This window comes from Duganella sp. Dugasp56 (genome assembly GCF_047304105.1).
Lineage (GTDB): Bacteria > Pseudomonadota > Gammaproteobacteria > Burkholderiales > Burkholderiaceae_D > Rugamonas > Rugamonas hordei.
On record NZ_JBGLYQ010000014.1, the window covers coordinates 1 to 114,168 of the forward strand.

The 114,168-nt window shown below is 62.9% G+C and carries 100 protein-coding genes, 1 tRNA gene and 2 pseudogenes (1 of these 103 only partly in view); 43 read left to right on the forward strand and 60 right to left on the reverse strand.

Annotated features, from left to right (window positions below; translation table 11 throughout):
• Window positions 1–63 precede the first annotated feature (63 nt).
• From ACCD07_RS11610 to ACCD07_RS11630, 5 genes are all read right to left on the reverse strand, one after another.
• Window positions 64–951, reverse strand: coding sequence for a ParB/RepB/Spo0J family partition protein (locus ACCD07_RS11610; protein ID WP_176653211.1), 888 nt, complete (start codon window positions 949–951; stop codon window positions 64–66).
• A gap of 9 nt (window positions 952–960) precedes the next feature.
• The gene (locus tag ACCD07_RS11615; RefSeq protein WP_176653212.1) at window positions 961–1,731 is read right to left on the reverse strand and encodes a ParA family protein; all 771 of its coding nucleotides are present in this window, start codon (window positions 1,729–1,731) and stop codon (window positions 961–963) included.
• Window positions 1,732–1,844: 113 nt separating this feature from the next.
• On the reverse strand, window positions 1,845–2,495 hold the full coding sequence (gene rsmG, locus ACCD07_RS11620) for a 16S rRNA (guanine(527)-N(7))-methyltransferase RsmG (protein ID WP_413447428.1): 651 nt from the start codon (window positions 2,493–2,495) through the stop codon (window positions 1,845–1,847).
• A complete protein-coding gene (mnmG, locus tag ACCD07_RS11625) occupies window positions 2,492–4,426 on the reverse strand; it encodes a tRNA uridine-5-carboxymethylaminomethyl(34) synthesis enzyme MnmG (RefSeq protein WP_176653214.1) in 1,935 nt (644 codons plus the stop codon). The genes rsmG and mnmG overlap by 4 nt, the downstream gene beginning before the upstream one ends.
• A 167-nt stretch (window positions 4,427–4,593) precedes the next feature.
• Entirely contained in the window at window positions 4,594–5,358 is a 765-nt protein-coding gene (locus tag ACCD07_RS11630; RefSeq protein ID WP_353402017.1) for a sulfite exporter TauE/SafE family protein, read from the reverse strand.
• A gap of 125 nt (window positions 5,359–5,483) precedes the next feature.
• Here ACCD07_RS11630 and ACCD07_RS11635 point away from each other — a divergent pair, with 125 nt between their 5' ends.
• Window positions 5,484–6,650 (forward strand): iron-containing alcohol dehydrogenase, encoded by a 1,167-nt coding sequence (locus ACCD07_RS11635; protein ID WP_176653215.1) that lies wholly within the window; start codon window positions 5,484–5,486, stop codon window positions 6,648–6,650.
• A 3-nt stretch (window positions 6,651–6,653) separates the two neighbouring features.
• On the opposite strand, the gene ACCD07_RS11640 is transcribed toward ACCD07_RS11635, so the two are convergent.
• From ACCD07_RS11640 to ACCD07_RS11675, 8 genes are all read right to left on the reverse strand, one after another.
• Window positions 6,654–8,717: a 3-hydroxybutyrate oligomer hydrolase family protein gene (locus ACCD07_RS11640; RefSeq protein WP_413447429.1), complete on the reverse strand. Its 2,064-nt coding sequence runs from the start codon at window positions 8,715–8,717 to the stop codon at window positions 6,654–6,656.
• 120 nt (window positions 8,718–8,837) lie between these two features.
• On the reverse strand, window positions 8,838–9,815 hold the full coding sequence (locus tag ACCD07_RS11645) for a branched-chain amino acid ABC transporter permease (protein ID WP_176653217.1): 978 nt from the start codon (window positions 9,813–9,815) through the stop codon (window positions 8,838–8,840).
• A 10-nt stretch (window positions 9,816–9,825) separates the two neighbouring features.
• Window positions 9,826–10,710: a branched-chain amino acid ABC transporter permease gene (locus ACCD07_RS11650; RefSeq protein WP_176653218.1), complete on the reverse strand. Its 885-nt coding sequence runs from the start codon at window positions 10,708–10,710 to the stop codon at window positions 9,826–9,828.
• A gap of 101 nt (window positions 10,711–10,811) precedes the next feature.
• A complete protein-coding gene (locus ACCD07_RS11655) occupies window positions 10,812–12,020 on the reverse strand; it encodes an ABC transporter substrate-binding protein (RefSeq protein ID WP_176653219.1) in 1,209 nt (402 codons plus the stop codon).
• 53 nt (window positions 12,021–12,073) lie between these two features.
• Window positions 12,074–12,781, reverse strand: coding sequence for an ABC transporter ATP-binding protein (locus ACCD07_RS11660; RefSeq protein WP_176653220.1), 708 nt, complete (start codon window positions 12,779–12,781; stop codon window positions 12,074–12,076).
• On the reverse strand, window positions 12,781–13,551 hold the full coding sequence (locus ACCD07_RS11665; protein ID WP_176653221.1) for an ABC transporter ATP-binding protein: 771 nt from the start codon (window positions 13,549–13,551) through the stop codon (window positions 12,781–12,783). Before ACCD07_RS11665 ends, ACCD07_RS11660 begins: the two co-directional genes overlap by 1 nt.
• Before the next feature lie 123 nt (window positions 13,552–13,674).
• On the reverse strand, window positions 13,675–15,303 hold the full coding sequence (locus ACCD07_RS11670) for a GMC family oxidoreductase (protein ID WP_413447430.1): 1,629 nt from the start codon (window positions 15,301–15,303) through the stop codon (window positions 13,675–13,677).
• Between the two features lie 28 nt (window positions 15,304–15,331).
• Entirely contained in the window at window positions 15,332–16,369 is a 1,038-nt protein-coding gene (locus ACCD07_RS11675; RefSeq protein WP_353401810.1) for an NAD(P)H-dependent flavin oxidoreductase, read from the reverse strand.
• A gap of 358 nt (window positions 16,370–16,727) precedes the next feature.
• Between ACCD07_RS11675 and ACCD07_RS11680 the strand changes: the two genes are divergently transcribed.
• Both ACCD07_RS11680 and ACCD07_RS11685 read left to right on the forward strand, forming a co-directional pair.
• Entirely contained in the window at window positions 16,728–19,520 is a 2,793-nt protein-coding gene (locus ACCD07_RS11680) for an EAL domain-containing protein (protein ID WP_353401809.1), read from the forward strand.
• Between the two features lie 331 nt (window positions 19,521–19,851).
• Complete coding sequence (locus ACCD07_RS11685; protein ID WP_176653224.1) at window positions 19,852–20,538, forward strand: 5'-methylthioadenosine/adenosylhomocysteine nucleosidase; 687 nt, start codon at window positions 19,852–19,854, stop codon at window positions 20,536–20,538.
• A gap of 56 nt (window positions 20,539–20,594) precedes the next feature.
• Here the strand turns inward: ACCD07_RS11685 and putA are convergent, their stop codons facing one another.
• Window positions 20,595–24,248 carry a trifunctional transcriptional regulator/proline dehydrogenase/L-glutamate gamma-semialdehyde dehydrogenase gene (putA, locus tag ACCD07_RS11690; RefSeq protein ID WP_413447431.1) on the reverse strand — a complete coding sequence of 1,218 codons (3,654 nt, stop codon included), beginning with the start codon at window positions 24,246–24,248 and terminating at the stop codon, window positions 20,595–20,597.
• A gap of 211 nt (window positions 24,249–24,459) precedes the next feature.
• Between putA and ACCD07_RS11695 the strand changes: the two genes are divergently transcribed.
• Window positions 24,460–24,915, forward strand: coding sequence for an Lrp/AsnC ligand binding domain-containing protein (locus ACCD07_RS11695; protein WP_008443393.1), 456 nt, complete (start codon window positions 24,460–24,462; stop codon window positions 24,913–24,915).
• Window positions 24,916–24,971: 56 nt separating this feature from the next.
• Complete coding sequence (locus ACCD07_RS11700; protein WP_413447432.1) at window positions 24,972–26,537, forward strand: methyl-accepting chemotaxis protein; 1,566 nt, start codon at window positions 24,972–24,974, stop codon at window positions 26,535–26,537.
• A 13-nt stretch (window positions 26,538–26,550) separates the two neighbouring features.
• Here ACCD07_RS11700 and ACCD07_RS11705 read toward each other — a convergent pair whose 3' ends face one another.
• Window positions 26,551–27,519 carry a LysR family transcriptional regulator gene (locus tag ACCD07_RS11705; RefSeq protein WP_176653227.1) on the reverse strand — a complete coding sequence of 323 codons (969 nt, stop codon included), beginning with the start codon at window positions 27,517–27,519 and terminating at the stop codon, window positions 26,551–26,553.
• A gap of 170 nt (window positions 27,520–27,689) precedes the next feature.
• On the opposite strand from ACCD07_RS11705, the gene ACCD07_RS11710 reads away from it, so the two are divergent.
• A complete protein-coding gene (locus ACCD07_RS11710; protein WP_353401802.1) occupies window positions 27,690–27,971 on the forward strand; it encodes a hypothetical protein in 282 nt (93 codons plus the stop codon).
• Between the two features lie 45 nt (window positions 27,972–28,016).
• Here the strand turns inward: ACCD07_RS11710 and ACCD07_RS11715 are convergent, their stop codons facing one another.
• From ACCD07_RS11715 to ACCD07_RS11735, 5 genes are all read right to left on the reverse strand, one after another.
• Entirely contained in the window at window positions 28,017–28,610 is a 594-nt protein-coding gene (locus ACCD07_RS11715) for a chalcone isomerase family protein (RefSeq protein ID WP_176653229.1), read from the reverse strand.
• Between the two features lie 101 nt (window positions 28,611–28,711).
• On the reverse strand, window positions 28,712–28,966 hold the full coding sequence (locus ACCD07_RS11720; RefSeq protein WP_176653230.1) for a YfhL family 4Fe-4S dicluster ferredoxin: 255 nt from the start codon (window positions 28,964–28,966) through the stop codon (window positions 28,712–28,714).
• 12 nt (window positions 28,967–28,978) lie between these two features.
• Entirely contained in the window at window positions 28,979–29,470 is a 492-nt protein-coding gene (gene coaD / locus ACCD07_RS11725) for a pantetheine-phosphate adenylyltransferase (protein ID WP_176653231.1), read from the reverse strand.
• A gap of 97 nt (window positions 29,471–29,567) precedes the next feature.
• Window positions 29,568–30,224: a 16S rRNA (guanine(966)-N(2))-methyltransferase RsmD gene (gene rsmD, locus ACCD07_RS11730; protein WP_176653232.1), complete on the reverse strand. Its 657-nt coding sequence runs from the start codon at window positions 30,222–30,224 to the stop codon at window positions 29,568–29,570.
• A gap of 53 nt (window positions 30,225–30,277) precedes the next feature.
• Window positions 30,278–31,174 (reverse strand): DUF6279 family lipoprotein, encoded by an 897-nt coding sequence (locus tag ACCD07_RS11735; RefSeq protein ID WP_413447433.1) that lies wholly within the window; start codon window positions 31,172–31,174, stop codon window positions 30,278–30,280.
• 26 nt (window positions 31,175–31,200) lie between these two features.
• On the opposite strand from ACCD07_RS11735, the gene glmU reads away from it, so the two are divergent.
• Window positions 31,201–32,577 carry a bifunctional UDP-N-acetylglucosamine diphosphorylase/glucosamine-1-phosphate N-acetyltransferase GlmU gene (glmU, locus tag ACCD07_RS11740; RefSeq protein WP_413447434.1) on the forward strand — a complete coding sequence of 459 codons (1,377 nt, stop codon included), beginning with the start codon at window positions 31,201–31,203 and terminating at the stop codon, window positions 32,575–32,577.
• Window positions 32,578–32,937: 360 nt separating this feature from the next.
• Here glmU and ACCD07_RS11745 read toward each other — a convergent pair whose 3' ends face one another.
• Window positions 32,938–33,390, reverse strand: coding sequence for an Lrp/AsnC family transcriptional regulator (locus ACCD07_RS11745; RefSeq protein WP_176653235.1), 453 nt, complete (start codon window positions 33,388–33,390; stop codon window positions 32,938–32,940).
• A gap of 139 nt (window positions 33,391–33,529) precedes the next feature.
• Between ACCD07_RS11745 and glmS the strand changes: the two genes are divergently transcribed.
• From glmS to ACCD07_RS11795, 10 genes and pseudogenes are all read left to right on the forward strand, one after another.
• On the forward strand, window positions 33,530–35,359 hold the full coding sequence (gene glmS, locus ACCD07_RS11750; protein ID WP_413447435.1) for a glutamine--fructose-6-phosphate transaminase (isomerizing): 1,830 nt from the start codon (window positions 33,530–33,532) through the stop codon (window positions 35,357–35,359).
• 502 nt (window positions 35,360–35,861) lie between these two features.
• Entirely contained in the window at window positions 35,862–36,548 is a 687-nt protein-coding gene (locus ACCD07_RS11755; RefSeq protein ID WP_176653237.1) for an IS66 family transposase, read from the forward strand.
• Window positions 36,549–36,555: 7 nt separating this feature from the next.
• Window positions 36,556–37,030: pseudogene (locus ACCD07_RS11760) on the forward strand (transposase); the annotation flags it as partial.
• 38 nt (window positions 37,031–37,068) lie between these two features.
• The gene (locus ACCD07_RS11765; protein ID WP_176653238.1) at window positions 37,069–37,431 is read left to right on the forward strand and encodes a hypothetical protein; all 363 of its coding nucleotides are present in this window, start codon (window positions 37,069–37,071) and stop codon (window positions 37,429–37,431) included.
• A 565-nt stretch (window positions 37,432–37,996) separates the two neighbouring features.
• Window positions 37,997–40,330, forward strand: coding sequence for a beta-L-arabinofuranosidase domain-containing protein (locus ACCD07_RS11770; protein WP_176653239.1), 2,334 nt, complete (start codon window positions 37,997–37,999; stop codon window positions 40,328–40,330).
• A gap of 49 nt (window positions 40,331–40,379) precedes the next feature.
• Window positions 40,380–40,793 carry an EamA family transporter gene (locus tag ACCD07_RS11775; RefSeq protein ID WP_413447436.1) on the forward strand — a complete coding sequence of 138 codons (414 nt, stop codon included), beginning with the start codon at window positions 40,380–40,382 and terminating at the stop codon, window positions 40,791–40,793.
• A gap of 840 nt (window positions 40,794–41,633) precedes the next feature.
• Window positions 41,634–42,515 carry a TnsA endonuclease N-terminal domain-containing protein gene (locus tag ACCD07_RS11780; RefSeq protein WP_176653240.1) on the forward strand — a complete coding sequence of 294 codons (882 nt, stop codon included), beginning with the start codon at window positions 41,634–41,636 and terminating at the stop codon, window positions 42,513–42,515.
• Window positions 42,472–44,652 carry a DDE-type integrase/transposase/recombinase gene (locus ACCD07_RS11785; protein ID WP_176653241.1) on the forward strand — a complete coding sequence of 727 codons (2,181 nt, stop codon included), beginning with the start codon at window positions 42,472–42,474 and terminating at the stop codon, window positions 44,650–44,652. Before ACCD07_RS11780 ends, ACCD07_RS11785 begins: the two co-directional genes overlap by 44 nt.
• 25 nt (window positions 44,653–44,677) lie before the next feature.
• Window positions 44,678–46,201 carry an ATP-binding protein gene (locus ACCD07_RS11790; protein WP_353401790.1) on the forward strand — a complete coding sequence of 508 codons (1,524 nt, stop codon included), beginning with the start codon at window positions 44,678–44,680 and terminating at the stop codon, window positions 46,199–46,201.
• Window positions 46,170–47,972, forward strand: a complete 1,803-nt coding sequence (locus ACCD07_RS11795; protein ID WP_176653242.1) for a TnsD family Tn7-like transposition protein — start codon at window positions 46,170–46,172, stop codon at window positions 47,970–47,972. Before ACCD07_RS11790 ends, ACCD07_RS11795 begins: the two co-directional genes overlap by 32 nt.
• Here the strand turns inward: ACCD07_RS11795 and ACCD07_RS11800 are convergent.
• From ACCD07_RS11800 to ACCD07_RS11835, 8 genes are all read right to left on the reverse strand, one after another.
• Window positions 47,969–49,834: a TnsD family Tn7-like transposition protein gene (locus tag ACCD07_RS11800; protein WP_176653243.1), complete on the reverse strand. Its 1,866-nt coding sequence runs from the start codon at window positions 49,832–49,834 to the stop codon at window positions 47,969–47,971. The genes ACCD07_RS11795 and ACCD07_RS11800 overlap by 4 nt on opposite strands.
• 498 nt (window positions 49,835–50,332) lie before the next feature.
• Window positions 50,333–51,376, reverse strand: coding sequence for a hypothetical protein (locus tag ACCD07_RS11805; RefSeq protein WP_176653244.1), 1,044 nt, complete (start codon window positions 51,374–51,376; stop codon window positions 50,333–50,335).
• Between the two features lie 145 nt (window positions 51,377–51,521).
• Window positions 51,522–53,021 carry a Fic family protein gene (locus ACCD07_RS11810; RefSeq protein ID WP_413447437.1) on the reverse strand — a complete coding sequence of 500 codons (1,500 nt, stop codon included), beginning with the start codon at window positions 53,019–53,021 and terminating at the stop codon, window positions 51,522–51,524.
• 233 nt (window positions 53,022–53,254) lie between these two features.
• Window positions 53,255–54,304, reverse strand: a complete 1,050-nt coding sequence (locus ACCD07_RS11815; RefSeq protein ID WP_413447485.1) for a S41 family peptidase — start codon at window positions 54,302–54,304, stop codon at window positions 53,255–53,257.
• Between the two features lie 60 nt (window positions 54,305–54,364).
• Window positions 54,365–55,117: a LytR/AlgR family response regulator transcription factor gene (locus ACCD07_RS11820; protein ID WP_413447438.1), complete on the reverse strand. Its 753-nt coding sequence runs from the start codon at window positions 55,115–55,117 to the stop codon at window positions 54,365–54,367.
• Window positions 55,114–56,148 carry a sensor histidine kinase gene (locus tag ACCD07_RS11825; RefSeq protein ID WP_413447439.1) on the reverse strand — a complete coding sequence of 345 codons (1,035 nt, stop codon included), beginning with the start codon at window positions 56,146–56,148 and terminating at the stop codon, window positions 55,114–55,116. Before ACCD07_RS11825 ends, ACCD07_RS11820 begins: the two co-directional genes overlap by 4 nt.
• Before the next feature lie 38 nt (window positions 56,149–56,186).
• Window positions 56,187–56,681, reverse strand: coding sequence for a hypothetical protein (locus ACCD07_RS11830; protein ID WP_176653248.1), 495 nt, complete (start codon window positions 56,679–56,681; stop codon window positions 56,187–56,189).
• A gap of 142 nt (window positions 56,682–56,823) precedes the next feature.
• The gene (locus ACCD07_RS11835; RefSeq protein WP_353401778.1) at window positions 56,824–57,768 is read right to left on the reverse strand and encodes an AraC family transcriptional regulator; all 945 of its coding nucleotides are present in this window, start codon (window positions 57,766–57,768) and stop codon (window positions 56,824–56,826) included.
• 62 nt (window positions 57,769–57,830) lie between these two features.
• Between ACCD07_RS11835 and ACCD07_RS11840 the strand changes: the two genes are divergently transcribed.
• Both ACCD07_RS11840 and ACCD07_RS11845 read left to right on the forward strand, forming a co-directional pair.
• Window positions 57,831–58,856 carry an SDR family oxidoreductase gene (locus ACCD07_RS11840; RefSeq protein ID WP_413447440.1) on the forward strand — a complete coding sequence of 342 codons (1,026 nt, stop codon included), beginning with the start codon at window positions 57,831–57,833 and terminating at the stop codon, window positions 58,854–58,856.
• Window positions 58,857–58,939: 83 nt separating this feature from the next.
• Window positions 58,940–59,347 (forward strand): YybH family protein, encoded by a 408-nt coding sequence (locus ACCD07_RS11845; RefSeq protein ID WP_413447441.1) that lies wholly within the window; start codon window positions 58,940–58,942, stop codon window positions 59,345–59,347.
• Window positions 59,348–59,354: 7 nt separating this feature from the next.
• On the opposite strand, the gene ACCD07_RS11850 is transcribed toward ACCD07_RS11845, so the two are convergent.
• Window positions 59,355–59,735 carry a hypothetical protein gene (locus tag ACCD07_RS11850; protein ID WP_176653254.1) on the reverse strand — a complete coding sequence of 127 codons (381 nt, stop codon included), beginning with the start codon at window positions 59,733–59,735 and terminating at the stop codon, window positions 59,355–59,357.
• 114 nt (window positions 59,736–59,849) lie between these two features.
• Here ACCD07_RS11850 and ACCD07_RS11855 point away from each other — a divergent pair, with 114 nt between their 5' ends.
• Window positions 59,850–60,491, forward strand: coding sequence for a TMEM175 family protein (locus tag ACCD07_RS11855; RefSeq protein ID WP_176653255.1), 642 nt, complete (start codon window positions 59,850–59,852; stop codon window positions 60,489–60,491).
• A 1-nt stretch (window position 60,492) separates the two neighbouring features.
• Here ACCD07_RS11855 and ACCD07_RS11860 read toward each other — a convergent pair whose 3' ends face one another.
• From ACCD07_RS11860 to ACCD07_RS11870, 3 genes are all read right to left on the reverse strand, one after another.
• Window positions 60,493–61,173 (reverse strand): Fe2+-dependent dioxygenase, encoded by a 681-nt coding sequence (locus tag ACCD07_RS11860; protein ID WP_413447442.1) that lies wholly within the window; start codon window positions 61,171–61,173, stop codon window positions 60,493–60,495.
• 72 nt (window positions 61,174–61,245) lie between these two features.
• On the reverse strand, window positions 61,246–63,564 hold the full coding sequence (locus ACCD07_RS11865; protein WP_413447443.1) for a catecholate siderophore receptor Fiu: 2,319 nt from the start codon (window positions 63,562–63,564) through the stop codon (window positions 61,246–61,248).
• Between the two features lie 180 nt (window positions 63,565–63,744).
• Window positions 63,745–67,212 carry a response regulator gene (locus tag ACCD07_RS11870; protein WP_413447444.1) on the reverse strand — a complete coding sequence of 1,156 codons (3,468 nt, stop codon included), beginning with the start codon at window positions 67,210–67,212 and terminating at the stop codon, window positions 63,745–63,747.
• A gap of 174 nt (window positions 67,213–67,386) precedes the next feature.
• On the opposite strand from ACCD07_RS11870, the gene ACCD07_RS11875 reads away from it, so the two are divergent.
• Window positions 67,387–67,608 (forward strand): DUF2892 domain-containing protein, encoded by a 222-nt coding sequence (locus tag ACCD07_RS11875; protein ID WP_413447445.1) that lies wholly within the window; start codon window positions 67,387–67,389, stop codon window positions 67,606–67,608.
• 7 nt (window positions 67,609–67,615) lie between these two features.
• A complete protein-coding gene (locus tag ACCD07_RS11880; protein ID WP_413447446.1) occupies window positions 67,616–68,134 on the forward strand; it encodes an RNA polymerase sigma factor in 519 nt (172 codons plus the stop codon).
• Window positions 68,135–68,157: 23 nt separating this feature from the next.
• Here ACCD07_RS11880 and ACCD07_RS11885 read toward each other — a convergent pair whose 3' ends face one another.
• The 13 genes from ACCD07_RS11885 to ACCD07_RS11945 all read right to left on the reverse strand — a co-directional run bounded on the left by ACCD07_RS11885 (window position 68,158) and on the right by ACCD07_RS11945 (window position 82,993).
• On the reverse strand, window positions 68,158–68,676 hold the full coding sequence (locus ACCD07_RS11885; protein WP_176653261.1) for a FixH family protein: 519 nt from the start codon (window positions 68,674–68,676) through the stop codon (window positions 68,158–68,160).
• A gap of 10 nt (window positions 68,677–68,686) precedes the next feature.
• On the reverse strand, window positions 68,687–70,072 hold the full coding sequence (gene ccoG / locus ACCD07_RS11890) for a cytochrome c oxidase accessory protein CcoG (RefSeq protein WP_413447447.1): 1,386 nt from the start codon (window positions 70,070–70,072) through the stop codon (window positions 68,687–68,689).
• A gap of 12 nt (window positions 70,073–70,084) precedes the next feature.
• On the reverse strand, window positions 70,085–71,032 hold the full coding sequence (gene ccoP / locus ACCD07_RS11895; protein ID WP_176653263.1) for a cytochrome-c oxidase, cbb3-type subunit III: 948 nt from the start codon (window positions 71,030–71,032) through the stop codon (window positions 70,085–70,087).
• Complete coding sequence (locus tag ACCD07_RS11900) at window positions 71,025–71,201, reverse strand: cbb3-type cytochrome oxidase subunit 3 (protein ID WP_176653264.1); 177 nt, start codon at window positions 71,199–71,201, stop codon at window positions 71,025–71,027. The genes ccoP and ACCD07_RS11900 overlap by 8 nt, the downstream gene beginning before the upstream one ends.
• 1 nt (window position 71,202) lies before the next feature.
• Window positions 71,203–71,823, reverse strand: coding sequence for a cytochrome-c oxidase, cbb3-type subunit II (gene ccoO, locus ACCD07_RS11905; RefSeq protein WP_413447448.1), 621 nt, complete (start codon window positions 71,821–71,823; stop codon window positions 71,203–71,205).
• Window positions 71,824–71,837: 14 nt separating this feature from the next.
• Complete coding sequence (gene ccoN, locus ACCD07_RS11910; RefSeq protein ID WP_353401753.1) at window positions 71,838–73,265, reverse strand: cytochrome-c oxidase, cbb3-type subunit I; 1,428 nt, start codon at window positions 73,263–73,265, stop codon at window positions 71,838–71,840.
• 97 nt (window positions 73,266–73,362) lie between these two features.
• On the reverse strand, window positions 73,363–73,518 hold the full coding sequence (gene ccoS / locus ACCD07_RS11915) for a cbb3-type cytochrome oxidase assembly protein CcoS (RefSeq protein ID WP_176653267.1): 156 nt from the start codon (window positions 73,516–73,518) through the stop codon (window positions 73,363–73,365).
• Entirely contained in the window at window positions 73,518–75,983 is a 2,466-nt protein-coding gene (locus ACCD07_RS11920; RefSeq protein ID WP_413447449.1) for a heavy metal translocating P-type ATPase, read from the reverse strand. Before ACCD07_RS11920 ends, ccoS begins: the two co-directional genes overlap by 1 nt.
• A complete protein-coding gene (locus tag ACCD07_RS11925; RefSeq protein WP_413447450.1) occupies window positions 75,962–76,717 on the reverse strand; it encodes a sulfite exporter TauE/SafE family protein in 756 nt (251 codons plus the stop codon). The genes ACCD07_RS11920 and ACCD07_RS11925 overlap by 22 nt, the downstream gene beginning before the upstream one ends.
• A 7-nt stretch (window positions 76,718–76,724) precedes the next feature.
• Window positions 76,725–78,140 carry an oxygen-independent coproporphyrinogen III oxidase gene (gene hemN / locus ACCD07_RS11930; protein WP_413447451.1) on the reverse strand — a complete coding sequence of 472 codons (1,416 nt, stop codon included), beginning with the start codon at window positions 78,138–78,140 and terminating at the stop codon, window positions 76,725–76,727.
• Window positions 78,137–79,765 carry a methyl-accepting chemotaxis protein gene (locus tag ACCD07_RS11935; RefSeq protein ID WP_353401745.1) on the reverse strand — a complete coding sequence of 543 codons (1,629 nt, stop codon included), beginning with the start codon at window positions 79,763–79,765 and terminating at the stop codon, window positions 78,137–78,139. The genes hemN and ACCD07_RS11935 overlap by 4 nt, the downstream gene beginning before the upstream one ends.
• A gap of 119 nt (window positions 79,766–79,884) precedes the next feature.
• Entirely contained in the window at window positions 79,885–81,981 is a 2,097-nt protein-coding gene (locus ACCD07_RS11940; RefSeq protein ID WP_353401744.1) for an EAL domain-containing protein, read from the reverse strand.
• A gap of 76 nt (window positions 81,982–82,057) precedes the next feature.
• Window positions 82,058–82,993, reverse strand: a complete 936-nt coding sequence (locus ACCD07_RS11945) for a DUF808 domain-containing protein (protein ID WP_413447452.1) — start codon at window positions 82,991–82,993, stop codon at window positions 82,058–82,060.
• 160 nt (window positions 82,994–83,153) lie between these two features.
• On the opposite strand from ACCD07_RS11945, the gene ACCD07_RS11950 reads away from it, so the two are divergent.
• Window positions 83,154–83,795 carry a LysE family transporter gene (locus tag ACCD07_RS11950; RefSeq protein WP_176653274.1) on the forward strand — a complete coding sequence of 214 codons (642 nt, stop codon included), beginning with the start codon at window positions 83,154–83,156 and terminating at the stop codon, window positions 83,793–83,795.
• 93 nt (window positions 83,796–83,888) lie between these two features.
• Window positions 83,889–85,853 (forward strand): DUF6600 domain-containing protein, encoded by a 1,965-nt coding sequence (locus ACCD07_RS11955; protein WP_413447453.1) that lies wholly within the window; start codon window positions 83,889–83,891, stop codon window positions 85,851–85,853.
• A 258-nt stretch (window positions 85,854–86,111) separates the two neighbouring features.
• Here ACCD07_RS11955 and ACCD07_RS11960 read toward each other — a convergent pair whose 3' ends face one another.
• Window positions 86,112–86,597 (reverse strand): phage regulatory CII family protein, encoded by a 486-nt coding sequence (locus ACCD07_RS11960; RefSeq protein WP_413447454.1) that lies wholly within the window; start codon window positions 86,595–86,597, stop codon window positions 86,112–86,114.
• 86 nt (window positions 86,598–86,683) lie between these two features.
• Here ACCD07_RS11960 and ACCD07_RS11965 point away from each other — a divergent pair, with 86 nt between their 5' ends.
• The 4 genes from ACCD07_RS11965 (at window position 86,684) to ACCD07_RS11980 (ending at window position 89,457) form a co-directional block, all read left to right on the forward strand.
• On the forward strand, window positions 86,684–87,460 hold the full coding sequence (locus ACCD07_RS11965) for a hypothetical protein (protein WP_413447455.1): 777 nt from the start codon (window positions 86,684–86,686) through the stop codon (window positions 87,458–87,460).
• A gap of 1 nt (window position 87,461) precedes the next feature.
• On the forward strand, window positions 87,462–88,247 hold the full coding sequence (locus ACCD07_RS11970; RefSeq protein ID WP_176653278.1) for a DUF2491 family protein: 786 nt from the start codon (window positions 87,462–87,464) through the stop codon (window positions 88,245–88,247).
• 31 nt (window positions 88,248–88,278) lie between these two features.
• Window positions 88,279–89,091 (forward strand): hypothetical protein, encoded by an 813-nt coding sequence (locus ACCD07_RS11975; RefSeq protein WP_353401735.1) that lies wholly within the window; start codon window positions 88,279–88,281, stop codon window positions 89,089–89,091.
• 90 nt (window positions 89,092–89,181) lie between these two features.
• Window positions 89,182–89,457 (forward strand): DUF493 family protein, encoded by a 276-nt coding sequence (locus tag ACCD07_RS11980; RefSeq protein ID WP_176653280.1) that lies wholly within the window; start codon window positions 89,182–89,184, stop codon window positions 89,455–89,457.
• A 1-nt stretch (window position 89,458) separates the two neighbouring features.
• Here ACCD07_RS11980 and gcvA read toward each other — a convergent pair whose 3' ends face one another.
• Window positions 89,459–90,358, reverse strand: a complete 900-nt coding sequence (gcvA, locus tag ACCD07_RS11985; RefSeq protein WP_413447456.1) for a transcriptional regulator GcvA — start codon at window positions 90,356–90,358, stop codon at window positions 89,459–89,461.
• Between the two features lie 122 nt (window positions 90,359–90,480).
• Between gcvA and yfcF the strand changes: the two genes are divergently transcribed.
• The 6 genes from yfcF (at window position 90,481) to ACCD07_RS12015 (ending at window position 94,317) form a co-directional block, all read left to right on the forward strand.
• On the forward strand, window positions 90,481–91,110 hold the full coding sequence (yfcF, locus tag ACCD07_RS11990) for a glutathione transferase (protein ID WP_353401732.1): 630 nt from the start codon (window positions 90,481–90,483) through the stop codon (window positions 91,108–91,110).
• 14 nt (window positions 91,111–91,124) lie between these two features.
• On the forward strand, window positions 91,125–91,835 hold the full coding sequence (gene lipB, locus ACCD07_RS11995; protein WP_413447457.1) for a lipoyl(octanoyl) transferase LipB: 711 nt from the start codon (window positions 91,125–91,127) through the stop codon (window positions 91,833–91,835).
• Window positions 91,836–91,866: 31 nt separating this feature from the next.
• The gene (gene lipA, locus ACCD07_RS12000) at window positions 91,867–92,856 is read left to right on the forward strand and encodes a lipoyl synthase (RefSeq protein ID WP_176653284.1); all 990 of its coding nucleotides are present in this window, start codon (window positions 91,867–91,869) and stop codon (window positions 92,854–92,856) included.
• Window positions 92,857–93,028: 172 nt separating this feature from the next.
• Window positions 93,029–93,265, forward strand: coding sequence for a type II toxin-antitoxin system Phd/YefM family antitoxin (locus tag ACCD07_RS12005; RefSeq protein ID WP_176653285.1), 237 nt, complete (start codon window positions 93,029–93,031; stop codon window positions 93,263–93,265).
• On the forward strand, window positions 93,265–93,507 hold the full coding sequence (locus ACCD07_RS12010; protein ID WP_413447458.1) for a type II toxin-antitoxin system VapC family toxin: 243 nt from the start codon (window positions 93,265–93,267) through the stop codon (window positions 93,505–93,507). The genes ACCD07_RS12005 and ACCD07_RS12010 overlap by 1 nt, the downstream gene beginning before the upstream one ends.
• 147 nt (window positions 93,508–93,654) lie before the next feature.
• The gene (locus ACCD07_RS12015; protein ID WP_176653287.1) at window positions 93,655–94,317 is read left to right on the forward strand and encodes a uracil-DNA glycosylase; all 663 of its coding nucleotides are present in this window, start codon (window positions 93,655–93,657) and stop codon (window positions 94,315–94,317) included.
• Here ACCD07_RS12015 and ACCD07_RS12020 read toward each other — a convergent pair whose 3' ends face one another.
• The 4 genes from ACCD07_RS12020 to ACCD07_RS12035 are packed head-to-tail and all read right to left on the reverse strand — an operon-like array spanning window position 94,318 to window position 98,427.
• Window positions 94,318–95,439: a HupE/UreJ family protein gene (locus ACCD07_RS12020; protein ID WP_413447459.1), complete on the reverse strand. Its 1,122-nt coding sequence runs from the start codon at window positions 95,437–95,439 to the stop codon at window positions 94,318–94,320.
• Window positions 95,436–96,605 carry a hypothetical protein gene (locus tag ACCD07_RS12025; RefSeq protein ID WP_413447460.1) on the reverse strand — a complete coding sequence of 390 codons (1,170 nt, stop codon included), beginning with the start codon at window positions 96,603–96,605 and terminating at the stop codon, window positions 95,436–95,438. The genes ACCD07_RS12020 and ACCD07_RS12025 overlap by 4 nt, the downstream gene beginning before the upstream one ends.
• A 59-nt stretch (window positions 96,606–96,664) precedes the next feature.
• Window positions 96,665–96,901, reverse strand: coding sequence for a hypothetical protein (locus ACCD07_RS12030; RefSeq protein ID WP_176653290.1), 237 nt, complete (start codon window positions 96,899–96,901; stop codon window positions 96,665–96,667).
• Entirely contained in the window at window positions 96,898–98,427 is a 1,530-nt protein-coding gene (locus tag ACCD07_RS12035; protein ID WP_176653291.1) for a DUF4331 domain-containing protein, read from the reverse strand. Before ACCD07_RS12035 ends, ACCD07_RS12030 begins: the two co-directional genes overlap by 4 nt.
• 156 nt (window positions 98,428–98,583) lie before the next feature.
• Between ACCD07_RS12035 and ACCD07_RS12040 the strand changes: the two genes are divergently transcribed.
• From ACCD07_RS12040 to ACCD07_RS12060, 5 genes and pseudogenes are all read left to right on the forward strand, one after another.
• Complete coding sequence (locus ACCD07_RS12040) at window positions 98,584–99,171, forward strand: sigma-70 family RNA polymerase sigma factor (protein ID WP_413447461.1); 588 nt, start codon at window positions 98,584–98,586, stop codon at window positions 99,169–99,171.
• Window positions 99,168–99,872: an anti-sigma factor domain-containing protein gene (locus ACCD07_RS12045; RefSeq protein ID WP_413447462.1), complete on the forward strand. Its 705-nt coding sequence runs from the start codon at window positions 99,168–99,170 to the stop codon at window positions 99,870–99,872. The genes ACCD07_RS12040 and ACCD07_RS12045 overlap by 4 nt, the downstream gene beginning before the upstream one ends.
• A 58-nt stretch (window positions 99,873–99,930) precedes the next feature.
• A complete protein-coding gene (locus tag ACCD07_RS12050; RefSeq protein ID WP_413447463.1) occupies window positions 99,931–100,353 on the forward strand; it encodes a PaaI family thioesterase in 423 nt (140 codons plus the stop codon).
• A gap of 164 nt (window positions 100,354–100,517) precedes the next feature.
• Window positions 100,518–100,772, forward strand: a pseudogene (locus tag ACCD07_RS12055) (group I truncated hemoglobin); the annotation flags it as partial.
• Window positions 100,773–100,817: 45 nt separating this feature from the next.
• Window positions 100,818–101,675: a DUF3034 family protein gene (locus ACCD07_RS12060; protein ID WP_413447486.1), complete on the forward strand. Its 858-nt coding sequence runs from the start codon at window positions 100,818–100,820 to the stop codon at window positions 101,673–101,675.
• Window positions 101,676–101,781: 106 nt separating this feature from the next.
• Here ACCD07_RS12060 and ACCD07_RS12065 read toward each other — a convergent pair whose 3' ends face one another.
• The 5 genes from ACCD07_RS12065 to ACCD07_RS12085 are packed head-to-tail and all read right to left on the reverse strand — an operon-like array spanning window position 101,782 to window position 105,399.
• Entirely contained in the window at window positions 101,782–102,300 is a 519-nt protein-coding gene (locus tag ACCD07_RS12065) for a peroxiredoxin family protein (RefSeq protein ID WP_176653295.1), read from the reverse strand.
• A gap of 52 nt (window positions 102,301–102,352) precedes the next feature.
• The gene (locus ACCD07_RS12070) at window positions 102,353–103,000 is read right to left on the reverse strand and encodes a BON domain-containing protein (protein ID WP_413447464.1); all 648 of its coding nucleotides are present in this window, start codon (window positions 102,998–103,000) and stop codon (window positions 102,353–102,355) included.
• Window positions 102,993–103,589, reverse strand: a complete 597-nt coding sequence (locus tag ACCD07_RS12075; protein ID WP_413447465.1) for a phosphoheptose isomerase — start codon at window positions 103,587–103,589, stop codon at window positions 102,993–102,995. The genes ACCD07_RS12070 and ACCD07_RS12075 overlap by 8 nt, the downstream gene beginning before the upstream one ends.
• Before the next feature lie 57 nt (window positions 103,590–103,646).
• The gene (locus ACCD07_RS12080; RefSeq protein ID WP_413447466.1) at window positions 103,647–103,997 is read right to left on the reverse strand and encodes a YraN family protein; all 351 of its coding nucleotides are present in this window, start codon (window positions 103,995–103,997) and stop codon (window positions 103,647–103,649) included.
• A gap of 7 nt (window positions 103,998–104,004) precedes the next feature.
• The gene (locus ACCD07_RS12085; protein WP_413447467.1) at window positions 104,005–105,399 is read right to left on the reverse strand and encodes a penicillin-binding protein activator; all 1,395 of its coding nucleotides are present in this window, start codon (window positions 105,397–105,399) and stop codon (window positions 104,005–104,007) included.
• A gap of 10 nt (window positions 105,400–105,409) precedes the next feature.
• On the opposite strand from ACCD07_RS12085, the gene rsmI reads away from it, so the two are divergent.
• The gene (gene rsmI / locus ACCD07_RS12090; protein ID WP_413447468.1) at window positions 105,410–106,318 is read left to right on the forward strand and encodes a 16S rRNA (cytidine(1402)-2'-O)-methyltransferase; all 909 of its coding nucleotides are present in this window, start codon (window positions 105,410–105,412) and stop codon (window positions 106,316–106,318) included.
• Here rsmI and ACCD07_RS12095 read toward each other — a convergent pair whose 3' ends face one another.
• On the reverse strand, window positions 106,319–106,951 hold the full coding sequence (locus ACCD07_RS12095) for a hypothetical protein (protein ID WP_176653301.1): 633 nt from the start codon (window positions 106,949–106,951) through the stop codon (window positions 106,319–106,321).
• Window positions 106,952–107,073: 122 nt separating this feature from the next.
• Between ACCD07_RS12095 and ACCD07_RS12100 the strand changes: the two genes are divergently transcribed.
• The 3 genes from ACCD07_RS12100 (at window position 107,074) to ACCD07_RS12110 (ending at window position 112,691) form a co-directional block, all read left to right on the forward strand.
• Window positions 107,074–107,150: transfer RNA gene (locus ACCD07_RS12100), tRNA-Pro, on the forward strand.
• Between the two features lie 411 nt (window positions 107,151–107,561).
• Entirely contained in the window at window positions 107,562–110,336 is a 2,775-nt protein-coding gene (locus tag ACCD07_RS12105; RefSeq protein WP_353401709.1) for a TonB-dependent receptor, read from the forward strand.
• Window positions 110,337–112,691 (forward strand): beta-galactosidase, encoded by a 2,355-nt coding sequence (locus tag ACCD07_RS12110; RefSeq protein ID WP_413447469.1) that lies wholly within the window; start codon window positions 110,337–110,339, stop codon window positions 112,689–112,691.
• A gap of 12 nt (window positions 112,692–112,703) precedes the next feature.
• On the opposite strand, the gene ACCD07_RS12115 is transcribed toward ACCD07_RS12110, so the two are convergent.
• Both ACCD07_RS12115 and ACCD07_RS12120 read right to left on the reverse strand, forming a co-directional pair.
• Entirely contained in the window at window positions 112,704–113,615 is a 912-nt protein-coding gene (locus ACCD07_RS12115; protein ID WP_176653306.1) for a hydroxymethylglutaryl-CoA lyase, read from the reverse strand.
• Between the two features lies 1 nt (window position 113,616).
• A protein-coding gene (locus ACCD07_RS12120) for a 2-hydroxyacid dehydrogenase (RefSeq protein WP_176653307.1) crosses the window boundary here: on the reverse strand, window positions 113,617–114,168 show its 3' portion. 381 nt of this gene lie beyond the right edge of the window; only the last 552 of its 933 coding nucleotides appear in the window; the start codon falls outside the window, past its right edge; it ends in the stop codon at window positions 113,617–113,619.

The following is a 114,168-nucleotide window of genomic DNA, read 5'->3' on the forward strand; positions in this document are numbered from 1 at the left end:
GAGCTCTGCCGTAGCGGCTGCTACGGCAGAGCTCGTGTCCGAATGTCGGATCTGACCCCGGGTTTAGGCGCGCAGGCGGGCCAGTACGCCGTCGAGGATGTCGAGGTCGGCGAAGTCGATGATCATCTGGCCGCGACCTTTGGCGCCCATCTTGAACACCACCGGCGTGGCCAAGGTGTCGGACAGCTCTTCTTCCAGGCGAACGATGTCGCCGGACTTTTCTTTTTGACGTGCTTCGGCCGGCGGAGCCTTTTGCTCTTCCAGCGTCCGCGCGACCAGCTTTTCGGTTTCGCGCACCGATAACCGTTTGGCGACAACCATGTTGGCCAGGTTGATCTGCGTCGCCGCATCCACCGACAACAGCGCGCGGGCGTGTCCCATGTCGATATCGCCGGCCATCAGCATCGTTTGTACCGGATTGGCCAGGTTCATCAGGCGCAGCAGGTTCGACACCGCGCTGCGCGAACGGCCGACCGCGGTCGCCGCCTGTTCGTGCGTGAAACTGAAATCGGTGATCAGGCGATGAATGCCCTGCGCCTCTTCCAGCGGATTCAGATCCTCGCGCTGCATGTTCTCGATCAGCGCCATCGCGGCGGCGGCCTGGTCGTCGACGTCGCGCACCAAAACAGGCAGCACTTCCAGGCCGGCGATTTGCGCGGCGCGGAAACGGCGTTCGCCGGCGATGATCTCGTACTTGATCTCGCCGGTCAGCTTGTCGGTGCCGACCGGGCGCACCAGGATAGGCTGCATGATGCCCTGGGTCTTGATCGACGCGGCCAGCTCCTGCAGGCCGCCTTCGTCCATGCGCGTGCGCGGCTGGTATTTACCGGCCTGCATCTGCGTGACCGGCAGTTCGGACGGCGTGTTCGCGTCCGGGGTGGTGATGTCGCCGTCGCCGCCGAGCAGCGCTTCCAGGCCGCGACCCAGGCCTTTGAGTTTTTTGGTTGCCATGTGATTGCCTTACATTTTCTTGATGCGCTTGACCATCTCGGCGCCGAAGGCGATATACGCCTGCGCACCCTTGGAGGCCGGATCGAAGGTGACGCCCGGCAGGCCGTACGACGGCGCTTCGGCCAGACGCACGTTGCGCGGGATGATGGTTTTGAAAACCTTGTCGCCGAAGTGCTGCTCCAGCTGGGCCGACACCTGCTGCGACAAGGTCATGCGCGGATCGAACATCACGCGCAGCAGGCCGATGATCTTCAGGTCGGGATTCAGATTGGCGTGCACCTTCTTGATCGTGTTGACCAGGTCGGACAGCCCTTCCAGCGCGTAGTACTCGCACTGCATAGGGATGATGACGCCGTGCGCGGCGCACAGGCCGTTCAAGGTCAGCATCGACAGCGCGGGCGGGCAGTCGATCAGGATGAAGTCGTACTCCTTGTCGACCAGGGCCAGCGCATCCTTCAGGCGGCGCTCGCGGTTGTCCAGCGAGACCATCTCGACTTCGGCGCCTGCCAGCTCGCGGTTGGAAGGCAGCACGTCGAACTGGCCCGGCTCCGACCGCTGGCGCGCTGTGGCCACGTCTGATTCGCCCAGCATCACCTCATAAGTCGATGCCGGCAGCCCTGCCTTGTTGATGCCTGCACCCATCGTGGCGTTGCCTTGCGGGTCCAGGTCGACCAGCAATACGCGCTGGTCCAGCTTTGCCAATCCGGCGGCCAGGTTGACCGTTGTGGTAGTCTTACCTACGCCACCCTTTTGATTCGCTACGCAAAAAATTTTCGCCATGTATTTCTTTTTATGTTCGTACTGCTAATTGTATATACTATTAAAACGATATAAACGATTTATATTGTTTATACAGAATAAACTGTATAAACCATTTATATCGTATAAATCATTTACCTAGTTTCGGCCTGGATGAAAACCAGGTGGCGCTCCGCGTCCAGCCCCGGCACTTCCAAAGGCTCCAGTTTCTGCACTTTCCATGGCTCTGGCAGTCGCTCCCGCTCCTCTGCCGGCGCCGTCCCTTTCAGGGCTATAAATCGCCCGCCCTCTTGCAGCAGGTGCCCCGACCAGTTGACGAAGTCGGAAAGGTCCGCAAAAGCCCGCGAGGTGATGACGTCGAATTTCGTCTTCACTTCCAGCTGCTCCACGCGCTTGGTGTATACCGTCACGTTGGACAGGCCCAGCTCCGCCTTTACCTGATTCAAAAACGCGGTCTTCTTGTGCACCGTGTCGATCATCGACACTTTCATGTCCGGACGGCTGATCGCCAGCACCATGCCCGGCAGTCCGCCCCCTGCTCCCACGTCCAGCACGTTGGCGGCGCCGGCGAAGGCAGGTACCGCCGCCAGCGAATCCAGCACGTGCAAGGTCACCATCTGCATCGGATCGCGCACCGACGTCAGGTTGTACACCGAATTCCACTTGTTCAGCAGCGCCAGGTAGTCCAGCAGTTTTTCCACCTGGTCGTCGCCAAGGTCCAGCTTCAGACTATTGATGCCTTGTTTTAAAACATCCGCGAGTACTGCACGGTCAAACACCTTCATTGAACAGCCTCATCTTTTTCAGCATTCACAAATCCACCGAAGCCTGCCTTCTTCAGGTGCACCAGCAGCAGCGAGATCGCCGCCGGCGTCACGCCCGAAATGCGCGATGCCTGGCCCAGCGTTTCCGGACGCTGCGCATGCAGTTTCTGCCGCACTTCCACCGACAACGCGGTGATGTCCAGGTAGCTGAAACCTTCCGGCAATTTCAGGTTTTCGTAGTGCTCGTGGCGCTCGACTTCCTTGGTCTGGCGGTCGATATAGCCCGAATACTTCAGTTGAATTTCCACCTGTTCGCGCACCGCTTCGTCGCTCACGCCGGGACCGGCCAGCTCGCGGCCGTCGATGCCGGACAAGCTCATCAGCTTGTCGTAGTCCACGCCGGGACGCGCCAGCAGATTCGCCAGCGAGTACTCGCGCTCGATCGCCTGGCCGATGACGCGCTCGGATTCGGCCGCTTCCAGGATGCGTGGATTGACCCACGTCGAGCGCAGACGCTCCAGTTCCATCGCCACGGCTTCGCGTTTTTTCTCGAACGCTTCCCACTGCGCATCGCCGACGCAGCCCAGCTTGCGGCCGATTTCGGTCAGGCGCATGTCGGCATTGTCTTCACGCAGACTCAGGCGATATTCGGCGCGGCTGGTGAACATGCGGTACGGTTCCAGCACGCCTTGCGTGACCAGGTCGTCGACCAGCACGCCGAGGTAGGCCTCGGAACGGGCCGGCGTCCAGGCTTCGCGGCCCTGGGTTTGCAGCGCGGCGTTGATACCCGCCAGCATGCCCTGCGCCGCCGCTTCCTCGTAGCCGGTGGTGCCGTTGATCTGGCCGGCGAAGTACAGGCCGGCAACGGCCTTGGTTTCCAGCGATGCCTTGAGGCCGCGCGGGTCGAAATAATCGTATTCGATGGCATAGCCGGGACGCAGGATGTGGGCGTTTTCCATGCCCTTCATCGAGCGCACCAGTTCGATCTGCACGTCGAATGGCAGGCTGGTCGAGATGCCGTTTGGATAGAATTCGTTGGTGGTCAGGCCTTCCGGTTCCAGGAAAATCTGGTGCGATTCCTTGGCCGAGAAGCGGTGGATCTTGTCTTCGATCGACGGGCAATAGCGCGGGCCGACGCCTTCGATGACGCCGGTGTACATCGGGCTGCGGTCCAGACCGGCGCGAATGATGTCGTGGGTCTTGTTGTTGGTATGCGTAACCCAGCACGGCATCTGCCGCGGATGCATGGCGGCATTGCCCATCACCGAGAACACCGGCACCGGATCGAGGTCGCCCGGCTGCTCTGTCATCAGCGAAAAATCGATGCTGCGGCCGTCGATGCGCGGCGGCGTGCCGGTCTTCAGGCGGCCTTGCGGCAGCTTCAATTCCTTCAGCCGGGCCGACAGCGAGATCGCCGGCGGATCGCCGGCGCGGCCGGCCGAGTAGTTCTGCAGGCCGACATGGATCTTACCGTCGAGGAAAGTGCCGGCGGTCAGCACCACGGCTGGCGCCAGAAACTTCAGGCCGATCTGGGTGACGGCGCCGACCACGCGGTCGCCCTCCACCATCAGATCGTCGACGGCCTGCTGGAACAGCCACAGGTTGGGCTGGTTTTCCAGGCGCGAACGGATGGCTTGCTTGTACAGGATGCGGTCGGCCTGGGCGCGGGTTGCGCGCACGGCAGGGCCTTTGGAGGAATTCAAGATGCGGAACTGGATGCCCGATTCATCGGTGGCGATCGCCATGGCGCCGCCCATGGCATCGACTTCCTTGACCAGATGGCCTTTGCCGATACCGCCGATGGATGGGTTGCACGACATCTGGCCCAGCGTCTCAATGTTATGCGTGAGCAGCAGAGTCTTCTGCCCCATGCGGGCGGAAGCGAGGGCCGCCTCGGTACCGGCGTGACCACCGCCGACAACGATGACGTCGAAATTAGTTGGAAATAACATGATGGATTTGGTTAAAGCGAAGGGATCAAGGTCAGATTATAGAGTCTTTTTGCTGCTGCGACTTTTTTGAGCAAAAAAATAGTGCCCGATTGTTCCACGTGAAACATTGAAAAAGGGCGCCTGTCGTTCCCAACAGGCGCCCTCTTTTGGTTCCACGTGAAACAATATCACCAACGCAACCATGCATCGTAGCCAGATTTCACGATCAATATCGTGACCACGATCAGGAACAGCTGGCGCACGAAACCGCTGCCGTGCTTCATCGCCAGGCGCGAGCCGATGATGGAACCGCCGATCTGGCACACCGCCATGAACGCGCCCAGCTCCCACAACAAATGGCCGCTGTAGCCGAACCAGACCAGCGCGGCGAAATTACACGCGACGTTGACGATCTTGGCTACCGCCGAGGCGGCGAGGAAATCGAAGCCGAAGACGCGGACAAACAGGAACACCAGGAAGCTGCCCGTGCCGGGGCCGAAGAAGCCGTCGTAGAATCCGATGCCGGCGCCGATCAGCAGCGCCAGCGTCTGTTCCTTGCGGCCGGTGTGCAGCGGAGCGTGAACATTGCCGAAGTCCTTCTTGGCAAAGGTATAGATGGCAACCGCCAACAGGACGATCGGCAACAGCATCCGCATGAATTCGCCCGATACCCTGGTTACCGTGTAGGCGCCGAGGAAGGAGAAAATCAAGGCGGTGAACGCGGCAGGCGCGGCAACCGTCCAGGCGATGGCGACGCGACGCGCGTAGTTGACCGCGGCCACGCCGGTGCCGAATATGCCGGCCAGCTTGCTGGTGCCGATCAGCGTGGCCGGCGCCATGTTGGGAAACACGGCGAACATCGCCGGCAGCTGTATCAATCCCCCACCCCCGACGACCGAGTCCACCAGACCCGCGCCGAACGCAGCCACTCCCAACACCAGATAGTCGACCATCACGAACATTCCTCAAGCATGCAAAGGCTATATTGTACGGAAGAAAGCCAAGCCGCTCTCCATGCATGTCCGTCATGCTTACTGTAAGATTTCACGTGAAACTCCAACTCCAGGAAGCCGCCGCCATGAATGATTTTCCAGCGTTTGCATTCAGCACTGTCGCCCATGTCGTGTCCGAGCTCGGCGCCGCCGGCAGGCTTGGCGAGCACATCACCCAGCGCTTTCCGGACGCCAAACGCGCCCTGCTCGTCACCGATCCCGGCTTCCTGAAGACAGGCCTGGTGGACGTTCCGGCCGCCAGCCTGCGGGCCGCCGGACTGCAGGTGGAGGTCTATTCCAACGTCGTCGCCGACCCGCCGGAACAGGTGGTGCTGGACGCAGTCGCCGCCGCGCGCAAGCATCGGACCGACATCGTCATCGGCATCGGCGGCGGCAGTTCGATGGATGTCGCCAAGCTGATCGCCGTGCTGGCCGGCAGCGACCAGCCGCTCGGCGCGATCTACGGCATCGGCAATGTGAAGGGCGCTCGCTTGCCGCTGGTGCAGATTCCAACCACCGCCGGCACCGGTTCCGAGGTCACCAACATCGCCATCGTGACGACCGGCGCCACCACAAAGATGGGCGTCGTCGCGCCGCAACTCTATGCGGACCTGGCGTTGCTGGACGCGGAACTGACGCTCGGCCTGCCGCCTTTGGTCACCGCCGCGACCGGCATCGACGCGATGGTGCACGCCATCGAGGCCTACACCAGCCGCCATAAAAAGAACCCGCTGTCCGACCTGCTGGCGCGCAAGGCGCTGGGCCTGCTGTCCGCCAACCTGATCCGCGCCTGCGAAAATGGCCGCGACCTGGCGGCGCGGCAGGCGATGCTGCTCGGCGCCATGCTGGCGGGACAGGCGTTCTCCAACGCGCCGGTGGCGGCGGTGCATGCGCTGGCGTATCCAATAGGCGGCATATTCCACGTGCCGCACGGCTTGTCGAATTCGCTGGTGCTGCCGCACGTGCTGCGTTTCAACGCGCCGGAAGCGGCTGGCTTGTATGCGGAACTAGCTGAGATCGTGGTGCCGGAAGCGAGCGGCAGCGTCGAGGCGAGGGCGGAAGCGCTGGTTGTTGCGATGCAGCAAATTGCCATCATCTCGGGGATCGAGCGGACCTTGCAGCAGGTGGGGATCAGGGAAACGGACCTGGACCGGCTGGCGGATGACGCCATGCTCCAGACCCGTTTGTTGGGGAACAACCCCCGCACCGTCACGCGCGACGATGCGAGGGCGATCTACGCCGCAGCGTTGTAGACCCTAGTTCGGCACGTCGACCGTGGTGCCGCTGACGGTGATGGTGTTGCCGGTCACCGGTGCGGCGGCGATCGGCGGCACGTTGGCCACGGTGATCAGCGACGTGTTATCGAAACGCGGCACCGTCCGCACCACCTGCGACGGCGGCAGCGCCACCGCCGAACTGCGCAGGTTGGCCATCATCGCATCCAGCGCCCGGAACAGGTACACGTGCAAAGGCACGATATTCGCGGGCAGCGCGTTGGTGAACGAATCGAAGTGATTGGCGTTGGTCACCTCGATGTAGCGCAGCTTGCTGGTGCCGCCCTCCGCCGACGCATTCAGGCCCAGATACGCGCGCGAGGCAAAGTTCACCGGGATCAGCGTATCGCTGCGGCCCTGCACGATGATGGCCGGCTTGCCATGCAGATTGCCGGTCGCCGCCACCTCGGCCATGCCCGCTTTCACGCGCGCGCTTTGCGCCGCCAGCGTCGCGCTCAGCGGCCCGCCGGTGACCGCATCGACACCCGTCGCCAGCGAGCGCAGGCACAGGAAGCCGTCCAGCGACTGGTCCGCCAGGCTGCTGCTCGGCGACACGCCGAAGTTATAAGCCTTGGCGCCGCCCACGGAATTCTCGTACACCACACTGCCGACGATGCCGTTCTGCGTGGCGAAGCTGCTCGCTTTTTGAGCAGCCGTGAAGGCCAGCGGCGTGCCTGTGGCGTCGGTCGGCGCGAACGAGAATCCGCACACCTTGTCCGTCACCGAGAACTTGCCGTAGGCGTTGGCGTACGTCACCGCCACCAGGATGTTGGTGCCGGCGTGCGCGGCCTGCAGGATGTCCGAATCCGCCAGCCAGCCGTAAGCCTTCAGGCGCGCCTTGGCGTCGTTCTGCTGCGACAGCAGGTCGGTGCCGGTCAGCAGGCCCTTGGCCACCAGCGCCGTGCAACGCCCCGGAGCGGCCGCTGTGGACGCGATGCAAGGCTGGTACAGCGCGGCATAGGTCGAGTAGTCGAACAGCGCCTTGCCCTGCCCCGTCACGCTGGCGCCGCCCTGGCGCACCGAGTAGCCGGTGGCGGTCTTGGGCTGGACTTGCGGCTCGGTGGCCGCCACGCCGCTGATAAGGCCCTTGGTGTCCTGTTCCGCGGCCAGCAGCGCCGAGCCCGCACCGTTGGAGATGCTGGAAGCGATCGTGATCGTGTTTTTCGGCGTCAGGCGGACGATGTGGCTCTTGTTATCCTTGGCCAGCACGCCGTACTTTTCGTTCAGCACGTAGAAGGCAAACTCCACCGCCTGCAGCGTGAACTTGCCCCAGTCCTTTTCCGGATTCTGCTGCGAGTGCGCGTGCTTGAAGGCGATGCGCGCCGGCGACGACGAGGCGAACGCGGCGCGGTCGGCGTCGCTCAGCGCCGGCGTGAAGATGGAATTCTTGGCCGCCGACGCGCGCGTGGCGCGCACGCCGTTCTGCAGGTTCACGCTGTCGTCGTCGAAGGCGTAGAGGCCGGTGCCGCTGCCCTTGTCGGCGTAGGCGACCGCGCAGTTGTTCTTCAAGCCCCATTCGCCGGCGCTGCCGATGGCGCCGTAGATGCCGCGCGACCCGCTCGAGGTGCCGGTGACGATGCATGGATTATTCACGTCGAACGTCGCCGGCACCTGCACCATCAAGGTCACGTTCTGGTTGCCGGTACCGTCGTCGGAATACGCCACGTACTCGGAGCCGGCGACCATGCCCTGCCCCGATCCGACATTGCCCTTGGCATCCACATTCGGGCCGTACAGCGTGCCGTAGCCGCTGTTGGCGGAGATGTCGAGCACGGCGCGGTAGTTGGCGTAGATCGCATTGCGCCGCAGCTCCGCCGGCGTCGGATTCACCGGATCCGCGTAGGTGGGCGCGGCCGCGGCAGCCAGGCCGGTGGCGCCCAGGCCGGCGGTCAGCAAATCGTCGCTGGTGCCGTCGTAGGTCTTGCTGGTGATCGTGCCCAGGTAGCTGGGCAACTGGTTCAGATCTTCAGCCGTATCGTGCTCGTTCGAACCGCAAGCGGTCAGCGCAACGCCGGCTAGCGCCAACGCAAGTTTTTTAATATGCATGTCATCCTCTATTCAATAAAAGTTACGGACGGACCACTCCCACTCCGGCCGGCGGCCAGATAAAAATTTACTACCGATGAGAAAAAAGCGCCGGACAGAACGTCCGGCGCGTGCGCTACATCATGCGGGCTTCTTGACGGCGCCGAAGCGCGCGACAATTTCGCCGATAATCCCGCGCCGGAACAACAGCACGCAGACAATGAAGATAAAACCGATCACCATGTTGACCGCTTCGCCGATGGTGTTGAACCATTCGATGCCGGTGTGCGACACCATGAAAATGCCGAAGTCGCCCAGCTTGTTTTCCAGCGCGATGATGATGATGGCGCCCAGCATCGGACCGGCCAGCGTGCCCATGCCGCCGACCAGGGTCATCAGGATCACCAGGCCGGACATGCTCCAGTGCACGTCGGTCAGCGTTTCAAAACCCTGCACCAGCATGTTGGAAGCGCCGGCCAGGCCGGACAGCGCGGCCGACAGCACGAAGGCCAGCAGCTTGTACTTGTCGACGTCGTAGCCCAGCGAGATCGCGCGCGGCTCGTTTTCCTTGATCGCCTTCAGCACCTGGCCGAACGGCGAATGCACGGTACGCACGATCAGCATAAAGGCCAGCACCGCGACACCCAGCACGAAGAAGTACAGCGCGGTATCGTTGGACAGGTCGAGCATGCCCAGCAGTTTTCCACGTGGAACACCCTGCAGGCCGTCTTCGCCGCCGGTGAACTCGCCGGCGCGCAGCGCGCCGAAGTAGACCATCTGCGCCAGCGCCAGCGTGATCATCGAGAAGTAGATGCCCTGGCGGCGGATCGCCAGCGCGCCCATCACCAGCCCGATCAGCGCACCGGCCGCAACGCCGGCCAGCATGCCCAGCTCGAGCGGCCAGCCCCACACCTTCATCGCATTGCCGGCCACGTAGCCGGCGGCGCCGAAGAAGGCGGCATGGCCGAACGACAGCAGGCCGGTAAAGCCGATCAGCAGGTTGAACGAGCAGGCAAACAGCGCGAACACCAGCAGCTTGGCCAGGAAGATCGGATAGCCGACAAACGGCGCCGCCAGCGCGATCGCGAAGGCGATCAGGTAACCCAGTTTCTTATTCATCTGTGCCCTCTTATTTTTCTTTGCCGAACAAGCCGGCTGGACGGATCAGCAACACGATGACCATCACCAGGAATACCACGGTCGACGAAAACTCCGGGTAGAACACCTTGGTCAGGCCCTCGATGATGCCCAGGCCGAGACCGGTCAGGATGGAACCCATGATCGACCCCATGCCACCGATCACCACAACGGCGAATACGACGATAATCAGGTTCTGGCCCATCAGGGGCTGCACCTGGATCACCGGGGCCGCCAGCACCCCTGCAAAGCCCGCCAAAGCGACGCCGAAGCCGTAGGTCAGCGTGACCATCAGCGGCACGTTGATGCCGAAGGCTTCGACCAGCTTGGGATTCTCGGTGCCGGCGCGCAGGTAGGCGCCCAGCTTGGTCTTCTCGATGACGAACCAGGTCGACAGGCACACCGCCAGCGAGGCCACCACCACCCACGCACGGTAGTTCGGCAGCACCATGAAGCCGAGGTCGGTCGCCCCGGCCAGCGCCTCCGGCACCTGGAACGGCTGGCCGGACACGCCGTAGAACGAGCGGAACACGCCTTCGACCAGCAAGGTGATGCCGAAGGTCAACAGCAGGCCATACAGATGATCCAGCTTGTAGAGCCAGCGCAGCATGGTTTTTTCAATGATGATGCCGAACACGCCGACGATCAGCGGCGCCAGCACCAGCATCACCCAATAGTTGAGGCCGAAGTAGGCCATCCCCATCCAGGCGACAAACGCGCCCATCATGTACAGGGCGCCGTGCGAGAAGTTAATCACATTCAGCAGGCCGAAGATCACGGCCAGGCCGAGCGACAGCATGGCATAGAAGGAGCCGTTGACCAGCCCCAGCAGCAGCTGGCTCATCATCGCGGGCAGGGGAACGCCGAAAATTTCCATGAGATCACAATATAAAGATCGCCTCCCCGGACGGGGCGGCGCGGAGCCAGAAAAAGGCCGCGCGCAGCGTGGAAGCGCGCGCAGCCTGTGTACAACTCAGCTTATTTCCACAGGGCGCATTTGGTTTCCGCCTTGGTGGCGTACGCCTGGTCGCCGGGAATGGTGGCCACGACCTTGTAGTAATCCCATGGATATTTCGATTCCGACGGCTTCTTCACTTCCATCAGGTACATATCGTGCACCATGCGGCCGTCCGGGCGGATCACGCCGTTCTTGGCGAACATGTCGTTGATCTTGTTCGCCTTCAGGTAGGCCATGACCTTGTCGGTGTCGTCGCTGCCGACGGCCTTGACCGCCTTCAGGTAGTTGCTGGCGGCGGAGTAGTCGGCCGCTTGCAGCATCGACGGTTCCTTCTTCATTTTCTCGAAGTAGCGCTTCGACCAGGCGCGGGTTTCCGCGTTCTGGTCCCAGTACCAGCCGTCGGTCAGGTACATGCCCTGGGTCAGGTTCAGGCCCAGCGAGTGCACGTCGTTGATGAAGATCAGCAGGCCGGCCAGCTTCATCTTCTTGGTGATGCCGAACTCGTTGGCGGCTTTGATCGAGTTGATCGCGTCGCCGCCGGCGTTGGCCAGGCCCAGGATCTGCGCGCCCGACGATTGCGCCTGCAGCAGGAAGGACGAGAAGTCCGACGCCGACAGCGGGTGCTTGACCGAGCCCAGCACCTTGCCGCCCTGCGCCTTGACCACGTCCGCGGTGTCTTTTTCCAGCGACTGACCGAAGGCGTAGTCGGCGGTCAGGAAGTACCAGCTCTTGCCGCCCTGCTTGACGATGGCGCCGCCGGTGCCGCGCGCCAGCGCGATGGTGTCGTAGGCGTAGTGAATCGTGTACGGCGTGCATTCCTCGTTGGTCAGGCGGGCCGAGCCGGCGCCGATCGAGATGAACACTTTTTTCTTCTCGGCCGCGACCTTGGCCATGGCCAGGTTGGCGCCGGAGTTGGTGCCGCCGATCAGCAGGTCGACGCCCTGCTGGTCGAACCATTCGCGTGCCTTGGAGGCGGCGATGTCGGCCTTGTTTTGGTGGTCCGCGGAGATGAACTCGACCTTCTTGCCGGCGATGACCACGCCGGCGTCGGCGATCGCCATCTTGACCGCTTCGGCCCCGCCGGCGCCGTCGATGTCGGTGTACAGACCGGACATGTCGGTGATCAGGCCGATCTTGATGGTGTCGCCGGAAACCTGGGCTTGGGCAGCAAAAGACAGGCCGAATGCGCATACGGCGGTTGCTGCGATGGTGATGGCTTTAAGTTTCATTTCGTCTCCGTTGGTTCAAGAAGTAGTGTTATTGCTTATTTTTTTCCACTTGCTTACACGCCCAGAAGCTCGGTCAACACCGGCATCTTGGCGCTCAGTTCTGATGCAACAAAGGTCTCAACGATTTGACCGTGTTCCATCACATAAAACCGGTCCGCCAGCGGGGCGGCAAACCGGAAATTCTGTTCCACCATGACGATGGTGTATCCCTTGGATTTCAGCGTGGTGATCATCCGCGCCAGGCCTTGCACGATGACCGGCGCCAGGCCTTCCGAAATTTCATCGAGCAACAGCAGGCGCGCGCCGGTGCGCAGGATGCGCGCCACCGCCAGCATCTGCTGTTCGCCGCCGGACAGGCGCGTGCCCTGGCTGTGCTTGCGCTCTTCCAGGTTAGGGAACATCGCGTAGATTTCCTCGACCGACATGCCCTTCTCGCCGGTGGACAACTGCGGCGGCAACAGCAGGTTTTCCTCGGTCGACAGCGACGAGAAGATGCCGCGCTCCTCCGGGCAATAGCCGATGCCGAGGTGGGCGATTTTATGCGTCGGCAAACCGATCGATTCCGCGCCGTTGACCTTGATCGAGCCCTTGCGGGCGCCGGTCAAGCCCATGATCGAGCGCAGCGTGGTGGTGCGGCCGGCGCCGTTGCGGCCCAGCAGCGTGACCACTTCGCCCGGCTGCACCGTCAAATTGACGTTGTGCAGGATGTGCGATTCGCCATACCAGGTTTGCAGGTTCGAAATTTCCAGAGCGGCCGTCATCAGTGGGCTCCTTCCAGCACGGCGGCTTCTGTACCCATATACGCTTCCATCACTTGTGGATTGTTCGAAACTTCCGCATACGTGCCTTCCGCCAGCATCGCGCCGCGTTGCAAAACGGAGATCTTGTCGCAGATGCCGGACACCACTTTCATGTTGTGCTCGACCATCAGGATGGTGCGGCCGGACGACACTTTTTTAATCAGCTCGGTCACGCGGTGCACGTCTTCGTGACCCATGCCCTGGGTCGGTTCATCAAGCAACATCAGCTCCGGTTCCATCGCCAGCGTGGTGGCGATCTCCAAAGCGCGCTTGCGGCCGTAAGGCATGTCGACGGTGACGGTGTCGGCGAATTCGGTCAGGTCGACCTCGGCCAGCAGCTGCATGGCGCGGTCGTTGAGCTTGTCCAGCGCGCGCTCGCTTTGCCAGAAGTGGAAGCTGGTGCCCAGCTGGCGCTGCAGGCCGATGCGCACATTCTGCAACACCGTCAGGTGCGGAAACACCGCCGAAATCTGGAACGAACGGATCACGCCCATGCGGGCGATCTGCGCCGGCTTGGCGGCGGTGATGTCCTTGCCGTTGAACAGGATCTGGCCGGAAGTGGGCACCAGGAACTTGGTCAGCAAATTGAAGCATGTGGTTTTGCCTGCACCATTGGGACCGATCAGCGCGTGGATGTGGCCGCGCTGCACTTTGAGATTGACATCATTGACCGCGGTAAAACCCTTGAATTCCTTGGTCAGATTCTTTGTTTCCAAGATAACGCCGGACATCCTGTCTCCCAGTTATTCTTTTCAAACTACTAAATTTTTTTAGATCATACACAGTAACAAATTGGCTAACAATACAGTATAACTACGGTTGACTTTTGATCTAAGCCTAACGGGGCCGGTCTTTCATTTCCACTCTGAACGAATCATTTCTGAAGCTTTCTCAGCGATCATGATGGTGGGAGAGTTGGTATTTCCTGAGGTAATGAAAGGCATCACGGAAGCATCGACCACGCGCAGGCCGCGTACTCCAATTACACGCAATTGGCTGTCGACCACCGCACCCGGATCGTCGGCGCGGCCCATCTTGCAGGTGCCCACCGGATGGAAAATCGTGGTGCCGATCGCCCCCGCCGCGTCGGCCAACTCCTCCTCCGTGCGATAGTGGATGCCGGGCTTGTATTCCTCCGGCGCGTATTTCTGCAGCGCCGGCGCGGCGGCGATGCGGCGCGTCAACGTCAGCGCGGCGGCGGCCACTTTGCGGTCTTCCGCGGTGCTCAAGTACATCGGCGAGATTTTCGGCGGCGCATACGAATCGGCGCTGGCGATGCGCACATGACCGCGCGACGTCGGCCGCAGATTGCAAACGCTGGCCGTGAATGCGGGGAAAGCGTGCAGGGGATCGCCAAACTTTTCCAGCGACAAAGGCTGTACGTGATATTGCAGATTCGGCGTGGCCTGGCCGGCATCGGACCGGGCGAACGCCCCCAGCTGCGACGGCGCCATCGACATCGGCCCGCTCTGGAACAGCGCATATTCAAGGCCGATTTTCATCTTGCCGAACCAGTTGGACGCCATCGTATTCAAGGTGCGCGCGCCGCCGCCGACTTTGTAGATCATGCGCAGCTGCAGATGGTCTTGCAGGTTTTCGCCGACGCCGGGCAGGTCGGCCATCGTCGCAATGCCATGCTGGTTCAGCATCGCCGCGGCGCCGATGCCGGAGCACTGCAAAATCTGCGGACTGCCAACGGAGCCAGCCGCCAACAGGGTTTCCTTCTCTGCGGTGGCGCTGAACCGGGTGCCGCCGCCGGTGAAAATCACACCTTTGCAAACGGTGCCGCACTCGCCTTTTTCAATGATAAGGCGTTCCACGTGGCAGCCCGTCATGATGGTCAGGTTAGGCCGTTTCGCCGCCGGTTTTAAAAACGCCTTGGCCGTATTCCAGCGTATGCCGCGTTTTTGATTGACCTCGAAGTAGCCGCAACCGTCGTTGTCGCCGCGATTGAAATCATCCACTTTCTGGATGCCGGTTTGCTCGGCCGCGTCGCGGAAGGCGTCCAGTATGCGCCACGACAAGCGCTGCTTTTCCACGCGCCACGGACCGCCGGCGCCATGATTTTCCGACGCGCCGCCGTGGTAATCCTCGCTCTTCTTGAACAAGGGCAGCACCGACTGCCAGCGCCAGCTGTCGTCGCCGGTCAGGTCCGCCCAGCGGTCGTAGTCGCCGACCTGGCCGCGCATGTAGATCATGCCGTTGATGGAGGAACTGCCTCCGAGCACTTTGCCGCGCGGGTAAAGCAGGCTGCGGCCGCCCAGCCCGGGATCGGCTTCCGTACGGAACATCCAGTCCGTCCGCGGATTGTCTATGCAATGCAGGTAGCCGACGGGTATGTGTATCCACACATAATCGTCTTTGCCGCCCGCCTCGATGAGCAGGACATTCGCTTCCCTGTTCGCACTCAGTCGGTTTGCCAATACACAACCCGCTGACCCTGCACCAATAATGATGTAATCGTATGTGCCTGCTGATTCCAAAAACTGCTCCTCCAGGGTGGTGTTTCCGTCAGGCCGCGTTCAACTCCGCGATCAAGGTTTCGACCAGTTTCGCCGCCGGCATGGGCCGCGCGCGCGATACGCCGGTGCCGCACCAGAGCGACATCAGTTCGGTATCGCCACGCTTGGCTGCTTCGGCACGAATAGGCGTGGTTAGCGCATTTTGAATAGGATATGCGGGGAGTTGCTTCTCCACCGGCGCAAGCTCGCGCATCAAGCGGTTTTCCAGCCCGCGCGCGTAGCGGCCGGAAAACGTCCTCGTCAGCCGGGTCGGATGATCCCCGGCCGTCAACAGCCGTTGCCTGTAGTGCGGGTTGATGGCGCACTCGTCCGTGACCAGAAACGCCGTGCCCATCTGCACCGCCTGCGCGCCGCCATCCAGCGCGCGCTTGATGTCGGCGCCGCTCATGATGCCGCCGGCCGCGATCACCGGAATATGCACGGCCGCGACCACCGTCGGCAGCAACTCGAAAGTGGTCAGCTTGGCGTCTTCCTGCGCACCGATGAAGGTGCCGCGATGTCCGCCCGCGTCCGTTCCGGAGGCGATCACCGCGTCGGCGCCCCTGCTCTGCCAGGCCAGCGCTTCGTCGGCGTGGGTAATCGTGCCGACAACCAGGATGCCGGCATCATGCAGCCGCCTGATTTGCGCCTCGCTGAGAATGCCGAACGTGAAACTGGCCACGGCGGGGCGCAGCGCGATCAAGGTTTCGAACTGGGCCGCGAAGTCTTCGCACCACTTGGCCGGCGCCGGAAGTTCGGTCCAGCCCAGCGACGACCAGAGCGGCTTGAGCCATTCCACCGCGCGCGCCACTTCCGCCGGATCCGGCTCAGGCATGCCCTGAACAAAGAAATTAAGGCAGAACGGCTTGTCGGTCAGCGCGCGGATTTGCGCGGTTTGCTCGCGGATCGTGTCCGGCGACAGCAGGGAACAGGCCAGCGTGCCCAGCCCGCCGGCATTGGAGACGGCCGCCACCTGGGCCGGCGTATTGCCGGCACCGGCGGTAGGGCCCTGGATGATCGGATGCGGAAAAACAGATGCCAAATTCATCGAAAACCTCGCACAAATGGTGTTTTTCACATGTGGATAAGTCTATGGATATCCACAGGCACCAAATGTGAGTAAACAAAAAAATTTTGGGGACCGTTTTTCTTATCCCAAAACAGTTCTTTGCTCATACACGGCTTTCGAGCCTGCTTATACGGCGCGTAAACGCCTGATTCTAATCCAAAATGGGGACTTATCCACAGAAAAGTGTCTGCGTTAACAACTACTACTATTTTTATATCTACATCTTTAGAGTAAACCATAAACCCAAAAACCACAGGCGCAAGCGCCTTGGCAACCCGATACGACTTCTTTCCCCTATACTAAGTTGGCAAACAAACAGCCACAGCCGGAGAATTTTTTGTCCTCACCACGCAAAAATCTACGGTCGCCGGCTTATCTGCGCTTTCGGCGACGTCTGATCACCGGCCTTTTGCTTATGGCGGCACTTGCCATTGCGCTTGTCGTCACGCAATTTCGCACCGCTTACATCGAACGCGAGCTCTCCGTTCAGAGCCAGACCGAGCATTACGTCAAGGCAATGGAAGCCCATGTGCGGTACTCGATTCAATCGATCGATCTGTCATTGCTCGGTTTTGCCAATGCCATCAAAGTCCTGAACCCGCAACAACGCCGTTCGCCGGAAATGATGTCGGAACTACTGTCCTCACGCGGATCAAGTTTCAACAGCGAATACTGGATCACATTCCTGGATACCAAAGGCGACATCGTCGCCACGTCCACCAACAACGACGTCGCCGGAACCGCCTACGGAGATCGCGATTACTTCAAAGCCCATTTGAACGAGTCCATGCGCGGAAAGTTGTTCGTTGGCGAGCCGGCGATAGGTCGCCGCAGCAAGCAAAAACTGTTTTTCCTGAGCCGCCGCGTGGAAAGCGCCAAAGGCGAATTCCTTGGCGTAATCGTCGCGCCACTGAATGTCAGCCGCTACGCCACCGTTTTTGAAAACTCGCGCTTCAGTTCCGACATCTCGATCACATTGGTACACGCTGGTGGAAAAGTGATTGCCCGCGCGCCGAATTTTGAGGAAGCATTTGCCCGCGACCTGGGCCCGACGGCCTTATTCGACAACGTTCGCCGCGCCAAATCCGGCACCTACAAAACCGTCAGCAGCATCGACAAGCTGACCCGGGTCTTCAGCTACCGCGTATTCGCGGATGTTCCGCTGGTGATCGTTGTTGGCAGCAACGATTCGGAAGCGACCAGGCTGTTGCAGCAAAACTATCTGATCGCCGGCGCCGGCCTGGCGATATTGTTGCTGCTCATGGCAGGCGCTGGCCACTTCTCGCTGCGCACCTACACCAGGCAGGAAGAACGCGAATTGCGCTACCGCACCATGTACACGGCCAGCCGCGAGATGGAGCAAAAACTGCTCGCCAACGAGGAGGAGCGGCGCAAAAACGAAGAATCCATGAAGCTGGCCGCGCTGCTGTTCCAGAATTCCGGCGAAGGCATGATGGTGACCGATGCGGACGGCCGCATCCTGGCGGTGAATCCGGCGTTTTCTTCGCTCAGCGGTTACTCGGAAAAAGAAGTGATCGGCCACCGCGGCTATGAGCTCACTTCCGGCCGCCACGATCTGAGCTTCTACACGCGCATGTTTGAATCGATCGCCCAGTCCGGCCAGTGGGAAGGCGAACTCTGGCATCAGAACAAGAACGGCGAGGAATACCTGGTCGCGATGCGCTTCAACACCGTCTACGACGAGTTGGGAAATCCTTTCCGCTACGTCGCCCTGCTCAGCGACATCACCAAAAGGAAGGCATCCGAAGAATTAATCTGGCGCCAGGCCAACTTCGACGCGCTGACCGGATTGCCAAACCGGCGCATGTTCCATGAGCACCTGCGCCAGGAAATGAAAAAAACCGACCGCTCGGGCCTGCCGATGGCGCTGGTCTTTGTCGATCTGGATCACTTCAAGGAAATCAACGACACACTGGGCCACGACAAAGGCGATCTGCTGCTGAAAGAAGTGGCAAAACGGCTGTCCAATTCCGTGCGCGGCACCGATACCGTGGCCCGCCTGGGCGGCGACGAGTTCACCGTCATCTTGAGCGAGCTGCGCAATGCCGGCGATGTGGTGCGCATCGCGCAGGAAATCCTCAAGCAGATGAGCACGCCTTTCGACCTCGACGACGGGGCGGACAACCACATTGCCCATATTTCGAGCAGCATCGGCATCACCTTGTACCCGGAGGACGGCGCCGATGCTGAAACTTTAATCAAGAACGCCGACCAGGCCATGTACGCGGCCAAGCAGCAGGGCCGCAACCGCTTCAATTATTTCGCGCCGTTCATGCAGGAAGCCACGCGCGTGCGCATGACCCTGGTCAACGAATTGCGCGAGGCGGTCAATCACGAAGAACTGCGGATCCTGTTCCAGCCGATCGTCGACCTGGACAGCGGCAACATCTGCAAGGCCGAAGCGCTGGTGCGCTGGCAGCATCCGGTACGCGGACTGCTGAATCCTGCTGAATTTATAGGCATCGCCGAAAGCAGCGGCATGATCGTCGGCATCGGCGACTGGGTGTTCAAGCAGGCCGCGCGAGAAGCGCACAAGCTGCAGGCACTGGGATTGCCCGATTTCCAGGTCAGCGTGAACAAATCCTCCTGGCAGTTCCGCGACGACGGCAGCAACTACCAGCAGTGGCTGGATTTTTTGCAGGAATTGCACCTCAACCCCAACAGCATCATCATCGAAGTGACGGAAAACCTGCTGCTGGACACGGCCAACTCGGTTTCCGAACGCATGTTGGCGCTGCAGCACGCCCATATGCAGATTTCGCTGGACGATTTCGGCACCGGCTACTGCTCGGTCGCGTTTTTAAAGCGCTTCGATATCGATTACATCAAGATCGATCCAACTTTCGTCTCCAATCTGGCCGATGGCACGGACGGCATCGTCCTTTGCGAGGCAATTATCGCCATGGCGCACAAGCTGGGCATCAAGGTTATCGCCGAAGGCATCGAAACACCGCAACAAATGGACGCCCTCAAGGCTGCCGGTTGCGATTTTGGACAGGGATATCTGATTTCCAGGCCGATTTCGGCCGAAGAATTGGAGAAAAAGATCAAAACCGGGACCTCGCCTGTGAATAACTCGCTGGATATCCACAGGACGACTTGTGAGTAAGCACTCAAGTTGTCCGGAGGCCGATATTTTATACAGAATTGCTCCTGAACTGTTACAGCGCTTATGCAGCGGCTTATCTTTCTCGTAAACAAATGATTTGTAAACGTATACAGGACTTATCCACAGGCTTTTGCTCGTTTACTATTACTACTATTTTTATATAAATCTTTTGTAAACTACTAAACCACAAAACGCGAAATCTGAAGGCCTGCTCGTGCTCTGAAAGCACTTCGCACAGCAAAAAACCGCTTAAAATCGATCGTTTTTTGAAAACCGCTGTGGAAAAACAGCGGGAAATCCACAGCCGCCACATTGAAAACCAAGGAAAAGCATGCGTTTAGGCATCATCAGCGCGTTGGCTGAAGAACAGCATGGGCTGATAGAAGCCCTTCAGAGCCCCTACAAGCTCGTCCATGGCATGAGGGAGTACACGGGCGGGAAACTCTGGGAAATCGACGCTGTGTGCGTTCTGTCGCGTATAGGCAAGGTTGCCGCAGCGATGACAGCTTCCATCCTTGTGGAAAAGTTCGGAGTTACCCACATCATCTTTACCGGCGTCGCCGGAAGCGGGGATAAAGATGTACGGGTTGGGGATATCGTGGTCGCCGAATCGCTGGTGCAGCACGATTTCGATGCCAGCCCGCTTTTTCCACAGTTTGAGATCCCGCTGACGGGTATCTCGCACTTCGCCACGGACAGGGCGTTGACGGACCGGCTGGCCGGCGCCGCCCAGCTGACCTCGCGCGTGCATCGTGGCTTGATCGCCAGCGGTGATCAATTTATAGGCAAACTGACGCAGATTCAGGCCCTGAAGGCTGCATTGCCCGATTTATTGGCAGTGGAGATGGAAGGCGCAGCCGTGGCGCAAGTGTGTTTCGAGCTGGGCATCCCGTTTGCGGTGATCCGCACGATCTCGGACAACGCCAACGATGACGCCGCCGTCGACTTCATGCATTTCATCAAAACGGTGGCTTCCCGCTACGCCTTTGAAGTGATTGAAAACTTCTGCAAGGCGTAAAAAAAGGGCCGGGTTTTATCCCGGCCCTTAAAACAACAACAGGTAATCGTTAAAGCTTACGCTTCCAGCGTCATCAGGCTGGCATTGCCGCCGGCTGCCGTCGTATTGACGCACAGAGCACGCTCAGCAAGCAAACGCCACAGGGGGATGGCACCATCCTCGTTGGTGTCGATCAAGCCCACCAGCGCCCCGCTACGGGCCGCCAGCAAGGCACGCAGGCCAGCGACCCGCATGGTCTCGACCAGGGCGATCTGGAAATCGCCGGCAAAGTCCCGCAGGCTGCCGACAACTTGCACGCGATCCTTGACCACGGCAGGCAGGTCGCCAGGCAGCAGTTTCGAACTGTCTTCCGCCACCAGCGCGATATTGCCGGTGGCCAGTGCCGCAGCGATCTGGTTCAACAAGCCCGCCAGCGTTTCGGCCACGCAAACCACGGAACCGCGCGGCACCAGCGCCAGCGTATTGCGTTCGCCGGTCGGGCCGGGCAGCACGGTCAGGCTGCCCAGCATCGTCGTGCGGCTGTACTGTTCGGCCAGGCTCGCGACACGCTCGTGGCCATGCATTTTCGACCAGACCGCCAGCGCATCCAGGCCCGGCGTCGCCTGGCGTTCGTGCTGGGACGTCGTTATTGCGCTGCGCTGCAGGCGTTTCAGGTACAGCGGACCGCCGGCTTTCGGGCCGGTGCCGGACTTGCCTTCGCCGCCGAACGGCTGCACACCCACCACCGCGCCGACAATGTTGCGGTTCACATAGATGTTGCCCACATGCGCGCGCGAGCTGATGTAGTCGATGGTTTCATCGATGCGCGAGTGGATGCCCAGCGTCAGGCCGAAGCCGCTTTCGTTGATCTGCTCGACCAGCGCCGGCAGATCGGCGCGCTTGTAGCGGATCACGTGCAGGACCGGGCCGAACACTTCCTGCGTCAGCTCGGCCAGCGAGCGGATCTCCATCACGGTCGGCGGCACGAAGGTGCCGGCGGTCGTCACAGCGGCCGGCAGGTCCAGCGAGAAGTAATTCAGCGCCGTAGCCTTCAGCTTGTTGATGTGCGCCAGCAGGTTTTGCTGCGCTTCGGCGTCGATCACCGGGCCGATATCGGTCACCAGGCGGTCCGGGTTGCCGACTTTCAGCTCCTGCATCGCGCCCTTGAGCATCTTGATGGTCTTGTCGGCGATATCTTCCTGCAGGAACAGCACGCGCAGCGCCGAGCAGCGCTGGCCGGCGCTGTCGAAGGCCGACGAAATCGCGTCCTGCACCACCTGTTCCGGCAGCGCCGACGAATCGACGATCATCGCGTTCTGGCCGCCGGTCTCGGCGATCAGCGGAATATCGCAGTTTTCAGCGATGGCGCGCTTGGCCAGCGTGCGGTTGATCAGCTGCGCCACTTCGGTCGAGCCGGTGAAGATCACGCCCTTGACGCGCGCGTCGGCGGTCAGCGCTGCGCCGACCACTTCGCCGCGGCCAGGCAGGAATTGCAGCGCGGCGCGCGGAATGCCTGCCTCATGCAGCAGTTCGACCGCGCGGTGCGCGATCAGCGGCGTTTGCTCGGCCGGCTTGGCCAGCACCACGTTGCCGGCGGCCAACGACGCGGCCACCTGGCCGGTGAAGATCGCCAGCGGGAAGTTCCACGGGCTGATGCAGGTCACCGGGCCGAGCGCCAGCGTGTTGGTCGAACCATGCACCTCATTCGCGTAGTAGCGCAGGAAATCGACCGCCTCGCGCAGCTCGGCGATGGCGTTCGGCAGCGATTTGCCCGCTTCGCGGATCGCCAGCGTCATCAGTTCCATGGCGTTGGCTTCGAACAGGTCGGCGGCGCGGTTCAGTGCGGCGGCGCGCAGCGACGGCTCGGTGGTCTGCCAGTCCATGGCGAAATTGCTGGCGCTGGCCAGCGCCGCTTCGACGTCGGCGGCGCTGGCTTCGACCAGCTGGCCGACGATGTCGCTGCGCTGCGCCGGGTTGGTCACGTCCTGCACCGGCTGGCCGGCACTCAGCGCACCCGCCAGCAGCGGAGCGGCATGCCAGCTGCGTGGCGTGGCCAGTGCCGCCGAAATATCGCGCAGCACGTTTTCATTGGCCAGGTCGAAGCCGGTCGAGTTCTTGCGGTCGCCGAACATGTTCAGCGGCAGGGCGATGCCGGTGTGCGGCTGGCCCCCCTGCTCGCGCGCCTGCGCGACCGGATCCTTGACCAGCGTATCGACCGGGATCGCTTCGTCGACGATCTGGTTGACGAACGACGAGTTGGCGCCGTTCTCAAGCAGGCGGCGCACCAGGTAGGCCAGCAGCGTTTCGTGGGTGCCGACCGGCGCGTAGATGCGGCACGGCTTGTCCAGGTTGTCCTTGCCGACCACCTGGTCGTACAGCGATTCACCCATGCCGTGCAGGCACTGGAATTCGTAGTCGGTCACGCCGTCGCGCTTGGCCCAGGTGTAGATCGTCGACAAGGTTTGCGCGTTGTGCGTGGCGAACTGCGGATAAATCACGTCGGTCGCGCCCAGCAGTTTTTGCGCGCAGACCAGGTAGGATACGTCGGTATAAACCTTGCGCGTGTAGACCGGATAGCCGCTCATGCCGTCGACCTGGGCGCGCTTGATCTCGGCATCCCAATACGCGCCCTTGACCAGGCGCACCATGAACTTGCGGCCGCTGCGCTTGGCCAGGTCGATCAGGTAGTCGATGACGAACGGGCAGCGTTTTTGATAAGCCTGCACGACGAAGCCGATGCCGTCGAAGCCGGCCAGTTCCGGGTCGTAGGCCATCGCTTCCATCAGGTCCAGCGACAGTTCCAGGCGGTCGGCCTCTTCCGCATCGATGTTCAGGCCGATGTTGTAGTGCTTGGCCAGCAGCACCAGCTGGCGCACGCGCGGCAGCAGTTCTTCCATCACGCGGGCGCGCTGGGCGCGGCTGTAGCGCGGGTGCAGCGCCGACAGCTTGACCGAAATGCCGGGACCGTTCTTGATGCCGCGGCCGTTCGAGGCCTTGCCGATCGCGTGGATCGCGGTTTCGTAGGAGGCATAGTACTTCTTGGCATCGGCCTCGGTCAGCGCAGCCTCGCCCAGCATGTCGTAGGAGTAGCGGTAGCCGCGCGCTTCGTTGGATAGACCATTCTTGATCGCTTCGTCGATGGTCTGGCCGGTGACGAACTGGTTGCCCAGCATGCGCATCGCCAGGTCCACGCCTTTGCGGATCAGCGGTTCGCCGCCCTTGGCGATCAGCTTGCTCAGCGCCGAGCCGAGGCCGGTTTCGCTGTTGGTGCTGACCAGTTTGCCGGTGATCAGCAGGCCCCAGGTTGCCGCATTGACAAACAACGACGGCGACTCGCCCAGGTGCTTGCGCCAGTCGCCTTTGCTGATTTTGTCGGCAATCAAGCGGTCGGCGGTGGCATTGTCGGGAATACGCAACAAAGCTTCGGCCAGGCACATCAGTGCCACACCCTCTTCGGAAGACAGCGAAAACTCGTGCATCAGGGCATCCACGCCGGATGCGCGGGTGCGTTGCTCGCGCACCGAACTGACCAGTTTGTGGGCCAGTTGTTGAGCCTGCTGCAGGCTGTTGGCGTCGTTATTCTTGATCTGTTCCAGCAGCCATTGAACAGCGTCAACTTCATCGCGGCGATAGGCGGCCGTCACTGCTGCGCGCAGGGGAATCGGGTCGCGCAGGATCTCGTTTTGCAGCGCGGAAAAAGGGGTAAAACCGGTGGAAACAACTGCTTGCATGAATCACTCTCAGAATAGAAATTTTGGCGCGGCTCATTACAAAAAAACGCTCAACCGGCGACCGCCGGCGAGCGTAAAAATGAAGAACAACTGATGATTCGATTGTAGTGTGATTTCTTCTGGATTAATTCTGGTAATACAGGGGGCTAGCAATAGATTGTTTTTGGTGAGACAATTTAACCAAATAATATTTATGTAGGAGTTCCCGGAAATGCTAGACAAGATCAGTAAGAAAATCTTGATGGAATTGCAGAGCGATGGCCGCATCAGCAATGTCGAACTGGCGGCGCGGGTGAACCTGTCGCCGGCTGCCTGCCTGGAACGCGTGCGCAAGTTGCACGAGTCCGGCTACATCATGGGTTACACCGCCCAACTGAATCCACAGTTGCTTGATGTATCCTTGCTCGTCTTCATAGAGGTAGTGCTTGATCGCACCACCCCTGAAGTCTTCGACGCGTTCAAACACAGTGTCCAGGTGATTCCGGAAGTACTGGAATGCCACATGGTCGCCGGCGGCTTCGACTACCTGGTCAAAGCCCGCGTCAAGGACATGGCAGCTTACCGGGAATTCCTCGGTAAAACCCTGCTCCAGAAAGGCGTTCGTGAGACCCACACCTACGCCGTCATGGAAGAAGTGAAGAATACCACCAAGTTACCCATAAAATAGCATCGTGGAAATAAATTAGTCGGGACGCCAGGCGTTCTGGGTCAAACGGGGGACAAATGAAGCTTTTGCAGCACAAGCTGGTGCAACGCGGACTATGGTTTTTGGGGGCGACGGCGGGAGGAACCTGCCTTGCTTATTTGTTCAACCTGGCGGCGGGCGATGGCGCCGCACTGATTTATACCGCCGCTCCGGCGGCGTTGACCGGTGCGCTGATCGCCTGGTGGGCGGCCCGGCAAAGCAGCGACGAGGGCGGCGTACGACAATTCGCCCATGTGGTCGGTGAAGAGATCGACGCCATCATGATCGGCGCGGCCGAGACCTCGTACTTCGTCGATTCGGTCAAGAAGAAAATCGAGCTCGATGTCGGCATCGCCGGCAGCATCGTCCAGAGCTCGCGGCAAAACGCCGAGACCACCGAGCGCATCGCCGCCAACGCCGAGCGCGCGGCGGAGATCGCCGCCCAGGTGCGCGGCGAAACGGTGGCCGGGCGCGCCGAGGCCGACCATGGCCTCAAGCGCATCAGCGCGGCGCGCCAGGAAGCGCAGACGGCGGCCGCCGTCATGGCCAGCCTGCAATCGAATTCCCGCAAGATTTACAGCTTCACCGAGGCCATCAGCGAAATCTCCGCCCGCACCAACCTGCTGGCGCTGAACGCCGCGATCGAAGCGGCGCGCGCCGGCGAGCAGGGACGGGGTTTTGCCGTGGTCGCCAGCGAGGTGCGCCAGCTGGCCTTGCGCACCAAGGAAGCCACCGACGAGATCAGCACCATGGTGCGCGAGATCAACCAGCAGGCCGAGCAGGCCGCCACCGGCATGAATTCGCTGGCGGCCAGGGTCAGCGACGCGGCCGGCAACGTGGAAACGGTGCACGGTTTGCTGGGCAATATCGAGCGCTCATCCGGCGTGTCGGAAGACGAGATCGGCCAGATCGCCCGCGCCTCGCGCGAGCACGTCGCCACCACCGAGGATATCGCCGCCGCCATCGCCAGCATCCGCGACAGCCTGTTATCCACAGAGAAGGAATTGCCGCGCGCCGCCAGTTCGGCGATGGCGCTGGCCGAGCGGGCCGAAGTGATCACCGGCGCGCTGGGCGAATCGTCGATCGAGACCTCGCACGATCCGATCCGGATGGCCGCGCAGCAGGCGGCGGAAGATGTGGGACGGCTGTTCGAGTCGGCCATCGCCTCGGGCAAGATCACGCGCGAGGCGCTGTTCGACCGCAGCTACACGCCGATCCCGAACACCGATCCGCCCAAGCATAAAACCCGCTTCGACGATTTCACCGACCGCGTGCTGCCGGTCCTGCAGGAAGCGCTGCTGGCGGCCATGCCGCAACTGGCTTACGCCGGCGCTGTGGATAACAACGGCTATTTCCCCACGCATAACAAGAAATTCTCGCAGCCGCTGACCGGCAACTACGATGTCGACATCGTCAACAACCGCACCAAGCGCATCTTCAGCGACCGTACCGGCAAGCGCTGCGGCTCGAACACCAAGCCCTTCCTGCTGCAAACCTACAAGCGCGATACCGGCGAAGTGATGCACGACCTGTCGGCGCCGATTTATGTGAACGGCAAGCACTGGGGCGGTTTCCGCATCGGCTACCGCTCCAGCCACAAGTAATCGGTAGCGCTTTTTAATACGTGTCGTTTTTGGGCGCGGTGCCCGGCGCGGTGCGCTGGGTCACGGAATTCATGCCTTCCAGATGCATGCGCAGCCACTTGTGGGCCGGGCTGCGCGCATCGCGCTCGTGCCACAGCATGTCCAGGTGGACCGCCGGCAGCTGGAACGGCAACTCCTTCGAGATCAGCGCGTCGGTCATGCCGGTCGAGGCGATCAGGTGGCGCGGCAGCACGGTGATCAGGTCCGAGTTGGCCACCACGCGGCCGGCGGTGAAGAACTGGTTCACCGTCAGCAAGATGCGGCGCTCGCGCTGGATCTGCGCCAGCGCCTCGTCGACCAGGCCGTGCGCGCGGCCGGAGAAACTCACCAGCAGGTGATTGGCCTTGCAATAGTTGTCCAAGGTCAGGTCGACCTTGGACAGCGGATGGTCGCGCCGCATCACGCACACGTAATGGCCGGAATACAGCCGCTCGTGGCGGATCGGCGAACCGGTTTCGTACGACAGCTGCGCCGCCACGCCGGGGAAGAAGCCCACCGCCAGGTCGATATCGCCGCGCAGCAGCATCGGCCGCGGTTCGCGCGTGGTCAGCGGCACCATGCGCACGTTGACGCCCGGCGCCTCCCTTTCAATCGAACGCATCAGCGACGGCAGCCAGAAGGCGGCGGTGGCGTCGGCCATCGCCATGCGGAAGGTGGCGTGGGCGGCCGACACGTCGAAGGTTTCCGGCGCCACGGCCGCTTCCAGGCTGGCCAGCGCGCTGCGCACCGACGGCCACAGCGATTCGGCGCGCGGCGTCGGCTTGACGCCGTAGGCGGTGCGGATCAGCAATTCATCGCCCAGGCTCTCGCGCAGGCGCTTGATCGCGTTGGAAACGGCGGGCTGGGTCATGGCCAGGTGGCCGGCGGCGCGTGTCAGGTTTTGCTCTGTCATCACGGCGTCGAAGACGCGTAACAAATTCAAGTCCAGCGTCAAAAAGCTCATGTCGGCTCAGGTGTGGGGTTGGTGTCGATACAGTATCGAGAAATATGGATTTCTCGTCAACGATTAAGTATCCCATTCACCAAACGCATAATTGTTATCGGGGAAGTAAATTGGATACTTATGTTGCGCTGCACTATAGTTACACTTGATTCTAAATGCAGCGTTACATCATGTCTACCATCATCTCAGTTGTACAAAATTTTTCCCTCGTGACCGCCGGTGAGCTGGCGCTGGCCAGCGGCGCCGTCTGCGCCCTGCTGGTGCTGTTCAAGCCGCTGCTGCGCGGCCTGGCGCGTGCCGCCATGCTGGTGATCAAGCCGAAATTGAGCAAGGAAGAGCGCCTGCACCGCCGCCAGATGCGCGATGCGATGATGCTGAAGCGGATGTTGAATTCGATGGAAGGCGAGCCGAGCCACGCCGCCGAATTGCGTGCCATGGCTGCGCGTGCTTAAATATTGAGCAGCGGTACCGGAGCTTCCGGTACCGTGCGATTCAGATTACTTCTCGCCCAGCAGGGCAGGCTTCAGCGAGCTGTCCACCGGCTTGTCGCCCAGCCAGATGCGCAGCACGGCGTTGTAGAACGCCACGTCCGGCATCAATTCCCCGATCTTCTTCCCGTTCAGATAGCACTGCGTGCCCTCGCCCGGGGTCCAGTCCAGCAGCATCTGGTCGCCCTTTTTCAGCGCCTGGATCTGCGCGAAGACTTCGCCGAACTTCATCGTTTGCGGCAGGATCTTGGTGCGTTCGCTGTTGTCGGTGTTGGCTTTCAGGCCGTCCATGAAGGCCTTGCCGAAGTCCTCCGAGCTGACTTCGCGCAGCATCGTGATGGCCACGCGGCGCGGGCCCTGGAGCGCCAGCACGTCCGGCACGGTGTTTTTCTTTTCGGTCAGGTACAGGCCGGCGGCATAGACTTTGAAAAACACCTTGGTGCGCAGGCCGGCGCCGTTCAGTTTCAGCTCCTTGCCGGCAACGTTAATGGTGTCGTCGAATTTGACGCCGGCAACCTCCACCGACGCCAATGCGGGCAGGCTGAAGCTGCTTGCCAGGAAAGCGGCGGCGAGCAGGCTTTTGATGATATTTCTGCGATTCATTATTGTCTCCGTGGTAGGCCTAGGCCGAATATACCATCACGGAGAGAGCAAAAACGCGCTGCGGCGCAATTTGGCCGCACGGTCATGCTTTTTTTGGCTTCTCAGGCCTTGCCGGCCTGCAGGCGCTCGTATTTGGCGCGCAACTGCTCTTCGGACTCGCGCCAGGCGGGATTGAAGGGAATGCAGCTGACCGGGCACACCTGCTGGCATTGCGGCTCATTGAAATGGCCGACGCACTCGGTGCATTTGTCCGGGTTGATTTCGTAAATTTCGGCGCCCATGTAGATCGCGTCGTTCGGGCACTCCGGCTCGCAAACGTCGCAATTGATACAGTCGTCGGTGATCATCAAGGCCATGGCGGTACTCTCTTACTCGGCCTGGGTGGCGGCAATTTTCTTTTGCAGCCAGCGGTCGACCGATGGGAAAACAAACTTGGACACATCCCCGCCCAGCACCGCGATTTCGCGCACGATGGTGCCGGAGATGAATTGATACTGGTCGGACGGCGTCAGGAACAGCGTTTCGACGTCCGGTAGCAGGTAGCGGTTCATGCCCGCCATCTGGAATTCGTATTCGAAGTCGGACACGGCGCGCAGGCCGCGCACGATGACGCGGGCGTCATGCTCGCGCACGAAATCCTTCAGCAGGCCGGAAAAACTCTGGACCTTCACGTTCGGATAGTGGCCCAGGACTTCGTTGGCGATGGTCAGCCGCTCTTCCAGCGAGAAGAAAGGCTTTTTGTTCTTGCTGTCGGCAACGCCCACGACCAGCGTGTCGAACAGACCCGATGCGCGACGCACCAGATCTTCGTGACCACGGGTCAGCGGATCGAAAGTTCCTGGATAAACGGCTACTACCATTGCGGCTCCCTGCAGTGCACCAATATAGAACGCGCATTATGCCTGAAAAACACTCTTTGCCTAAATATGGGGCAGTTTTAGGCACAAATGCTGGTGATTAGGCGTTTGTTCCCTTGTGTTTTAACAAATGATAAAACACCATTCCGGCCTTGTCGGCCCGGATCACTTCCCATGGCGCCATCCATTCCGGCACGTCGCCCTCGTCGAACTCCAGCGCGGCGCCGGATTCGGCGTAGATCAGGCCGCCATCCTTCAAAATCCGCGTGCACAGCGGCAGGCAGCGTTCCAGGAACTCTTGCTGGTACGGCGGATCGAGGAAAATCAGGTCGTATTTCTGGCCACGGGCGGCGGCCGATTGCGCCACGGCCAGCGCGTCGCCGCGCATGATGCTGACGTTGTCAGCCTTCAGCTTGGTCTTGATTTCGTCCAGCTGACGCACCACCGGCACGTTGCTGTCGACCATGGTCACCGCGGCGGCGCCACGGCTGGCCGCCTCGAAACCGAGCGCGCCGCTGCCGGCGAACAAGTCCAGCACCTGCGCATCGGCCCAATAGGCGTCGCGCTGGTGATTGATCCAGTTGAACACCGTTTCGCGCACGCGATCCGGCGTCGGACGCAGGCCGGAGGCGCTCAGCACCGGCAGCGGCGTGCGCTTCCAGGCCCCGCCGATGATGCGCACCTGGTTGCTGTGCTGGGGACCGTGGACCGGGACTTTGGCGGGTTTCGCGGGCTTGCTTGCGGGCTTCTTCGGCATGTGGCTGTGTTCTAAGTCATTGATTCAACAGGGGGCCATCATACCATATGGGCCTATTTGGGCTCTGCCGCCAGATTGTTGAAGTCGTCGATCCAGCCCTGCATGCGCTTCTGCGCGTGGGCTTTCTGGACCGGCGTGGCGATCTTGATCACCGTTAAGATCAGCTGCACGGTGGATTCGTCGTAGGCGTCGAAGAAAGGCTTGCGCTCGGAATTTTCCAGGCGGTTGAAACTGTCCTTGATCAGGGTGTGGATAAGTGCCATGGTCGCGTCCTTGCTGAGTTTTTCGCGCTGCACCTTTTGCACCAGGGTCAGGATATTTTTCTGGCGGCGCATGCGCTCGTCGAGCCAGATCTCGTTGTCCAGCGGACGGGCGTCGGAAGCCTTGCGGATCTGCGCTTCCTGTTCGGACGTGAAACTGCCGAACCACAGCTCGAACTGCTCCATCGACTTTTTATAGCGGAATTTCTGCTGCGCCTCCTTGTCGCCCTTCATGTTCTTTTTGCGGAACTCGGCGTTGTTGGCGGTAAACTTCTTCTCCAGCGTGGCGATCTGCTCCGGCTGCAGCGAGCGCGCCAGGTCGGCCAGCTCCGGCAGTGCCTTGAAAAGCAGCAGCTGGGTGCGGCTCTTGATCTCGTCGTAATCGCCCATCAGATCGGCCTGGGTCGGATTGCCGGCCAGCTGGCGCTGCCCCGTCTGCAGGATCTGCACGTAATCGCGCAGCTGCGTCTTGCGATGCCAGCGGAACAGATCGTCGATGTCTTTCTTGACCCAGCTCTTTTGATCCGAGTTGAGGTCCACGTAAGCGTCTATCCACCAGTAGAGCAGCGTGTCGCCATGGTTGTAGGCCAGCCGCAGCGAACTGCAGCCGGCCAGCAGCGCCATGAGCGCGATCAGGAAAAGGCGGCGTAGCGTCCGGCCGCTGCTATGTGGCATGTTAGACTTTTGCATTTATTCACTCTCTCGATTTGGCACCTATGAATGTAGTTATCCTCGCCGCTGGTATGGGCAAGCGCATGCAATCGGCGCTGCCGAAAGTTTTACATCCACTGGCCGGCAAGCCATTGTTGTCGCATGTGCTGGATACGGCACGCAGTCTTGCTGCCAGTCGATTATGCGTGATTTACGGACATGGAGGCGCAGCGGTGCAGGAGCTGCTCGCCAAACAGCCCGAACAGGTCGCCACCGCGCTGCAGGAACCGCAGCTGGGCACCGGCCACGCGGTCATGCAGGCGTTGCCGGAACTCGACGACAACACCCCTACCCTGATCCTCTACGGCGACGTGCCGCTGACGACGGCCGCCTCGCTGCAGGCGCTGATCGACGCGGCCGGCGGCGACAAGCTGGGCATCCTGACCGTGGTGCAGGATGATCCGACCGGCCTCGGCCGCATCGTCCGCGAAGGCGGAACAACGAGTGGCGCCATCGTCCGCATCGTCGAGCAGAAAGATGCCAGCGAAGCCGAGCGCGCCATCAAGGAAATCAACAGCGGCATCATGGTGGTGCCGACCGCGCGCCTGAAGCAATGGCTGGGCGCGCTGAAGAACAACAACGCGCAGGGCGAGTACTACCTGACCGACATCGTCGCCATGGCCGTGGCGGACGGCGTGCCGGTGGTGTCGGCCCAGCCGTCGGCGCAATGGGAAGTGGCCGGCGTCAACAGCAAGGTGCAGCTGGCCGAGCTCGAGCGCATCCACCAGCGCAACATCGCGCTCAAGCTGCTGGAACAGGGCGTGGCGCTGATGGATCCCGCGCGCATCGACGTGCGCGGCGAACTGATCTGCGGCCGCGACGTCACCATCGACGTCGGCTGCGTGTTTGAAGGCAAGGTCGAGCTGGGCGACGGCGTGCGCGTGGCCGCGCACAACGTCATCGTCAACGCCCGCATCCTGGCCGGCGCGCAGATCAAGCCGTTTTGCCATATCGAAGAGGCGGTGGTTGGCGAGGTGTCCATCATCGGCCCTTACGCGCGCCTGCGTCCCGGCACGGTGCTGGCGGAGGATGTACATGTGGGTAACTTCGTCGAGATCAAGAACGGCCAGGTCGCCGCGCACAGCAAGGCCAACCACCTGGCCTACATCGGCGACGCGACCATCGGTTCGCGCGTCAACATCGGCGCCGGCACGATCACCTGCAACTACGACGGCGTCAACAAGTCGCGCACCGTGATCGAGGACGACGCCTTCATCGGCAGCGACAGCCAGCTGGTGGCGCCGGTCACCGTCGGCAAAGGCGCGACGCTGGGCGCCGGCACCACGCTGACCAAGGATGCGCCGGCCGGCAAGCTGACGGTTTCGCGTCCGCGCCAGGTCACCATCGAAAACTGGATCCGTCCGGTTAAAAAGCCCAAGTAAGCCGCGCGCTGCTTTAGAGAGCCGGGATTATTCCCGGCTTTTTTATTTGTGGATAACGATGTGGAGAAGCCTGCGCATAAGCCCTGCAAAAGCGAGGTATAAGCCGGGGAAAACCACGGGACAACCAGCGCTCACTGAGCTGTAAGCGGCCATTTCCCTGGGTTGCGGCCCGATTGTGGATAAGCCTGTGGGAAATGCTGTGAGTAAATCAGGATAACTATTTACTGTGGATAAGCCTGGGTATAAGCCCGTGCATAGCTGGTGTAAAAGCCCGGGAAAAGCAGGGAAAACTTTTCCCCGCCTGAACGGCATGTGGATAAAGCTGTGCAAAAGCGCCTGAACAAAGCAGGGATAACTCGCCTACACTGCAATCCGGGTCTCGAATTTGCTGCGGAAGGTGGAGAAATAGGCTTTGACGTTGCGCACATTGGTCTGCGTGGCGAACAAGCGGTGCGCCAGCGCGTGGTAGGCCGGCATGTCCGCCACCTGCACCACCAGCACGAAGTCCGGCCCCGGCGCGACACGGTAGCATTGCAGCACGGCGTCGTCGGTGGCGACATGGGCTTCGAATTCCGCCATGCGCTCGGCGGCCTGGATATCCAGCGAGATTTCCACGATCGCCGTCAGGCTGGGGCCGACCTTTTCCGGCGCCACGATGGCGACCTGGCGCTGGATCACGCCGCTCTCGGTCAATTGCTTGACCCGCCGCAAGCACGTCGGCGGCGACACGTGGACCGCCAGCGCCAGCTCACTGTTTGTTTGTGACGCATCAAGTTGCAGCGCATTCAGAATGCGACGATCTACTTCATCCATAAAAAATATCCTGTCAAATGAAATAATATTTCACGCTTAGTCAGCAATGAAAGAATATTTCAAACTATACAGGAATTAGAAAGCATATTTCATTGACCCTGCTCTAGCATGGGCGCTTAATCAAAAAGAAGAGGTTTTTATGTGCGGCATCGTCGGCGCGGTAGCGCAACGCAATATCACTCCCATCCTGATCGAAGGCCTGAAGCGCCTGGAATACCGCGGTTACGACTCCTGCGGCGTCGCCCTGCACGTGAATGGCCAGTTGCAGCGCTCACGCAGCACCTCGCGCGTGGCCGACCTGGAAAAGCAGATCGGCGAGGCGCACATGCAAGGCTTCACCGGCATCGCCCACACGCGCTGGGCCACGCACGGCGCGCCGGCCTCGCACAACGCCCACCCGCACTTCTCGCCGTCGACCGAACAGGCGCGCATCGCGCTGGTCCACAACGGCATCATTGAAAACCACGACGAGCTGCGCGCCGAACTGACCGCGCTTGGCTACGTGTTCCAGAGCCAGACCGACACCGAAGTGATCGCCCACCTGGTCGACCACATGTACAACGGCGACCTGTTCGATACCGTCCAGCACGCCGTCAAGCGCCTGCACGGCGCCTACGCGATCGCCGTGTTCAGCCGCGAGGAACCGCACCGCGTGGTGGCCGCGCGCCAGGGTTCGCCGCTGATCGTCGGCATCGGCCAGGGCGAGAACTTCGTCGCCTCCGACGCGATGGCGCTGGCCGGCACCACCGACCAGATCATCTACCTGGAAGAAGGCGACGTGGTCGACCTGCAACTGGGCCGCACCTGGATTGTCGACGTCAACGGCAAGCCGGCGCAGCGCGAAGTGAAGACCGTGCAGGCGCACACCGGCGCGGCCGAGCTGGGGCCTTACCGCCACTACATGCAGAAGGAAATCTTCGAGCAGCCGCGCGTCATCGGCGACACGCTCGAAGGCGTCACCGGCATCATGCCGGAGCTGTTCGGCGACGGCGCCTACAACGTCTTCAAGCAGATCGACCGCGTGCTGATCCTGGCCTGCGGCACCAGCTACTATTCGGGCCTGACCGCCAAGTACTGGATCGAATCGGTGGCCAAGATCCCGGTCAACGTCGAGATCGCCAGCGAATACCGCTACCGCGACAGCGTGCCGCATCCCAACACGCTGGTGGTGACGATCTCGCAAAGCGGCGAAACAGCCGACACGCTGGCCGCGCTGAAGCACGCGCGCAGCCTGGGCATGGAACACACGCTGACGATCTGCAACGTCGCCACCAGCGCCATGGTGCGCGAATGCAAGCTGGCCTACATCACCCGCGCCGGCGTCGAAGTCGGCGTGGCGTCGACCAAGGCCTTCACCACGCAGCTGGCCGCGCTGTTCCTGCTGACCCTGTCGCTGGCGCAAGTCAACGGCCGCCTGAGCGACGCCGAAGAAGCCCAGCACCTGAAAGCGATGCGTCACCTGCCGGTCGCGATCTCGGCGGTGCTGGCGCTGGAGCCCTTGATCATCGCCTGGGCCGAAGATTTCGCGCGCAAGGAAAACGCGCTGTTCCTCGGCCGCGGCATGCATTACCCGATCGCGCTCGAAGGCGCGTTGAAGCTGAAGGAAATCTCCTACATCCACGCCGAGGCTTATCCTGCGGGCGAACTGAAGCACGGCCCGCTGGCGCTGGTGACCGAGGAAATGCCGGTCGTCACCATTGCCCCGAACGACGCGCTGATCGAGAAGCTGAAATCGAACATGCAGGAAGTACGCGCGCGCGGCGGCCAGCTGTACGTGTTTGCCGACGTCGATTCACGCATCACCTCGGGCGAAGGCGTTCATGTGATCCGTCTGCCGGAGCACTACGGTCTGCTGTCGCCGATCCTGCACGTGGTGTCGCTGCAGCTGCTGGCCTACCACTCCGCGCTGGCGCGCGGTACCGATGTGGATAAGCCGCGTAATTTGGCGAAATCTGTGACGGTGGAATAAATTCAGCTTCAGCCGGTAGCGCTGTTGACAAGATCAAATTATGTCTGTCAAAGTCAAATTATGTTTGTCAAATGCGCGGCAAGTTTGTCAAATTTCGACAGATCAATGTTGATGCTCGAGAAGTTCTCGTCCTAAAAGCGTAAGATCCTAATAACCCGCGCCGTGTTCTCATGCATTATTTGAGGATACGACGTTGGGTTAGGACTGCTTCAGTCCTGGCTTTCTGTACGTTTGAGCTCCCTCTACAAAGCCTTGCTGCTGATCTATACGCACGATCACAGCTGCTCTGGCTCACCGGCAGTCGCTGAGTGACGCCCTCATCTTTGTTTCCACCTTTCGAAGACTGTTGGCTCCAACATGATTTTGGAGCGATGGATATTGCTTTTCTGCTACAAGTTTAAAAACGGCGTTAAGAAACGGCGCGACGAAATCGAAAAAAACTTTGCCCCTTCCGGAAAGCAAGCATAATTGGCAAACCGACACAGGAAACTTACCAGCCAAAATGAAGCTCCATTCCCTTCAGATATCTAACGTCCTCAGCTTTGCCCATCACGACAATATCTTGGACGCTCCGATAGTCAAGTTCGAAGAGGGGTTGAACATACTGATCGGGCAGAACGGCGCGGGAAAATCCACCGTCCTGGAGGTGATCAACTTCGTGTTCAAGAGGGTAGTGCTCGCACAGTTCCAGAGGAACCAAGACCTTTACGAGCGGCGCAGCTCCGTCGCGCAGCAGGAGGTCCGGCAGGTGATCACCCGCCGGACCGACCAGCAGGCGGTGACCTATGGCGGCTTCCTGCCGAGCAGTCCCTTCCTTGGTGCGCTGGCATATATCCGTGAGCGCCGGGTTGGCCTGTCGGTCTACTTGGATGACCCGGAGGTATCGATCGATACGAACCATCTCGAGCGCGCCCTGCGCGTCATCCCGATGGGTAAAAAGAACTGGCTGTTCAGCTGGACCGAGCTAGGCGCCAAACATATCGGCATTGTGCAAGGCCTGCTGGCCACGTGCCGGCTCCATGACATCAATCCGTATGATTACTTCGTGGACGTGCTGCAGCGTGTCGGCCATCCGGCATCGCTGGTGCACCAGCTCACCCCGCGGATCTGGAAAGAGCTCTTCGCGGCAAATCCATTACGCTCGGAGCTGCATGACCTTGGCGGACGACGTGCTTACGCCGTCGCTTGATCGCTAACGCGGCTTCGTCTACTTGTTCGCGGTGATGGACTGGTTCAGCCGGCGCGTGCTGGCCTGGCGCCTGTCGAACACCATGGACACCGATTTTTGCATCGAAGAGGTCGAGGAGGCGATCGCGTGCTACGGCAAGCCCGAGTTCTTCAATACCGACCAGGGGCAGCCAGTTCACCAGCATCGAGTTCACCCAACTGCTGCTCAAGAACGGCATCGCCATCAGCATGGATGGCAAGGGCTGCTGGCGCGACAACGTGTTCGTCGAACGCCTGTGGAAATCGGTCAAGTACGAAGAGGTCTACCTGCGTGCTTACGAGGGCGTGAGCGAGGCGCGCGCCGGCATCAAGCGTTATCTGGAGTTCTACAACACGCGCTGCCCACATTCGGCGCTTGACGACATGACCCCGGATGCGCATGCTGGGTGCCGCCGAAACAACTGCATATACGGTTTTACCTCCCCGGCGAAATGGCTCTTATAGATACGTTCGAATGCGTCGCTTCTGAAACGAACATTGAAATGCTTACTTTGCTTAGCGAGTTCTCTGCCGATGCCCTGCGCGATGACGGGGAAGTAATTTCTGGCCCAACCGCCAATGCTGTAATTGCCCGTGCCCTTGGAAATCTAAATATGATTACGGCCGGCGGAAAAATCTGCCGAAAATCATTTGCGCCCGAGTTCGCGCGACGCTTTGGATTTCTTCGACCTCGCGCGGATTTTTCCAAAAGCGTTTCGGCGGCCAGTATCGAGATCCTTTGCCGAAGCCTGGACAAACCCAATATTTGGCGACAGAGTATCCAAAACGTATTGCTTTTGAGCTGGCTGTTCGGGACTTGGAACGTTTTCAAGGAACAGTGTCTTTCGTGTGCGAATCGCGCGTAATATGAATTTCGCTCTGTCGAAGGACATCTCCTCTTTTTGGGCGGCGAAGGGTTATGAACGGCTTTCAAAAAGCGCGGAGAGATGGCGGTCCGCGCTATATCAGCTACGCCATTTGCACTTAGCGCACACCAGCTCGGCGCTGCCCTGTTTCATGCTGCTGGCGATACGGCCTGACTTTGGAGATCGAAATTATTGAATATACCGTCGCGGGCTTATACACCGACGAACTCTTGCCCATATAGATTCGACAAAAGAGTGGGTGGCAGGTGCGTGAAAATTGTTCACATAATTGGTGATTTTAGGTATTGCACGTACCGTGCATTCAATGAGAAACTTGCCGGTTCAAGAATTGCCGAATAGGATATATCTCCTGCCCACTCCCTCGAATTCGAGGGTATCCGGGCATGGTGAAGCGGCGTACCTTCAATTTATCTAACTAAATTGGCAATTTACGCAGTGCGAGCCTGAGCTTGGCGACTGGTACGGGCGCTGCATGAAAAACGGGGCGGATGGCCGCTGGTCGCCCAAGAACTGAATCGCTATCAAAGTAAGGTAAAGAACTACCATGAGCAAACTCCTCGCCGGCCTTCTGCTGGCAGCAGCAGCATTGACGGCGTCGGCCGCGGATCGCTTTCCGCTGGCCGACGTTCGTCTTGGCGCCGGTCCCTTCCTCGATGCCCAGAACCGCAATCTGCATTACCTGATGTCGCTCGATCCGGACAAACTGCTCGCGCCCTTCCAGCGAGAAGCCGGTTTGCCGCTGAAAGCGCCGAGCTATGGCAACTGGGAATCGCACGGCCTGGACGGCCACATCGGCGGCCACTATCTGTCGGCGCTGGCGCTGCTGTATGCGTCGACCGGCGACGCCATGGTCAAGGAGCGCCTCGACTACTTCGTCAATGAACTCAAGAAGTGCCAGCAGGCCAACGGCAACGGTTACATCGGCGGCATCCCGGAAGGCAGCAAGGCGTGGCAGGACGTCGCCAAAGGCGCGATCAAGGCCGACAACTTCACGGTCAACGGCAAGTGGGTCCCCTGGTACAACCTGCACAAGACCTTCGCCGGCCTGCGCGACGCCTATCACTACGGCGGCAACCAGGACGCGCGCGCCATGCTGGTCGGAATGGCCGACTGGGCGCTCAAGCTGACGGCAGCGCTGAGCGACGAGCAGATGCAGTCCATGCTGCGCAGCGAACATGGCGGCATGAACGAAGTGCTGGCCGATGTGTACGAACTGACCGGCGACAAAAAATACATGGCGCTGGCGCAGCGCTTCTCGCACCAGGCTTTGCTGCAGCCGCTGGAACAGGGCAAGGACAAGCTGACCGGCATGCACGCCAACACGCAGATCCCGAAAGTGATCGGCTTCGAGCGCATCGCCGCGCTGGGCGGCGACCAACAGATGCACAAGGCCGCGGAATTTTTCTGGCGCACGGTACACGATCACCGCACCGTGGCCATCGGCGGCAACAGCGTCCGGGAGCACTTCCACGACGACGAAGACTTCTCGTCGATGATCAACGCGGTCGAAGGCCCCGAGACCTGCAACACTTACAACATGCTGCGCCTGACGGAGATGCTGTTCCGCCGCGACCCGAACGTGCGCTACGCCGATTACATGGAGCGTGCGCTGTTCAATCACATCCTGTCGTCGCAGAACCCTGACACCGGCGGCCTCGTCTACTTCACGCCGATGCGGCCGAACCACTACCGCGTGTATTCGGAGGTCGACAACTCCATGTGGTGCTGCGTCGGCTCCGGCATCGAGAGCCAGTCCAAGTATGGCGAATTTATCTACGCCCATGAGAAAGATGTGCTGTTCGTCAACCTGTACACGTCCTCAACGTTAGAGTGGCATGAGAAGGGCGTGCGCATTACCCAGACGACGCGCTTTCCGGATGCTGACACCAGCAGCCTGAAGATCGATGGCGATGGCGTATTTACCGTTAAGCTGCGCTATCCGGGCTGGGTTGCGCGCGCTGCCATGCAGGTGAAGGTCAATGGCAAGCCGGTCAAGGTCAATGGCAAGCCGGGCAGCTATGTGAGCGTCACGCGTCACTGGCGCAAGGGTGACCGCGTCGACGTGACCGTACCGATGCGGACGACCCTGGAGCGCCTGCCGGACCAGTCGAACTATTATGCGGTGCTGCGCGGGCCGATCGTGTTGGCGGCCAAGACGCAGCCCTTCCCCAACGAGAAGCTCAACGTGTTCGCGGGCGATTCGGGGAGCCAAGTCCCCAGCGGGCCTGTGTGTCCGCTGGAGGCGGCGCCGATGTTCGTGAGCGACACGCGCGACTTTGTGAAGAAGTTCAAGGCGGTCAAGGGCGAGCCGATGACGTTCACCGCGCCGGGGCTGATCCAGGGCGGCGGCGCGGCGGTCATGAAACTCATCCCGTTCTTCCGGCTGCACGATTCGCGCTATATGATCTACTGGCCGTATTCGACCCCGGCCAGCGCGCAGGACACACGCGAAGCGACGGCCAAGGCCGAAGCCGAGCGCATCGCCCTCGACGCGCAGACCATCGATCAGGTGGCGCCGGGCGAGCAGCAACCGGAGTCCGATCACGCGTTTGCGGGCGAGGGCGCAGACGCTGGCGTCGCCAAGGGCAAGCACTGGCGCCATGCAAGCGGATGGTTCAGCTATGTGTTGAACGACCGCAAGCTGGAAGCGAAGACCCTGAGGTTGACCTTCAGCGGCGGCGATTCTGGCCCGACTTTCGATGTGCTGGTCAATGGCCGGGAGATCGCCACGGTCACGCTGGAGAAGAATACGCAGGAGTTCTACACGAAGGATGTGGCGATTCCGGCTGAATTGCTCAACGGGTCGCTGACGGTGAAGTTCGTCGCCAAGCCGGGGTCGATCGCGGGCGGATTGTACGGGCTACGTTTGCTGCGTTAGCCTGGCATCTGGTGCGCACCCTGGTGCAGCGCGGCAACAGGACCGGCCGGTGGCGCTGACCGCGCCCGACTTGGCCTGGCTGGGCGGCGCAATTGCCACCGGCGGTGTGGCCGGGCCGGTGCTGCTGATGATCGGGCTGACCCTGACGCCCGCCTCGGCGGCCTCGTTGCTGCTCAATATGGAAGGGGGGCTGACCGCCATGCTGGCCTGGTTCGTCTTCAAGGAAAATTTCGACCGCCGCATTTTCATCGGCATGCTGCTCATCGTCGTTGCCGGCGCCCCGCTATCGTGTGAGCAGATTCCAGTGCTGGGCGTGCCATGGGGCGCGCTGGCGATCATGGGCGCCTGCCTGTGCTGGGCCATCGACAATAAGCTGACGCGCAAGGTGTCGGCCAGCGACCACTCCAGATCGCCGAAATCCACTTGGCCGCAGTGCGAATTAGGAGCGAGTTATCGTTCCTAAATCCAGCGCTCGGCTCATCTTTGGTGCGTATCGCCACGACCACGTTTCAATTTCACAGCGTCAAAATCGACGACGACAAACCTAGCAAGCTTAGTGAACTGACCAACACAATTGATAGTTGCAAGTGCATCGCGTCTCTGCCTTCTATCTTGCTGGTCCGAACCGTATCGGCTGGGAGGTAGGTACGCCTCCATCGCCGCGCGCGTGCTACAAAGATAAGGCCATCAAGCGGTTAAAACAAACAGTAGTGAAGTCGCGTTCATCCGAACAATAAGCTGAACCTTTGACTTTGCAATACCCCCTTATCTACATTGCAACACTCGTCGCCGCTAACCCACAGACGGCTCAATGCCGGCCTCTGTCAATCGCTCACCAGGCATACCTGCTGAGGTTCGCGGAGGCATTTGTAATCTTCGGCGTCGCGTCGGTCGGGCGTGCTCAGCCTGACGATCCTTGGTCACGGGGCGAAAGGTGGCGCGCTGACCAAACGTTGCCGCCAACGGCCGTACAGGAACACGCGTAGCAGACCGCTTCCTTCGTGGTATGAGATTCAAACTTGTCCATGTCTGGCTCCGTGTTGTTGATCCCGGAGTACATTGTGCCGGCCTGACGAACCGAAAGATACAACGCCGCTCAGGAACCGGTTACCTACTGGAATCCAGTCGATCTGGTTTTTAATCACTTTCTGTGGTTGCCCTGATGCGATTGGCTCTTCCAACTCGTCAGCCTAGTTTACGCTTCTTTCCTCAGTCGCCTTGATTGCACCGTATCTCGGTATAGAGTGATCGAAGAGCGCGGACTGCGCGCCGTGCCAATGCTGTGATTGCTTTGGACGAACTGATGAGACGCGTGCCAATTACTGATGACGACGTCGCTAGATGGAAGGCGCAAGGACTCGGCCTTGGTGAAGGCGCACACTACAAACCCTGGATCGATGTTCGATGTTTTTCGTCGAGAGGGCGGATGAGTCGTCGCCTTGGTGTGACGACAGGCAGGGTGCATCACCTCTTTTCCGATAACGAAAGTTGCTTCTTCCTGATGGCGGATTACGCAGCCGACGTCGTGGATATTCGTGAGCAGTTTCCATTGTTTCCTGAGTCGGCAACCCAGCACGTTGCATCATCGTTGGGAGTCCGTCATCCAAGCTATCCCCGAAGCCGAACGCCGATCGTCATGACGACGGATTTTCTGCTTACGAGGATTGATAAGTCCGGCAAGCGATACTTGGTAGCCTTTAGCATCAAAAGCGCGGACGACCTGCGCGGCCGAAGCCGGAAATCTGTGCTGACCAAACTGGAGATCGAGCGACGATATTGGCTTGTGCGCGGTGTTCCATGGTACCTATTCACAAATGCTGAATTCGACAAGACCGTCATCGACAACCTGGAGTGGCTCAGCTACTTCATGGTGGAGCATGATGTCGACCGTGATGCTTTCGAAGCGCAGCTGCCCCGGTTTCTTGCAGCGTTCAACACGCCATCCTTACAAGGGCTCATGCTTGCAGACCGCCTGCGGGAGTGCGCGGCAGTGTTCGGCGCCGCTGTTTCGCCAGAACTGGCGGCTGACATGTTCCGCTATTGCGCCTGGCATAAATTGATCAACCTCGACCTGCGTGTGCCGATCGGATTGCGCTGTATTCCGGTGGTTCTGCCCATCGCATCCGACCCGCGATTCACCTGTGCTCAAGAAGGTGGCCACAATGGATCTATTGTGTCCTGCTGAGGTATTCGAGCCGGTGCCAGGCGTTGTGGATACAGGCTTTGCATGCGCGCAGCGTGTTCTGTGGGTCGTGCCCGATGAAGACGTGCTCGTCACCATCGGCATGCAAAACCCGTTGAAGAAGCCGGATGTGCATAGCCTGCGGACGGTGATGGGGCTCCTGAACGATGGCATGCTGCAGCGGGTCGAAGTGAAGCTGAGGCCTTACCTGTTCCAGCCCGAGGAAGCGATCTTGCGACGAAGCCTGGACGTCAGGGATCGAGCCTGGGCGATCATTGAACCTCTAGTACGTGAAGACTGCATTCCTGAAATTTATCTCCCGCGCACCCGTGGCCGTCTGATCCTGGCGCGCGCTGCGGAATTGGGGCTCGACCCCAAGCAGGTGTATCGGCCCTTGTACCGGTATTGGGCTTACGGGAGCTGTGTCGACGCGCTTATCGCGTGCTATGACTTGTGTGGCCCGTCTGGTCAGCGGCAGGAGGCCGGATCGAATAAGCGCGGCCGGCGGCCGGACCGGGTCAAACTACAGAACGATCAATCTGTGCTCGGGCCGTCGAGAGCCGAAGTCCGGACGAAAATCGTCCAGGGAATTCATGCCTTCCTGAAGCCCGGTGTGACGATCAAGAAGGCCTGGGAAGACACCAAGCGGACATACTTTAAAACTGCCGAGATTGAACATGGAAATCTGCTGATCCCGGTGCCACCTGAAGCGCACGAAGCGCCGTCGCTGCACCAGTTCAAACAGGTCGTGAAGGAGATGAACCACGATTTTTCGCTTACCAAGCGCAACATCAGCACGACTACCTGGAACCTTAAACATCGCGGAGTACTGGGATCTTCCAGGAACCGGGTATTCGGGCCCGGGGCACGGTTCGAGATCGACGCGACCATCGTCGACGTCTACCTGGTATCGGTGTTCAACCGCGCCTGGCTGATCGGGCGGCCCGTCCTGTATGTCGTGGTCGATGTCTTCTCCCGGATGGTGGTGGGCTTTTATCTCGGGCTCGAGGGCCCGAGTTGGGAGGGCGCCCGGTTGGCATTGTTCAATGCGTTCTCGGACAAGACCGATTTCTGCCGGCAGCTGGGCATCGACATCAGCCCGGATCTTTGGCCATGCCGCCATTTGCCTCACAAGCTACTGTGTGATAACGGAGAGCTGAAATCCAGGGCGTCGGATGCGTTGCCGAAAGAGTTCGGTATCACCATCCAGAACGCCGCGGTTCGCAGGCCTGACTGGAAGCCTAATGTGGAGCAGCAGTTCAACCTCATCAATAATGACACCATCCATTTCGAGCCGGGGGCATTGAACCGCAGGCTGGACGAGATGAAACGACGCCACTGTTCGCTCGACGCTTCGCTGACACTCCCTGAGTTGAGCCGGATCCTGGCAAACAAGTTGATCAAGTACAACCTGTCTGCTTACCGCGCTGACGCACTACCCAATGAAATGCTGGGCGAGAATCTCATGGATGCGACCCCGCTAACGGTTTGGAATTGGGGTATGGAGCACCTGACGGGAGGAGCGAAGGTGCTCGAAAAACAGAGGGTATGGACGAAGCTGTTACCTGCCGCAACCGCATCGGTCCGGCGTGACGGTATCTATTTTCATGGGCGTCGTTACGCGTGCGAGCGAGCTGTCCGCGAAGAATGGTTTGCACGGGCAAGAACAAACGGCAAGGTCGAACCGATCGAGATCCGTCACTTGCCGTATGCGCCCGCGTGCATCTGGATTCTCAACGCCACGTCACGCGAGTGGGAGCCCTGCGAACTGTTGGACAACAACGAAAAATATAGGTTGGCCCGTCTGGAAGAGATGCTTGATCGCGCCAAGCTGCTTGGTTTGGAAGCGGACCGCAAGGCCTCGGAGCTGCGGCAGGTGTGTGCCACGCTGGATACCGAGTGCGAAGCCATCACGGCGGCCGCAAAGAAGGCCGCAGCGCAAGCCAAGCGGGGACTGAGCAAGACCGAGAAGAAGGCGAATGTGCAGGCGAACCGGGCCTTCGAGAAAACTGCCGAGCGAGTCGAACACGCGCGTGATGCGGCGCAGTCATATTGCGATCCGCCGGCGCAGGACAATGTGGTGAAGTTGCGGCCCGATATGCGAAAACAAAATCCGCTCGACGACATCTGGGGTCTGTAACGGACCGGCTCCGGGAGCGGTGGTCATGATGGAGCAGCCGATGAGTACCGATCATTCTTCGCCCACGTATGTCGAGCAGAATATCGCGGAGTATCGCGACAACCCGCTGATCGAGGCGCTCCCCCCGATCCTCACGGAGAAGGAAGCCGCGAGGGCGATGATCCTTCGTCCGCAGATCCAACCGGAAGAGCGTGCGATGTCGACCGAGGAGCGCTGGCACCTGCTTGCACGACTCAAGTATGTCGTGATCCCTCGTTTGATTTTCTATGACGTGGAACGCACCATCTCGCGCCTGCTCCGGGCGGGCTACGTCGTCCGCAATCCGATCGAGGCGGCGACCTGGCGCAGTATCTATACCGCCCAGGATCGCGAGCAGTGGCGAAACCTCGACTGGCAACTGATCCCGTGCGAATCGCAACTGCTCATCGTCGGACTGAGCGGGTCTGGAAAGACAACCTGCGCCGATGCGATTTTGCGAACCTACCCCCAACAGGTTGTCCATCACGCTTCCTGGCGAGGGCGCCATCTCCCGATCACGCAACTCGTATGGCTGAAAGTGACCTGCCCTAAAAACGGCTCGATCTCGAGTTTCTGCCGTGAGTTCGCGCGACAGGTCGACGCAGCTCTCGGCACCGGCGGCAAATACGAAAAATTGTTTTCACGGACCGGAATGCGTGAGGACATGCTGGAAGGCGCTATGCGCCAGATCGCTGCGACCCACTTCCTCGGCATCCTGATCATCGACGAGATTCAGCGGCTCAGTTTGCAGAAGACGCATGGCACAGCGCCGTTGCTACATTTCTTCCAGGATTTGCGTACGGTCCTTCGGGTGCCTGTTGTGGAAATTGGTACCAGCAAGGCAGCCAACCTGTTCACCAATGAGATGAAGGACGGCCGCCGGGCTTCGGAAAGCGGCCTGATCCAGTTCGAACGGCCGCCAAAGCGCGTAAAGGAATGGGACGATTTCGTTCGACGCATCTGGACATATCAGTGGGTCCGGCAACCACGAGATCCGGATGACGAGATGCTGGATACGGTTTTCGATCTCAGTCAGAGCATCCCCGATTTCGTCGTGTTGCTCTTCAAGCTTGCACAGCAGCGGGCCATGCTCGATGGTACCGAAACGCTGACGCCGAAGCTCCTGCGGCAGACGTATGACGACGGCTTGGCATTGCTTCATCCTGCGATCAATGCGCTGCGCACGAATACGACGAGGTCGCTGTTGCAATACGAGGATTTGCTGCCGGTCGACGAAGCGTTGGCGAAATTGCTCGAGTTTCCGAAACAGGTCACGGTCGCGCAGGATTATCTCGACCAGCTGTTTCCGGTGACGGGTTTTGCCGCGCCGGCAGCGGCGACTGGGCAGAGCGTATCACCACAGTCGTGTGACAGTAGCACCGAACCCGTCGATTCCGGTGCGGTCGATCCAGCATTACCGCCTGGGTACGTGGACATGCGGGCCGCGGCGGATGCGGATGATCCGCACCAGTACCTGGTCGAGAAGGGGATGATCAGTCATGAAGGCGTCAACTTGGGCGGTCGTCGATGAATGGGCGGCGAAACCATCCGCAGTCCTGGAAGCGAAGCCGGCAGGAAAAGCTGGCGATGTCATCGTGCCCGAAGAGACGATATTTGGCATTGTGTCCCGCTACCACGCATTGACGGGGCATCCGACCTCCGGGGACACGCTGATCGAATTGCTGAACCGGCGATGCGTTACCTTGGGCACGGCGTTTCCCAGTGGCCTGAACCAGATCTCGAAGGATCTCCGGTTGCCGGTGAACACGATCGAGGAACTGATCGAAGGACACACGATCCTTCCGTGCTTCAGGCCATTTATGCACCACGCCCATTACACACGGATTGCCGATTCAGTGGCGACGGGCACGGCGAGCTGTACGAAAATCACCTTAGGACTGTTGGCGAGCCGCGTGGGAGCGGAAGATGTGCTGCGATTCTGTCCCGTCTGTGCTGGGGCCGACTGCGAGACGATCGGCATAGCGACGTGGTATCGCGCGCACCAGTTCCCAGGTGTTCTCGTATGCCCTTATCACGGGGTTCCTCTCGTCGCATCCGATTGCCTCGCGCAGCGCCTGAAACGCACGCAGTTATTTCTTCCAGCTACGGCCGCGAAGTGGAACAGTCAGAAGAGCGTTTCGAACGTCGACGATCGGGCACTTGAAAAATTAGTGATCGTCTCGCGGCTCATTGCTCAGTTATTTTTGCTGCGGGATGTGCCAGTCGATCCGCTGACCTGGCGGAACCATTACCTCGCCCATTTGGTGGACCGGGACCTGGCTAAGGCCAGCATGAGGGTTCGTCAACGAGCATTGCAAAGCGCACTCCTCGATTTTTGGGGGAGCGTGAGGAACCTGCCCCCGTTTGATGGCATATTCGCGCGCTGCGCTGGGGACGATTCGTGGTTGACAAGTCTTTACCGCCGGCCTCGTGCCGCGCACCACCCGCTGCTGCATGTTCTGCTGATCGGGTTTCTGGCCGAGAGCGTCGAATCCTTTCTCTGGACTGACATCCCTTCCCCGGCGGTCACTTCCGTGCCTGACGAACAGGCATCCACAGCTACGGCATGCAAGATCGCCGCGCTGGCGGCCGAGGGCCGGTCGATGCGTCAGGTGGCGAAAGAGCTCAGCCTGTCTGTCAACGCGGTCCTGGTCAAAGCGGAAAAAATCGGCATCGGCTTTACGCGCAGGTCCAAGAAGCTCGATGTCGCGGTCCGTTCGCGAGTGCGGTATGCCTTGGCGGCGGGCGATGACATCGCGCACATTGTGAACACGACCGGACTGTCAGCATCGACCGTAAATCGCATTCTGGGAGCGGACCGCGGCCTGCAAACTCAGCGTATCGCCACCATGCGGGAGCAGCGGCAGACACAGGCGCGTGACAAGCTGAGAGTCGCCTTGGTCGCGTCACCATTAGCCGGATTCAAGGCGCTCCAGACGGCGCTGGGGGCCGACTTCATTTGGCTGTACCGGCACGACCGCGCCTGGCTCCAGGCTCAGCTTCCCACCACACTTCGGATTGTCGAGCGGACCTCGTCAGTTGATTGGTGCGCCCGCGACAGGGTGATGGCGGAGCGCGTGAGGTTGGCGGCTGGAGAGATACTGGATCCGTCGAGATGCCCGAGGCGTGTAACCCTCAACGAGATCGGACGATGCACTGGCAACGCATCGTGGCTCGACAAGCACCTTGCGCGGTTACCCCGAACGGCAGAGCTGCTGTCCCAAGTCCTTGAACCAGCTGCCGCGTTTCGGGCGCGGCGACTTTCCTGGCGTGAGAAACATTCCGCAGACGTGCTAGGTTAGCGGCTACACCGAATGGTTAAGGGGAACTGGTCTGCATCTTTATCTTTTTGGGCCTCGTCAGACTCGGCAATTTGAGTCTGATCTTTCGTGTAGTACCGTCGGCCAGCAGGAGGAAATTCCCGTTCCGGGCAAGGACCTGCCCAGTCGCGTTGGATGCCGCGTTCCGCAAGCAGCCGCGTTACGGTTTCAGCGTCGTAAGGAAGCGATAAGTCGACATCTCGAAAAAAGTGCATCAGCACGAGGGAGCGATGGTATTCCACTCCTGAGCGAGCTCTGACCACGCTGATCGCAGCACGCTTGTGCGTCAGCTTGGCCCATAAAATCCGCCGAGCATAAAAGTGCCAGTTGGACTCTGCGTACTCTTCCAGCGCTCGTAGCGTTGCCGGAAAGGCGTGTTGATTGAGCGCTGTAGAATTCCAGCCTGCCTCTTTGGCAAGACGGTTGATCGTAATTTTTTCTGGTTTGGCGACGGATGCATACAAGGCGGCGGCTGTCGCCATAACCGAGCGTGCCCGCTCGCCATCTTTCTCGCTCCTGCGCGGAACTTTGGCCGGGCCTGCTGGCTTGGGTTTCAGTTGCTGAAGTTTTCGTCTCAAAAGCGTAATCGCTTCCAGATCGAGAGAGACAAGCCGTTTCATCAAACCATAATGCGATTTCCACAAGTTTTCTATGGTGCAATCAGGAATATCGCGAGCACGCACAGCAAGCTCGCGCAAAAGACCTGCGATTCGTTGCTCTATGCTGGGCTTGCTGGCTTTTCCGGTGCCGACGCCGACGGTCCGTCGTTTCACAACGGGTCGTTCAATGCTACCCGTTCGCTCATTTCCGCCAGTCGCACCGATGGCAGCCAGGAACTGGGCGGCATCGCGAAACAGGAAATGCGCAAACAGCAGATGGCGGCCGAGTGGCGGTTCCGTGACGCTGTAGTCGTTCAGCATCTTCAACCATTCGCTCAGCCGATCGTCACGATAGGCCGCATCCGTCCTTCTAAGAAAATCTTTCCCGTAGAATTTTTCCATTTCGGTCTTTATGCGGACACGGCTTACTTTTTCATTGCCCCAACTACAGCCGATAGCGCGCGCACGGTCACGATAACTCTCGACCAGTACACGTGTTGGTACCGCTGAGTGTGGGGCTGACTGCAGAAGGGCCGCAGAGAACCGGGCGTAGGATAGCGCGACGGGATCTACGTCCTGCTCTGACGATATACTATCGAAGATATATTTCTTGCAAGTACATCGCTTCCAGGGGACGAGAGCCAGATTGTAGCCCCGACGGAATGAACACTCGCAGTGAGGGCATTTGTAAAGCAAGGGGGAAGCGTGCTTGCTGCACACTTCTACCCCGGGTATTTGATGGGACCGGTGAATGTAGCGAACACCACAGGTAGCCAGATCTTCGCGCAGGCATTCCAAGCAAAGTCGGGTCGGCTCAGCTGAAAACCGTTTTGGCGCCTTTGTGGCTTTGTTCGAAGCCGTCCTTCTCGAGCTGGCAGGGAACGACAGCCCGTTGAAAATTGCAAGTAACGGGTACAGCGTGTGCGCGCGCAAGATCTCCAGTGTGCACGCTTCCACATCTTCACCTATCCGCGGAGCGAGCATTTCGAGGTGCGGGGGGATCCAGGCAGACAAATTGAATGGGGCGCAGTGGAATAGCTCCTGGAAGGTGGCGGTCGGCGTCCGGTTACAGCTCAGTATATGAAACCTTCCGACAACGGAAATGATGACTTCATCTGGCAAGGACGGCGCAACGAGGGAATGTCCGGGGCCAAGTGCTGCGAGGGATATTGGCGTATCACCCAGCAGCACTCGCTGTTCGTGATCTGGCTGCACCAGAGGATCTGATGATATTCTTGTTGCCATGATGGCACCGCTGCCCTATCGGACGAGCCTTAAGGTCGCCTTGCTGGTTCTTACTTTAGGCCGCGCAGCGGTTGGGCACAAGGGCGCGTTCGGCTGGTGGAACTGGTATCGGCCACTGATGGTCGCCAACTACTGTTTTGAGCGTTTGCGTGGCGCAATTTGACAAACATTGGCGGCATGTCAACAGGGCATCCCAACTACCGCAGAGCGAGATTTGACAAACATTGACGGACCGGTAACATGCCTAAGCTGTTGATTTTACAGACACGGATCTGACAAACATAATTTGATCTATTCAGCTGTGTGAGCGATAAATAAAAGCGTGCCTTGAACAGGAAATGAAAGCGCTATTTTCCGGGGGAAGATTCTCTCGGAAAGCTGCATGAAGCGCGGTCGCAAACGGTTTTATTTCCCTGTTGGTTGACCCTCGTATTATGCGTTCGTGAAGCCCCTGAGCGCTCTCAATTTTTCAGTGAATGCGGCTGCAGGCATGGAATTTCAGCTATGGCACTTCTTGTTTTCGAATGTGTACTTTCCTTCACTCTTCATAGCCACTGAGACGTAGCCGTCGTCCTGGAACGAGATGAATGCCGCCGGGTCAACGTTTTCGCACTTATGCTTCGAGTGGTACTGGGTCGTCACGAGCGCCTCCTGGATATACGGCATCGGCACAAACGACCCCACGCGCGCAATGGCAACACCGGCCATCACTACGAAAATGGCCAGAGCGCCAGTGCCAATCGGCCGCAGAACGAACTGGAATGTGCCTGCCATCTTGTCCCACCATGGGCGGTACGTCGGCGGCCGGCGGCCGGTAATCAGACGATAGGCCATATTCTCCACCTTCTTCTGCAGCAATGGGGGCGCTGCGCCAGTCAGATTACGGACCAACGTCGTCGTCCAAGCGCCCAGAATCATCGCTACTGATTGCATCCCCATCACCACCACAAGGAATCCTGACACGACCAATGCCAACGAGAACGGATAGACCACCGCCGATACGAGGCGCACGAACTCCGGCATCTTCGCAGGGTCGGCCTGGGAGACGGTGAATGCGAGGTGATTGGCAATTACGTTGGACGTGAAGATTGTGGCCGTACCCAAGAATCCAACTATGGCAATGATTGCGCGCGTGGCCAACTTCGACTCAAGCAGGTACTTCAATCGTGTGTACCAGTCGGCAATGGTTGCTGCGCACAGCACAATGCCCGCCACGCTCATGCAAATGAGGCCTACTGTCATCCAACGAAACAAATGGACCAGTGGTACCGCGCAGCAGAAGGCTGCGCAGACTGAGTACAACGCCAAGGCCACAGGTGATGCGAGGTAGACTTTACGCATTTGGCGAAGCCTGCGTACCATCGACCACTTGTTGTACCACGTCACCTTGCGCACTTGACCTACGGCGTGCCTAACAACGCAGCAGAAGAAGATGAAAAACAAGACTGCCCCCGACTGCGTCGGGTAATAATCGAAAGACTTGAGAATCAGAAATGCGGCGGCGAGAATGAGAAACAATCGGATAAAAATCTGTGGGCTCAACGTTGATGCCTTTCTTCGAAAATGAACTTTGTTGCGGCCTGCGAATGCACGCCGTACCATAGGTCAAGTTTATTTTCAGCACGTGTCTCTGTCATGCAAATTTTGAACAAGACATTTATCCTCCAACTGCTTGGCGCGACCCCGTTCAGGCCGCTGCGGACGTCTCTGGAAAAATCAGCCGGTAATGCCGCAGGTCCTCCTCGAAAGCATTGCACCGCTTGAGCTGCTCATAGAGGTCTTGGCGCGGCTGCGAATAGTTAAACGCGGCTGTCCACTCCTGAATGCGGGTCATTGCCCGAATGTACGGCGTCGCATCAGCATTGTTCGAAAGACTCTTCAAAGGCAAAAGATAATCCTCACGGTAAACCGTCGGGACGATTATGCGCGACCTACCAGCGGCGCTCAGCACGCAGTTCATAGCCAGGCGTGCCGTGCGACCATTGCCGTCCATGAAGGGGTGAACTTCCGAGATAACAAACATTGTCATTAAGGCGCGAGCCATGGGGGCCTCCAGTGCCCTAATCAGATCGAAGCCCTCTCTCAGTGTTCCTTGCACCAGCTCGTGAACCACAAACATGGTTGTCCCCGCCTGGTTATTCAGGGTCTTCCATTGGCCTGGATTTTTGTCGTGCCTGGAGTGCATCACCAGCGCATTGACGCTCTTGAGCCAGTCCAGGAATTCATCGGCCGTGGCGGCAGGCTGGTCACGCCACGGCGCCCCCATAGCAGCATGGAATGTTCCGAGGATGTCATGCGAATCTTCCGCTCGGTTCTGGATGATCTTGCCCTCGAAGACAATTTCCTCGGCCTCGCTCACCAGGAACGTGGTGCCTTCGATGTAGTTCGAGAAGTAGGCCTCGAAGAACGCAAAGTTTTCGCGCGCGACACCTTTTTCAGCGTTGGAGGGCACCTCCGGGAAAACCGCGGCCCGCAAGCTGCTGAACAGGGTGGTGAAGAGGTCAAGTCTTGTTGGATCGTACGGCCGCCCGGCCGCACGCGCGAGAGCCTGCTTGCTCGAGAGCTTATTGGTCGCATGCGTGCCCAGCAGTGCGCTCATAATGCCGTCCAGCCGCTTGAACTCCTTCTCACGGCCAAGCTTATCGGCTAGCTCGCGACAAGTATCCCTGAGCTGGTTGAAGTGATACTCCCCTCGAATCGAGAGCATCTTGTCCAGCTCCGCTTCGAGTGCGGTTTGAGACAGAACTCGCTCACCGACACCCCGGCCAACAGCCAAGTTCTCCAACAGCCATCGGGCCTGGCCAGCCAGAAAGAGCTCCTTGTAGCGGACATCACCGTCGACGGCGCCATGCCCAGGAATAACCTTGATAACCAGGCCTGGGAGCTCAATCGTGCGCGCGCGATCTCCGCGGGTGATATAGATGCGTCCCTCAAAAGGCTTTGCATCTAAGCCGCTTCTATAGCTAAGTACACCCTGCGGCAGGAGGTGGCTTACAATACTTGCCCAGTGCCGCTGGACTATTGATTCAGGTGGACTGCTCAGGTTGCTGGTATAAATCCCCTGATACAACTTCAACAAGCGGCCGTCGCCGGCGAGACGTAGAATTCGGCGATCCGCTGCAGCATCGCCTCCGCCCGTGAAAATGATTTCTGACAGTGATACGTCGGATTTTTGCGCGATTGCCACAGCGAGCCCCCGATGATTGTCTGAAAAATGACATATTGTGACTGATTTTGTCGAAAAAGTGTGCTAATCGACCAATCAAGGGCTGTCGGAATTTATGCGAGTACGCGCGGCGAGAACCTCCAGTACGTCCAAAAAAAGTCGTATTCGACGGAGTTTTGTCGGATTGATGTCTTATTCTGGCCAGGCGAAGTCCTCACCGACTCATGGCGAATCACCATTTGTGGCATCAAGGTTTAACGCTCCCCCCTGAGCGTGTAGACCGGCTTCTCGGACTCCCCTTTCTCCACCATCGCGAGCAGGCGCTGCAGTTCCGTGCGCTCCTTATCGTCCTTTGCGGACGCTGCCAGGTTGCGCAGGATGGCGGCGTGCGCCGTCTGCAGCGCCTGCGCCGCAGGCACGGCGATGTCCGGTTTCACGCCGACGTGTTCCCAGTTGGTTTTGGTGACGAAGTTGGTCGTGCGCGAGGTCGGGATCGCGACAGCAATCTCGTTCCCTACGCTGTACCAGCCAATGGGATTTGAACCGCCGCCGGTGGTCTCACCGATCAGCGTCCCGCGCTTCTGCACCTGCATGCCATACGCAAAATCCTCCCCGCCGGAAAACGTGCGCGCCGAGGTCAACACGTACACGGGCTTGTCGTAACGTTGTGCGACCGTCGGCACCGTCCAGAACTGCTGCGTCGTATTGTCCGGGCGATTGTAGATGTCAATCAGGTGTCGCTCGTCGCCGAGCGGGAAGAAATGGCTCATCAGATAGGCCACGCTGGCCGGGCTCCCGCCACCGTTGCGGCGCAGGTCGAGGATCAACGCATCCGTCCCGGCCATGAGCTGCATCGCTGACGTATACGCCTGGCCGACGAACTCGGGGCCTCCGAAGGCGCGCAGCTCAATGTAGCCGACGTTGCCGGGAAGGCGTTCGATTTTCTGGATATCATAACCCCGCCGTGCGCTCCGCTCGCGCCATTCTTCCATCTTGGCGCGGCTGGGCACGTCGGCGGTATTGTTGGACTCACGAAAACCTTCGTAAATCCCGGCGCCGAAATGTTTGTCGCCGCTGAATTCGCGCAAGTCCTTCGCCAATGCCTCACTGAGCGCTTGCGCGCTGGCGGCGGACGCATAGCCTCCCTTGGCATTTTTGCCTGCAATCGCATGGCTGACCCGTTCGGCCACGGCGGGATCGATGTAATTCGCGTTCATTTTCGCTACCAGTGTCTGCACGATCGCGTCGCGATCGGACGCGTTCAACGGGGTGTCCGCCGCGAAGGCGGGAAACGACAGCAGCATGCTCAACACAACGCCTGCGACAAACTTCTTTCTACCCAGCATACATTCCTCCAAGTTGAACTACGAATCGGGTCTCATGTTGAGCTGTTGCAGCGCATCCGCCAGAGCGGGCACATAGGTGCGGCTGGCGCGCAGCACACTGCCGTCGCGCAGGCGCAGCATGGCGTCCCGGTTTGTGAGCGAACGCATCTCGGCGATCATGTCCAGCCGCACGATGGACGAGCGGTGCACACGGTGGAACTGGCGCGGATCGAGCTGCATGGCCAGGTTGTGCAGGCGTTCACGCACCAGCCAGGTCTTGCCATTCGCATGCAGGGAGGCGTAGTCGCCGTCGGCCTCGATGCGCTCGACTTCAGCAACCGGTACCAGCACCGTACGCGATCCTATCCGCACACTGAAGCTGCGCATCGCCGTTGCTGTCGCTGGCGCGGCGCGGCCATGGCCGCGGTAGGGAAAAGCCTGCTGAGCGCGGTCAAGGGCTTCGTCGAAGCGTTCGTCATCGACCGGCTTGAGCAGGTAATCGAGGGCGGCCAGTTCGAAAGCTTGCAGGGCGAAGCCTTCGTAGGCGGTGAGCAGGATCGCCATCGGCCGCTGCGCCGGCGGCAACGCGGCCAGCACGTCGAGACCGCTCTTGCCCGGCATCTCGACGTCGACAAACACCAGGTCGGGCTTCAGCGCCACAATACCTTCGTAAGCGCTGGCGCCGTCGTCGAATTCGCCAACCAGCTCGAAGGCGCCGCGCCGCGCCAGCCTGGCTTTGACCGCCAGTCTGGCCAGCGGCTCGTCGTCGACGATAACGACCCGGATGTTCATGCCGCCGCCTCCATACCGCGCAGAGGCATGGAGATGCGCACGTGGAAGCGGCCATCCGCACGCCAACCTGCGTCCACCTCTTGATCCTCGCCGTACAGGTGGCGCAGGCGTTCCCTTACGTTGGCCAGGCCGATGCCGCTTCCCTCGTGCGCGGGCTGTTGGCCGTCGTTCTGCACGCCGATGAGCAGGCGCGCCCCGGCGCGCTCGACCAGAATGTCGAGCCGCCCGGGAGCGGCCAGCGCTGCGATGCCGTGGCGGATCGCATTCTCGACCAGCGGCTGCAGCACGAGGTAGGGCACGACGCTGTCCAGCAGATCCGGGCCGGCCTTCATCGTCAGGCGCAGGCGCTCGCCGAGGCGCGCCTTTTCGATGGCGAGGTAGGCGTCGAGGAGGGCCAGTTCATCGGCCAGCGAATGCTCGTGGCGGCCGTCGTGGGCAAGGGTGGCGCGCAGGAAGTCGGCCACGCACGCGAGCATGCGGTTGGCTTCACGGTTGGACTGGGCAGACACCAACGCGGAAATCGCGTTCAGGGAGTTGAACAGGAAATGCGGATTGACCTGCAGTCGCAGCGCGCGCAGCTCGGCGTCGCGGGCCGCGCTTTGCGCCTGGGCGAGATGCAAGCGGACCTGTTGCAGCGACAGGTAATAGGCCGCCACCGCATGGGCCGCGCAGAACGAAGTCAGCGCCAGCCAGCAGCCATCCAGACCCCGGGTGAGCTCGTCCCAGTGGTAGCCGGTTATCAGCCCGAGCGAGATCGCAAGGCGCTGCCCCATCACGGCATTCAAGATCGACATCGCGTAGCTGGTTACCAGCAGCACCAGCGCCATCCGCAGCCAGGGCCACTCGCGGCGCCACATGGCCCGCTGCAGCAGCGTCAGCGGAATCAGCCATGCCAGGCAGGCGACAAAGAAAAGCGTACGGAAGGCAACCACATTGCCATGACCGAAGGCGGGCAGGCCGAGGATGGCCATGCAGGCGCAAACCGGCAGTGCGGCCAGCACGGGAACGAGCAAGGGGGTTTCGACTTTCACGTTGGGTTTCCAGAATGCAATCTGGTCATTGTATCGTGTCAGTCACCTATCGAAAAAAGCATTGAGCTGATCTTCCAGCCATCTTCCGAGCGCACCATCTGCCAGCTCTCGCTGCCGCGATTGGTCACCTTGTCGTCGACAAGGAAGTCGAAATCGAACCAGACCGAGGCGACAGCGCCATTGGTATCGATGCGCACGTTGTAGAAGCGCTCCTCGACTGGCACCTTTGCGTCCTGGATAAATTTGGAGAACTTCTTCCAGCTCGAAGGGAACACCTTGGGCGCCTGCGGATTGAGCGCCTTCACCTTCTCCCATTTCGCCTCGTCGGCAACCGACAACCAACTGTCGTGGTTCTGCAGGAAGAGGTTGGCAAGGGTATTGCCGTCACGAGCGATGATTGCAGCCTTGAATTGCTCGACCACCTTTTCTATTGGCGCGATGTCGGCCGCATGGGCGCCGGCAGGTTTATCCGCGGCATGTACCGGGCTGGCCAGGCACAATGCAAGAAGGGTGAGGGAAAGTAAAACGCGCATGGAAAGTCCCGAGGTATGAAAGTTTTCACCTTAGGCGATAGCCGGACCGTGGTCTAGCCGAATGCGCCGACCCGTGCATAAACTGCGACCGGTTGGTTAAAACTTGGCAGTCAAACGAGGACTAAGCCGCTGTTATCAGTGGTCAGCGCATGGCGTTCCTGTACGCCTTGGGTGAGCTGCCGTTGAGGCGTTTGAAGGCGTTGCTGAAGGCGCTCTCGGACGTATAGCCGAGCGAACGGGCGACCACGGCGACCTGCGTGGTTTCGTCCCGCAAGGCGCGTTCGGCTAGGCGCATGCGCCATTCGGTCAGATAGGTCAGCGGCGCCACGCCGGCGACGGTCCGGAAATGCACCGCGAACGAGGTGCGGGACATCGCGCAGGCCTTGGCCAGTTCCTCCAGATGCCAGGCGCGGGCGGGATCGCCGTGCATCAAGCGCAGCGCCGGCGCGATGCGTGGATCGCCCAGCGCCCGCAGCCAGCCGCTGGGCATGGCGCTGGTGGTCTTCAGGTGGGCGCGCACTATCTGGATGAAGAGAAGCTGCGCGAGTTGCGCCGATACCAGCTGCGCACCTGGCAGCTGGGCAACGCCCTCTTCCACCAGCTGGTCGAGCAGCCAGCGGAAGGTGGTCGCCTGCGGTGACGCAGCCGGCACGTGTATCCAGGGCGGCAGTACGTCCGCCAGCAAGCGGCCGCTGGCCGGGTCGAGCAGCACGTGGCCGCCGATATGCTCGAAATCGTTGCCGTCGCCCAGCGTCGCGCTGCCGCCGGCAAACACGCTCATTGCGTCGACCGGCACCGCATCGGGATCGCTGCCCAGCACGAAAGAGCGCTTGGCGGTCAACAGGCCGACGTCCCCCGTTTCAAAACGCACCGGTTCCGCTTCGCCGTCTATGCTTACCCAGCAAGCGCCCTTTACCACCGCAAAGAACTTGATTTTTTCCGGCGCAGGAAAACGGACGGCCCACCTCCCTCCCGCCTTGAAACCGCCGGTGACCAGCGATTCGGCGTTGGTGAATTTGAGAATGTCGGAAAAAGGATCGGTGCTCATTTTTGTACTATCGCACAAGTAGCGCGCATTTTGAAGCATTCACAGTACCAAATTCCCGCCATATCATTCCCTTGCCGTTTTTTCGGACCAAGGAGATTTATATGAACAAAGAAAAACCAGTACTCGTCACCGGTGGCACCGGGTTCATCGCCCAGCACTGCATCCTGGCGCTGCTGCGCGACGGATATCAGGTACGCACCACCGTCCGCTCGCTGGCGCGGGAAGCGGAAGTACGGGATAACCTCAAGACCGGCGGAATGCGGCCGGATGACCACCTGTCCTTCGTTGTGGCCGATCTCACCGCGGACGGCGGCTGGGCCGAGGCCGCCGCCGGCTGCGCCTATGTGCTGCACGGCGCCTCGCCGACGCCGTCGGGCGACCAGACCCGCGAGGAGGATTGGATCCAGCCCGCCGTCGAAGGCAATCTTCGCGTGCTGCGCGCGGCGCGCGATGCCGGGGTCGAGCGCGTGGTGCTGACCTCCGCCTTCGGCGCGGTCTGCGCCGGACACAAGCAGATGGAGCGCCCGTTCGACGAGACCGACTGGAGCGATCTGAGCGGCAAGGTGTGGCCTTATCAGAAATCGAAGACGCTGGCCGAGCGCGCGGCCTGGGATTTCATCGCCCGGGAAGGCGGCGGGCTCGAGCTCTCCGCCGTCAACCCGGTCACCGTGCTCGGCCCGGCGCTCGGCGCCGACTACTCGCATTCCATCCGCCTGATCAAGGGCATGATGGAGGGACAGGCCTGCGCGCGCATCAATACCGGCCTGGTCGATGTGCGCGACGTGGCCGACCTGCACCTGCGCGCCATGACGCATCCGTCGGCGAGCGGTCAGCGCTTCCTCGCCATCGCCGGCGAAAGCATGTGGCTGGCCGACATCGCCAGGGTGTTGCGGCATCGTATGGGCCCCGCCGCCGGCAAGGTATCGACGCGGGTATTGCCGAACTGGCTGGTGCGCCTTGGCGCCCTGGGCAATCCGTCATTGAAAGGAGTCACGCCGCTGCTGGGACTGAACCTGAACGCCACCGGCGAAAAGGCGCGCCGTCTGCTCGGCTGGACGCCGCGATCGCGGGAGGAGGCCATCGTCTCCACCGCCGGCAGCCTGATCCAGCTTGGCCTGCTGAGATAAGCAACGGTCAATAGCAGCGGTCAATACATCTCCGTGCTAACCTTTAGGCTCCTTCCGCAACAACAACCCCAAGGGAATCGGCCATGCATATCCTTGAGTCTGACGCCCGCGCCGCCGAGGCGGCCCTGATGGACTGGCACCGCGCGCTGGAGGCCCATGACTGGGACGCGGTCGACGCCGGCTTGACAGCGGAATTCGTCAAGATCGAGCATGACCGTATCTTCGATAAGGCCGCCTTGCTGGCGTTGCTGACACCCAGCGCCGCGCTGGGGCGGCAACGGGCGTTTCTGCACGGGTTTCGCACCCAGGTGCAGGGCGACGTCGCCTGGACCACGGTGCGCAACGATGCCGTCTGGATCGCCAACGATGGCAAGGAAACCGCATACGGTTTTCTGGAAACGGCGGTCTTCAAACGCGAAGGCGACGCCTGGCGCATCGATCGCTATCACGCGACCCGCCTGGCCGCGCAGACCAAGGCAACCGGGGCTTGACGGGCGCTTACCTGGCGCCGCCGCAGGCCACGGCCATGCCGTCGGCCGATTTCAGGCACGTCTGGGCTTGGCCGCCGCAGGCGACGGCACGCCCGTCGGCTGAGCGTTCGCAGACTTGAGCCCGGCCGCCGCAGGCCACCGCGCGGCCGTCGGCGGATTTCTCACAGTATTCGGCGCGGCCGCCGCAGGCGACCTGCTGGCCGTCCGCCGACTTGCCGCAGAGTTCCGCGGCGCCACCGCAGCTCACCTGTCGGCCGTCCGCCGACGTTTCGCACACCGCCGCGCCGCCGCTGCGCGCGGACGCATTGGGCGACTGCGGGATGATAGTCATGCAGCCCGCGCATAGGAGCGATGTCAGCAGGGCCGTTACGGCGGAGAGTTTGGTCATGGCGTTATCGAAGATGTTGGACAGGCCAGCACGATACACCGGAACCGGTCGTTGTTGCAATTTTCACATTTCGCGGCAAAAATGGCGGCTGTTCAATTAACAACAGGATCACCGATGACCGACCTGAGCCACGACAGCCACCCGCAGCTGAGCAAGCACCGCATCGAAGCGCTGGTCGACGGCATTTTCGCCGTCGCCATGACCTTGCTGGTGATCGATCTGCGCCTGCCCGAGCATGCCCATCTTGCCGGCGAGGCGGAGTTGCGCGGCGTCCTCGTGGGCCTGATCCCCAACCTGATTTCGTGGCTGATCAGCTTTTTCGTGCTGGCGATCTTCTGGATCGCCAACCATCGCCTGTACAGCTACGTGCGCCACGCCGATCCGGGCCTGCTGTGGCTGACCATCCTCAACCTGGCCGGCGCCGCGCTGCTGCCGTTCGCCTCGGCGGTCAACAGCCAGTTCCCTTCCTTTACCGGCCAGCTGATCTATTCCGGCGTGATGATCTGGATGGGCGTGTCCGCGCTGTTGCTGGCGCGCCGCATTTATCACCATCCCGGCCTGTGCGTGCATCCGATGGCGGAAGGCGCCTACCGCGCGACAGTGGTGCGCAGTTGCGGCGTGATGGCGATTGCGGCGCTGGCCGCCGTCATCAGTTATTACGAGCCGCGCCTGTCCAACGCCGTGTTCGTGCTGATGTCCACGCTGCGTCCGATCGGCAACCGCGTCGAGCGCCGTTATGCGCCGGCTGCGGCCTGAGTCAGACCTCGCTCCACTGCCGCAGCAGGTTGTGATAATGGCCGGTCAGGCCGACCAGTTCCGCACAGTCGCCCAGCCGCGCGCGCAGGCTCTGGATGTTCTGGTCCAGCTCCAGCAGCATGCCGCGGCGCATGTCGTCGCGCACCATGCTCTGGGTCCAGAAGAAGGAACACACCCGCGCCCCGCGCGTGACCGGCTCGACCCGGTGCACGCTGGTGGACGGATATAAAATCAGATCGCCGGCCGGCAGCTTGACCTCATGTTCGCCATACGCGTCGGTGACGATCAACTCGCCGCCGTCGTATTCGTCCGGATCGCTGAGGAACAAGGTCGACGAGACGTCGGTGCGCAGCCACTGGCCGCCCGGCGTCATGCGCCGCATCGAGCCGTCGACATGGGCGCCGTAGTGCTCGCCGCCGGCGTAGCTGTTGAACAGCGGCGGACAGGTGCGCAGCGGCAGCGCGGCGGAGAAGAACAGCGGACTGTGCGCCAGCCCCGCCTGCACGATCGCGCCCAGTTCCTGCGCCAGCGCCGAGCCCTCGGCCAGCTGGCGGTTCTGCTTGACCTGCGCGCCCTGGGCGCCGACGGTGGCGCGGCCGTCCACCCAGTCCGACTGGTCGAGGCGGCGCCGCATCGCGGCCACCTGTTCGCGGCTCAGCACGGCGGGAATATGCAGCATCATGATCATCTCCTTAAAATGAAAAAGCCCCGCCGGTGAGGTCGGGGCCCAGCTACACGACAGCGGGTGCGGCGCTTAGAACTTGAAGTTGGCCGTCACGCTGGCCGAGCGCGGCGCGCCCGGGGTGTAGCGGTAGCCCGACTTGTTGATCGCCTGCACATACTGCTTGTCGGCCAGGTTGTAGACGTTCAGGCGCAGGTCGACGTGCTTGTTGAGCGGGTACGAAGCCATGGCGTCGTAGACCCAGTATGAATCGGCGTAGGCCGGGGTGCCGACGGCGCCGTCGGTGCCGCGCAGCAGCTTGTCGCTGAAGCGGGCGCCGCCGCCGATCTGCAGGCCCATCGGCAGCGTGTACGAGGTCCATGCGGTGAACGCCTGCTTGGGCGTGTAGGTCAGCGCGTTCTCGCCGCTGGCGGTGGTCAGCTTGCCCGATTCGATGCTGGTCGACATGCGGGTGTAGCCGGCGCTGATCAGCCAGTTGCGCATCAGTTCGCCGGTCACGCCCAGCTCGATGCCCTGCACGCGCTTCTTGCCGTTCTGGTAGAACTTGGTCGAGTCGGTCGGATCGACTTCGATCTCGTTCTTCACTTCGGTGCGGTAGGCGGCGGCCGACAGAGACAGTTTCTGCTTCAGCAGATCCCACTTGGTGCCGAACTCGTAGTTGGTGGTCACCTGCGGATCGTAGTTCGGGTTGGCGGCGCTGTTGGCCGCCGTGCTCAGCGTGAAGGTATTGCCGCCCGGTGGAGCTTTCGACGTGGCGACCAGGCCGTAGACGCTGCTCTCGGCGGTCGGCTTGAACAGCACCGACAGCTTGCCGTTGATCAGGTTGTCGCCCGATTCCAGCGAGGTCGGGATCCTGGTGCCGATCGGCAGCACTTGCGGCGTGGCCGCCGCCTGCAGCGCGATGCCGTTGAAGGTGGTGTTGTAGTGGTCGACGCGCACGCCGCCGTTGATGATCCACTGGTCGCCGAACTTGGCGGTGTCGAAGGCGTACACGCTCTCGGTGCTGGTCTGGCCGTTGCCGTTGGCGCCGTTGCGGCCGTAGGTCAGCGTGACCGGCGCGTTCGGGTTCGGGTGGTAGATGCTGGTGTCCGGCAGCGCGCCGGAGATGGCCGCCCAGGTGTAGTTCAGCTGCTTCTCGTTGGTCAGCTCGAGGCCGCCGACGATGGTGTGCCTGACCGCGCCGGTGACAGCGTCGAAGGTGATGGTGGTCTGGTTGGTGACGATCTCGTTCGACTGGTCCTTGAAGTTCAGGTTGGTGCGCTTCAGGGTCCAGCTGTCGGGATTGCTGTCCTTGTTCACGGTGGCCGTCGGCAGGTTGGCGGTGGTCGCCGTGAACGAGGTCAGCAGATAGCTTTGCGTGGTCTTGCCCCAGCGGGTGGTGTTCTGCAGCCTGGCGCCGCCGGCGAAGTCGTGCTCGACGCGCACGGTGAACATGTCGGCCTTGACGTCGTCATGGTCCAGCGTCGAGCCGTAGAAGTTGTTCGGATCGACCGGCTTGGCGCTGCTCAGGAACGGACGGGTGGCGTCCGGCGTGGTGTAGCCCGGCAGGCCGATGGTCAGCACGCCGCCGTCGGGGATGTTGTTTTGCTTAACGTGCAGCAAGTCCAGGTAGACGCGGGTCGGGCTGTTCAGGCCGAACGCCAGCGTCGGCGCGACGGCCCAGCGCTTGTTCTTGACCACGTCGCGCGCCGGATTGCCGCTGTCCTGGTCGAGGATGTTGAGGCGGAAGGCGGTGCCGGTGTCGGCGTTGATCACCTGGTTGAGGTCGGCGCTGGCGCGCTTTTGCCGGCCGCTGCCGAAGGTGACGGCGCCGCTGTAGGCGTTTTCCAGCAGCGGCTGCTTGCTGACCAGGTTGATCGAGCCGGTCGGCGAGCTGCGGCCGTTGTCGGTGCCGGCCGGGCCCTTGAGCACGTCGATCTGTTCGATGTTGAAGGTGTCGCGCGAGATCGAGCCGACGTCGCGCACGCCGTCGACGTAGATGCTGCCGGAGGCGTCGAAGCCGCGCATGTAGATGGCGTCGCCGGTGTTGGTGCTGCCGTTTTCGCCGAGGAAGAAGGCGCCCACGCCCGGCGTGTTGCGCAGCGCTTCGGTCAGCGTGACGGCGCCTTGCTGTTCGATCAGCTCCTTCTTGATGACGCTGATCGACTGGGCGGTGTCGACCAGTTTTTCGGTGTACTTGGCGGACGAGGCCTTGTCGGCCTTGAAATCGTTGAGGGTGCTGCCCTGGACCTTGATTTCCTGCAGCGTCTGGTTGGCGCCGGCCACGATCACCGGCGCGCCGGCGTCGCCCTTCTCGGCGGCGTGGGCGGCCACCGGCAGCAGCATCACGGCCAGCGCCGCACCCATATGTTGGTTGAAGCGCGATTGCGCGTGTTTGCGGCTCTTGATCATTTCAGGCGTCTTTCTCAAAGAATATAGCGGCTGGCTGCGCTTGATTCTTCTCTGAAGACCGCGTCTGGCTGCCGGGTTGGCTGTATTTCAACCCGATAAGAATAGCAAGTTTCCTTACATTTGTAAATGCGAATTATTATCAATACTATTCGTTTGTAACGCCGCCATCACGGCCGGCGCTCAGGATTGCTCGCGTTCGAGCCAGGCGCGGGCCCGCGCCAGCGTCTGTTCCAGCTCGGCGCGCACCGCCCGGTAGCGTTCGTCGAGCTCGTCGTTGCGCTGGCCATTGATGGCGTCCTCGGCGGCGATGGTGGCCTCGACCAGGCGCTTGGCGCCCAGCACCCCGACCGCGCCGCGCAGGCTGTGGAAGGCGCGGGCCGCGTCGCGCAGCCGCCCTTCCTGCAGGGCCTCGCCGGCCAGGTCGACCGGCGCCATGCCGGTGTCGAGGGCGCCGCGCACCATCTTGAACATCACCAGGCGGCCCTTGGGATCCTTGCCCATCACCCGCATCAGGCTGTCCATATTGAAGATGCTGGCTTCGTCGACGGGGGCTGGCGGCGGTTCCGGCGGAGGTTCAGGCGCCGCCGCCGCGTCCAGCCTGGCGGGCAGGTTGCGCAGCAGCACGACCATCATTTCCTCCACCTCGATCGGCTTGGGGATGAAGTCGGTGATGCCGACCTCGGTGCAGCGGTGGCGCTCGGAACCGAGCACGCCCGCCGTCATGGCGATGATCGGCAGCGTCAGCCGCAGTTCCTTGCGCAGGATGCTGGTGGCGGTAAAGCCGTCCATCACCGGCATCTGCATGTCCATCAGCACCAGGTCGTAGTGGTTGGCGCCGGCGCGCAGCAGCTCGACCGCCTGGCTGCCGTCGCCCACCACGTCCAGCTCGGCGCCGGCCAGCTCCAGGATGCCGCGCGCCACCGCCTGGTTGAGCGCGTTGTCCTCCACCAGCAGCAGGCGCACGCCGGTCAGGCTGCCGGCGATGCCCTGCTCGGCAGCCGCCTGTTGCGCGCCGTCGCTCTTGTCCGCCAGCGCCTGGTGCAGCGCGTCGAACAGGTTGGAACTGGTGATCGGCTTGACCAGCACCACGTCCGCCTCCGGCGCGTTGGAGATTTCCTCCAGGCGGTCGCGGGCGAAGGCATTGACCATCACCACGATGGGCTGCTTCTGGCCGGCCGCCGCCGCGCGTATGCCCTTGGCGGTGGCCAGCCCGTCCATGCCGGGCATGTGCCAGTCGGCCAGCACCACGTCGTAGTGCTGCTGCCGCGCCTGGCCCTGGCGGTAGCGCAGCAGCGCCGCCGCGCCGGAATCGACTTCGTCGGCGTGCCAGCCCCAGGCCCGTATCAGCTTGGCGATCACTTCCCGGCTGGTGCGGTTGTCGTCCGCCACCAGCAGGCGCAACTGGCCCAGCGCGGGCCGCCGGCGCTCGTCCGGCTGCTCGGGCAGGATCTCGAACGGCAGGCTGAACCAGAAGGTCGAGCCCTGGCCCGGCACGCTGTCGACGGCGATCTGCCCGCCCATCAGCTCAATCAAGCGCTTGGTGATGGCCAGGCCCAGGCCGGTGCCGCCGAAGCGCCGCGTGATGCTTTGGTCGGCCTGCGAGAAGGCGTTGAACAGCTGCGCCAGCTGGCTGTCGGTCATGCCGATGCCGGTGTCGCGCACCTCGAAGCGCAGCAGCGCGTGCTGGTCCTCGCGCGCCTCCAGCTCGACACCGACCACCACCTCGCCGTGCTCGGTGAACTTGATGGCGTTGCCGGCCAGGTTGACCAGGATCTGCTGCAGCCGCATGGCGTCGCCGCGCAAGTGCCGCGGCACGGCCGGATCGACGCTGATGGCCAGCTCCAGTTCCTTGTCGCCGGCGTTCATCGTCATCAGCGTGGCCAGCGAATTCATCGTATCGTCCAGCGCGAACTCCACCGGCGACAATTCCATGTGGCGCGCCTCGATCTTGGAGAAATCCAGCACGTCGTTGAGGATGCCCAGCAGCGACTGGCCGGACACCCGCACCATGCTCAGGTATTTGCGCTGCTGCGTGGTCAGCTCGGTATTGCCGAGCAGGTAGGCCATGCCCAGCACAGCGTTCATCGGCGTGCGGATTTCATGGCTCATATTGGCCACGAACTCGCTCTTGGCGCGGTTGGCCGCCTCGGCGCGGTCGCGTTCGCGCTCCAGCTCGGCGGCGCGCGCCTCCACTTCCCTTTGCAGGCGCAGGCGTTCGGTGATGTCGGAGATCACCGCCAGCACCTTGGTGCCCTGGTCGGTGCGCACCGCGCTCAGGTTGATCTCGAGCGGGAACTCGCTGCCGTCGCGGCGCAGGCCGTACAGCGCGGCGCCGCTGCCCATGCGCACCGGTTCGGCGCTGAGGCGGTCGGCGAAGAACTTCAGGCGATGCGCGGCGTGCTGGCCGCGCAGCCGCTCCGGCACCAGCACTTCCAGCGGCTGGCCCAGCACCTCGTCGCGGCTGTAGCCGAAGCAGCGCTCGCCTTCGCGGTTGAAGGTCTCGATGGCGCCGTCCACGCCGACCACGACGATGGCGTTCGGCGCGAATTCCACCAGGCTTTGCAGGCGGGCGTCGGCCGCCAGCCGCTCGTGCATCAGGTCGTTGAACGCGGTGGTCAGCTGGCCCACCTCGTCCTGCGCATAGGTCGGCAGCGGCGTGAAGCGGCCGGGATTGTCGCGCAGCGCGACGATGGCGTCGCGCAGCTTGACCAGCGGCGCCATCAGACGCAAGGTCACCCAGCCGATCAGCAGCGCCGCCAGCAGCGAGGCCAGCCCGCTCCACAGCAGCAGGCGGTACAGCACGCCGTCGAAGGGCTCGAACGCTTCCTTGGCCGGCAGCGAGGCGCACAGCACCCAGTTCACCGATTTCAGCGACTTGTAGCTGTTGAGCGCGCGCTGGCCCGAACCGTTGATGCTGTCGAGCGTGCCTTCAAAGCCGTGCTCCAGCGCCAGCGTGGTGGCCGCGTTGGCGTTGGGCTGGCGCGGCTGCAGCAGCCGGTTCAGCTCGGGATGCAGCACATACACCGGCGCCGGGCCCTTGGTCAGCGCGAAGTAATAGCCGCTCTGGCCGACCTTGGCGTTGCGCAAATGGCCGAGCAGATTGTCCTTGTACAGGCGCAGCACGCCGATCAGCACGCCTACCACCTCGCCCTTGGCGTTGAGCACCGGGGCGATCATCTGCACGATGGGTTGCTTGTTGACCTTGCCGATCAGCGGTTCGGTGATCATCGGCTTGCGGGTGCGCATCACCGTCTTGAAGTATTCGCGGTCGGAGGCGTTGATGCCGACGCGGCCCGGCACCACCGGCAGGTCGGCGATCAGCTGGCCCTGCGGGCTGAGCACCAGCAGGTCGTCGAACAAGGCCAGCACGGCGCGGTCCTGGTAATAGTCGCGCAGCTGGTCGGTGGACCTGGCGATGCCCGGCGGCTGGTTGCGGGCGGACACGGCGATGATGTCGAGCAACATCATCAGCTTGTCGTCGAGCTCTTCCGCGGTGCGGTTGATCAGCGCCGTTTGCTGGGCGAACAGCACCTTGGTGAAGTCTTCCTGCATGCGCTGGGTCTGCACCACCGTCACCAGCGCGATCATCAGGATGGAGGTGATGCTGGTGGCCAGCGCTACTTTTGCCTTGATACCGGGTGACTTCATCGCATCCTTCACAATCGGGCGTGGGTGGGATCAGTCTTAAACGCTAGGGAATTCTCCTATCAAAGGGCGGCCAAGGCAACAGGATAAGAAATATTTTCGACGGCGCGAATCGAAATGGCCTGAAGCGGCCTCTTAGTAGCCGAGGGACTTCCTCTGCGACACAAGGAGAGCATAATGTTTTATGTGAAAAACGTACCGAACTGGGAGCGCGCGCTGCGCGTCATCGCCGGCCTGGCCGCCATCTACCTGGGCCTGGCCGTGCTGGGCGGCATGTGGGGCACGGTGGTGGCGGCATCGGCGGCCGGCATCGCCGGTTCCGGCCTGTTCGGCTTCTGCCCGATGTGCGCGCTGGTCGGCCGCCGGCTCGACAACGCCGCCAAACAAGGCAAAATCTAGGGAACGCATGAGTCTGGCCGAACAACATCTACCGGTGCTGGACGCCGCCCATCGCGGCGATCCGGCGGCGCTGGCGCAGCTGCTGCGGCTGTGCCAGCCCGATATCCGCCGCTACGCCCAGCGCAACTGCCTGATCGGCGACGTCGACGACGCCGTGCAGGAAGCGCTGCTGGTGCTGTCGCGCCGGCTGTCGTCGGTGCGCATGCTGGCCGCGTTTTCCGGCTGGCTGTTCCAGGTCGTCAAGCGCGAATGCCACCGGCTGGGCCGCGCCGCGCTGGGCCACGATCCGTGGGACGACGAGCGCGCCGAGCAATGGCTGGCCAGCCAGGATACGGCCGGCCTGCGGCTGGAACTGGTCAACGCGCTCGAATCGCTGCCGGCCGATTACCTGCAAGTGGTGTTGCTGCGCGATTTTGCCGAACTGTCGATCGGCGAGATCGCCGAACAGCTCGGTCTCACCACGGCCGCGATCAAGAGCCGCTTGCATCGTGCAAGGCTGATGGCGCGCGAATACCTGATCGGCTGAGTGCGGCGTAGCCTGGTCGAGGCTTAGTCGGCGCTCAGCGTCACCTCGCGCTGCCCCGGCCAGCTCCACGTGCCGGCCAGCCGCCAGTCGCGTTTTTCGCCTTCCACCAGCACCACCCAGCGGCTGCGCTCGAGCATCGGCAGGTTGATCTGGAACGCGCCGAATTCGTCCGGCTGCACCACCAGCTTGATGTCTTTTTCCGGCAATGTCGCATGCGACAGGTGCACGAACAGCCGCTCCGTCCTGCCGTGATCGTCGGTGCGGCGGCGCAATTGCCCCGCCAGCAAGCCCTGCGTGGCGTCATAGCCCAGCGACACCGACAGGCCCAGCGACGACGCCAGGCGGTCGCGCCGCAAATCCTGGTTGATCGCCTTGCCCTGCTTGTAGTAGTCGCCGACCACCAGCGCGTCCTGCTGCGAGAACGCCAGCCAGCCGGTATAGGTGCCGGCCACCACCACCAGCGCCGGGCCGGCCATCAGCAGCCACGGCCAGCGCTGCTTCCACCACGGCGTCGCCGTGGCCATCGTCATTGTTACGCTCATCTTGCTCTCCTTAACGCGGCACGAAAAACACCGCGTGTTCTTCCACCCGCAGCGACGGTTGGTCGACCGCGGTCAGTTCGATCTCGATCTTGTTCGAGCCCGGATGGCCGGCGCCGTGCGCCGTGCGCAGCCGGATCGCATGGGCCTTGGTTTCGGTGCCCTCGACCCGCACCAGGTCCGGCGTCACCTGGGTCAAGGTTGCCAGGCCGCTGACGGCGATGCGGTAGGTGTGGGCCTGCTCGGAAGTGTTCATGATCTGCAGCCGGTAGACGTTTTCGATCATGCCGTCCTCGACCTCGCGGCCCATGGCGCCGCGGTCGCGGATCACGTCCAGCTTGAGCGGCGTGCGCAGCGCCAGCGCGGTGCCGACGCCGATGACGATCAGCGCCAGGATGCCGGCGTAGATCTTCACGCGCGGGCGCAGCGTGCGCTGGCGGATCTCGGTCGGCGTGTAGTGCATCAGCATCGCCCGCTCGGTGCTGTAGCGGATCAGGCCGCGCGGCTGGCCTATCTTGTCCATCACGCCGTTGCAGGCGTCGACGCAGGCGGCGCAGCCTATGCATTCATACTGCAGGCCCTCGCGGATGTCGATGCCGGTCGGGCATACCTGCACGCACATCGAGCAATCGATGCAGGAGCCGCCGTTGCCGTTTTCGGTTTTCGACAGCGGGCCGCGCGGTTCGCCGCGCGCGCTGTCGTAGGTGATGATCAGCGTGTCGCGGTCGAACATCGAGCTCTGGAAGCGAGCATACGGGCACATGTACTTGCACACCTGTTCGCGCATCCAGCCGGCGTTGCCGTAGGTGGCGAAGCTGTAGAACACCACCCAGAACCATTCCCACGGGCCGAAGTTCAAGCTCAGCACCTCGCCACCCAGCAGCTTGATCGGCGTGAAATAGCCGACGAAGGTGAAGCCGGTCCACAGCGCCACCGCGCCCCAGGCCAGGTGCTTGGCGCTTTTCTTCGCGAACTTGCGCGCCGAGGGCGGTTGCCGGTCCAGCAGCATGCGGGCGCTGCGCTTGCCTTCGATCTTGCGTTCTATCCACAGGAAGATCTCGGTGTACACCGTTTGCGGACAGGCGAAGCCGCACCACACCCGCCCCGCCACCGCCGTCGCCAGGAACAGCAGGTAGGCGCAGATGATCAGCAGCGCGGCCAGGTAGATGAAGTCCTGCGGCCACAGGACCAGGCCGAAGATGTAGAACTTGCGCGCCCCCAGGTCGAACAGCAGGGCCTGGCGACCGTTCCATTGCAGCCACGGCGTGCAGTAGAACGCCAGCTGCGTCAGCCAGACAAACAGCCAGCGCAGGCGGGCGTAGCGGCCGCTGGCTTCGCGCGGATAGATTTCCTCGCGGGCCGCGTACATCTTGATCACTTGTGGGGCTGCATCGGTCATCGCATCAGTCCATCAAGGCGCGGCGGCGGGCGCGGCGGCCATGGCGGGTATCGCCGCCGGCGCGCCGGCGTCGTTCGACAGGCTCCACACGTAGGCGGCCAGCACGTGCACCTTGGCGTCGCCGAGGAAGTCCTCGAACGCCGGCATGGTGGTGGTACGGCCCTTGCGGATGGTTTCCATCACGGTCTCGGCGCTGCCGCCGAACAGCCAGATCTTGTCGGTCAGGTTGGGCGCGCCGAGGGCTTGGTTGCCGGTGCCGCCGGCGCTGTGGCAAGCCATGCAGGCGCCGAACTTGTCCTTGCCGAACACCACCTTGATCGGATCGGCGGTCGAGCCGGACAGGCTGAGCACGTAGTGCGCGACGTTTTCCACGTCCTTGTCCGAACCGAGAGCCGCGCCCATCGGCGGCATCATGCCGGTGCGGCCGTGCAGGATGGTTTCCTTGATGGTTTCCGGCGCGCCGCCGAACAGCCAGTCCTTGTCGGTCAGGTTGGGGAAGCCCTTGTTGCCGCGCGCGTCCGAGCCGTGGCATTGCGCGCAGTAGGTCAGGAACAGCCGCTCGCCGATGGCGTGCGCCTTCGGATCGGCCGCCACCGCCTTCAGGTCCTGCTTCTGGTATTGCGCGAACAGCGGGCCGTAGTCGGTCTCGGCCTGCTTCAGCTCGGCCTGGTACTGGCCGGACGATTTCCAGCCCAGCTTGCCGGCGTAGGCGCCCAGGCCCGGGTACAGGAACAAATAGGCCAGGCCGAACACGATGGTGATGTAGAACAGCCACATCCACCAGCGCGGCATCGGCGTGTTCAGCTCGGTCAAGTCTTCGTCCCACATGTGGCCGGTGGTCTGGCCGGGCTGGCCCTTGACCTTCGATTGGGAGAACAGCAGGATGCCGCAGCCGGCGATGCCGAGCAGGGTCAACACGGCGATGTACAGGTCCCAGAAGCCGTTGGTGAAGTCAGCCATGATGGGCCTCCTTTTCAGCGTCCTCGTCGTCGAACGGCAGTTGCGCCGCCGTGGCGAAGTCGGCTTCCTTGTTGTGGATGAAGGCCCACCACAGGATACCGGCGAAGGTGATGAAGGAAATCACCGTCATCACGCTGCTGGCGCGGTCAAACAGAGTGTCGATAGCCATGCTAGTTCCTCGTCTTGATCAATGTGCCCAGGCCTTGCAGGTAGGCGACCAGGGCGTCTTCTTCGGTCTTGTCTTTCAGCTCGGCCGGGGCGGCGGCGATCTCGGCGTCGGTGTAGGGATCGCCCAAACGCTTGAGCGCCTTCATCTTCGGCACGATGGATTCCGGCACCAGCGACGTCTGCGCCAGCCACGGGTAGTTGGGCATATTCGATTCCGGCACCACGTCGCGCGGATTGGCCAGGTGGGTGCGGTGCCATTCGTCGCTGTAGCGGCCGCCCACGCGCGCCAGGTCGGGACCGGTGCGCTTGGAACCCCACTGGAACGGCCGGTCGTAGACGAACTCGCCGGCCACCGAGTAGTGGCCGTAGCGCTCGGTCTCGGCGCGGAATGGACGCACCATCTGCGAGTGGCAGTTGTAGCAGCCTTCGCGCACATAGATGTCGCGGCCGGCCAGGCGCAGCGGCGAATAGGGCTTCAGGCCCGCCACCGGCTCGGTGGTGGATTTCTGGAAGAACAGCGGCACGATCTCGACGGCGCCGCCGACGCTGACCACCAGCGTCACCAGCGCGATCAGCAGCCAGGGGTTTCTCTCGATCCAGTCATGTGAAAATTTCGATTTCATACTGTGCTCCGATATCAGGCGTGGCCGGCGGCCAGCGCGGGAATGCGTGCCACGGCGGTGTCGCGGTTACGCAAGGTCATCCAGGTGTTGTAGCCCATCAGGCACATGCCGCTCAGGTACAGCAGGCCGCCGCCGAAGCGCACCACGTAGTACGGATAGGTGGCCTTGACGCCCTCGACGAAGGTGTAGGTCAGCGTGCCGTCCGGATTGACGGCGCGCCACATCAGGCCCTGCATCACGCCGGCGATCCACATCGCGGCGATGTACAGCACGATGCCGATGGTGGCGACCCAGAAGTGCACGTCGATCAGGCGGGTGCTCCACATCTTTTGCTGGCCGGCCAGGCGCGGCAGCAGGTAGTAGATCGAACCCATGGTGATGAAGCCGACCCAGCCCAGCGCGCCGCCGTGGACGTGGGCGATGCCCCAGTCGGTGTAGTGCGACAGCGCGTTGACGGTCTTGATCGACATCATCGGGCCTTCGAAGGTGGCCATGCCGTAGAACGACAGCGAGACGATCATGAACTTCAGGATAGGGTCGGTGCGCAGCTTGTGCCAGGCGCCCGACAGGGTCATGATGCCGTTGATCATGCCGCCCCAGCTTGGCGCCAGCAGGATCAGCGAGAACACCATGCCGATCGATTGCGTCCAGTCCGGCAGCGCGGTGTAGTGCAGGTGGTGCGGGCCGGCCCACATATAGGTGAAGATCAGCGCCCAGAAGTGCACGATCGACAGCCGGTACGAATACACCGGACGTTCTGCCTGCTTGGGAATGAAGTAGTAGACCATGCCGAGGTAGCCGGCGGTCAGGATGAAGCCCACCGCGTTATGGCCGTACCACCACTGTATCATCGCATCCTGCACGCCGGAGTAGGCGGAGTACGACTTGAACAGCGTGGCCGGCATGCTGGCGCCGTTGACCACGTGCAGGATCGTCACGGCGATGATGTAGCCGGCGAAGAACCAGTTGGCCACGTAGATGTGCTTGACCTTGCGCGTCAGCAGGGTGCCGAAGAACACCACCGCGTAAGAGACCCAGACCACGGCGATCAGCAGGGTGATCGGCCATTCCAGCTCGGCGTATTCCTTGCCGCGGGTCAGGCCCATCGGCAGCGTGACGACGGCGCTGAGGATGACCGCCTGCCAGCCCCAGAAGGTGAAGGCGGCCAGCTTGTCCGAGAACAGCCGCACCTGGCAGGTGCGCTGCACCACGTAGTACGAGGTGGCGAACAGGCCGCAGATGCCGAACGCGAAAATGACCGCGTTGGTGTGCAGCGGCCGCAGGCGGCCATAGGTCAGCCAGGGAATGTCCAGGTTCAGCGACGGCCATGCCAGCTGGGCGGCGATAATGACGCCCACCAGCATGCCGACGATGCCCCAGACCACGGTGGCGACTGCGAATTGCTTCACAATCTTGTAGTTGTAGTTCTGTGCAAGGTCCACTTGAAGTTCTCCCAAGAACGCTTTGATGATGTGTATCAAAGGTTACGGAAGTGGGACCCAAAAAACCTTGATGTGGATCAAAAAATTCCGGAACCAGCTAGTCCTCCGGCGGCTTGTCGTCATCCTGCAGGACGCGCAGCGCCGGGCCGACCAGGTCGTCGAACTGGCCGTCGTCCGAGGCCTTGAAAAAGATCCACAGCGCCACGAACACCAGCAGCACGCTGATCGGAACGAGCAGGTAGAGCGCATCCATCAAGAACTCCTTCTGAGTCGCAGCGCGTTGGCCACCACCACGGCCGAACTGAGCGCCATGCCGACGCCGGACAGCCAGGGATTGAGCAGGCCCATGGCCGCGGCCGGTATCGCCAGCAGGTTGTAGACGCTGGCCCAGGCCAGGTTCTGGTGGATCACCCGCATCGTGCGCGCCGCCACGCGCGCGCTGTCGGCCACGGCGCCGAGGCGCCCGTGCAGCAGCACCGCGTCGGCATGGGCCTGCGCCAGCGCGGCGCCCTCGCCCATCGCGAACGACACGTCGGCCGCGCTCAGCACGGCCGCGTCGTTGATGCCGTCGCCTATCATCGCCACCACCGCGCCCTGCTGCTGCAAGCGCTTGACGAAGGCCAGCTTTTCCTCGGGCAGGCAGTTGCCGACGGTGGTGTGGATGCCCAGCCGGTCGCCGACCTCGCGCACCAGCCTGTCGTTGTCGCCGCTCAGCAGCACCACGGTCTTGCCGGTCCGGTGGAAATAGTCGACGGTGGCCGGGGCGTCGTCGCGCAGGCCGTCGCACAGATGCAGGCACGCCAGCCATTGCCCCTCCACGCCGAGATAGACGGGCGTGACGCCGGCGCCGGCATCGTGCGGCGGCGCGGCGCCGCTCAAGCCGGCCACGAAGCCGGCGCTGCCGAGGCGGTAGCGCCGGTCGTGCACCATGCCTTCGATGCCGCGGCCGGCGGTTTCGCATACCTCGCCGGCCTGCCAGTCCTCGCGGCCGTGGTTGTCGACGGCGGCGCCGACAATGGCGCGCGCCAATGGATGGGCGCTGCCGGCATCCAGCGCGGCGGCCACCCGCAAGCAAAAGTCCGGCTGCATCCTCCCCAGCGGCTGGATCTTCCGCAGCATGGGGCGGCCATGGGTCAGCGTGCCGGTCTTGTCGAACACGATGTGCGTGGCGCGGTGCAGCGTCTCCAGCGTCTGCGGGCCGGTGACCAGCACGCCTTCGCGCAGCAGCCGGTCGGTGGCGGCGGCCAGCGCGGTCGGCGTGGCCAGCGACAGCGCGCACGGGCAGGACACCACCAGCACCGCGATGGCGATCGGCCACGCGCGCGCGGCGCTGTAGCCGTCGAGCCAGAACCAGAAGCCGAACGCGGCCAGCGCGAACAGCAGCAGCGCAGCCACGAACCAGGCGGCCACGCGGTCGGCCCACAGCGCGATGCGCGGTTTGTCGCGTCCGGCGCGGTCTATCAGTTTGATCAGGCTGGACAAGGTGCTGTCCTGCGCGCGGCGCGTCACGCGGGCGACCACCACGGTGCCGGCGTTGATGGCACCGCCCGGCAAGGCGTCGCCGACCGCCTTGGCGACCGGCGCGCTCTCGCCGCTCAGCAGCGACACATCCAGCAAGGTGCGGCCATCGACGATGACGCAGTCGGCGGGCACCGCCTCGCCCGGCTTGATCATGATGAGGTTATCCACAACCAGCGCGGCGGCCTTGACCAGCGTGGCGGCGTGGCTGTCCGGATAATTTTCCAGCAGCGTGGCGGAGGCGGGCAGCGCATGCTGCAGGCGCTCCAGCGCGGCGCCGGCCTTGCGGCGCGCGCGCAGCTCGAAGTAGCGGCTGCACAGCAGCAGGAAGATGAACATCGTCACCGAGTCGAAATACACGTCGCCGTGTCCGCGCACGGTGGCCGCCACGCTGGCGCCGAAGGCGGCGGCGATGCCCAGCGCCACCGGCAAGTCCATGCCCGGCGCGCGCGCCCGCAGGCTGGCCCAGGCGCCGCGCCAGAACGGCTGCGCCGAATAGCAGATCGCCGGCAAGGTCAGCAGCAGGCTGGCCCAGCGCATCAGCGTCGCCATGCTGTCGTCCAGCGTGCCGTCGTCGGCCAGATAGGCGGGGGCGACGTACATCATCACCTGCATCATCGACAGCGCGGCGACGAACAGCTGGCGTCCCAATGTCTTGGAAGCCTTGCGCTGCTGCTCGCCGTGGCGGCCGGCGTCGTAGGGATAGGCGGCATAGCCGATGGCGTGCAGCGCGGCCAGGATGGCGCCGGGTTCGCAAACCTCGCTGCGCCAGCGCACGTACAGGCGCTCGGTGGCGACGTTGAGCTGGGCGCTTTCCACGCCCGGCAGCCTGGCCAGGCGCTGCTCGATCAGCCAGACGCAGGCGGCGCAGCGTATGCCCTCGACCGCGAACATGGCTTCGCGGCTGTCGCCGTCGAGGGCGAAGCGGGGATCGGCGTTGTCGTACAGCTGCAGCTCGGGCGGCACCAGTTGCGCGCCGTCGGCGGTTGCCGCATAGCCGGCGCGATCGCGGTAATACGATTGCTGGCCGAGGTCGACGATGGTCTGCGCCACCGCCGCGCAGCCGGGGCAGCACATGGCGCGCTCGGCGCCGTCGATGGACACCTGCCATGCGGCGCTGCCGCCGGCCGGCAGCGGCAGTCCGCAGTGGTAGCAGACGCTTGCGTTGTGGACGCGCTCTACGAATGTGGTGTCAGGCATAAGCTATCCATCCATGCGGGCGTGAGGCCGCCGGCCGCGCGCGCCAGTCCCAGCATGCCAAAGGCCAGCACCAGCAGGCCGCAGGCGACGCGTACAGTTTTCTTCCGCAAGGCGCTTTGCAGGCGCGCGCCCAGCAGGCCCAGGCCGGTCAGCATCGGCAGCGTGCCGAGGCCGAACGCCAGCATCACCGCCGCGCCGTTGCCGGCCGAGCCGCTGAGCATGGCGGTCAGCAGCACACTGTAGACCATGCCGCACGGCAGCCAGCCCCACAGCAGCCCGAGCGCGAACGCCTGCTGCGGCCGGCGCGCCGGCATCAGCGCCTTCATCATCGGCGCCAGCACCGGCTGCGCGCGCCGCCACAGCACGCGGCCGCCCTGCTCCAGCAGCGCCAGGCCGCGCCAGGCGTCCATCAGGTACAGGCCCAGCGCGACCAGCATCAGGTTGGCCAGCCAGTAAAAGGCCAGTTGCGCGCCGGCCAGCGCGAGCATGTCTTGCGCGCCGCCCGCGAGGCCGCCCGCCAGCGCGCCGGCCGTCATGTAGCTGGCGATGCGGCCGGCGTTGTAAGCCAGCACGCGCGGCAACGCGCTGTCGGCGACCTGCACGATGGCGACCACCCTGCGCGCCGGCTGCGCGCTGGCCGTCAAGGCGCCGACGATGCCGCCGCACATGCCGATGCAGTGGACGCTGCCCGCCAGGCCGACCACAAACACGGGCAGTAGCTGCAGGGCGTTCATGATGGGCTCAAATCGTTTTCGAGTAGCGCAGCGGTTGCGGGCCGTCCGCGCGTGGCAGGCCCAGGTAGCGGTCGAACACCATGCAGATGTTGCGTATCAGCAGACGGCCCCTGGGCGTGACGGTGATCCACTCCGGATCGACGACCAGCAAGCCGTCTTCCTCGAACGCCTTCAGCTTTTCCAGCTCGGCCGCGAAGTACAGCGGGAAGCGGATCGGATAGGCCTGCTCGATCGACGACATCGACAGTTCGAAATTGCACATCAGCTTTTGAATGACGATGCGGCGCAGCAGGTCGTCGGTATCGAGCTTGATGCCGCGCGCGACCGGCAGCCTGCCCTCGTCGAGCTTTTCATAATAGGCGTCCAGCGTTTTCTCGTTCTGGCTGTAGGTGGCGCCGACCGCGCTGATGGCCGACACGCCGCAGGAGATCAGGTCGGCCTCGGCGCGCGTCGAATAGCCCTGGAAGTTGCGCTGCAACAGGCCCTGGCGCTGCGCCACCGCCAGCTCGTCGTCCGGCTTGGCGAAATGGTCCATGCCGATGTAGACGTAGCCGGCCGCGCACAGGCGGCGGATGCTCAGCGCCAGCAGCTCCAGCTTGACCTCGGGTGTCGGCAGGTCGGCCTCGGCGATGCGGCGCTGCGGCTTGAACAGGTGCGGCAGGTGGGCGTAGTTGTACAACGCGATGCGGTCCGGGGCGGCGGCGATCACCTTGTCCAGCGTTTGCTCCATGCTGGCCAGGCTTTGCTTGGGCAGGCCGTAGATCAGGTCGATGCTGATCGAGCGGAAGCCGGCGTCGCGCGCGGCGTCCATCACGGCCCGCGTTTCCGCTTCCGGCTGGATGCGGTTGACGGCCTTCTGCACTTCGGGATCGAAATCCTGCACGCCCAGGCTGATGCGGTTGAAGCCCTGCGCGCGCAGCGAGTGCACGCGCTCGGCGCTGACGGTGCGCGGATCGATTTCTATCGAGTACTCGCCCTGCTGGTCCGGCGCGAAATCGAAATTGGCGTGCAGGTGTTCCATCAGGTCGCCCATCTGGCGGTCGCTCAGGTAGGTCGGCGTGCCGCCGCCGAAATGCAGTTGCTCGATCGTGCCCGTGCCCGCGAACAGGCGCCCCTGCATGTCGATCTCCTGCTTCAGGTAGCCGAGATAGGTGGCGGCCTTGCCGTGGTCCTTGGTGACGATCTTGTTGCAGCCGCAGTAGTAGCAGATCGTGTCGCAAAACGGAATGTGGATGTACAGCGACAGGGGCCGCCGGCTGCGGCGCATGCGCAGGCCGGCCACCGCCTCGAGGAACTGGCCGTAGCCGAAGTCCGGCCGGAAGCGGTCGGCGGTCGGATACGAGGTGTAGCGCGGGCCGGACTGGCTCAGTTTGCCGATGATGGCGGCATCGAATTCAACCGCGGGAAAGGTGTGCGCGTTCATGCTGCAAGGCGTTTCAGGGCGGGTTGCGGACGGGCTGCCGGGATGGCGGCGGCTTTGCGCGCCGGGCCGAATTTGAACAGGCTGACCGCCTGCTTCAGGCCGCCGGCCTCCAGCGCCAGGCTGGCGGTGGCGGCCGCCGCTTCTTCCACCAGCGCGGCATTCTGCTGCGTGACCTGGTCCATGTGGGCGATGGCGGCGTTGACCTGGTCGACGCCGATGCTCTGCTCGCGCGAGGCCACTGAAATTTCCTGCATGATGGCCGTCACCTGCTGCACCGACGCCACCACTTCCTTCATCGTGGCGCCGGCGCGGTCGACCTGCACCATGCCCGCGCTGACCTTGCCGACCGAAACGTCGATCAGGTTCTTGATGTCCTTGGCGGCGGTGGCGCTGCGTTGCGCCAGGTTGCGCACCTCGCCGGCGACGACGGCGAAGCCGCGTCCCTGTTCGCCGGCGCGGGCCGCCTCGACGGCGGCGTTCAGCGCCAGGATGTTGGTCTGGAAGGCGATGCCCTCGATCAGGCCGATGATGTCGACGATCTGGCGCGACGAGCTGTTGATTTCATCCATGGTGGCGATGACGTCGGCGACGATCTCGCCGCCCTGCACCGCCACGCTGGAGGCGTTCAGCGCCAGCTGGTTGGCCTGCGCCGAGTTGTCGGCGTTCTGCTTGACCGTGGACGAGAACTGTTCGACGCTGGACGCGGTCTCCTCCAGGCTGGCGGCCTGCGCCTCGGTGCGGCCGGACAGGTCGGCGTTGCCGGCGGCGATCTGGCGGGTGGCGACGGCCATCGTCTCGACGTTGACGCGCACGTCGCGGATGGTGGCGATCAGGTTGCTGTTCATTTGCTGCAGCGCCCGCAGCAGCTGGCCCACTTCATCGGTGGCCTCGGTCTCGAAGGAGCCGGACAGGTCGCCGGCGGCGATGGCGCGCGCGCCCTGCAATGCCCGGTCCAGCGGCTGCAGCACCGAGACGCGCAGTGTGTACCACAGGAACACGTTGATCAGCAAGCCGATGAAGGTGGCGCCGAAGATGGCGTAGCTGTTGCCCCCGCCACTCATCAGCGCGGCGGCGCAGACGATCACCTGCAGCACGTTGACCACGCTGGTGGCCAGCCAGATGCGCATCGCCAGCGAGGTGTGCGTCAGGCGCGACAGCAATGAGCCGGCGCCGGTATGGATCACCTGGCCGTTCTTGATGCGGATGTCGTGCCGGCCGCCGCCGCGCAGCTCGCGGTAGGCTTGTTCGGCCTTGGCGATCTGCTGGCGGTCGGCCTTGACCCGCACCGACATGTAGCCGGTGGTCTTGCCGTGCTCGCGGATCGGCGTGACGTTGGCGCGCACCCAGTAGTAGTCGCCGTTCTTGCAGCGGTTCTTGACGATGCCGGTCCACGGCGTGCCAGCCTTGATCGAGGCCCACAGGTCGGCGAACGCCTCGACCGGCATGTCGGGATGGCGCACGATGTTCTGCGGCGCGCCCAGCAGCTCGGCCTCGTCGTAGCCGCTGACCTGCGTGAAATAGGGATTTACATAGGTAATGTTGCCGTTTAAATCAGTCTTCGAGACGATGGCCTGATCGTCCTGGACCTCCACTTCGCGGTTGGTGACTGGCTGGTTGTTGCGCATGACTTGGGCTCCGGGTTATTGCTGTATCGCAATGAATACAACCAGTTTACGTAGTCGGACGCGCAAATTTATTGATGTAGATCAAAATTCCCCGGATTGGTTTGGGCAGGAAAACCGGCCTAGTCGCCGACGCTGAGCGGCCGCAGCAGGCCGACCGCATAGCCCTGGGCGTAGTCCAGACCCAGTTCGCGCACCACTTCCAGCGTCGGTTCATCTTCGACGTATTCGGCCACCGTGCTGATGCCCATCACGTGACCGACCTCGTTGATGGCCTTGACCAGCGCGCGGTTGATGGCGTTGGTGGCGATGTCGCGGATGAAGATGCCGTCGATCTTGAGGAAATCCACCGGCAGCGCCTTCAGGTAGGCAAACGAGGACAGGCCGCTGCCGAAGTCGTCCAGCGAGAAGCGGCAACCCAGCGCCTTCAGCCCGGCCATGAAGGCCTGCGCCTTGAGCAGGTTGGCGATCACGGCGGTCTCGGTGATTTCAAAGCAGATCTGCTCGGGCGCGATGTCGTGCTCGACGAACTGCTCGATGATGTAGTCGTGCAGGCCCTCGTCGCCCAGCGACGTGCCGGACAGGTTGACCGAGTACTGCGCCGGGGCCGGGTGGCGGTCTTCGATATAGGCTTGTTCGGCGCTGAGGCTGTCGCGCATGTTTTGCATGTGGCGGCAGACGGCGCGTATCACCCAGCGGTCGATCGCCGTCATCATGTCGTAGCGTTCGGCGGCCGGAATGAAGGCGCCCGGCAGGATCAGGTCGCCCTTGCCGGGCTGGATGCGGATCAGCACTTCATCGTGGGCGCCGTTGTGCTTGCCGAGGCCGACGATGGGCTGGGCGTAGAGCCGGAAATACTGGTGCTCGAACGCCTCGTTCAGGCGCGACACCCACAGCATCTCGCCCTGGCGCCGCGCCAGCCGCAGGTCCGAGTCCTGGTACAGGTGCACGCGGTTGCGGCCGCGCTCCTTGGCCAGGTAGCAGGCCTGGTCGGCGGCGATCAGCAGCTCGGTCATCGATTTGCTGTTGTGGTTGATCTCCACCACGCCAATGCTGACGCCCAGCTCGAAGGTGTGGTCGTCCCACACGAAGCGGAAATTCTTGATCGACTGCCGCAGGTCGTCGGCGATCAGCAGCGCCTGGTCGGGCGGGCAGTGCGGCAGCAGCACGCCCAGCTCGTCGCCGCCGAGGCGGGCCAGGATGTCGCTGTCGCGCATCTGCGTCTGCAGCATTTTCGACAGCAGCTGCAGCAGCAGGTCGCCGGCGCTGTGGCCGCAGGTATCGTTGACGATCTTGAACTGGTCCAGGTCCATGTACAGCAGCGCGTGCACGTGGCCCTCGTCCTTGGCGCTGTGCAGCGCGGTGGCGATCTGCACCTCGAATTCGCGCCGGTTGATCAGGCCGGTGAGCGTGTCGTGGCTGGCGTTCCACGACAGCTGCTTGGTCAGCTTGCGTTCGTGGCTGACGTCGCGGAACACCACCACCGCGCCCAGCAGGTCGCCGGTATCGGACCAGATCGGCGCGGCCGATTCCTCCACCGCGATGTGGCGGTGGTCGCGGGTGACCAGCTGGTTTTGCGACGACACGCTGATCGCCCGCTTCATGCTCAGGCATTGCAGCGCCACGTGCTCGGGGATGGGCGCGCCGGCCTCGTCAACCAGATTCAGCGTGGTGCCGATGTCGAGGCCGCGCGCCTGCTCGAGGTTCCAGCCGGTCAGTTGTTCGGCGATGCGGTTCAGGTATTCGGTCTTGCCGTGCTCGTTGGTGGTGATCACGCCCTCGCCGATAGAGCGCAGCGTGACGGCCGCCATTTCGCGCTGGCGCGCCACGCTTTGCTCGTTCTCCTTGCGGTCCGTGATGTCCCAGACGATGCCCAGCGTGCCGATCGGGTGGTTTTGCTCGTCGCAGAACACCTGGGCCTTGGCGGCCAGCCAGTGCACGCTGCGGTCCGGCCAGACCACGCGGTATTCGACTTCGTAGTCGCTGTGGGCGTCCACCGCGGCCTGCATGGTGCCGAGCAGGCCGTCGCGGTCGTCGGGATAGACAAATTGCAGGAAGGTGGAAAACGGTTGTTTCATGTCGCCGGTGGGCAAGCCCAGCAGAGCGGTGCCGGCGCCAAACCATTGCACGGTGCTGTTGATGACGCTGCCTTTAGACAGTTCGGAATCCCAAATCGTCATACGCGCCGCGTCCAGCGCCATGCGTAAATGCCGCTGCATATGCTCCATTACGTTTCTCCGCCCTGTTTTCGCTTCGACCGGGCAGAGGAAAATAAGTTCCGCTTTTTTTCAGCGCTCAGGCCGCTCTTTTGAACAGGCGCCAGATTTTTCCGCCCAGCGTGACCGCCGCCAGCGCCAGCGCGCCGGCGACCAGGCCGGCGACGGCGTCCAGCGCGCCCGGCGTGGCCCAGGCCAGCAGCGGGCCGGCGACCGGCACCGTGGCGGCCGCTTCGGCGGCGTGGTGGACGATGTCGTGGGTGCCCGGCAGGCCGTGCATCAGGATGCCGCCGCCGACCATGAACATGGCGGCCGTGCCCACCACCGACAGCAGCTTCATCAGCTTGGGCGCCGCCGCCAGCAGCACGCGGCCGAGCGCGCGCACCGCGCTGCCGCCGCGCTGGCTCAGGTAGAGCCCGGCGTCGTCCATCTTGACGATGCCGGCGACGATGCCGTACACGCCCACCGTCATCACCATGGCGATGCCGACCACCACCGTCACCTGTTGCATGAACGGCGCCGTGGCCACCGTGCCCAGCGCGATGACGATGATCTCGGCCGAGAGGATGAAGTCGGTGCGGATCGCGCCCTTGATCTTGTCCTTTTCCAGCGCCACCAGGTCGACGTCCGGGTCGCTGATGGCGTCGGCCAGCTCGCCCAGGTGGTCGTCATCGTCCTGGTGCAGCAGGCTGTGGGCGATTTTCTCGAAGCCTTCGAAGCACAGGTACAGGCCGCCCAGCATCAGCAGCGGCGTGATGCCCCACGGCGCGAAGGCGCTGATCGCCAGCGCGGCCGGCACCAGGATGGCCTTGTTCTTCAGCGAGCCGACCGCCACCGCCCACACCACCGGCAGTTCGCGCTCGGCGCGCACGCCGGCCACCTGCTGCGCGTTCAGCGCCAGGTCGTCGCCCAGCACGCCGGCGGTTTTCTTGGCCGCCACCTTGCTCATCAGGGCGACGTCGTCGAGGATGGTGGCGATGTCGTCGATCAGCGCCAGCAGGCTGGTGCCGGCCATCTCAGCGGCTTCCTTGCGGGGTAGTCAGGTTGGTCATATGCGTTTCCTTAGTCGATAAGCAATATTAACCTACGTTGGCCGCGCAGCGATACGCCGTCACCGCTACAATGTACTTTGCCGCGTGGCATGGTGCCGCGCCGTGACCGCACGGGATACCCTCATGAGCTTTGCCACCTGGATCACTTTTTTTGTCGCCGCCTGCATTATCGCGGTCTCGCCCGGATCGGGCGCCGTGCTGGCGATGTCGCACGGACTGTCGTACGGCGTGCGCCGCACCAGCGCCACCATCTTCGGCCTGCAGACGGGCCTGTTGCTGATCTTCTTCATCGCCGGCGCCGGCGTCGGCTCGCTGCTGATGGCTTCGGAAGTGGCGTTCAGCATCGTCAAGACGGTCGGCGCGCTGTACCTGATCTACCTGGGCCTGAGCCAGTGGCGCGCCAAGGTCACCATCGGCGCGCAGCAAAGCCAGGCCGAAATGACGGTGCCGGCGGCCCGCAAGCGCTTCCTGACCGGCTTCCTGACCAACGCCACCAATCCCAAGGGCATCATCTTCATGGTGGCGGTGTTGCCGCAATTCATTACGCAAGGTGCGCCGCTGCTGCCGCAGCTGCTGATCCTGGCCGCCACCATGTTCTGCATCGACCTGGTGGTGATGCACAGCTACGCCTTCCTGGCCTCGTCGATGCAGCGCTTTTTCCGCGACGCCGGCGCCGTCAAGAAGCAGAACCGGGTATTCGGCGGCCTGCTGATGGCGATCGGCGCGGCGCTGTTCTTCGTCAAGCGGGGCGGCGCCAGCGCCTGATTTGTAACCCAGTGTAACCCCGGTAGTCCAACGCGAAGTCGCAGCGTTAAATAAGATAAGAAGAAACATAAGAATAAACAGAGGAGCGCTGTCATGAGCCGCAACATCATCCATTCCGTCGTCCTGGCCGCCCTGGCCGGCTTTAGCGCGCTGGCGCTGGCCGACCCGCCGGCCATGGTCGGCCGCATTTCGTCGGTGCAGGGCCAGGTAACGCTGGTCGGCGACGACGAGCCGGCCGCCGTCGGGTTGAATTGGCCAGTGACCGGCGCCAGCCACATCAATACCGCCACCGGCGCCCGCACCGAGTTCCGCGTCGGCTCGACGGCGGTGCGCATCGACGGCGATTCCGACCTGGAAATCATCGACCTGGATGACGATCTGCTGCGGCTGCGCTTGAATTACGGCAGCGTCAACATCCGTATCCGCAGTCCCGAGCTGTTGCGCGATTTCGAGCTGAGCACGCCGCAGGCGCGCATCACGATGCTCGAGCCCGGCCTGCTGCGGGTCGATGTCGAGCGCATCGCCGACACCAGCCAGATCAGCGTGCTGGGCGGCAGCGCCCGGGTCGACGGCGCCGGTTCGTCGGTCACCGTCAACAACGGCCGCCAGGTCGAGGTCACCGGCGAGGACGTGCGCACCAGCGTGGCCCGCCGCGACGGCTTCGACGTCTGGTCCGACGAGCGCGACCGCGCCTCCGAGGCGGTGGTCAGCAGCCGTTTCGTCTCCAGCGGCATGACAGGCTACGAGGAACTGGACCGCAACGGCAGCTGGACCGAGACCGTCGAGTACGGCGCGCTGTGGACGCCGCGCAATGTCGCGGTGGACTGGGCGCCGTACCGCGACGGCAGCTGGGTCTGGCTGGCGCCGTGGGGCTGGACCTGGGTCGACAACGCTCCCTGGGGTTATGCGCCGTCGCATTACGGCCGCTGGGTGATGGTCAACCGCCGCTGGTGCTGGGCGCCTGGTCGTCCGGCCGGGCGTCCGGTGTGGGCGCCGGCGCTGGTCGGCTGGGTTGGCGGCGACGGCTTCTCGCGCGACCGCCGTCCGGGCCTGGGCTGGTTCCCGCTGTCGCCGCGCGAGCGCTACGTGCCGAATTACCGTGTTTCCAATGAGTACGAGCGCCGCCTGACGTGGACGCATAACGGCAGGCCCTTCGAGCCGCGCGGGGACCAGCGGAGGGATCAGCGAGGGGACCAGGACAATCACCGCAACGGCCTGACCGTGCTGCCGCGCGAGCAGTTCGAGGGCCGCCGCCACAGCGTGCAGGTGAACCGTGGCGCCGGCCTCATCCCGACGGCGCAGAATGCAGCCGTCGTGAACGCCGCGCCGGTGGCGCCGCCGCAGCCGACAGGCTTGCCGCGCACGGCCGAGACCAACCGCCGCGGCGGCTGGCAGGACCGGGATCGCGATCACGACGGCATTCCGGACCGCCTGGAACGCCAGACCAGCGGCCAGCCGGGACGGGTGCTGACGGCGCCGCCGCAGCCGGTGCCGGTACCGTTGCAGCCGGGCCGCCAGCAGACCACGACCACGCTGGCGCCGGGGCAGTTCGGCAGGCCGGATTCGGCGCCGCAGACCGTGCGTCCGGGCGACGTGCGGATCGATGTGCGTACGCATGGGCGGCCGGGGCAGTTACCGGCCACGTCGGGACAGCCGCAGCAGGGCAATCCGCAGGTGAATGCGCCGGTGGCGATGCCGGCGCCGGTGATGCAGGTCTCGCCGACGCCCACGCCGTCGCGTGAGCGCTTCGAGCGCGATGGCCGGGATGGTCGCGGAGATAACCGCGGTGACAATCGCAACGAAAGCCGCTACGAAAACCGCGGCGACGACAATCGCCGTCCGGTTCGCGTGCAGGAGGAGCGCCGCCAGGTGCCGCAGCCTGCGGTTCAGCAACCGCAGATTCCTCAGCCGCAGCGCCAGGTCCCGCAGCCCGCGGCGCCGGTGCAGGCTGCGCCGCAAGCGCAGCCACAGCCGCAACAGCCTCAACAGCCGCGCCAGGAACGGCATCGCGACGATGGCCGTGAGCGCGGCGACAACAAAAACCAGAATCGCCAGTGACCGTTTAATCCGGAAAAAGGGTAGTTCAGGGGGCAAAAACTGCAGTTCGTCACAATCGGCTGGTAGCGACGTGACACTCTGCATAAAGTTACAGTCATGCAAACACCGGGGGACAGCGTGAGAACCGGGGCGCACAACGCCCGCCACGCCAGGCCGTCGAGACTGTACCCATTTGCCCCAACTATTTTCCGGATTTCCCGATTTCCGATAAGAGAATAGTTTTTAGCCAGCCCTCGGGCTGGCTTTTTTTTGGCCGCGTCAGCTCTGCTCGGCCTTCAGCCGCAGGCGGGCGCGCCATTCGCCCAGCGCCGACAGCGCGCCCTGGAATTCGCGTTCGATCAGATCCGCCTCGGCCGCGGTGACCTTGCCGTCCAACAGCGCGGTCGATACCGCCTCCGCCACCGCGCCCACCTGGCTCATCACCTTGCAGACCGTCTGCGACAGGTCGTCGTCACCGATCCTTTCCGGCGAAGGCACCACGAAAGCCGCCATGCCGTGGCGCACCAGCAGCGCGTGCAGCGGCAGGTGCGCGTCCGGCACTCCAGCCTGGTGGCACAGGTCCACCACCGCCGAGACTTCCTCGAACGACGGGTAATGCGAGGCGATGGTCGGCGCCAGCTTGTTGCGCAGCACATTGACCGAGATGCCCATCGCCTGTGCCAGCGCTTCGATGCCGCCGGGATAGCTGCGCGCCACTTTGTACAGCGCGTCGTGTTGATTCATGTCCAGATATTTACGTGTCATGGTGAAGCAGGCCTTTTATTACCGATGCAAGCGCCGTCGCGCGGCGCTATGCTGATTTTCATTCAACTTATTTGCGAAAAGACATCATGAAGTCCTTTCATTCTGCCCTGTTACTGACCTTGTGCCTTGCGCTGGGCAGCAGCGCGCTCGCGGAGGCGCGGCCGTCCTCACATTCTGGCACATCGTCGTCGTATAAAAGCGGCTTTTCTTCACAAAAGAGCAACTCCTCGAAAAGCTCGCCAGCGGCGCCGCCGGCGGCCAACCGCCAAAGCGGACCGGGCGCGTTCGGCAAGGCGCCGGGCTCGCCGGCCTCCGCCACGCCGCGCAACACGTCGGCCGCCTCGCGCGACCTGGACCAGAGCGCGGCCCAGGCCAACGCGCTGAAAACGCTGGACGCGCGGCGCGCCGCCGCCACGCCGGCGCCGCTGCCGCCAAACGATACGGTTTTGCGGCCGCAGCAGTCGCCGGTGTATCAGGCACCGCCGGTCTACCAGCAGCAGCCGGTCATCGTGCAGCAGCCGAGTAGCGGCCTGATGCACGGCGTGCTGGGTTTCATGCTGGGCCGCGCGATGAGCCAGAGCCATCAGCCGGTGTCGTATCCGACGGCATCGAGCGGCAGCGGCACGGCGCCGGCCGCGACGGATGCGCAAAGCGGCATGGTCAACGGCATGCCGGGACTGGGTGCTCCGGTCCCGGCCGCCCCACCCGCTGCGCCGGAACCGTCGTTCGGCGCCACCGTGGCGCGCTGGTTTGTGTGGCTGGCGGTGTTGAGCGTGATCGGCTGGGCGCTGGTGTACACGGCGCGCAAGCTGCGCCGCCTGCGCGCCGGCAACGCGACGAATTATTCATTTGAGAGGAATTGAGATGGGCTGGTCGGATGCATACAACTACCTGCGCAACGGCGCGGCCAAACTGAGCGGCAGCGAAGCACCGCGCACGGATCAGGACTTGCCGCTGGGCGCGCGCATCGGCAGCGTGGTGCAGTTGCAGCAGTCGCCGCTGCTGCGCGCGGCCGGCGACGGTTCGCTGATCACGCTGCCGGACGAGGGCGACAACCGCATCGTGGCCGTGTCGCAGATCCGCCTGAAGCAGAGCGGCGGCCTGTACCGCTACTACCTGGACACCGGCGACTTGGATGCCAAGGAAAAATTCCTGCAGGTGTACCAGGACGGCCAGGGCCAGGTGCAAGAGCTGATGTATTGCACCCAGCTGGCCCGCGTGATCCCGGAAACGGCGGAAGACCAGGAGGCCTACACCGGCCAGTCCGGCGCCGGTCTGGGCGACCGCAGCTACACGCTGTGGCGTGAGCAGCTGGGCGATATCGGGCTGGACGAGGCCGACCTGGACCTGGTGTTCGGCGAGCGCGACGGTGTCGACTACTGGCGCGACGCGGGCGATCCGAACGCCGAGTTCGTCACGCCGTTCAGCGGCAGCGAAACCCGGCTGGACGACGCCAGCGGCCGCACCGGCTTGCGCCAGGAAATGTATTTCATGCCGTACGTGCGCCAGTTGCGCGGCGGTGGCAACGAGTATCTGCTGATCACGACTGAAATCATCAACAGCGTGAACGGCGACGCATCAAAACGCGGGATCCATGTGGACTTTGTCATTGGTATCCCGGTTGAGCAGCAACGCATCGTTATCCAATGATGCGCAACGTTATTTGATAAGGAAGACTGACATGAGCAACTTGAATGGCTGGGGTTTGACCGCGCGTTTGATCACCAAGCATTTCGGCGCGCTGGGCGACCGCGTATCCGAAGCGATCGCCAACTTCGACCCGGAAACCGCCACCGAGGCCGACCGCGACCGCCTGGCCGACAGCCTGCGCGCCACCGCGCAGAAACTGGCCGCCGCCCGCTCCTCCTTCGACAAGGAAGCGGCGGACGTGGTCAAGCTGCGCCAGCTGATCGCCACCGACGAGCAGGCCGCCGGCACCCTGGCCGACCGCCTGGCGGCCGGCAAGATTTCGGAAGCGACGATCACGCTGTTCTGCGACGAGCTGGAAGCGAACAAGGCGCGCATGCCGCTGGAATTGCAGGAGGAAGCGGATGCCAAGCAGTATATGAACGAACTGCAGACCATCGTCGACGCGCTGTCGAAGCAGTTGGCCGAGTTCGATTCGGCCGCGAAGAAGGCGATGCAGGCGCTGGCCTCGGCCCGCGCCCAGCAGGATCTGCAGAAACTGCGCGCCGAGCGCCAGAGCCAGCTGGCCGGGCTGAGCGGCATGCAGGGCAACTCCAGCGCGCTGAACGCGCTGACCCGCCGGGCCCAGAACGTCAGCAACGAGGCGGCCGGCCTGAAGATCGTCAACGACATCGGCCAGCGTCCGCACGACCAGGCGGCCGAGCTCGAGGCGATCCGCAAGTCGGTCAGCCAGCCGGCGCTGGGCAACGAATCGGCCCTGGCAAGGCTGCAGCGCCTGTCCGGCCAGCAGCCGGCGCCGCAGTTGGCCGCGCCGGACGCGCCCGCGCTGGAGATGGGCAAAGCATAAGCCAGCGCTGAATTGGCTATGAATTGGCTACAATAGAGGCCGGCGGCATCGCGTTGATGCCGCCGGTTTTCTTTTTTGATTGGAATGAATATGGAAGCGATCCCGCCGTCAGAGTCCCTCATCGAGTACCCGAGCGACTTCCCGATCAAGGTGATGGGGCCGACTCATATCGACTTTGCCCCGACCATCGTGCTGGTCGTGCAAAAGCATGACCCGGATTTCCACGAAGGCAAGATGGAAGTGCGTCCTTCGGCCAAGGGCAATTACACCGGCCTGACCGTGACCGTGCGCGCCATCAGCCGCGAACAGCTCGACGCGCTGTACTCCGAACTGTCGGCACACCCGATGGTCAAGATCGTGATGTAAATCAACCCTGCTGGCGCTGGAAGGCGGCCACCTCGGCCAAGAGCCAGTCGCGGAACGCCAGCACCTGCGGCTTGCCGGCCGCGCCGGGCGGCGAGACGAAGAAATACTCATCCGGGCACGGCGTGGCGATATCGAACAGCCGCACCAGCTGCCCGGAGGCGATCTCCTGCATCGCCACCACATGGCGCACCAGCGCCACCCCGTTGCCGTCGGCGGCGGAGCGTATCAGCATCGACAAATCCTCGAACATCAGCCCGCCCGACGGCTCGGCCATGTCGACCCTGGCCGCCTGCAGCCATGGCGACCACGGCTCCACCGAGCGCAGCAGCGTGTGCTGCGGCAATTCCTGCGGTGTGGTAGGGCAGGCTCCACGGCGATAGTGGGGACTCACTACAGGATAATATACGTCGCCCATCAGGCGCTGCACCACCAGCCCGGGATAGTTGCCCCGGCCGAAGCGGATGCCGACGTCGATGCCGTCGCGCGCCAGGTCCTGCAGTTGCCCGCTGGACTGCAGCACCACCTCGATATCCGGATACAGGTCGATAAACCGGCCCAGCCGGGGCGCCAGCCAGCGCGCCGCGAACGATGGAATCGATGAAATCGTCAGCCGCTGGTTGACGCTGGCGGCCCGCAGCGCGTCCGCCGCCATGCCGATGTCGGCAAAGGCCTTGCCTAAAAACTGGGCAAATTTCAGCGCATCGCTAGTTATTTTCACCTGCCGGCCGTTGCGGACGAATAGCGGCCGCCCCAGTTCCTCTTCCAACGCCCGTACCTGGTGGCTGATCGCGCCGTGCGTCAGATGCAACTCCTCCGCCGCCCGCGAGAAGTTCTCGTGACGGGCCGCCGCCTCGAAGGCGCGCAAGGCGGAAAAATTGGGCAGGCGGCGGCTGGCGCTCATCAGGTCGGCATGCTGTGGATAACTTTGTGAATAAATCTAACAAGAATCACGAAAATATAACGTTATACAGGCGCTACTGCAAGGTTTACCATGTGAATAAATCTACTCTAGCCGGAGCCATCATGCCTTTTGAACTGTACGTCGACAGTCTTTTCACCAGCCCTTACGCCATGTCGGCCTTTGTGGCGCTGACCGAAAAAGGCCTGCCATTCACCGTCAAGACGGTGGACCTGGAAGCCGGCCAGCAAAAGCAGAGCGCCTACTGCGACCGCGCGCTGACCGCCCGCGTGCCGGCGCTGGTCGAGGGGGATTTTGTGTTGACCGAGTCGACCGCCATTACCGAATACCTGGAAGAGACCTTCCCGGCGCCGGAATACGTCGCGCTGTACCCGAAAGACAAGCGCCAGCGCGCCCGGGCGCGGCAGATCCAGGCCTGGCTGCGCAGCGACCTGCTGCCGGTGCGCGCCGAGCGGGACACGGAAACAGTGTTTTTTGGTAAAGCCTGCCTGCCGCTGACGGCCGCCGGCCGCGCCGCCGCTGACAAGCTGATCCACGCCGCCAGCCAGTTCGTGCCGGAAGGCGGCGCCAACCTGTTCGGCGAGTGGTCGATTGCCGACGTCGACCTGGCCGTCATGCTGAACCGGCTGATCCTGAACGGTGACGAGGTGCCGCAAAAACTGAAGGATTACGCCGCCGGCCAGTGGCAGCGGCCGTCGGTCCGGCAGTGGCTGGAGCGCCACCAGCCGGGCTGATTTATAATGTCGGCATGACGTCCCTACCTCAAGCCGAGCCACTCCAAGCCGGGCATCCAGCCGGACCGGCGCTGATACGCCATCTCGGCCTGGCCGACTACGACAGCACTTTCGCCGCGATGCGGGCCTTCACCGACGCCCGCACGCCGGACACCCGCGACGAACTGTGGATCGTCGAGCACCCGCCCGTGTTCACGCTGGGCCTGGGCGCCGACCGCGGCCACCTGCTGGCGGGCGCCGATACGATCCCGGTGGTGCAGACTGACCGCGGCGGCGAAGTGACCTACCACGGCCCCGGCCAGGTGGTGATCTACATGCTGATGGACCTGCGCCGCAACAAGCCGGGCGGCAAGCTGTATGCCCGGCAATTCGTCAATAAAATCGAGCAGGCGATCATCAACGTCCTGGGGGCGTATAATCTCGTCGGTGAGCGGATTCAAGGCGCGCCGGGCATTTATATGGCCGGCGGACCGAAAAAAGGCGCCAAAATCGCCGCGCTCGGCTTGAAAGTGCGCGGCAACGGTTGCACCTATCATGGGCTGTCGCTGAATGTGGCGATGGATCTGGCCCCGTTTTCCTGGATTAATCCCTGCGGCTATGCCGGACTGGAAACGGTCGACATGCGCACCGTCGGCGCCCACGCGCTGCTGTCAGATGTACAACAGCAGCTGGCCGAAGAATTGATACACGTTCTGGATGTAACGGAACCTGCACTACACGAATAACCACACTTTGCCCGCAAGGGCACGCAGCCAAATGACTTCTGAAACCACCTCCAGCGTTGCCCCAGCTTACAACCCGAGCGAAAAGCAAAAAGGCGCCAGCAAAACCGCGCGCATCCCGATCAAGATCGTGCCGATCGAGCAAGTTGAGCGTTTGAAAAAGCCGGAGTGGATCCGCGTCAAAGCCGCATCGGCCTCGACCCGTTTCTACGAGATCAAGGACATCCTGCGCGAGAACAAGCTGGTGACCGTGTGCGAAGAAGCGAGCTGCCCGAACATCGGCGAATGCTTCGGCAAGGGCACGGCGACCTTCATGATCATGGGCGACAAGTGCACCCGCCGCTGCCCGTTCTGCGACGTCGGCCACGGCCGTCCGGATCCGCTGGACAAGGAAGAGCCATTCAACCTGTCGAAGACCATCGCCGAACTGCGCCTGAGCTACGTCGTGATCACCTCGGTGGACCGCGACGACTTGCGCGACGGCGGCGCCGGCCACTTCGTCGAGTGCATCCAGAACACCCGCGCGCTGTCGCCGAAGACCCAGATCGAAGTGCTGGTTCCGGACTTCCGCGGCCGCCTGGAAAAAGCGCTGACCATCTTCAAGGACGGCCTGCCGGACGTGATGAACCACAACCTGGAAACCGTGCCGCGCCTGTACAAGGAAGCGCGTCCGGGTTCGGACTACATGCACTCGCTGCAGCTGCTGAAGGAATTCAAGGAACTGTACCCAGAGGTGAAGACCAAGTCCGGCATCATGGTCGGCCTGGGCGAGACCGACGAAGAGATCCTGCAAGTGATGCGCGACATGCGCGAACACAACATCGACATGCTGACCATCGGCCAGTACCTGGCGCCGTCGAACAGCCACCTGCCGGTGCGCCGCTACGTGCACCCGGACGTGTTCAAGATGTTCGAAGAAGAAGCCTACAAAATGGGCTTCAAGCACGCCGCCGTCGGCGCCATGGTCCGCAGCTCCTACCACGCGGACGAACAAGCCCACAACGTGCTGGCCGCCGCTGTATAAAAAAACTCAACGAAGCAGAAAAAGTAAGCCCTCGAAAGACGGCTTACTTTTTTTTCGCCTGAATAGGGCCGGATGAAAACAGGCGTTGAGCCATATCAGATCGTAGTAATTTGTATTGCTTGCCTTTGTGCGCCTCAAGACTAAACTGAGGTTTTCCGAGTAGGAGAGCAAAATGCCTGCGATTGATATTAGCGAAGCGAAAGCCAGGCTTTCAGCTCTGATTGATGACGCCTCCAATGGCGAAGAAGTCATCATTACGGCAGACGGTAAGCCCGTGGCACGACTGCTGGCAATCCACGCTCACTCGACGTTGCGCAAACCTGGCTCCATGAAAGGTAAGATCTGGATCGCCGATGATTTTGACGCGCCGCTCCCCGAAGACATACAGGCCGCCTTCGAGGGAAAATAGTGCAACTATTGTTGGATACGCATATCTTGCTCTGGTGGTTGCAGGACAGTCGAAAATTGCCTGGCCGCTCACGAGCGCTTATCGCGACAGCCCCTGCAGTTTACGTTAGTAGTGTCTCGATTTGGGAAACTGCAATCAAGGTTCAGGCCAGAAAGCTGGATCTGGACTTAAACGAGCTTGTCGCAAACATCGCACGGGACGGATTCCAGGAGCTGATCGTCTCGTACAAGCACGCTGTATAAGTCGGACTGTTACCTTCCCTCCATCGCGACCCATTTGACCGCATGCTGGTCGCTCAAGCAATATGCGGCCCCATGAAACTATTGACCGCCGACCGGGTTTTGGCGGACTATTCCGAACTTGTCGAAATAGTCTGAATCGAGGAATCAATGAGTGTTCGTATCGAGGCTTCCTGGAAGGCGCGGCTGGAGCGGGAGTTTGAACAGCCTTATTGGGAAAGCCTGACTTCGTTCGTGCGGGCGGAGTATGCGGCGGGCCAGTGCTGCCCCGCCGGCAAGAACATCTTCAGGGCCTTCGACCTGACACCGTTCGACGACGTCAAGGTCGTCATCCTCGGCCAGGATCCGTATCACACGCCCGGCGCGGCGATGGGCTTTTGCTTCTCGGTCCCGGACGGCAACCGTCCGCAGCCCAGCCTGCAAAACATCTTCCAGGAATTGCACAACGACCTGGGTGTCGAGCGTCGGCAAACCGATCTGTCGGATTGGGCCGGGCAAGGCGTGTTCCTGCTGAACAGCGTGTTGACCGTGCGCGCCCGCGAGGCCGGCTCTCACGCCAACAAGGGCTGGGAAACGTTCACCGACAGCGCGATCCGCCTGCTGTCCGAACAGCGCGAGCGCATCGTGTTCGTCCTGTGGGGCAGCTACGCGATCGCAAAGAAAGCGTTGATCGATACGCGCAAGCACCTGGTCATCACCTCGCCCCACCCGTCGCCGTTCTCCGCGCACAAGGGCTTCTTCGGCAGCAAGCCGTTTTCGCGTGCCAACGACTACCTTGCTGCCAACGGCCAGGCGCCCATCCTCTGGGCCTGATCAGGCGTTGATCAGCTTCAGGTCGAACGCGCGTTCGATCAACCACACCACCGCCAGCATCGCGATGGCGGCCGAGCCGCCGGTCAGCAGGCGCCGATAGAACCAGGTGCCGCGCAGCGCGAACGCCAGCGGCAGGAACAGCGCCACGATGCACAACTGGCCGATCTCCACGCCCAGGTTGAATCCGAATAAGCTCGTCAGCAGCGCACCCTGCGGCAAGCCCAGGTCGATCAGCACGCTGGCGAAACCGAAGCCGTGGATCAAGCCGAAACAGAAAGCCGCCACCGGGCGCCGTCCGCGAAACAGCGGATAGAGGTTGTTCACCGCCGCCAGTATCACCGAGGCCGCAATCGCCGATTCCACCCAGCGCGACGGCAGCGAGATCAGCGACAGGCTGGCCAGCGTCAGGGTCAGCGAGTGCGCCAGCGTGAAGGCCGTCACCACTTTCAGCACGTCGATGAAGGAGGCGCGCAGGCTGTCGGACGGCGCGCCGCGCGCGCCCAGCATCACCGCCGGCAGCAGCAGCGACAGCAGGAACAGGATATGGTCGTAGCCTATCCAGATATGCCAGATACCGTCCTTCACATACGCGCCGAATTGCGCCAGCCGGTCCGGCGCCGCCAGCGACAAGGTCTGTCTCGCGTGCGCCGGATCGAAGATGGCGGTGGAGGTTTCGCCGTCGCGCGTCAGCCGCAGCAAGCCTTTGTGCTGTGGATCGAGATCGGCGAACAGCCGGTAGTTGATCGTCAGCTCCGCCACCGGGCTTGGACAGATCGCGCGAAAACGCAGCACGCTGTAGGCGCCGTCGGTGTGGTTGTCGATCAGCTGCTCGCCGGTGTCGATTGTGCAGGCGCCCTTGTCGGTGGAGACGCCCAGCCGCGCCAGCGCGTAGGCGGCGATCGCCGCATGGCGCTGGCGGATCTCGTCCCAGGTCAGCTTGCCGTCGCCATCCTGGTCCAGGCCGATGGCGAAGTCGAGGTCGCGCAGCGCGATGTCCCATTGTCCGGTAACGCGGTCGCCCTGCACCTCCAGCGACAGGTAGCTGTCGCTGGGCTTGTGCGCCCATGCCGGCGACGCGGCGCCGCACAGCAGCGCAAGTATCAAGAGCAGGCGTGCCATCATGTCCCCGTGTTCAGTTGGCGGATCAGGCGGGTTGCCGCCACGTCCTCGGTATGGTTGCGCGCGATCCAGTCCAGCACCGGCCGGGCAGCGCCCGGGTCGCGCGCTTTCAAGGCCGATTCCAGCAGGATGCGCATGTCGGCGGGTTCCTTCTGCACCGTCCAGTTCTTGCGCGCTAGTGCCAGCGCGGTGGCCGCGTCGTTGCGCAGCAGTAGTTCAAAGCGCGCCTGCTCGCGCTGGTGCACGGTGTCGCCGCGCAGGGCGGCGGCGTCGAAGCGGGCCGCCAGTTCCTTGACGTCGGCGGCCAGCGAGTTCATGGCGCGCTGCTGCTGCAAGGCCAGCGCGCGGCGCAGCAGCAGCGCGTCGATGCGGGTCTGGTCCGCCAGCAGCGCGATGACGCCGGCCGCCCGCTTCTGCTCCAGCAGAAAATCGGAATAAGCACCCAGCAGATAGCTGTCGCGCGGACGCAGCGCCAGCGCGCGCTTGTAGCGGGCTTCGGCAATGGCCGCGTCGCCGCGGCGCTGCGCCATTTCGGCCAGCAAGGTCAGTGCCCAGACTTGCAGTTCAGCCGGCGCGTTAGCGCTGCGCTCCAGCGTCAGGTCCAGCAGCTGCTCGCTTTTCTGCGATCGCCCCGTCACTGTGCCGACATTGGCGATGCAGGTGATGGTGACCAGTTCTATCGACGTGGCAGACAGCCGCGCGCAGCTGGCGGTGGCGCCAGTGTAGTCGCCGCGCACGGTTTGCACGGTGGCTTGCGTCAGCCACGCCTGGGCGTTGTTCGGATCGGCCGCCAGCACGGCCTTCAAGTCGTCCAGTGCCGGGTCGAATTGGTGGGTGCTTTGCAGCAGCGTCGCGCGCAGCAGGCGCACCTGCGGCGGTGGCGCGGACAGCCACCACCACGGCGCCAGCGCGGCTTGCGCGTAGCCGAGGTAGCGCGGGTCGGTATCGCTGCGGGCCAGCGCGATGTAGCGTGTGGCCAGTTCGGTGGCCAATGCCATGTCGTCGGGACGGGCGGTCAGTTCGCTGCGCAGGCGGCGCAGCTGCTGCTGCACCGGGTCGCCGCGCCGGGGCAGGGTTTCGATCACTTGCTGGCCGCTGGCCGGAACATAGGGCGCGGCTTGCGCCGTTGCGGCGGCAGCCAGCGCCAATGCGAAAAATACAGTTTTCATGATGACCTCAAAACGCCGCAAGGGCGGACCATCCCGCGTCCGCCCTGTTGGCATATGGCTTACTTGTATGCGACCGGTTCCGTATCCTCCGGCGCGGTGGCGACGACGGTGTCGATCGCCACCGGCTCGGTGGTGGTTTCGGCGCCGTCGCCGATCAGGGCCAGCACGGCGCTGTAGAACGCGTCGAGCATCACCACCGGCGGCGATGGCGGCGCCGGCGGCGTGTGGTCCTCATAGTGGGTGCTGCCACCGCAGGCGCCGAGCACCAGCAGCGCAATCAGGCTCAGATATCTCATGGCGCCCTCCGGTTGGCCTGGACCACGGCGCCGGTTTGCGGCGAACCCGGGATCGGATTTTTCAGGTACGGGAAGCCGGCGTTGAAGAAGGTCTCGTCCAGATACGCGCCGTCGGTGAAGTGCAGCGCGCCCGCTGGTGCGTCGGCCGGGGCGCAGCCCAGGTTCAGGGTGCACAGCTTGCCCATCACCACGCGCAGCGCGATGTCGACCACATCGTCGCCGGGACGGCGGCCGTTGGGGAAGCCGGCATTGTCGCCGCCGATCACGCCGAGGCGGTTTTGCGCGCCGATGGCGGTCACCGGGGTCGAGGTGTTCAGCCGCAGCATCTCCGACGCGGTCACCGTGGCAGGCTGGTTCAGGCCCTTGACGCCGGTGAGGAAGGCCGCCACCAAGTCGTTGCGCGGGAAGTTGGTCGGCGCCTTGGCGCCGGCGCTGCCGTACAGGATCTCGATCAACGCCGGCAACGTCGGATTGGTGACGTAGGTGGCGAACTGGCCGTCGCCGGACGGCTTGCTGGCGTTGAAGGTGTCCTTGTCCTTGAGGCCGATGACCACTTCATTCACCAGAGGCGCGCCGAGACGCGACACCTGGGTCCAGGCGCCGCCTTCCTTCGACGGGCTGCCGGCGTTCGGCACCGGGTTCAGCAGGCGGCCCTGGCGCAGCGAGGCCGTGGTCCAGCCGCCGATCACCGGGTCGCTGCTGCCGGCGGCCGTCAGGCACGAAGCCGCCACTTCGATTTCGATCGAAGTCACGTTCTTGTCGGCCAGGTCGTCCTTGGCGCCCTTTTCGGCGTTGGCGCTGAACTCGGTGGCCGGCGCCTTGATGTTGACCAGGTCGAAGGTCTCGCCCAGGTTGACCACGAACGGATCCTTGCGCTGGCCGACGAACATGCGCGCCGGCGTGCTGCAGCCGGGGATGTTGACGTTGTAGACGTGCGCCGCCGCATAGGCCGCGTAGTTCGGAATCGACTTGTTGCCGATGTTGTCGAGCGGCTTGTCGAAGGTAGTGCCGCCGTCGGCCGCGTTGGTCACCGCGGCCTTGGTGCCGGTGCGGCGGTCGCCGCGCACCACGTTGACGGTGTAGGTTTCGCGCACGTTGGCGCCGGCCGCGTTCGGCCCGGCGATGGCGCCGCCGTTGATCACCAGCGGGATCGACACCTGCTTGCCGCCGACGGTGAGCTTGGTGTCCTTGTTGGTGTTGGTGAAGCGGAACTGAAAGGTCAGGTCTTCCTTGGCGTCGCCGTTGTTGTCGATGTGGATCTCGTACAGCGCGTTCGGGTCCATGCTGAAGTAGTTCGGGCCGCCGTAGGCGTCCTGTAGCGGAATGTAGTTGGCGATCAGCGTGACATAGCTGGCGCGTCCCGTTTCGTAGCTGCGGAACATGTAGAAGTCGGTTCCGTCGACTTTGGGACTTTGCGTAACGAACGGTGCTTCGCGGTGGCTGGACGCCATCGCCGCCGGCGCCAGTGCGCCCGCCAGTGTGCCCAGTATCGCCACGCCCATGGCGTGCTTGATGAAAGTGTGCATCTCGATCTCCCCTATGGTTAGTGCTGCGGGGTGATATACGCGGGGGGAGGCGCGCCGGATTCAGATTCGATAAGATTTATTTTTTGAGAATTCGGTAATATGGTATTTTGCTGACGCTTGCAGCTTTTTCCTTTCCCCTCACTTCCAAGGCCATCGGTGTCCGACGCGAAAAACCTCGATCCCCAGCAGCTGCGTACCTGGCTGCAAGGCGCCGCACGGCGCGACGCCGTCGCCTTCCGTTCGCTCTACGATGCGACGTCGGCGAAACTGTTTGGCTTCGCGCTGCGTATATTGGGTAAGCGTGAGCTGGCCGAAGAGGTGCTGCAAGAGAGTTTCGTCGCGATCTGGAACAATGCCGGTAGTTATCAAAGTCATCTGGCCGCGCCGATGACGTGGATGACCACCATCGTACGCAACAAGGCTTTCGATCTGCTGCGCCGTAGCGAGGTGACGGCCGAGATCGACGGCGACCAGTTTGACAGCGAGGTGATCAATGCACTGCGGGACCCAGCCTCCACGCCCATCGAGGCGCTGGAAATGAGCCGCGACGCGAAAGCGCTGGCCTATTGCATGTCCGCGCTCGAAGGACTGCAGCGGCAGGTGCTCGGCCTGGCGTTTTTCCACGACCTGTCGCATAGCGAGGTGGCCACGCAGATGGCGCTGCCGATCGGCACCGTCAAGACCTGGATACGCCGCAGCCTCGACAAGCTGAAAACCTGCCTGGCGAAAATGGAGCGCGCATGAACTTCCGCGACAACGCGCCGCTGCGCGAAAAGCTGGCCGCGGAATATGTGCTGGGCACGCTCAAGGGCGGCGCGCGCCGCCGCTTCGAAGGCTATCTGCACAACGACGCGGCGCTGCGCCGCATCACCATGGAATGGCAGGACCGGCTGGCGCCGCTGGCCGAGTTTTCGTCGGCGCAGGCGCCTCGCCGGCAGGTATGGAGCGACATCGAGCGCCGCCTGAACCTGCCGCGGCGCCACGCCGCCTGGCAGTTCTGGCGCAACGAGTCGGTGACCTTCTGGCGCGGGCTGGGCGTGGTGTCGACCGCCGTGGCGGCCTTGCTGGTGGTGGTGATCTCGGTGCGTACGCTGGATACGCCGGCGCTTGACTACGTCGCCACGCTGACCGACGAACAATCCAGGACCGCGCTGGTGCTGACCGGCGACAGCGGCCGCAAGTCGATGACGGTGCGCCTGGTCGGCAACGCGCCCGTGCCGAGCGACAAGCAACTGCAACTGTGGGCCGTGCCGAAAACGGGCAATCCGCGCTCGCTGGGCCTGCTGGCCGATCGCGGCGAAGTCAGGCTGGCGCTGACGCCGGGCGCCATCGGCGCCGACGTGGCCCTGCTGGCGGTGTCGCTGGAACCGAAGGGTGGCTCGCCGAACCCGAACGGGCCCACTGGCCCTATCCTGTACAAAGGCAACTGGGTCCGCATGATGTAGGGTGAAAATTGGTATCATCGCGGGTACCGGGCCGATGCCCTTGTTAGCGAAAGACCACATGGACGCCAGTAAATTCACGCCGGAGTATTTCAACCACTTCGGCAAAGGCACTTTGCCGGACCATCTGGGCATCGTCATCACCGGCGTGCGCGAGGGCGAGATCGTGGCCGAGTTCACGGTCACGCCACAGCATCTGGCGCCTAACGGCTTCCTGCATGCCGGCAGCGTGGTCACGCTGGCCGACACCGCCTGCGGCTATGCCTGTTTCTCGCACCTGCCGGACGGCGCCCAGAACTTCACCACCATTGAATTGAAGTCCAACCACTTGGGCACCGCGCGCGACGGCACGGTGGTGGCGACCGCCAAGGTGGTGCACCTGGGCCGTACTACGCAGGTCTGGGATGCGGTGGTCAGCAACAAGGCCACTGGCAAAACAATAGCGTTGTTCCGCTGCACGCAGATGGTCCTCTATCCCAAGTAGGCACAGGAGCGGTCCATATGAAGCAACTCACGAAGCTCGCTGGCTGTGGCCTGCTGCTGGCGTCGTCGCTGGCGATGGCGCAAACCCCGTACACCGAAGACTCGACTTACCGCAGGCTGGGCGGCAAGGAAGGCATCAAGAAGATCGTCGACACCTTCATCCCCATGGTGCTGGCCGATCCGCGCATCAAGGAAAGCTTTGCCGATTTCGACATGGAGCAGCTGAATGTGCGCCTGCAGGAGCAGTTCTGCGAGTTCGCCGGCGGCCCGTGCAAGTACACTGGCAAATACCGCGACAAGACCATGGACGGCGTCGGCACCGTGCGCGACATGGCCAACGTGCACCAGGATTTGAAGATCACCAACGCCATGTTCAATGCGCTGGCCGAGGATTTGCAGATCGCAATGGAACAGAACAATGTGCCGAGCGGCGTGTCGAACAAGCTGATCGCGAAGCTGGCGCCGATGCAGCGCCACATCGTGACCGCGCAGACTGCGCAGACCCGTCCGGACCTGGGCAAATTCCTCGCCACCGGCGGCGTCAGCCAGGTCGAGGGCGCGGGCGGCGGCGGCATCACGCCGTGGGCGCTGGTCACCGGCTATGGATCGCGCGACAGCTGGGGCGCAAACGCGCACTACACCTATATCAGCACCCAGGATTACACGCTCAACAGCTACGGCGTAGCGGTGGGCATTGCCGACCGGCTGGAGATTTCACTGGCCAGGCAGGAATTCAAGGGCAGCCTGGCGCCGCTGAACTTGCTCAACATCAAGCAGGACATCCTCGGCCTGAAATTGAAGGTGGCCGGCGACGCCGTCTACGAGCAGGACAACCCGATGCCGCAGGTGGCGATCGGCGTGCTGTACAAGCGCAACAAGGGCATAGGTGGCCTCGGCGCGCTGGGCGTGAGCAACGTCAAGCAGCTGGGCGCCAGGGACGATCACGGCTACGATTACTATGTGGCGGCGACCAAGATCCTGTTCGAGCAAAGCCTGCTGCTGAACGGCACGCTGCGCGCAACCCGCGCCAACCAGATGGGTCTGTTGGGATTCGGCGGCGACCGGGGCGACAGCATGCGGCTGATGCCGGAGGCGTCGGTGGCCTACCTGGTCAACCGCAAGCTGGCGGTGGGCGCCGAGTATCGCCGCAAGCCGCACAACCTGGGCGTGGACAACGAAAAGGCGTACTACGACGCCTTCGTGGCCTGGTTCCCGAGCAGGAACTTCTCGCTCACCGCGGCGTATGCGGAACTGGGGGATATCACGATCTTCAATCCGAAGAAGCAGCACGGACTATACCTGTCCGCGCAGGCGGGATTCTAAAAAACAATCCGCAATCCGGGGTCAGATCCGACATTCGGACACGAGCTCTACTGTAGCAGCCGCTACAGTAGAGCTCGTGTCCGAATGTCGGATCTGACCCCGGGTTTTAGCCGTGCAGCGATTCTTCCAGCAGCTTGTGTAGTGCCGGGAAGTCCGGCTCGCCGAGGTAGCGCTTGAGGATCTTGCCGTCCTTGCCGATGACGAAGGTGGTCGGCGTCATCGCCACGTTGCCGTAGGCCTTGGCGGCCGAGCCGTCGATATCGAGCGCCACCTTGAACGGCAGCTGGCGGGTCTGGGCGTAGTTCAGCACGTAGTTTGGCGGGTCGTAGCTCATCGCCACGGCGACGAATTCCAGCCCCTGCGCCTTGTACTTGTTGTAGGTGTCGACCATCTTCGGCATCTCGCCCACGCAGGTGGTGCACGAGGTGGCCCAGAAATTGACCATCACCACCTTGCCGCGCAGGCTGTCGGGCGCGATTTTCTCGCCGCTGATGCTGAGGAAAGTCACTTCCGGCGCCGACTGGCGCTTGTTCAGCGACACATAGGCGCCAAAGCCGACCGCGGCGATCACCACGGCGGCCAGCACGGGCTTGACCCAGGCGGGGGAGGATTTGGTCTCTTGCATGATAGGCTCAGGCGTCGAATTAGGTGAGGCCATTATAGACCTCTCCTCCGGTTCATGAGTTGGACGCCGGTTTTGGCTGGTAGGTCTTCCACTCTTCCTCGGTGATGTATTCGAACACCTTGACCACCTTGGTCACGCCGCTGACGCCGCGCGCTACGTCGGCGCCGATCTGGCCTTCGCGCTGGGTCACGCGGCCCTGCAGGTAGACCACGCCGCGCTCGGTCACCACCTGGTAGGAGTTGGCCGAGATATCCTTCATGTCGACCAGGCTGGCCTTGACCTTGGTGGTGATCAGTGCGTCGTTGGAGCGCGAGGTGTAGCTGGCCGGGCCGGCCACTTCCAGTTCGTTGACGACCGACAGCACGCCCTCGATGGCGCGGATTTCGCGCTCGGCGGCCGCCTTCATGGCCTCGTCGCGCACTTCGCCGGTCAGCAGCGCGCGGCGGTTGAAGGCGTTGATGTTGACGTGGCCGGCATCGCCGACGACGTTGTTGAGCTTGATGCTGCCCTTGACTTCGATCGCCCGGTCTTCCGTCTGCGCGCCCAGGGTGCGGCGGTCGGTGGCGGCAAGGGTACCGGAAATGGCGCCGCCCGCGACCAGCGCGACGCAGCCCGACAACGAGGCCAGCATGGCGCCGCACAGTACGCTCATGGCCAGCGGACGCTGTACCTTGTTCCAGATTGCGCCGGGATTAATCATTCACATCTCCTCCAAATAGAGCGACATCGATGCCGTCGCAAATGCAGTGTATCGTCGTCAAATGGACTTCCTGGATACGGGCGGTGCGGTCGGCCGGCACGCAGATGTGGACGTCGGCGTCGGTCAGCATCTTGCCGATCGCGCCGCCGCCCTTGCCGGTCAAGGCCACCACGCGCATTTCGCGCTCCAGCGCCGCCTCGATGGCCGCCATCACGTTGGCCGAGTTGCCCGAGGTCGACAGCGCCATCAGGATGTCGCCGGCCTGGCCGAACGCCTGCACCTGCTTGGAGAAGATCTCGCGGTAGCTGTAGTCGTTGGCCACCGCCGTCAGGATCGAGGTGTCGGTGGTCAGCGCCAGCGCCGGCAGCGGGAAGCGCTCGCGCTCGAAGCGCCCGACCAGCTCGGCGGCGAAATGCTGGGCGTCGGCGGCGGAACCGCCATTGCCGCAGACCAGGATCTTGTTGCCGTTGGACAGCGCCGAGAACATCAAGTCGATCGCCTGCGCGATATGCGGCGCGAGGGCGGTGGCGGATTGGATTTTGATTTCGGCACTTTCGTGGAAGTGCGCCAGGATGCGTTGGTTTGTCATAGTGTGCTGATTATAGTGCAGTCGTTCAGCAAGCCGGACAAGCGCTGTTAAAAATGCTTACATCTGCAGGATATTTTGCAACCATGACAACTTTTCACCGTCGATGGCCACCAGGTCGAAGCGGCACGGCGGCGGGCTGGGGTAGCGCATCAGGTAGAACTGCGCGGCGTGGATCAGCCGCCGCTGCTTGGCCGGGGTGACGCTGGCCGCCGCCCCGCCGAAGCCGCCGCCGGCCCGGCGCCGCACTTCGACAAACACCAGGTGGCCGCCGTGCTGCATGATCAGGTCGATCTCGCCGGCCTTGCACAGGAAATTACGGTCCAGCAACTTCAGGCCCCGGGCGTCCAGGTAGGCCAGCGCCCGGTCCTCGCCCAGCCGGCCCAGCCGCTGCTGTTCGGTGCGGGGCATGGCGGCCTCACGGGCCGATCGGCTGCGGCACGCCGTTCCTGACCACGGCCGCCGGCTCGATGCGTTCGAAGCTGGCCGCGCCGCCCTGGCCGAAGTCGACGGTCAGGCGACCGGTGACGCCGTCCAGGCTGAAGCGGCCGGCCGGATGGTGGCCGATTTCGCGCGCCACGCGGTAGGCGTCGATGCCGAGCGCGTACAGCCGTTCCATGTCGGCGCTGGCCGCTTGCACCGGATGCGGGTAGACCATCACGGCCGGATGGTCGCGCTGGATCTGCCACGGCAGGTCGAGCAGGCGCACGCCGTCCAGTTCCTGCGTCGGGCTGTTGTTGCCGTTGCCGGCGTTCAGCGCCGAGGTGCCGTACAGCGGCAGCCCGCCAAGGCCGGCGGGCTGCGCCGGTGCGGGAGGCGGCGGCAGCGCGTCGGCGGTGCTGAAGATGGGATTGGTCGGCTCGGTGCTGACGTTGTCGCCGAGGGCGCCGCGCAACTGGCGGGTCTGGTCGGCGCTCATGGCCGAGAACAGCAGGCCGGGCGGATCGTCGCGCAGGCGCGCGCGCAGCTGGACCAGTTCCGGGTCGCTCAGGTAGCCGTCCGGCGAACTCAGCTCGACCATGCGCACGGCGGCGCCGTTGCGCTGCCACTGGGCGGCGAAGGCGGCCGCCACGCGGCGCTGCCATGGCGTGCCGGTGCTGATAATCATGGCGGTGGCGTTCGGATGGTCGGCGGCCGCCAGCTGCGCGACCTGGCGCGCCTCTTCCTCGATCGACAGCCCCATCGCCAGCATCTGCGGCGGCAGCGGCGCGGCGCCCGCCGTGCCGTGGCCTTCCGGATAATTGAGGGCGATGGTCGGCTTGCCCAGCAGCGGGCTGGCGGCCAGCGCCGCCACCGCCGAGCGGGCCAGCGGACCGACGATGATGTCCTGTTTTTCCTGCGCGTGGGCGTAGGCGGACAGCACGTCCTGCGCTACGTCGCCGGTTTCGATCACGCTGACGGTGATGTTGTCGCGGTCGCGCTCCCAGGCGGCCATGAAGCCGGCGCGGACGGCGTCGGCGGCGGCGCCCAGCGTTTCCGAGCGCAACGGCAGCAGCAGGCCCATGCGGACCGGCGGGTTGGCCGGCAAGCCGCCCTGCGCGGCTTCATCCTGCCGGGTGGCGGGAACGTCGGCAGACGGCGCGGCGGACACGCCGGGCAGCGTGACGGCGAACACTTCCGCCGGCGGCGGCGTGGGTTCCGGCGGCGGTTTCGGCAGCGGCTGCGCGGCGGGGCGGACCGGCGGCGCGGGCAGCGCACTTGTATTTGCCGAGCCGGGCGCGCACAATCCACCGGGCGCATCGCAAAACGGCGTGCTGCAGCCGCTCGCCAGCGCCACCGCCGCACATAGCAGCGACAACCTCACACTATTCATCCTACCCCCAATGACCGCACAAGAATTCAGCTCCATCGCCACCCTGCCCGTGATGGGCGAAATGGCGCACCAGACCTATCCTAGCGCAACCTTGTACGTCGTGGCGACCCCGATCGGCAATGTGACGGATATTAGCCTGCGCGCGCTGCACGTCTTGAGCATGGTCAATGCCGTGGCGTGCGAGGACACGCGCAACACCGCCCAGCTGATGACCCGCTTCGGCCTGCACCAGCCGCTGATCGCCGCCCACCAGCACAACGAGCGGGAAGTGGCGGAAACGCTGATCACGCGCCTGCAGGCCGGCGATCGCATCGCGCTGGTGTCGGACGCGGGCACGCCGGCCGTGTCCGATCCGGGCGCGCGCATCGTCGACGCGGTGCGCGCCGCCGGCCTGCGGGTGCTGCCGCTGCCGGGCGCGTCGGCGGCGGTGACGGCGCTGTCGGCCAGCGGCCTGGTGAACGACCAGTTTTACTTTGTCGGCTTCCTGCCGGCCAAGGCCAAGCAGCGCGAGAACTTCCTCGGCACCTTGCGCGCGGTGACGGCGACCATGGTGTTTTACGAGGCGCCGCACCGCATCCTCGATTGCGCCACGGCGCTGGCGGCGGTGTTCGAGCCGGAACGCCAAGTGGTGTTCGCGCGCGAGCTGACCAAGATGTTCGAGGAAATCCACCGCTGCCCGCTGTCGGAGGCGGAAGCGTGGATCAAGGCCGATCCGCACCGGGAAAAAGGCGAGTTCGTCGTGCTGCTGGAAGGCGCGCCGGCGGCCGAGGACGAGCATGACCTGGAGGCCGAACGGGTGCTGAAGATCCTGCTGACCGAATGCTCGGTCAAGCAGGCCGCCAGCCTGGCGGCGCAGATCACCGGCCGCAAGAAGAACGCGCTGTATGACCGCGCGCTGCAGCTCAAGGGCGAAGCGTAGTCAGAATTTGCAGCCGCTGTCTTTCTTGTCCATCAGCCAGATCAGCGGCGACAGCAAGCCGGCGCCGGTGTTCTTGCAGTCGCCGCGCTTGGCGCCGGCGATGTCGCGTGCCAGCTGGGTTTCGCGCTGCTCCGGATACAGCGGATGGTCGTCCAGCTGGGCCACCGGCAGGCCGGCGCGGGCCGGGTCTTTTTCGTTGGCGACCTTGCGGGCGGTCTTCAGCGCCGCGTTCATGTCGAATTTCTTCGGCTGCTCTTCCGGATGCAGCGGATCGGCCACGGGGCTGGACGGCGCGGGCAAGGTGATCGCCTGCGAGGTGGCCGGGACCGGCGCTGGCGCTGGCGGGCTGGGACGGGCGGCCAGCGCGGGCCGCTCCAGATCGCGTTTGCGCTTGCGCGCCGGTTCTTCCTTGGGCTCCGGCTTGGCCGGCGTTTCTATCGTGGCGACAATGGGCTTGGGCGGCTGCAGCCAGACCGTCATCGTCCTGGCCGGAGGCTGTTCGGGCGCCACCGGCAGCGACAGCCGGTAGCCGAATATCAGCAGCAGATGCAGCACCAGCGAGATGGCGATGCCCGCGACTATCCCCGGCCGCCGCAGCTGGGCGGGCTGACTCTGGGTAAAGGTCGCGTTCATGGTTTTTTCGCTAATTTGTCCACACCGCATCATCTCACATTGAAAAAAAACTGCCATGGTACATACTGAATTCATAGCGGCACTTGACGGATACTGAGGCAGCTTGTATTATCTTGCTTCTTCGGAGTGTGGCGCAGTCCGGTAGCGCACCTGGTTTGGGACCAGGGGGTCCAAGGTTCGAATCCTTGTACTCCGACCAAGAATCAAGAAAAAAGACTCAAGAGCTCAGGCTCTTGGGTCTTTTTTTTATCCTTTGCGCCCTTGGCGCATCCCTTCCGCCTCTCTCCCGCCTCTCGCCATATCAAACGAGCTATACGAATTGGTAATGGTTTCAATTGAATACGCAATTGGTTAGCAAACAAGCTGTTGCGTAACATGAATTTAGCGCGGCGAAAACGCGCAATAAAAAACTACGGAGAGACCATGGAACAATCAACGCTCAACTGGCCCATCGCCAACGTGTTCGTCATGACTTACGCCCGCAGCGACCCCCGCTAGCTCGCCGCACCCGCGAACGCCCGTCCCCAAATGTAAGAGCTGAGCGCCGGAACAGGCAGGCATTCGCACATTCATTCATTCCTATAACTAAGAGCACGGAGACACAATGAATATGAATACACCTAAGATGCGTAAAACGGTCATGGCCGCTGTCATTGCCGAAATGTTGATGATGGTCGGCGCCTCTGCCCAGACGGGCAGCGAGGCCAAGCCTGTCGATACCGGGACGACGGTCGTCGTCAGCGGGATACGCGCATCGCTGTCCTCGTCCCTGACGACCAAGCGCATACAAGACGGCGTGGTCGACGCGGTGTCGGCCGAAGACGCCGGCAAATTCCCGGACACGAATATCGCCGAATCCCTGCAGCGCGTCACCGGCGTGCAGATCCAGCGCAACAACGGCGAAGGGCGCTACATCTCCGTGCGGGGCCTGGGGCCGGAGTTCAACAATGTGCTGGTCAATGGCCGCACCATGACCAGCGACACCGGCGGCCGCGAGTTTTCCTTCGACCTGCTGTCCTCCGACCTGATCTCGAAGGCCCTGGTCTACAAGACGTCGCAGGCCTTCCTGCCGGAGGGCGGCATCGGTTCGACGGTGGACATCCAGACCGCGCGGCCGCTGTCGGGAAAACTGGGCCACACCTCGGTGGTCAATGTGTCAGATTCCTACGACTCGAATTCCAAGAAGAATACGCCCAACATCAGCGGCATGTATTCGTTCGCCAACGAGAACCGCACCTTCGGCGTGACCGGCTCGCTCTCCTACACCGACCGCGCCTCCAAGCAAAACAAGGCCGTCAACGATGCCTGGAACTACCGCGACGTGTCGATGATCAACGGCGACCTCAACTCCAAAGGGTTGACGATGGCCGACGTGACCACCAAAAAGCTCTACATGCCGCAGAGTTACGGCTTCCAGCAGGAGAATGAAAGCCGCAAGCGGCTGGTCGGCAATCTGACGGTGCAATACAATCCGTCCCCGACCTGGAAACTGACCGCGGACGCCCTGTATTCGCGACTCGACCAAAAGAACGACGTGATCGCGTTCAGCGACTGGAACAATCCCGTGCAGCTCGGCGTCAAGTACGACAGCAACAACCAGGTCACCAGCTTCCTGCGGCCCGGCTCGATCTTCTACGCAAACAATCCGGCGCTGGCCGGCAGCGGCAAGCTGCTGGGCGAGGCCAATTCGAACGACATGATCGTCAAGGGCGGCGACCGCCTGTCCACCACGCAGGCGTTCGGCCTGAACTCGAAATGGGCGTTGACGCCGGAATTGAAACTGGAAGGCGATATCGCCGACTCCCGCACCACCTCCAAGTCCCCGAATATGTGGATCGTGGCCGGCATGGTGCCCAAGAACGGCGATGTGCTGACCTTCGCCGGCACCCCCGGCCTGGTGTTCGGCGACGGCATCGCCGATCCGACCGCGGTGCGTGCCCACGCGGTATCGTACGGCGACATCCGCAATCTCGACGACCTGCAGGAGGGACGTTTCAGTCTGGCCTGGAATCACGAGATGGGCTATTTCAAGGGCATCGATTCCGGCATGGCCTACTCGCAGCGCAACGTGGAACGCACTCAGTGGAACAACGACGCCTGGAACGCCTTCAGCGGCTATCACGTCTCCCTGCCGTCGTCGCTGTTCACCGTCACGCCGATGGATAACTTCATGGGCGGCGGCGCGCAGATTCCAAGCGCCTACCTCCGCTTCGATCCGTATGCCTACATGAATTACCTGAACCAGCCTTCGCTGCTGGCGCAATCCAATGATCCGGCGCTGTACCTGGACAAGACCAAGTATCCGAATGGTCCGATGGCGATCGATTACACCAAGCCGGACATGTGGGGCGTCAAGGAGAAGGTATCGAGCTTCTTCGTGGACTCCAAATGGGAAGGCTCGGGCTGGTCGGCGAATGCCGGCATGCGTGTGGTGCACGTGAACTCGGCATCGACCGGCATCAGCCGCACCCTGCTGTCGGCGGTGAAAAGCCCCAACGACACGACCTATATCCTGAACTGGGGCCCGGCCGCCACGACCACCGTCAGCAACAGCTACAACAGCTTCCTGCCGTCCGCCAACCTGAAATTCGACCTGACCGCCGACATGCTGCTGCGCTTGGCCGCGTCGAAGACCGAGACCCGTCCCACCTTGAACCAGATGGGTGTGAGCAATTCCTACGGCGGGCGCTATGGCGATGTGCAGACCGGCGGCGGCAATCCCTATCTGAAGCCGATGCAGTCGAAGAACTACGACCTGTCGTACGAATGGTATCTGTCGAAGACCAACTACGTCAGCGCCGCCGTGTTCCGCAAGGACGTCTCCGACTTCCTGGAGACCAAGATGGTGGACATGAAGATTCCGCAGTACGATGAAGTGGTCCACGACACCCGCATACGCAACGGACAAAAAGGCAAGATCAAGGGCGTGGAGCTGGCCGGCCAGTATGCCTTCGACAACGGCATCTCCTGGCTGCGGGGATTCGGCGTGGCGGCCAACTATACCTACGTGGACGCCAGCGCGACCCGCGACACCGATACCGACAGCAGCGTGCCGGCCTGCGGCTACCCCGGCTTGTCGCCGCAATCCTATAATGGCTCGGTGTTCTATGAAAACGACAAATTCCAGGCCCGCGTGAGTTATAACTGGCGCAACCGCTTCTCGGTCGACTGCGGCGGCGGCAGCACCCTGCCGCGCACCCGGGCGGCCTATGGCCAGACCGACGCCAGCCTGCGCTACAACCTGACGCCGAAGATGGCCCTCTACGCGGACTTCATCAACCTGACCAACTCGAGGATGCACGAATATGCCAACAACGAGTCGCAGTTCCTTACCCTGGAAGATGTCGGCCGCCGTGCCAACGTCGGCCTGCGGGTGGCGTTCTAAATGACGCGGGCGAACCTGCCCCGCCGCCGCCTGCTGCAAGGCGCCGCTGCCGCCGCCGGCGGCGCCCTGCTGCCGCTTCACGCCGGCGCCCAGGGCGCGCCGCGCTTTGCCGTCGGCGCCAGCGATTTTCTCATCGACGGCAAGCCGCTGCAGATCCGCTGCGGCGAAATGCACTTCGCGCGCGTGCCGCGCGAGTACTGGACGCATCGCCTGAAAGCCATCAAGGCGATGGGCCTGAACACCGTGTGCGCCTACCTGTTCTGGAATTACCATGAATGGCGCGAAGGGAAGTTCGACTGGAGTGGCCAGCGCGACGCCGTCGAGTTCTGCCGGCTGGCGCAGAAGGAAGGGCTGTGGGTGATCCTGCGTCCAGGCCCCTACGCCTGCGCCGAATGGGAGATGGGCGGCCTGCCGTGGTGGCTGCTCAAGAAAAATCCGGGCGACGCCTTCCTGCGCACGCGTGATCCGGCCTTTGTCGAGCCGGCGCGGCGCTACCTGAAGGAGGTGGGCCGGGTGCTGGGGGCGATGCAGGTGACCCAGGGTGGCCCTATCCTGATGGTCCAGGTGGAAAACGAGTACGGCTTCTTCGGCGAAGACCTGGACTACATGCGCACCATGCGCCAGGCGCTGCTCGACGCGCGCTTCGACGTGCCGCTATTCCAGTGCAATCCGACCAACGCGGTGGCCAAGACCCATCTGCCGGGCATGCTGTCGGTGGCCAACTTCGGCAGCGATCCGGCCGGCGGCTTCAAGGCGCTGGCCGCGGTGCAGCAGGCGCCGCTGATGTGCGGCGAATACTATTCCGGCTGGTTCGACACCTGGGGCAATCCTCACCGGCGCGGCGACAATACGAGCGCCGTCGTCGACATCCAGGCCATGCTCAAGGCGAACGGCTCGTTCAGCCTTTACATGGCCCACGGCGGCACCACTTTCGGCTTGTGGGGCGGCTGCGACCGTCCCTTCCGGCCGGACACCACCAGCTACGACTATGACGCGCCGGTCAGCGAAGCGGGATGGGTGGGCGCCAAGTTCAACGCCTACCGCGAAGGCATGCGCCCGTTCCTGGCGCCGGGCGAAGTGCTGCCCGAACCGCCGGCGCGCAATCCCGTCATGCGCATCGACGCGTTCACGCTGACCGAATCGGCGCCGGTGCTGGCCAACCTGCCGCCGCGCACGATCAAGGCCGCGTCGCCGGAGCCGATCGAACAGTACGACATCAGCCGCGGCCTGGTCGCCTATCGCGTGCGGTTGCCGGCCGGACCGGCGGGATTGCTGGCCGCCGCCAAGGTGCGCGACCTGGCCTGGGTCTACGTGGACGGCAGGCAGGTGGGGACGCTGGACACGCGCCACCGCCGCTTCTCGGTCGCCGTGCCGGCCCGCAGCAAGGCCGTGACGGTGGAGATCCTGCTGTACACCATCGCGCGGGTCAACTTCGGCCTGGAGGTGCATGACCGCAAGGGCCTGCACGGTCCGGTGACGTTCACGCCCAAGGACGGCGCCGCGCAGCCGCTGGAGAACTGGGAGATCCGCGCCATCGATTTCGATGCCGACGGCACGCTGCCGCCGCTGGCGTTCAAGGCCGGACGCGCCAAGGGCCCCGCCTTCTGGCGCGGCGGATTCGAGGCCGGCCGCCAGGCCGACACCTTCCTCGACATGTCCAGCTGGGGCCAGGGGATAGTCTGGATCAACGGCCGCTGCCTCGGTCGTTACTGGAGCATCGGGCCGACGCAGACCATGTACCTGCCCGGGCCCTGGATCAGGAAGGGCCGCAACGAAATCGTCGTGCTCGACCTGACCGGTCCACGCAGCGCCCGCATTGCCGGACTCACCGAGCCGATACTCGACCAGCTCAATCCGGAGCTGGATCTGGCGCGCCCGCCCAGCACCGTCAAGCCGGCGCTGGATGGCATCGCCCCGGCGCAGGCGGGCGAATTTGCCGCCGGCGGCGCGACCCAGGACGTGCTGTTCGCCGCGCCGGTCAAAGGCCGCCAGTTCTGTCTTGAATCGCTGAGCGCCTTCGACGGCAAGCAGTACGCGGCGGTCGCCGAGATTTCGCTGCTGGGCAAGGACGGCAAGACCATCAACCAGCAGTCGTGGACGATCGCCTACGTCAGCAGCGAAGAGCTGAAAAAGGAGGACGGCTCGGCCCTCAACGCCATCAACGGGCAGGCGTCGGATCACTGGCATACCGCGTTTGCCGCCGGGGCGGGCCATCCGCACCAGCTGATCATCGACCTGGGCCAGCAGGTGGAGGTGGCGGGCGTGCGCTACATGCCGCGCCAGGGGCCCGACACCGTCACCGGCCGTATCAGGCAGTACCGCATGTACGTCGCGGACAAGCTGGTGCGCGAATGACGCCGTAGCGTATCAACCGGCGCGCTTGGCGGCGATGGCGTTGCCGGCGCGGCTGGCGCCCTTGCGGCCCAGGAATTGCGAGATGAACTGGCCGGCGTCGACCACGATGTCGAGGTCGATGCCGGTGGCTATGCCCAGGCCCTGCATCATGTACAGCACGTCCTCGGTGGCGACGTTGCCGGTCGCGCCCTTGGCGTACGGGCAGCCGCCCAGTCCCGACACCGACGAGTGGAAGATGGCGATGCCGATCTCCATGCTGGCGTAGATGTTGGCCAGCGCCTGGCCGTAGGTGTCGTGGAAGTGGCCGGACAAGCCTTCGATGCGGAACTCTCGGATCGCCCGCTCCATCACCGCCTGCGTCTTGCGCGGCGTGGCCACGCCGATGGTGTCGGCGATGTCGATCTCGTCGCAGCCCAGGTCGCGCATGCGGCCCACCACGTCGGCCACCGCGTCCAGCGGCACGTCGCCCTGGTACGGGCAGCCGAACGAGCAGCTGATGCTGCCGCGCAGGCGCAGGCCGTTGTCCTTGGCCGCCTTCGCCACGCCTTCGAAGCGGGCGATCGATTCGGCGATCGAGCAGTTGATGTTCTTTTGCGAGAAGGCTTCCGAGGCCGAGCCGAAAATCACCACCTCGTTGGCCTGCGCGGCCAGCGCCGCCTCGAAACCCTGCATGTTCGGCGTCAGCGCGGAATAGATCACGCCCGGCTTGCGCTCGATCGCGGCCATGACCTCCTTGCTGGTCGCCATCTGCGGCACCCACTTCGGCGACACGAACGAAGCCGCTTCGATGTTCTGGAAGCCGGCGCTGGTCAGGCGGTTCACCAGCTCGATCTTGACCTCGGCCGGCACGCTTTCTTTTTCGTTCTGCAGGCCGTCGCGCGGACCGACTTCGACGATCTTTACCTGTTTCGGCAAACTGTTCATATCAATATCCCCGGTTGCGGTCGACCACGCCGGCGACCTGCTCGCCCTGCGCGAATTTACGGATTTTTTCGGTGACCTGCACCACGCTTTCGCGGCGCAGGGTCAGCGCCGAGATGTGCGGCGTGATCGTGATGCGCGGCTCCTGCCAGAACGGATGCTGCAGCGGCAGCGGCTCGTTGCGGAACACGTCCAGCGTGGCGGCGGCGATATGGCCCGACTTGATCAGCGTGACCAGGTCGGGCTCGGCCAGATGAGCGCCGCGCGCCACGTTGATCAGGAACGCGCCCTGCGGCAGCTTGCACATATTGGTGCGGCTCATGATGTTGTTGGTGTCCGGCGTCAGCGGCAGCATGCAGACCAGCACCCGCGTGCCGCGCAGGAAAGTGTCCAGCCCATCTTCGCCGTGGAAGCACTGCACGCCCGGCATGGCTTTTTGCGTCCGGCTCCAGCCGCGCAGCGGGAAGCCGAACGGCGCCAGCGCCTCCAGCACGCGCGTACCCAGCACGCCCATGCCCATTACGCCGATCGCGAAGTCTTCCTTGTGGTGCTGTGG

Coding starts and splice junctions, on each gene's coding strand:
- ACCD07_RS11715 (WP_176653229.1), bottom strand. CDS start 28,610: ATGAATCGCAGAAATATCATCAAAAGCCTGCTCGCCGCCGCTTTCCTG.
- ACCD07_RS11635 (WP_176653215.1), top strand. CDS start 5,484: ATGAATGATTTTCCAGCGTTTGCATTCAGCACTGTCGCCCATGTCGTG.
- ACCD07_RS11700 (WP_413447432.1), top strand. CDS start 24,972: ATGAAGCTTTTGCAGCACAAGCTGGTGCAACGCGGACTATGGTTTTTG.
- ACCD07_RS11835 (WP_353401778.1), bottom strand. CDS start 57,768: ATGCTTCAAAATGCGCGCTACTTGTGCGATAGTACAAAAATGAGCACC.
- ACCD07_RS11790 (WP_353401790.1), top strand. CDS start 44,678: ATGATGGAGCAGCCGATGAGTACCGATCATTCTTCGCCCACGTATGTC.
- ACCD07_RS11900 (WP_176653264.1), bottom strand. CDS start 71,201: ATGGCTATCGACACTCTGTTTGACCGCGCCAGCAGCGTGATGACGGTG.
- ACCD07_RS12080 (WP_413447466.1), bottom strand. CDS start 103,997: ATGCCCCGCACCGAACAGCAGCGGCTGGGCCGGCTGGGCGAGGACCGG.
- ACCD07_RS11705 (WP_176653227.1), bottom strand. CDS start 27,519: ATGAGCTTTTTGACGCTGGACTTGAATTTGTTACGCGTCTTCGACGCC.
- ACCD07_RS12020 (WP_413447459.1), bottom strand. CDS start 95,439: ATGATGGCACGCCTGCTCTTGATACTTGCGCTGCTGTGCGGCGCCGCG.
- ACCD07_RS11640 (WP_413447429.1), bottom strand. CDS start 8,717: ATGCATATTAAAAAACTTGCGTTGGCGCTAGCCGGCGTTGCGCTGACC.
- ACCD07_RS12050 (WP_413447463.1), top strand. CDS start 99,931: ATGGACGCCAGTAAATTCACGCCGGAGTATTTCAACCACTTCGGCAAA.
- ACCD07_RS11960 (WP_413447454.1), bottom strand. CDS start 86,597: ATGACACGTAAATATCTGGACATGAATCAACACGACGCGCTGTACAAA.
- ACCD07_RS11615 (WP_176653212.1), bottom strand. CDS start 1,731: ATGGCGAAAATTTTTTGCGTAGCGAATCAAAAGGGTGGCGTAGGTAAG.
- ACCD07_RS11850 (WP_176653254.1), bottom strand. CDS start 59,735: ATGACCAAACTCTCCGCCGTAACGGCCCTGCTGACATCGCTCCTATGC.
- ACCD07_RS11920 (WP_413447449.1), bottom strand. CDS start 75,983: ATGCCTGACACCACATTCGTAGAGCGCGTCCACAACGCAAGCGTCTGC.
- ACCD07_RS11955 (WP_413447453.1), top strand. CDS start 83,889: ATGAGCCGCAACATCATCCATTCCGTCGTCCTGGCCGCCCTGGCCGGC.
- ACCD07_RS11650 (WP_176653218.1), bottom strand. CDS start 10,710: ATGGAAATTTTCGGCGTTCCCCTGCCCGCGATGATGAGCCAGCTGCTG.
- ACCD07_RS11720 (WP_176653230.1), bottom strand. CDS start 28,966: ATGGCCTTGATGATCACCGACGACTGTATCAATTGCGACGTTTGCGAG.
- ACCD07_RS11770 (WP_176653239.1), top strand. CDS start 37,997: ATGAGCAAACTCCTCGCCGGCCTTCTGCTGGCAGCAGCAGCATTGACG.
- ACCD07_RS12035 (WP_176653291.1), bottom strand. CDS start 98,427: ATGCACACTTTCATCAAGCACGCCATGGGCGTGGCGATACTGGGCACA.
- ACCD07_RS12105 (WP_353401709.1), top strand. CDS start 107,562: ATGAATACACCTAAGATGCGTAAAACGGTCATGGCCGCTGTCATTGCC.
- ACCD07_RS11655 (WP_176653219.1), bottom strand. CDS start 12,020: ATGAAACTTAAAGCCATCACCATCGCAGCAACCGCCGTATGCGCATTC.
- ACCD07_RS11675 (WP_353401810.1), bottom strand. CDS start 16,369: ATGAATTTGGCATCTGTTTTTCCGCATCCGATCATCCAGGGCCCTACC.
- ACCD07_RS11735 (WP_413447433.1), bottom strand. CDS start 31,174: ATGCAAAAGTCTAACATGCCACATAGCAGCGGCCGGACGCTACGCCGC.
- ACCD07_RS11860 (WP_413447442.1), bottom strand. CDS start 61,173: ATGATGCTGCATATTCCCGCCGTGCTGAGCCGCGAACAGGTGGCCGCG.
- lipB (WP_413447457.1), top strand. CDS start 91,125: ATGACGTCCCTACCTCAAGCCGAGCCACTCCAAGCCGGGCATCCAGCC.
- ACCD07_RS11870 (WP_413447444.1), bottom strand. CDS start 67,212: ATGAAGTCACCCGGTATCAAGGCAAAAGTAGCGCTGGCCACCAGCATC.
- ACCD07_RS11795 (WP_176653242.1), top strand. CDS start 46,170: ATGAAGGCGTCAACTTGGGCGGTCGTCGATGAATGGGCGGCGAAACCA.
- glmU (WP_413447434.1), top strand. CDS start 31,201: ATGAATGTAGTTATCCTCGCCGCTGGTATGGGCAAGCGCATGCAATCG.
- putA (WP_413447431.1), bottom strand. CDS start 24,248: ATGCAAGCAGTTGTTTCCACCGGTTTTACCCCTTTTTCCGCGCTGCAA.
- ACCD07_RS11755 (WP_176653237.1), top strand. CDS start 35,862: ATGAAGCTCCATTCCCTTCAGATATCTAACGTCCTCAGCTTTGCCCAT.
- ACCD07_RS11780 (WP_176653240.1), top strand. CDS start 41,634: ATGAGACGCGTGCCAATTACTGATGACGACGTCGCTAGATGGAAGGCG.
- ACCD07_RS11970 (WP_176653278.1), top strand. CDS start 87,462: ATGGGCTGGTCGGATGCATACAACTACCTGCGCAACGGCGCGGCCAAA.
- ACCD07_RS11880 (WP_413447446.1), top strand. CDS start 67,616: ATGAGTCTGGCCGAACAACATCTACCGGTGCTGGACGCCGCCCATCGC.
- ACCD07_RS12005 (WP_176653285.1), top strand. CDS start 93,029: ATGCCTGCGATTGATATTAGCGAAGCGAAAGCCAGGCTTTCAGCTCTG.
- ACCD07_RS11610 (WP_176653211.1), bottom strand. CDS start 951: ATGGCAACCAAAAAACTCAAAGGCCTGGGTCGCGGCCTGGAAGCGCTG.
- ACCD07_RS11840 (WP_413447440.1), top strand. CDS start 57,831: ATGAACAAAGAAAAACCAGTACTCGTCACCGGTGGCACCGGGTTCATC.
- ACCD07_RS12075 (WP_413447465.1), bottom strand. CDS start 103,589: ATGACAAACCAACGCATCCTGGCGCACTTCCACGAAAGTGCCGAAATC.
- ACCD07_RS11965 (WP_413447455.1), top strand. CDS start 86,684: ATGAAGTCCTTTCATTCTGCCCTGTTACTGACCTTGTGCCTTGCGCTG.
- ACCD07_RS11925 (WP_413447450.1), bottom strand. CDS start 76,717: ATGAACGCCCTGCAGCTACTGCCCGTGTTTGTGGTCGGCCTGGCGGGC.
- ACCD07_RS11885 (WP_176653261.1), bottom strand. CDS start 68,676: ATGAGCGTAACAATGACGATGGCCACGGCGACGCCGTGGTGGAAGCAG.
- ACCD07_RS11845 (WP_413447441.1), top strand. CDS start 58,940: ATGCATATCCTTGAGTCTGACGCCCGCGCCGCCGAGGCGGCCCTGATG.
- ACCD07_RS11975 (WP_353401735.1), top strand. CDS start 88,279: ATGAGCAACTTGAATGGCTGGGGTTTGACCGCGCGTTTGATCACCAAG.
- ACCD07_RS11695 (WP_008443393.1), top strand. CDS start 24,460: ATGCTAGACAAGATCAGTAAGAAAATCTTGATGGAATTGCAGAGCGAT.
- ACCD07_RS11765 (WP_176653238.1), top strand. CDS start 37,069: ATGCTTACTTTGCTTAGCGAGTTCTCTGCCGATGCCCTGCGCGATGAC.
- mnmG (WP_176653214.1), bottom strand. CDS start 4,426: ATGTTATTTCCAACTAATTTCGACGTCATCGTTGTCGGCGGTGGTCAC.
- yfcF (WP_353401732.1), top strand. CDS start 90,481: ATGCCTTTTGAACTGTACGTCGACAGTCTTTTCACCAGCCCTTACGCC.
- ACCD07_RS12015 (WP_176653287.1), top strand. CDS start 93,655: ATGAGTGTTCGTATCGAGGCTTCCTGGAAGGCGCGGCTGGAGCGGGAG.
- hemN (WP_413447451.1), bottom strand. CDS start 78,140: ATGAACGCGCACACCTTTCCCGCGGTTGAATTCGATGCCGCCATCATC.
- ACCD07_RS11820 (WP_413447438.1), bottom strand. CDS start 55,117: ATGAACATCCGGGTCGTTATCGTCGACGACGAGCCGCTGGCCAGACTG.
- ACCD07_RS11685 (WP_176653224.1), top strand. CDS start 19,852: ATGCGTTTAGGCATCATCAGCGCGTTGGCTGAAGAACAGCATGGGCTG.
- ACCD07_RS11630 (WP_353402017.1), bottom strand. CDS start 5,358: ATGGTCGACTATCTGGTGTTGGGAGTGGCTGCGTTCGGCGCGGGTCTG.
- rsmI (WP_413447468.1), top strand. CDS start 105,410: ATGACCGCACAAGAATTCAGCTCCATCGCCACCCTGCCCGTGATGGGC.
- ACCD07_RS12115 (WP_176653306.1), bottom strand. CDS start 113,615: ATGAACAGTTTGCCGAAACAGGTAAAGATCGTCGAAGTCGGTCCGCGC.
- glmS (WP_413447435.1), top strand. CDS start 33,530: ATGTGCGGCATCGTCGGCGCGGTAGCGCAACGCAATATCACTCCCATC.
- ACCD07_RS11665 (WP_176653221.1), bottom strand. CDS start 13,551: ATGTCCGGCGTTATCTTGGAAACAAAGAATCTGACCAAGGAATTCAAG.
- ACCD07_RS12070 (WP_413447464.1), bottom strand. CDS start 103,000: ATGATTAATCCCGGCGCAATCTGGAACAAGGTACAGCGTCCGCTGGCC.
- gcvA (WP_413447456.1), bottom strand. CDS start 90,358: ATGAGCGCCAGCCGCCGCCTGCCCAATTTTTCCGCCTTGCGCGCCTTC.
- ACCD07_RS12060 (WP_413447486.1), top strand. CDS start 100,818: ATGCAGCGCCACATCGTGACCGCGCAGACTGCGCAGACCCGTCCGGAC.
- coaD (WP_176653231.1), bottom strand. CDS start 29,470: ATGGTAGTAGCCGTTTATCCAGGAACTTTCGATCCGCTGACCCGTGGT.
- ACCD07_RS11945 (WP_413447452.1), bottom strand. CDS start 82,993: ATGGCCGGCACCAGCCTGCTGGCGCTGATCGACGACATCGCCACCATC.
- ACCD07_RS11745 (WP_176653235.1), bottom strand. CDS start 33,390: ATGGATGAAGTAGATCGTCGCATTCTGAATGCGCTGCAACTTGATGCG.
- ACCD07_RS11645 (WP_176653217.1), bottom strand. CDS start 9,815: ATGAATAAGAAACTGGGTTACCTGATCGCCTTCGCGATCGCGCTGGCG.
- ACCD07_RS11875 (WP_413447445.1), top strand. CDS start 67,387: ATGTTTTATGTGAAAAACGTACCGAACTGGGAGCGCGCGCTGCGCGTC.
- ccoG (WP_413447447.1), bottom strand. CDS start 70,072: ATGACCGATGCAGCCCCACAAGTGATCAAGATGTACGCGGCCCGCGAG.
- ACCD07_RS11950 (WP_176653274.1), top strand. CDS start 83,154: ATGAGCTTTGCCACCTGGATCACTTTTTTTGTCGCCGCCTGCATTATC.
- ACCD07_RS12025 (WP_413447460.1), bottom strand. CDS start 96,605: ATGAAAACTGTATTTTTCGCATTGGCGCTGGCTGCCGCCGCAACGGCG.
- rsmG (WP_413447428.1), bottom strand. CDS start 2,495: ATGAAGGTGTTTGACCGTGCAGTACTCGCGGATGTTTTAAAACAAGGC.
- ACCD07_RS11935 (WP_353401745.1), bottom strand. CDS start 79,765: ATGCGCAACAACCAGCCAGTCACCAACCGCGAAGTGGAGGTCCAGGAC.
- ACCD07_RS11710 (WP_353401802.1), top strand. CDS start 27,690: ATGTCTACCATCATCTCAGTTGTACAAAATTTTTCCCTCGTGACCGCC.
- ACCD07_RS11865 (WP_413447443.1), bottom strand. CDS start 63,564: ATGATCAAGAGCCGCAAACACGCGCAATCGCGCTTCAACCAACATATG.
- ACCD07_RS11660 (WP_176653220.1), bottom strand. CDS start 12,781: ATGACGGCCGCTCTGGAAATTTCGAACCTGCAAACCTGGTATGGCGAA.
- ACCD07_RS12095 (WP_176653301.1), bottom strand. CDS start 106,951: ATGAACGCGACCTTTACCCAGAGTCAGCCCGCCCAGCTGCGGCGGCCG.
- ACCD07_RS12030 (WP_176653290.1), bottom strand. CDS start 96,901: ATGAGATATCTGAGCCTGATTGCGCTGCTGGTGCTCGGCGCCTGCGGT.
- ACCD07_RS11940 (WP_353401744.1), bottom strand. CDS start 81,981: ATGCAGCGGCATTTACGCATGGCGCTGGACGCGGCGCGTATGACGATT.
- ACCD07_RS12085 (WP_413447467.1), bottom strand. CDS start 105,399: ATGAATAGTGTGAGGTTGTCGCTGCTATGTGCGGCGGTGGCGCTGGCG.
- ACCD07_RS11830 (WP_176653248.1), bottom strand. CDS start 56,681: ATGCGCGTTTTACTTTCCCTCACCCTTCTTGCATTGTGCCTGGCCAGC.
- ACCD07_RS11980 (WP_176653280.1), top strand. CDS start 89,182: ATGGAAGCGATCCCGCCGTCAGAGTCCCTCATCGAGTACCCGAGCGAC.
- ccoP (WP_176653263.1), bottom strand. CDS start 71,032: ATGGCTGACTTCACCAACGGCTTCTGGGACCTGTACATCGCCGTGTTG.
- ACCD07_RS11855 (WP_176653255.1), top strand. CDS start 59,850: ATGACCGACCTGAGCCACGACAGCCACCCGCAGCTGAGCAAGCACCGC.
- ACCD07_RS11800 (WP_176653243.1), bottom strand. CDS start 49,834: ATGGCAACAAGAATATCATCAGATCCTCTGGTGCAGCCAGATCACGAA.
- rsmD (WP_176653232.1), bottom strand. CDS start 30,224: ATGCCGAAGAAGCCCGCAAGCAAGCCCGCGAAACCCGCCAAAGTCCCG.
- ccoS (WP_176653267.1), bottom strand. CDS start 73,518: ATGGATGCGCTCTACCTGCTCGTTCCGATCAGCGTGCTGCTGGTGTTC.
- ACCD07_RS12045 (WP_413447462.1), top strand. CDS start 99,168: ATGAACTTCCGCGACAACGCGCCGCTGCGCGAAAAGCTGGCCGCGGAA.
- ACCD07_RS12065 (WP_176653295.1), bottom strand. CDS start 102,300: ATGCAAGAGACCAAATCCTCCCCCGCCTGGGTCAAGCCCGTGCTGGCC.
- lipA (WP_176653284.1), top strand. CDS start 91,867: ATGACTTCTGAAACCACCTCCAGCGTTGCCCCAGCTTACAACCCGAGC.
- ACCD07_RS12110 (WP_413447469.1), top strand. CDS start 110,337: ATGACGCGGGCGAACCTGCCCCGCCGCCGCCTGCTGCAAGGCGCCGCT.
- ccoO (WP_413447448.1), bottom strand. CDS start 71,823: ATGAAATCGAAATTTTCACATGACTGGATCGAGAGAAACCCCTGGCTG.
- ACCD07_RS11815 (WP_413447485.1), bottom strand. CDS start 54,304: ATGCTGCTGTCGTTTCCCGCCTTCGCGGCGGACACCCCGTTGAACGCG.